We start from the raw sequence: 115,343 nt of genomic DNA, 5'->3' as shown, positions 1-115,343 counted from the left end.
TACAACCTCAATGACCCGTACACACTGCCCCAGGAAACCCAGCAAAAAATCAACGAGCTCCCCGAAAAGGAGCGCGAAAAGGCTGAGGGTGAGGCGCTGTCGGCAATGTGGCGTAACAAGGCGGTTGCCGATACATATATGCCCGGTTCGGTATTTAAGATGTGTACCGCTTCAATGGCTCTCGAAGAAGGCAAGGTCAATGACGAAACAAACTTTGCCTGCGGCGGATCGTATGTTGTAGACGACAAGACGATTAACTGCCACGCTCTCGGCGGTCACGGAAACCAGAACTTTACCCAGGCAATCTGTAACTCCTGTAACCCGGCGTTCATCCAAATCGGACAGCTCGTCGGAATGAACAAGTTCAGGGATTATTACCGCGGCTTCGGCTTTGCCGAAAAGAGCGGAATTGACCTCCCGGGCGAGGCTGACGACAGCTTCTGGCCCGAGGGCACGATGAGTATGGTCGACTTGGCGGTTGCCTCGTTCGGTCAGAACTTCTCAATCACACCTATCAGTATGATTACCGCCTGCGCGGCGGTTTCAAACGGCGGCTATGTTTTGCAGCCGTATGTTGTTTCAAAAATCACCGACGCCAAGGGCAACGTTATCAAAAACGTTGAAAAGAAGGTTAAGCGTCAGGTTATCTCAAAGGAAACCTCCGACAAGCTCAACGAAATTCTCGGCTACAACACCGAGACCGCAGGCGCTACGGCAGGTTATGTAGCAGGTTATAAGGTAGCCGGCAAGACCGGTACTTCCGAGAAAATCGGCGTTGAGGAGCCCGTCAGTGGCTTCGGTAAGGACTACATCGCTTCGTTCTGCGGCTACGCTCCGGCGGACGATCCGCAAATCGCGATGCTCGTGTTCTTCGATACTCCCGACGGCGGCGCCTACTACGGCTCACAGGTATCATCGCCTGTATTCATCAATATTATGACTGAGGTTCTGCCTTACCTTGAAATCAAGACCGATTACAAGGAGGAGGATTTGGCGTTTATCGACGTATCCGCAGGCGACTACACAGGACTTTCGCTTGAAGAGGCGAAGAAGGCGGTAGAAAACGACGGCTTCACCTGCACGGTCAAGGGCTCGGGCGACAAGGTTCTCTCGCAGCTTCCGGCAGTTGCTTCTAAGCTTTCACCGGGCGGCAGCATTGTGCTTTACACCGACGAGGAGAGCAGGACAGAGAAGGTAACGGTTCCGAACTTCCTAGAAAACACCGCTTCCTATGTAAATCAGGTTGCGGCAGGCTACGATTTGAACGTCAACTTCGACGGCGCGGTAAGCTCCGGCGGACTTGCGGTGGCTCAGGATATCCCCGAGGGTACCGAGGTAGCTCCGGGTACGGTAATCACGGTTACCTTTGAGGCGTCAACCGACACCGGCTTTAACGATTAGCGCGTTTCCGGCGTTATATATGAAAGGAACGAAAAAAGAATGATAGTTTACGGAATATGGACGTTTGCGGCGGCGGTACTTGCATTTATAATTTCCGCCGTAACGGGTAAGTATTTAATCCCGTATCTGCACAAAATAAACTTCGGACAGACAATTCTCGAGGAAGGTCCGCAGTGGCACAAGGGTAAGCAGGGCACTCCGATTATGGGCGGTATAATGTTTATACTCGCCAGCGTGGTTGTCGGAATCGTCAGCACGGTTTTGTATGTGATGTTCGGCGCACAGTTTGTAACAACATTCTTCGCGGATATCCACGGCGAGGCAATTTACATCTTCGCAGGTCTCGGACTTGCGCTTGCAAACGGCTTAATCGGCTTTATCGACGACTACACAAAGGTTGCAAAAAAGCGCAATCTCGGCCTTACAGCCGCACAGAAGCTTTTGCTCCAGTTTGCGGTAGCCGCCGTTTATCTCGCTGTTTTGGGATTTTCGGGCTGCGGAACAAGCACCTATATTCCGTTTGTCGGCAACGTTGACTTAGGATTTTTCTATTATATTATCTCGGCAATTGTAATTGTCGGAATTGTAAACGCCGTTAACCTCACCGACGGTATCGACGGTCTTGACGGCTCGGTAACATTCTTCGTAGCAGTGGCGGTTATGCTTATCGCAAGCAGGCTTTACTACCTCGGCGTTACCGCACTCAGCGCGGCTGTCGCAGGCGCGTGCCTCGGCTTCCTTGTGTGGAACTTCCACCCTGCAAAGGTATTTATGGGCGACACCGGCTCGCTCTTCCTCGGCGGAATGGTGTGCGGACTGGCGTTTGCGATAAGAATGCCGATTCTGCTCTTGCCGCTCGGAATCGTTTACCTCTGCGAGATGTTCTCGGTTATTCTTCAGGTAAGCTACTTTAAGCTCACCCACGGAAAAAGACTGTTCAAGATGAGCCCGATTCACCACCATTTTGAGATGTGCGGCTGGAGCGAGGTTAAAATCGTGGCGGTGTTCAGCGCCGTTACGGCAGTTTTCGGAGCATTGTCTTTTGTTTTGGTACTATTCGGATAATTTTAATTAATCATATAAAACATCGTTGTTTGGAGGATGAATAATGGCTCCAAAAAAAAGAATGATATTTCAGGCGGACGTCAACCGTATCTATGATGAGGAGTATCAAAGAGATCAGCAGGCGCAAAAGGAAAGGCTTTTTGTAAGACCGTCGCGTAAGCGTAAGATGAAAAACGCCAAGTGGTTCGGCATCGGAATGGGCATTGATTTGCCGTTCTGCATTATCCTGCTTGTTCTGCTCACTATCGGAACAATAATGATGTTCTCGGCAAGCTACGCCTTCTCGTACTACACCCAAGGCGACAGCTACTACTACCTTATCAGGCAGATAATCTTTATTGTAATCGGCTTAATCGCGATGGTTGCGATGTCGTTTTTGAATTACAATAAGCTGCACAAGATAGCGCCGATTGTTTTGGGCGTTGCGTATTTTTCGCTGCTGATAGTGCTTGTTCTTCCCGCAGGCGAGGGCGGCGTAAAGCGTTGGATTCCCCTCGGTATGTTTAACATTCAGCCGTCTGAGATTGCCAAGCTGGGCGTAATTTTGTTTTTCGCTCACTGGGCAAGTAAATATTACAACAAAATGGAACTCCCGAAATACAGCATTTTGCCGGGTATTATAGTTTTTGGCTCAATCGCGGTGCTGTTGCTTTTGGAGCCGCACTACTCGGGTATCGTAATCATCGGTATACTCACCGTGCTTATGCTTTACATAGGCGGAATGAAAACAAAGTACCTGGTCATAGCAGGCGGCATATTGCTCGGATTGATTTTGATTTTGGCTGTAACAGGCGGATTGTCCTACGCCATGAGCCGTATGGCAGGCTGGGGACAGGCGCTTGAATACACCGACGACGATATGTGGTGGGACACCTACCAAACGCGAAATTCGCTATACGCAATCGGCTCGGGCAGGCTTTGGGGACTCGGTCTCGGCCAGTCAAGGCAGAAGTACCTCTACATTCCCGAACCGCAGAACGACTTTATCTTCGCGGTTGTCGTCGAGGAGCTCGGTCTTATCGGCGCGGCGATTATTCTGCTCATTTTTGCTTTGCTTATCTGGCGCGGCATTACGCTCTCGCTCAGAGCAAAGGATAAATTCGGCAAGCTGCTCGGGATAGGACTTACCTCGCAGATTGGTATTCAGGTTGTCCTGAACATTCTGGTTATCACCGACTGGTTGCCGAACACCGGTATCAGCCTGCCGTTCTTCAGCTACGGCGGCAGCTCGCTGATTATGCTGCTGGCGCAGATGGGCATTGTGCTTTCAATCTCGCGCACGGCAAACATTGAAAGAACATAGTTTAAACCCACCTATGCCTTCGGCGGCGCGGTTTTGCGCGAAAACGCCGCGGGCAGAAGGGCTTTTAAAGGAGTAAATATGAAGGTACTGCTCGCAGGCGGCGGAACCGCCGGCCACATCAACCCGGCATTGGCAATTGCAGGGTATATAAAGCAAAAACAGCCTGAGGCTCAAATCCTTTTTATCGGCAACAAAACCGGTATGGAACAGCGCCTTGTAAAAAACGCAGGCTATGATATAAAGTCAATCACCATCAGCGGTTTTCAGCGCAGCCTGTCGCCAAAGAGTATGGTCGCTAACGCAAAAACCGTTAAGAGAACCTTTACTTCCTCGGCTGAGGCAAAGAAGATTATCGCGGAATTCGCTCCCGATATCTGTATCGGCACAGGCGGCTACGTTTCGGGACCTGTTGTCCGCACCGCGGCAAAGATGGGAATTCCCTGCATTATTCACGAGCAAAACGCCTATCCCGGCGTTACCAATAAAATGCTCTCACGCCGCGTAAAAAAGGTTATGGTGGCGGTTGAAGCCGCAAAAAAATACTTTGAAAAAGCCGATGTCGTAATCACGGGCAACCCCGTCCGCGGAGAGATTTTGACCGCAGATAAGCAAAAATCGCGTGAAAAGCTCGGGCTTGATAACCGTCCGCTTGTGCTGTCGTTCGGCGGAAGCTTAGGCGCTCAAAGGGTTAACGAAGCCGCGGCTGAGCTTATCGCGAGGAGCGCTGCTGACGGTAAATACCAGCATATACACGCCTACGGCGGCAACAACGAATCGTTTTTGGAATTGCTTAACGAAAAGGGTGTTAACCTGCCCTCGTGCCCGAATCTCGACATCAGACCGTACATTGACAATATGAACGAGTGTATGGCGGCGGCTGACCTTGTAATCTGCCGTGCCGGAGCGATCACGCTCAGCGAAATTCAGGCAATGGGCAAGCCGGCAATTCTTATTCCGTCCCCGAACGTTGCGGAAAACCACCAGTATCACAACGCCATGGCGCTTGTAAACAAGGGCGCTGCGGAGCTGATTGAGGAGAGCGATTTGAGCGGAGAAACGCTCATAAGCACCGTTGACACAATGCTCGGAAACCCCGAAAAGCTCCGTCAAACCGGAGAAAACTGCAAGAAAATGGCGATAACCGACGCCAACGAAAGGATTTATTCCGTCGTTAAAAAGGTTCTTAAATTAGTTTAACACTCGGCACGCTGACAGCATAAAATGAACTGAGATTCATTTAGAGGGTGTTAGTGTGTCAAAGCTGCTTGTTACGGGACGCAAAAAACTGTCGGGCGAGGTAAGTGTTCAGGGCGCTAAAAACAGCGTTCTGCCTATCCTTTCGGCGACACTGCTCGCGAGGGGAGAGACCGTTTTATACAACTGTCCCGACCTTTCCGACGTTGAGGATTCCGTAAATATACTTCGTTACCTCGGCTGTAAGGCCGAGCGCAGCGGTCAAACCCTCGTGATTAACACCGACGGCTTTAACCGCTGTGATGTTCCCGATTCGCTCATGCGAAAAACGCGCGGCTCAATCATATTTTTGGGCGCGGTGCTCGCCAAAACAGGCAGGGCAAAGCTCAGCCTGCCCGGCGGCTGTGAAATCGGCTTACGCCCGATTGATATGCACCTTTCTGCACTTAAAAAGCTCGGCGCGGAAATCCGCGAACGCCGCGGCTGTATCGACTGCCGTGCGCCATACGGACTTAGCGGAGCGAAAATTTCGCTCGACTTTCCGAGCGTCGGCGCGACGGAACAGGTCATTATCGCCGCGTGTTTAGCTCACGGCGCAACCACGCTGACAAACGCCGCCAGAGAGCCTGAGATTGCCGATTTGGCAGACTTCCTGAATTCCTGCGGAGCAAGGATTTACGGCGCAGGCGAGGGCGAAATTTTAATTGAGGGCACGGGCTCGCTTTCGGGCTGCGCCCACAGCATTATTCCCGACAGAATAGCCGCGGCAACCTTTATGTCGGCAGCGGCGGCGACGGGTTCGGAAATTGTACTTACAGACGTAATTCCTGCCCACCTCGGAGCGGTTATCTCCGCGTTTGAGGATATGGGCTGCAAAATAAAAACCGACGGCACAAAGCTGAAAATAACCGCTCCTGCGAGCTTAAAGCCGCTTAAGGCGGTCAGCACAATGCCGTACCCGGGCTTTCCGACAGACGCGCAGGCTCCGCTGATGGCAGCCGCCTGCGTTGCGGACGGAACCTCGGTGTTTACCGAAAATATATTTGAAAACCGTTTCCGTCACACGCGCGAGCTCGCCCGAATGGGCGCGGAGATAAAAACCTGCGGCAGAGTTTGCGTGGTGTACGGCAGAGACAAATTATACGGCGCAAAGGTCGATTCCACCGACCTTCGCGGAGCGGCGGCGCTTGTTGTAGCCGCGCTTTGCGCCGAGGGAAAAACGCGCATAGGCTCGCTTAGATACCTCGAAAGAGGCTACGAAAACCTCGAGCTGTCGCTTTCCTCGCTCGGCGCGGATATTAAAAAAATATAAGACTTATAAAAAAAGGAAAGGGGGATTGCCCAAAATGAGCGACATTTCTTCAAAAGAAAAGCGCGAGCTTGCAAAACAGCGCAGAGAAGCCGCAAAGCAGGCTCAAAAATATCATAAGGAACAGAAAAAAAGGGCAAAAAAATCCTCTGACGCCACTCAGCATGTAAAGCTGCCCAAGCGCAAAAAGCCGTCCGGAAGTAAAATTGAAGAGGCGGTTAACTCGGGCAGAACAACCAAATTTGAAAAAATCAGCCGTGAAGAAAAATTCAGGCGCGAGAGCGAGGAGCGAATCCGCAACCTCAAGCCGCAGGATTTTGAGGACGGCTATTACATAGACGAGTACAGCGAAAAAAAGCGCAGCGAACGCCGCGCAAAGGTTATCCGCAAGCAGGAGCAGGAGGTTATCAGGCGCAACAAAAAGCCGATTACCCAAAAGCAGGCGCGTAACCGCAGAATAATTATAGCAACGGCAATTCTCCTTACGGTTCTTGTTGTCGGAGCTGTGCTCAGCCTTACGGTTCTTTTCAAGACTGAAAAAATCGACATTGAGGGCGACGAGTATTACTATGAGGATCAGATTATCGCGTTCAGCAACGTAAGTCTCCAGCAGAATATCTTTTTGGCGGCTATCGGCGGAACTCCGCAGGAGATTGTAAAAAATCTTCCCTACGTTGAGGACGCGAAAATCGGCTTTGCCGTACCCGATACCGTCACCATTAAAATAACAAACGCTCTGCCGTCATACTATGTAAAGGACGGGGACAAGTATCTCATTATCAGCTCAAAGGGCAGGGTTCTCGACACCGAAACCGAAGAGCCCGAGAACGCCGCGGAGCTTATCTGCAACGATTACAAGAACAAGGAAATCGGCAGTTATATTGAGTTTGAGGACAAGTCCGTGCCCGATATCCTCGAGAGCGTGGCGAACAGCCTAAAGGCGAACGGACTTGACAATATCAAGGCTTTTGACGTCACCGACACCTCGGCAATCACAATTGACTACGCAGGTAAAATCAAGATTAATATCGGCGTTGCCGAGGATATCGACTATAAAATCAAGACCGCTGCGGCGATTATCACCCAAAAGCTCGACCCGAACAACACAGGTCAGGTTTACGGTACGCTCGACGTTTCGACATCGAGCAAGAACAAAATGTCGCATTTCAAGCCTGCCGAGACTACTCCGGCAACCGAGCCTTCCACAACTGCTCCGGCACAAGATACAAACGGCGGTACAACGGATTGGAACGCTAATGCCGACAATAGTTATGACGCGAACGCAGGCGCAAATAATTATGATGCAAATACCTATGATAACGGTGCGGTTTACGACAACGGCGCGTCATACAATAATAACGCCGGCGGAGTTTACGACAACGGCTACGCCAACAATACCGCCGGTAACGGAAACTATTACGCGGGCGACCTTGGCGGAGGCGGAGCCGACGGCGCAGCGCCTTACTAAAGACTTGTCTGCACCAAGCACTGAAAATGAAATAATTTCAACGAAAAATATCAAGAAAAAAAGCACAAAACCATTGATATTTTTTAACAAGTGTGTTACTATATAAAATGCAGAATAGTAAATTAGGATATTATGCGACTTTTTATAGAGACCTATAAGGATTTTTAAGGAGGATAACAAAATGGCTTTTGAGCTTGAACTGGAAAATGAGTATATGCCTAAAATTAAAGTAATCGGCGTCGGCGGAGGCGGCGGAAACGCTGTAAACCGCATGGTTGCCATGAACATTAAAAACGTTGAATTTATCGCTATCAACACCGACGGCCCGGTTTTGAGACTTTCCAAGGCTTCGCAGAAGGTTCAAATCGGTGAAAAGCTCACACGCGGTAAGGGCGCAGGCGCAATGCCTTCAATCGGCCAGAGCGCCGCTGAGGAGAGCAAGGAAGAAATTGCCGAGCTCCTCAAGGATACCGATATGGTATTCGTAACCGCAGGTATGGGCGGCGGCACCGGTACAGGCGCGGCTCCTGTAATCGCAAAAATTGCCAAGGATATGGGCATTCTCACAGTAGGCGTTGTTACAAAGCCTTTTGCTTTTGAGGGCAAAAAGAGAATGACTCAGGCTGAGCAGGGTATCGCGGAGCTCACTCCCTGCGTTGATTCGCTTATCATTGTTCCTAACGAGGGACTTAAAAAGGTTTCGGATGAGCCTATCACACTCCTTAACGCTTTCGAAATTTCCGACGACGTTCTCCGTCAGGGCGTTCAGAGTATCTCAGACCTCATCCTGCTTCCCGGTCTTGTAAACCTCGACTTTGCCGACGTTACCTCGGTAATGAAGGACGCAGGCTACGCTCATATGGGTATGGGCAAGGCTTCCGGTAAGGACAAGGCTAAGGTTGCCGCTGACAAGGCTATTTCAAGTCCGCTGCTCGAAACCTCAATCGACGGCGCGAAGGGCGTTATCATCAACATCACAGCTTCATCAGATGTAAGCCTCGAGGATATCGACACAGCTTCTACCATGATTAAGGACAAGGTTTCCGAGGACGCGAACATCATCTGGGGTGCTGTTATCGACGACAAGATGAACGACGAGATGAGCGTTACAGTTATTGCGACAGGCTTCGGCACAGACGGCGTTCCGTCAAATCCCCAGCCTACTATTGACAATGTTATAGTTGACACTTCCGAGGACGACAACACCTCAAAGGCAACTAAGGACAAAACCGATGACGACGATGACACCTTCTACGACATCATGTCAATCTTCAATAAATAATCAAAGCATAAAAATGCCGGCGTGATTAACTTCACGCCGGTTTTTAATTTATCAGTTTTCCATCTGCTTGCCCAAAAAAGCTGCCGCTGACTGCGCCAGTTTAATCTCGGGCGCTGAAGGCACCTTCATACTGTCTGAGCTGAGCATTACTACCGCGCCCATAACGTCGCCCGAGGCGATAATCGGGTAGATCACCGCGGCGTTTTGCTCGATTCCCTCAATCGGCTGAACATTGTTTAGCGTGCGCTCGGTCGCAGAGTAGCTCTTGCGGTTGTCCATATAGTTTTCGAGCACAGGGCTGATTCGCCGCTCCAAAAACTCCCTTTTAGAAACTCCCGCCGCCGCGATAACATGGTCGGTGTCGCAAATCAAAGTCGGCAGCGAGCTAATCCTCGCGATAACGTCGGCATATTGCCCCGCGAACTCCGACAGCTCCCCGACAGGCGAGTACTTCTTAAAAATAACCTCCCCGTCGGTAGCAGTGTAAATCTCCAGCGGGTCGCCTTCTCGAATACGCAGTGTCCTGCGGATTTCCTTTGGGATAACGACCCTGCCCAAATCATCAATTCTCCTGACTATTCCCGTAGCCTTCATATCTAAAATCTCCCTCATAATTTAATATTTAGCAAAATCCTTGCACGAATATTGTTTGAGTTACAAATATTTTTATGCGTAAAAGGTTGTGGGATAAACTGGAAGTTATTTTTGAGAAAATATTATTTTTATATTGACAACGTGTCAGAATAGATGTATGATAGAACTGCTGACAGAGTGTCAGAATGAATTTTGTCAATCATTAAATTGATATCAATACAAAGGAGAGTTAATAATGAGCAAAAAGTTAGTAGCATATTTTTCCGCAAGCGGAACGACCGCAGCGGTTGCCGAGAATTTGGCAAAGGCTGCAGGCGCAGATTTGTATGAGATTAAGCCTGCTGTTGCCTACACAAGAGCTGACCTTAACTGGCAGGATAAAAACTCGCGCAGTTCGGTTGAAATGCGCGACAAAAGCTCGCGCCCCGAGCTTGCCGATACAAACGCGAATATCGCGGAGTACAACACAATTTTTGTCGGATTTCCCGTTTGGTGGTATGTCGCCCCGACTATTATCAACAGCTTTTTAGAGGCTTATGATTTCAGCGGAAAGAAGGTTGTTCTGTTCGCGACCTCAGGCGGTTCGGGCTTCGGAAAAGCTGTTTCAGGCTTGCAGCCGAGCGCTCCTAAAGCTGAAATTGTCGAGGGAGAAATTCTCAACGGCAGACCGAACGGAGCTAAGCTTAAGGCTTTTGCCGATAAATATTAATCTCACAGTGAGCCGCCCGTGTTGGGCGGTTCATTTTGCGTTTGAGTGCATAATTGGTCTAATTGCCTTGAAAAACCGCCTGCCGCGTGATATATTATTATATAGTCTTTTATTTTCATAAATTCCGGAGGGGAATGTATGAGTGCGGTCAAAAAGGTATTAATGATATATAACGGTGCAAGCCTGATTTTGCGGATAATTATCGGCATTGTCATCGGCGTGGTACTCGCGCTGATTGTGCCGCAGGCGGAGTGGATTTCTATGCTCGGCAATTTGTTTGTCGGAGCGTTAAAGGCGATTGCTCCGGTGCTTGTCGCGGTTCTTGTCGCGGCTTCGCTGTGCCAGGACAACGCAAAGCTCGACCGGCGGTTCGGCTTGGTAATCTTCTTTTACATCCTCTCAACATATTTGGCGGCAGTTGCGGCGGTTACCGCGAGCTTTATTTTTCCGCAGACAATTACGCTTACCTCGGAAGTTGCAAAAACCGAGATTGCCGCTCCCGGCGGACTGGGAGATATCGTCCGCGGACTGCTCAACAGCATAATCGCCAACCCGATAGAGGCGCTCTCAAACGGCAACTACCTCGGAATTTTGTTCTGGGCGGTAATAATCGGAATGGCGCTAAAGCGCTTTGCAAGTGAAAATACTCAGGAGCTTATGCGCAATTTGTCCGACGCGGTAACGCAGGTTGTACGCTGGATAATCAACCTCGCGCCGTTCGGCATACTCGGCTTGGTTTTTACCGCGGTGTCGGAAAGCGGATTTGATATTTTCGTAACCTACGGCAAGCTGATGCTTTTGCTCGTCTGCACAATGCTGACGGTGGCTTTTGTGATAAATCCGCTGATAGTGGCGCTGTCGCTTAGAAGCAATCCTTATCCGCTTGTGTTACGCTGTATAAGGGAAAGCGGACTGACCGCGTTCTTTACGCGCAGCTCGGCGGCGAATATTCCGGTTAACCTTAACCTCTGCGAAAGGCTTGGACTCGACCGCGATATGTATTAAGTATCAATTCCGCTCGGCTCGACAATAAATATGGACGGCGCGGCGGTCACTATTACGATAATGGCGTTGGCGACGGCGCATACGCTGGGTATTGAGGTGTCGCTGCCTACGGCAATTCTTCTGTCGTTTTTGCCGTCACTCGCGGCATGCGGAAGCTCAGGCGTAACAGGCGGCTCACTGCTGTTAATTCCGATGGCGTGCTCGCTGTTCGGAATTCCCGACACGGTGTCAATGCAGGTGGTCGGCGTAGGCTTTATCATCGGCGTAATTCAGGACAGTATGGAGACCGCAATTAACTCCTCGGGAGACGTGCTGTTCACCGCGACGGCGGAATATGTGCACTGGAAAAAGCAGGGCAAAAGCCTGCCGACCTTCCTCGGCGGAACAACCGAGGTCGACTGCTGAGATAGTTTAGGAGGAAATTATGACGGAAGTTTTAATGTATAACATCGACGATAGCAAACGCTTAAAGATAAAGCTGCTCTGCAACAAGCTTAATATAAGAGCGAGAGAGGTTGAAAAATCCGAATTCGGCTTGAAAATTTCAACCCTGCTCGGACTTGACGACGACAAAACGGTTAAGCCCGATTCGGACTTTGACGGCGAAATGCTGTATCTGAGCGACTTTTACGGCTCAATGCTAAACATCTTTTTGAACCAGCTTAAACGGCAAAAAACGCCTGTAGCGCTTAAGGCGATTAAGACCGAGGCAAACATCGGCTTTACCTCTTACGAGCTTTACAAGGAGCTCTGCGAGGAGCACAAGGCGCTTAACTGAGAATTTAATGGGGATAGACGGAAATGAGTAAATCAAAAACAATAGTTTCGCTGATAATGAACGCGCTGATTGTGATTTGCACGGCGGCAATTGTCGTGTCGTACTTCACAGGAAAGCCGGGTGTGCTGATAAGGAACGGCTACGAGTCGTTCAAATTCTTTACGACCGACTCAAATATTTTAAGCGCGATTGCGGCGTTGATTGTGCTAATATTCGATATTAGAATTTTAATCGGTAAAGATAAAGAAATCCCTCACTGGGCGGTGATGGCAAAGTACATCGGCACAACCTCGGTAATGCTGACCTTTGCCACGGTAATGCTGTTCTTAGGCCCTATGTTCGGCTATTACTTTGTGCTCAAGGACACGGCGTTTTATATGCACTTTGTCGGACCGTTGCTTGCGCTGTTGTCGTTCTGGCTGTTTGAGACAAGCTATATCATTCCTAAGCGGTTTATTCACCTTGCGGCGATTCCTATGGCGATTTACGGCGTGGTATATGTTATAGAAGTTTTGGTAATCGGAGAGTTTGACGGCTGGGATGATTTTTACGGCTTCAATACAGGCGGAAGATGGTATTTGTCCATAGCGGCGATTTTGCTGGGTACATACCTGCTCGCGATAGTAATAAGGCTTTTGCACAATTACGCAGTAAAAAAAACACATTGAAAAGTCGATAAACTGATTTGCGGTTTCAGCTTAATAATTTTGAAAAAATTTCAAAAAAAGCCTTGACATTTCGGCCGATAAGTGATATGATAGTAACCGTCGCTGAGAGATAAGGCGAAACGCTGAAGCGACACAGGCATAAACGTGGGAGCATAGCTCAGCTGGGAGAGCATCTGCCTTACAAGCAGAGGGTCATAGGTTCGAGCCCTATTGTTCCCACCAAATGGCCCGGTAGTTCAGTTGGTTAGAACGCTAGCCTGTCACGCTAGAGGTCGACGGTTCGAACCCGTTCCGGGTCGCCATTTTTGCCTCTGTAGCTCAGTCGGTAGAGCAGGGGACTGAAAATCCCCGTGTCGATGGTTCGATTCCGTCCGGAGGCACCAAATATGCGGATGTAGCTCATCTGGTAGAGCGCCACCTTGCCAAGGTGGAGGTAGCGGGTTCGAGCCCCGTCATCCGCTCCAAAAAGAAAAGACACCCACAGGGTGTCTTTTCTTTTTGGTTTGCGGATAGGGGCTCGAAGGCGACCGTGCCGAGCGCAGCGAGGTAAAAACATCACAGTGTGATGTTTTTAGGGAGAGAGCTACACGAACATATCCATTTTGACACACCGCATAAAACGAGCAGGAAGGATACACATTACGCAGGCATACGTCATCTGCTCCACAGGGTGTCTTTTCTTTTTGGTTTGCGGATAGGGGCTCGAAGGCGAGCGTGCCGCCGCCAGGCGGCAAAAACAGTGCGGTGCACTGTTTTTAGCGAGAGAGCCACGCGAACATTACCAATTAAACACGCCGCATAAAACGAGCAGGAAGGATACACATTACGCAGGCATACGTCATCCGCTCCACAGGGTGTCTTTTCTTTTTTGGAACAAGCGTCAAGATGACGGGGCTCGAAGGCGACCGTGCCGAGCGCAGCGAGGTAAAAACATCACAGTGTGATGTTTTTAGGGAGAGCGTTAAGCCCACAGTATAGCTAATCACACACCGCATAAAACGAGCAGGAAGGCGACACATTATACGAATAAACGTCATCCGCTCCATATGCTCCAAAATACAAAGTTATTTGAGAACCTTCTCAACGTCAACCGCAGCTTTGCCGAAAGGCTTGTAAACGCCATTAAAAAGATAGCCGCTAACCTCCGCAATTTCTTCAAAGAAAATCCGCTTGAAGCTAAGACCGAATACGGACAGGCTCTGCTTGAAGCTATGAACAAGGTCGAAAACCGTGTGCAGGAGCTATGGGATGAAGCCGTCGCGCAGGGTATCAGGGCGGAAAAATCTGAGAGCAACAATAATATTTGGTATTCGGATAGAACGTCATTTGCTGAACAAGTTGATAAAGCGCAAACAAGTTCTTGGAATAACAGAAACGCCTTATTTGTATCAGATACGCCTGACATACTGTTAGACTTAGGATTGAAACAACTTCCTGTTCTATATACAAAAGCACATCTGATGGAAGCTCTAAAACCAAAATCAAATAATAATTCTCATTGGCACGGATTAACTTCTGAACAAGTTAAATTAATGCCGGAAATCTTAAAATCGCCAGCTATTATTATGGATTCATTAAGTACATCAGATGATATAGTAGTAATTTCTGATTATCTTGATAATGATGGAGCTCCTATTGTTGCGGTAATTCATACAAACGGGCAGGGAATATATGAATTGCAGACACAACCGAGTAACTTTGTTAAGAGTTATTATGGTAAAGATAAAGGTTTTGAAAGCTATATAAAGAGAGCTTTAACAAATGATAAGATACTTTATATAAGTAAAGAAAAAAGCCAGAGTCTATATCGGCAGATTGGGCTCCAATTGCCCAATGGCTTCAATAAACTTGGCTTTAATAAAATTATACGCCAAAGTAATAGTATTGTCAATACATTATCTCAACAAAATTCCGACCGTTTCGACGCCGACTACCTCTCAGCGGTAGAGCGCGGCAATATGGCAACCGCTCAGAAAATGGTTGACGAGGCAGCAGGGTACACCTCTCCTAAGCTATATCACGGAACAAAGAACTTTGGATTTACTGAGTTCGACCTTGTTTTAAAAACAAAACCATAGACTAAACTCCTTTTTTCTGCTATTATTAAGTTAATAAACGCGATATTAAATTTCAGAACGGGGAATGGGTTATGGGAAAATTCAAAGTTATTCGCGCACAGGAAGAATACCAGCGTGCAGGTGCGTATTCGGTCAGAATTCAGGGGATGAACCGCAAACATCATATTTCGCTCAGAGAGGAATTCGACGAGCACGACGGAGTGGAATGCAAATACATAGTACTGCTCGACGACGAATACCCCGTCGCAACCTGCCGATTTTATCCGCTCAGCGAAAGCTGCGTGTTGGTGGGACGGGTTGTTGTTTTGCCCGAATACAGAGGTAAAGAGCTCGGAAGAAAGGTGATTTGCGAGGCCGAAAAGTGGATATCGGAGCTCGGTTATTCAGAGGTCGTAATCGACAGCCGCCTTGTTGCTGAGGGGTTTTATAAAAAACTCGGTTATTCGCGAGAGAGCGACGAGGTCTTTAACAGCTGGAAATTTGAATGTGTGAGGATGTATAAAAGGTTAAAATGACGGAATTATATAAAGAAGGTGCGTTATGCCATTCGGAGATTTTATAATCAAAAGCAAGTCCGATTTGATTGACGCAATTAATGAATTCGGATTTTTGCCGTTTTTTGAAAATTCAATAGAGGGCTTTTCGATTGAGGAGCATATCGCGCCCGAATGTTGGTGGAATTCCTCTAACGGAGCGTGGAGCGCGTGGGAATGGAAGGGTCCTATAATAAAAGAGACAGGCTGCGCCTACGGCAAGTTCTTTGAGAAAAAGGCTTGCTATATCAGCCCTGAATGGTTTCCTGACTTTGCAAATTACCGCCGTGACGGTTACGACTTTGACGCGCGTTATGACGACGGCTTGGCGCCGTATAAGGACAAGCTGCTTTACGATTTGGTCGAGGGCAATTCTCCTGTAATTTCAAAACAGCTTAAACAGCTCGGCAATTACAAAAAGGGCGGCAACAAGGGCTTTGATACCATCATTACACGCCTACAGGCGCAGTGCTACGTCACAATCAGCGACTTTGTGTATATGAAGGATAAATTCGGCAAGCCTTACGGCTGGGGCGTTGCGGAGTATTCCACGCCCGAAAGCTTTATGGGTGAGAGCTTCACCGAGAAGGTGTATAGCTGTCCGCCCGAAAAATCATACGAGAAGCTTTTGAAACACTTTTGCTCTATGTTCCCGAACGCGGACGTTAAGGCTTTGCAAAAATTCATTAACTAAACGGAGAGAAAAATGAAAAAGAGTTTTACAATAAATGAAAAGGGCAACAGTATAAGATGCCTGATGTATTACGCTGACATCAAGGCGGTTCGCAGAGCGGTAATCTGCGCTCACGGCTTCGGCGGAAATAAAGACAACAAATCTGCCGAGAGGTTCTCCGACTACGTGCTGAAAAAGCACAAGGACATCGTGGTGATTACATATGACGCTCCTGCCCACGGCGAGGATGTTAAGCGAAAGCTGATGCTCGAGGATTGCTTTGAGTATATCAAAATCGTGACTGCTTACGTAAAATCGCGGTTTAAGACGGACGAAATTTATATTTATGCCAACAGCTTCGGCGCTTATCAGTACCTCAATTATATTTATGAAAACGGAAATTCCTACCGCAAGCTCGCGCTGCGCTGTCCTGCGGTAAATATGTACGATATCATCAGTGCCAAGATTACCTCTCCCGACGATATCAAGGCGCTGTCAAGGAACAAGCCGATACTCGTAGGCTTTGACCACAACGTAAAAATTGATAATAAGTTCATCGAAAAGCTCAAAGAAACGGATGTTTTTGCCCGTGACTTCAAAAAGTTTTCGGAGGATATAATTTTTATCCACGGAACAAAGGACAGCATAGTTGACTTTGATTTGTCAAAGAAGTTTGCCGATGAAAATAACATCAAGTTTGTCGCGGTCGAAGGGGCGGATCATATCTTCAAGGATCCTAAAAAGATGGATACGGCGATAAAAGAGATAGTCGAATTCTTTGGATTTTAAGTTTTTCAAAAAAATTTTAAGAAATTTATAAATCTCCTTAAATTTGTCAGGGTTTTGTCATAGTCTGTGTGTTATTATATAGCCACAGTCAAGGCAACAACAAAATAAAAAACAAAAGACTTGACCAAACGCTAAAAATAAGGAGAAATGAAAAATGAAAAAGACAAACGTAAAGACAAAGGTAATAGCAGGAATTATGGCAGCAATTTGTTCGGTATCGGCACTCGGAGCACTTTCGGCAGTAGGCGCGTCGGCGGCAGTAGTAAACAGCGCACCAATCTCGGCACAGGCTGCAAGCAAGAAGGTTTGCCTGTACACAGCATTCGGCAAGACAAGCTACGGCTACGACTGGGACTACAGAGCAAGCGGCACATCGGCAAAAATCAGCTGCACATATGATTTTAAGACAAATAAATATACATTCAAGGCAGTAGGTCAGTATGCAGGAGTAACAAACGCTGTTCTTAAGTACGCGACAATCGACGGCAAGTGGCACAATGTTCCCATCCGTTACACAACCGACAAGAACCTCAACGTTACGGGCGTTCAGACCGGCAAGGAGTATATCACAAACAACCGTTACTCCGGATAATTAAGCTAACTACTCACTTTTTCATAAATAACCTCACTATCAAAAGTAACAAACACAAAACGCGGAGAATAATTCTCCGTGTTTTGCTTTTAAAAACATTTTTGGTTTAATATATTGAAATGCAAAAATAAATGTGCTATAATATTATCCGTTAAAGAAAAATATATGGGCCATTAGCTCAGCTGGGAGCCCGAGTGGGTTGCTTACGCACCCCAAAACAATTTACAATTTCATACATTTGACATGGGCCATTAGCTCAGCTGGGAGCCCGACCGGGTAGCTTACGCACCCCAAAACAATTTACAATTTCATACATTTGACAAGGGCCATTAGCTCAGCTGGGAGCCCGAGTGGGTAGCTTACGCACCCCAAAACAATTTACAATTTCATACAATTGACAAGGGCCATTAGCTCAGCTGGGAGCCCGAGTGGGTAGCTTACGCACCCCAAAACAATTTACAATTTCATACAATTGACAAGGGCCATTAGCTCAGCTGGGAGAGCGCCAGGTTCGCAATCTGGAGGTCAGGGGTTCGATCCCCCTATGGTCCACCACCGTCGCCCGAGTTTGCTCGGGCGGTATTTCTATTATATTAACATCCCGATAAATCGAAATATATAGGTGATGATAAAATGATAAATAAACTATTTGAAAAACTATCCGAATTTGATCAGGTCGAGGCAATCGCGCTCGGCGGTTCCCGTTCGGGAGAAAACTATGATGAAAAATCCGATTATGATGTGTATGTTTACATCACAGCGCCAATCGGAGAAGAAAGCAGACGCGCATTATTGGCTGATTACTGCCAATCTATGGAGATTGGAAACCATTACTGGGAATACGAGGATAACTGTGTTCTGAACAATGGAATCGACATCGACATCCTTTACCGCGATCTGGACGAATTTTGTGACGGTGTTGCGAAAGTTGTGGAAAGGTTTGAGGCATACAACGGATATACTACCTGTATGTGGCATAACCTTTTGACCTGTAAAATTGTTTGCGATAAGTACGGAAGGCTTTGGAACGCCAAAAAACGCTTTTCCGTTCCTTATCCCGAAGAACTCCGAAATAACATCATCAAAAGAAACACAGCTCTTTTATACGGCGCTATGCCCGCATACTCCCTGCAACTGAAAAAGGCGAACGGCAGAAATGACAGGGTAAGCGTTGTTCACAGAACAGCCGCCTTTTTGGAATCGTATTTTGATGTGATTTTCGCATTGAACAAGCAAACGCATCCGGGAGAAAAGCGATTGATTGAGCTTTGCAGAAATCATTGCACTATTCTTCCTGAGCACTTTGAAGAAAACCTCAACCGACTTTTTGACGATATGCTGATACACAGCGATAATCTGACTGAAGATTTGAATGCTATTATTTTAGAGCTTAAATCAGTGATGATACGGGAGAGTTTATGATATTATCCACCAAATTCTGATTTGTTGTTTTAGAGTATAAAAAGTAAAAACCCGCCTGCTCACGCGATGTGAACAGGCGGGGAATTTTTATGCCGTAATCGGAATATTCTCTGTTTCCTCCATACCGAGGAAGAACTGGCGGATATTCATATTCAGCTCTACATTTAGTTCATAGTTTCGGTAAACGTCAACGCGTTTGATCATCGAATTTACTATCATCTTTTTTGCTTCAATGGTAGCACTGTCATAAAGGCTTGACCACGAAATGATTTCGTCATATTGGTCGTTCAAATCTTTAATGAGCGTTTTTGAGGATTCTACATCAAGTTCAGCCTTTTCGCACTGTGCTTTCAATAATTCAGATTTTTTCTCGGAATCCTCGACGAGCCCTGCCAGCATAGACTGTGAAAAAGCACTCTCGCCCTGAATCGACTTTACAACCTCCTCACGGAGCTTGTTCAGCTTTTCAAGCTCTTTGGCATACTCAGACTGAGTGCGTTTGAGGTTTGCCTTTCTGACTGCAAGCTCTTCCTTGTAGCGTGAGTTGATGATGGCACTCTTGGGAACGCCCTTAATACGGTCAAAGATTTCTTTTACGACTTTCTCTACCATGCTGTCGAGCTTGTGTTGTATATATGCGGACTGCCCTTCGCACGGCGTGATCTTACGTGTCTTTCCGTAACAGACATAGCGAACTCGAGGTTTTTTGACCTTTGTGCCGTCGGCTTTGGTGTAACACTTATTCGCCGTGGATAAGTGCAGCCTCGCTCCGCAGTGTCCGCAGAACACATTGCCGGACAACAAGGCGTTGCCCTTCATATTCATCGGCACACGCGGTTTGTTTTTCAGAACGTCGGCACGCTGCCGCAGAATCTCTTGTGCTCTGTCGAATTGTTCCTGAGAGATGATTTGTAGTTCGGGAATAAACGGCGATCGGCTGTCACCGCTTCGCAGATAACCGGTGTAGGTTGGATTGTGCAGCACGTTGCGGATTGTGTTGTACGACCAGCGGTTGCCCGTGGGATTGGAATAACTGCCGTTATTGAGAAAATTGGCGACTTTCTGAACGCCCAAGCCCTCTTTGGTGTACTTATCGAAAATCAAGCGGACAATAGCAGCGTCCTCCTCTTTGACCTTCAAATCGTACAGCTCGTGCTTTCGCTTATTCAGCCTGCCGCTTTTGACGAGCATATAGCCAAGTGCTGCGTTACCGCCCTTGTAGTGCCCTTCCTCTACCATCTGACCAAGACTTGTGCGTGTACGGATAGAGGTCTTTTCGCTCTCACCGTCAGCTTGCCAAAAGCGGATATAGTTGAGCAGCTTGTCGATATGATTATCAAAGCGCTGTTCACCCTCCTGCGTGCTCCATACCTGAATACCGTTTTTGACGAACCATTCTACAACAAACGGCGTTTCGTCTGCGATACGTCCGATTCGGTCGAACATGAACACAAGGAGGATATCGAACTTCCCCTTGCGGGCAAGCTCCTTGATAGCCTGTATTTTATCACGGTTCTCGGCACGGATCTTATGACCGGATACGCCGTCCTCCTGTTCCTCGTGAACGATCGTCCATCCCATCTTATCGGCAAATCGGTGACAGGCTTTGCGCTGCATCGGGATATCCGCTTCATTATTATTGTCATAATCTACCTGTTTGTCTGTCGAAACACGGTACAAACAGCAAACTCTGTTTTTCTCCATTACGATACCTCCTTATCTGATACCATCATTTTATCAACAGATTGATCGCTCCGACAAATGTACGAGGTATCTGCGCAGGTGAGCAAAATACCCCTGATATTTCCGAATAAGTCGGTATTAGGTTCTTTTGCAAACGAGATACAGACGCGGTGTCCGTCGATAAAACGGTACTGCTTGGTGTGGTCATTTATATCGGTTTTCATTTATCTCACCTCTCCCTGTCACGCTGGCGGCGCAGATATTTGTTGTAATGTTCAACCGCCTTGACGATATAATCTTCTGTCTGCTTGACGGTGTAGTTCTTCGGAACAAAAGCCCGAACGCGCTCGGCGGGAATTTTCAGCATTTCACGCTGATTTGGCTTCTCTGTTGCCATCAGCTTGTCAACATATTGCATTGTGAGTGTTCCGTTGTGCATTTCCTTGTGCATATGAAATGCCTGAGAATAGGACGGCGTGCAGTCATCACGCTCGATAACATCCAGCAGATAATACTGCATATTAACACTGAGGTAGGACAGCTCCACACCTACGGAAAAGGCGATTTTGCCCTCGTCCATCAGCTCGAGCAATTCGGGTATAAGGTTAGTTAAGCGGATATAGCGCTGAATTTGATTGCGGCTTTCTCCGGCTTCAATCGCAATGATTTTGTCCGTTCGTAACTTTGTCCCAACTTGGGACGAAGTTAAGTCGGTGCGCTTGCCCTGACGTTTCAGAGCGTCATATTTCAATTTGTAAGCAAACGCTTTCTCCGACGGCAGAAGGTGCTCCCTGTGAAGGTTGCTGTCCACCACCATAATCGCTGCTTCGTCACGGCTGACGGGACGAATAAAGGCAGGAACTTCTGTGAGCCCTGCCTTCTGCGCCGCACGGAAACGGCGGTGTCCGGATATGATTTCGTATTCGTCGGTTGTGTTTTCCAACGGTCGTACAATCAGCGGCGTCATAATGCCCTGCTGCTGAACGCTCTCGATTAAGCTGTTCATTTCTTCGTTGTCGAGCACCTGATAAGGGTGGTCTCTGAATTCGTGTAATTTGTTGATTGATATATTGGTCATCTTTCATATCTCCTTTGTTTCGTTTTATTTTGGTGATAATATTTGTACTTGTACCTGCCTTGCTCCAGTTGCTTTTCCTGTTCGATCAAAGCACGGAGTCGAGGCACTTTGTTTTCAATGCGCCCGCAGATAATAAGCTGCTTACGCAAGGGTGTTAGCTTCTTTGTGATTTCTCTGCATTGTTCTTTTAGAGAATAATCTTCTTCGGGTGTTTTCGCTCTGCGTATTCGGTTACGGATATGCTGCCGCTCAGTTTCATAAGCCTTGATTTGTTCAGCAATCTTTTTTCGGCAAGATACAAAATCCTCTGCGCACTCCACGTTGTGGTCACGGAGAAAATGATATTCCGCCAGCGTTCGGTCGAGATTCTGTATTTCCAATCTCAATTCGGGCGAAACAGGACGGTAATCTCTTTTTTGAACGTTGTTGCCTGTGATAAGCTTTGCGATAGTGATGATAAGCTCAAACAGCGCCGTGATAACATCGGGCTCTGTTCTTTTCTCAAAATCTCTGATTCTCACAATCAGCGGTTGGCGCTGATAATACGATTTCGGTGTATAGAAATCCACGAAGTATTTATCTTCACGCTGAGATTGCAGCCGTCTGAGAATCGCTTCTCTGGTGTAATCCTTGCCAAGACTGCTTAACCTAACAGGTTTCAGCCAGTCGGGAGCGATCACGGAAGGATGCTGATATTTAAAAGTCCGCACAAACTGATATCCGAGCGAACGGAGATACAATTCAAAATCAAATGCCTTGATGGTACAGGCTAAGGCTTCATCAACATCGTGTCGCAGCATATCCTTGTGTGGTATCCGTCCGCTTTTGCGTACCCAATACGCTTTGTCGCCGCCGTAGAACGGAGCGTTTTCAAGAATAGATTTACCATACTCACGACAGACCTCATCTGAAATCTCACGCAGCTTGTAATGGTCGGAAATATGATTTTCAAATTTTTTACCGGTGCGAAAGGAAACGCTGTTTAGGACAATGTGATTATGAATATTTGAGGTATTTAGATGTGTCGTTACGACAACCTCATAATCATCGCCCCACATACGCTTGGCGGTTTCAATTCCGATTCGGTGTGCTTCTTCGGGCGTGACCTCACCTGACCGAAAACTCTGATAACCGTGATACGCCACATTACCGCCGAGCTTACCGAAATGCCGCTTGGTGGTCATCATCTGTTCATAGGCTCGTTTCTTCGGGCAGTTGATTCCGCTGACATACATCGTTTGATCTGTCTTGTCGCTGTTCTCAACGTAATTGAGAGTGGCGGCTAAGTCATCATCAAGATATTTACGCTCAATAGTTTTGTCGGGATTCTCTGCGTAATTGATAACATCCTTTAGCCGTCCTTTGACGGGCCAGAAGCCTGTGGTTGCCACGTCGCTACCTCCTCACGGATCTGTGCCGTTGTGGATTTCTCAGGCAAAAGCAATTGCCGTTGGATTTCATCAACTGTTTCGAGCAACCGGTTCTCGGTATCAGGTGATACCTTATCGGCAACCTCGTCGCACAATCGGCAGAGCATTTGGTAGAAATCAAAAAAGACATCAGGCAGCACCGTTCTCGGTGCGTAACCCAATGTCCTTTGTCTGACATATTCGGATTGAGATAAGCCGCAGCTTTTGGCAAGCTTAGCTATCTTGTTCTTCTCGGACTGCGTAACACGCAGCTCGATTCTCGCTTTTTTATCTGTCATATTATTCCTTCTTTCATCGGGTGTTAGGGTGTCCCTAAAGATTTACAACAGCGTGGAGGCTGTTGTATTTGGAATTTGCCGTACAAATTCCCTGCTTGCTACAGTATAAGACAAACCCGCCCTGTGGTAATACGAGACGGATTCTGTTTGCCTTATGCTGTTGATTATAATACTGTCTTGATATGACGGCATTTTGCCGTCAATTTTAATATCGGTCTTGAAATTTGCCGTCATCGTGCCGTCAATCAAACAGCTTTAGGTCATCCAAAATATCCTGTTCGGCTTCTTCCTGCTGTTCTGCGCTTAAAGCAGGATTTACAGGTTGCAGAGCAAAGTTTGCTTTGGCAAAGCAAGCCCGCATTTCTTCACGGATAATGCTTCGGATATCTTCCTCGTGCTGTTCACGGGTGATTGATTGTAAATCTACATAATCTGCGATCGCATCTAACACAAACTGATTGCGGGATTGATACTTCTTTACGTCAAGCGTCTGCATATATTCTGCGAGAGCACGCTCTCGAGCGTCGGTCAAATCAAAACGCACTGTCATTTTATACACGTCCTTCATTCTTCGCCTCGGCTCTCAGATAAACGTCTGCAAGATATTCATAGCCTTTTGCGGCAGCACAGATGTCGTCTATGAACTTTACACGGTCGAGATTTCCGTGATAGAAATTCTTGATCAGGCAACCACCACCGCCGCAGACATAGAGCTTCATCGTGCTTTCATCATAGCCGTGTTCACGCAGGCGGCGGAAAATCTCGGCAACATATTCCTCCGTAATAGCGGTGATGATCTCTAAATCTGAAACGGGAATATCCGCCGTGCCTGTCTGCAACACCTCGTCGATAATATAGTCATTCAGCTCTCTGCGTGTTTTACGCATAAAGCCCTCACGAATAGCGAGAGTGCATTGATAAGTGCCGAACTTCTCAGTGAACATCTTTCCGCTTTGCGGCTTGCCGTTGACAAGGTAGAGCGTGTTCATCGTACCGTTGCCAATATCCGCTACCATACTCAACCCTTTGAGCGTTGACTTGATAGGCACGACCGCAGAATAACCCTGCGGATAGATTTTCACATCACAGATTCGGATATGATAACTTACATTCCGAAAAGCGAACTCTACCTCCTTGTTCTTTGACAGGTATGCGGCAAAATCTGCCTTCTGTCCGCTTGTCCAAGTCAAGGGTAAGCCTGCGGCGATAATCACTTCCGCTTCGGTAAGCCCTTCATCGGCGAGCTCTGTTGCGATAGCAGCGAGCGTAAGAATATAGTAGTCCTCATCGTTCTGCTTTTCGGGCAGAAACTCCTTATGACCTTCGCCGATCAGATAATACTTGCCGTTGTAGGTGAGCATATCCTTTGTAAACAGCGGCTCGCTGTCGTGGGTAGTGATACCCGTTTTAAAACAATGGTTAGCGGTTTTGATATTGCCGTAACCGTGGTCGATACCGATAATCTTAAAATTGTTTAGTGTTTTCATAAAATCATCCTTTCAGTTTTTCGTTGTAGGCGAGTATGTCGCCATAGAGTTTTGGGAAAGCAGGCAATACGCATTTCAAAAGATAGTTGCAGTAAATGCCGTACTTGCTGATCAGCTGCACGCAGCTGTGTTCTTCGCCGTCGTCGAGCAACAGGCAGTTGTCATCAATGCAGTTGCAGCACGAATGACGAACAATGCGGTTTACTCTGTCGGACAGCTCTTCGGTAATTTTCAGTACCATAGCTTGTATCTCCTTTCGTGTATTTTTGAGGGCTTTTCGTCCCTCTACTGTATTAAATACACGAAAATCCGAAAACTTAGGGTTTTAAGAAAACATAGTGAAAATCAAAAAGAAAACATAAAAAAACGGCTTGAATACTGAACAATCAGAATTCAAGCCGATATTTTTATAATTTGGAAAACATAAATTTCAAAAAAATTTTCAAAATCGGAGCAAAGGGCGTTTTATGGGACACTTGTTTTGGTAGACTTGATAGTGAGGATAGCCTAAATTGTCAAAGTGAACCCCAAATTTTTTCGATTTTTTTGCTCAGTTAGTTGAGGTTCACCTTGACAAAAGTGCAGGGTATATATTTGGATATTTCCAGATTTTCGGAGCCTTTTAACGCAGTCACCGCCCTAAGGCGGCTTGACCTTGACGGGTTGGTGAGAAAAATGCTACACTCGTCATTTTGAAGGCGAAAACGGTTGGATATTTCCGAGTTCCCGTCGCCTTCAAAAACTTTTCAGCATTTTTCTCAGCGTTCAGTCAAGGTTGACGGTTGGCGTGGTAGAATGATTTCGGTTACTGCCTGCGGAAAGCAGGTAATTATGAGCAGAATCAATTTATCACAAAGAATCATTATTGAAAGCGGAATTTATCAGCGATTGAATTTAACTGAAATTGCAAATAAGATCGGCATGTCAGTTACTGCGGTTTCCAACGAAATCAAGCTGAACCGAACTCCCGCCAAAGGATCTAAGCCGCACGGAAATGACTGCCGGTTTGCCAACGAATGCGAGGAAAAGAATCTTTGCTGCAACTTTGACTGCAAACGCAAATGTGTCTGGTGCTTTGACTTTAATTGCAGAGAACTTTGCAACAAGTACGACAACTCCCTTTGCTCTGTTCTCCAAAAGCCGCCGTATGTTTGCAATGTTTGTTCCCGCCGCAGGAATTGCAAATGCGACAGGTTTTACTACATGGCGAACCAAGCCGACGCGATGTCCAAAAAGCGTTATTCCAAGGCGCGAAAGAAAACTCACGCAAACAAGGACGAGTTGAAACGTATTGACTCGATTGTTTCCCCGCTGATTCGCAAAGGACAGCCGATTTCGCATATCTATGCGGAACACGGCGATGAAATCGGCGTTTCACCGCGCACCTTGTACCGTTACATTGACATGGGTTGTTTAAAGGTCAACAACTTTGATTTGCGCAGGAAGGTTTCTTACAAGCAGAGAAAAAAGAAGCGTGAAGAATCTGAGGCGTTTCAAAACCAGAAGTTCAGACAGACGCGAACCTACCTTGATTTTGTGAAATATATGGAGAAGCACCCTGATATTAACGTTGTTGAGATGGACACGGTTAAAGGATGCCGGGAGCAGGGAAAACGGATGCTGACGCTGCTGTTTCGCAAGACGAATTTGATGCTGATTATGCTGATGAGGGACGGCAAGGCGGCAACGGTTGTGGAACAGTTCGACTACCTGACAAGCCTTGTCGGGGTGGAAAACTTCCGCAAAATTTTCCCGGTTATCCTGACTGACAACGGCAGTGAGTTCAAGTACACACAGGAGCTTGAAAAGACGGATCAGGGCGAGCGAAGGACACGTTTATTTTACTGTGATCCGCAGGCATCTTGGCAAAAGGCTCAGCTTGAAAAGAACCACGAATATATCCGCTATGTTCTGCGTAAGGGCAAAAGCTTCAACCCTTACACACAGGACGATATGGTGCTTATGATGAACCATATTAACAGCACCAGACGGGAAAAGCTCGGGGGCAAATCTCCATTTGAAGCGGAAGATCGAAAGGAAGTAAAGCTTCTTCTGAAAATGCTGGGGTTACACGCGATCCCCTCTGATGAGGTCAATCTCAATCCCACATTATTAACAAAGTAATTTTACGATTTTGCGGGCAGTGACCGGCTATATTGTTTGAAATGGCAGGTCGGTTTCACTTTGACAAAATCGAGAGGCGGTCTGTCAGCTTTGCTATGCACTGATGATTGCCACATTAAGTAAAACCAGCTTCGTTTCCGCGTTTTGAACGTCGAAACTGGCTCAAATTTCAATCAGCTTGGACGAAATTGACTGCTAACGTGTTTTTACCTTAGCTTCACTTTTTCATTCAAGCATAGTGAGGATAGTGAGGATAGTGAGGATAGTGAGGAGGTGTTAGTTTTGGAAAAAATCAGCTTTTTCAGCGCCGATTTTCGTGACGGAAGAATACGAATCGGCAACAAAACTTACTCTGCCGGTACGTTCGCTACGCACCTTTTGAACCAATACTATAAGGATGATACGGCGGCTCGGTTGGCTGTATACAAACAATACAGCTGGCATTTATACGATACGATCTCTTCCGGTTATCTTGATAACAAAGACTTTTTGAAAGCGGGTTGGGAGATTCAGCAGATATTGCTGACCTTGCCCAAGCTGCAACCGTTCACTAAGCTGGATGTTGAAGCAGAGCGTATTAGAATATCTGAACTTTTTACAGAGGATAACGCAAACTTTATCCGAGAGTATTTCAATGCAAAGGCTCAGATTTTAGCTATGGGAATCAATGAATCCGCGTTGGATTTACTGCCGATCGAAATAGATGAAGTTCAGCAAAAAACAGCGGACAACCTACTTAATGATATGATGACAACGCTGACTTTCTATGATCGTATCAGCAACGATATGAGGGAAGCATTTGAGGGCTTAACCGAGTTTTGTAACAGACTAAATGAAGCGGAACGATTTGACGAGCCACACCTATTATCGATTGCGCTAGACATATTTGGCAACAAAAAGCTTGATGTAACATCCGAGTATGTCGCTATGCGAAAGACCGCTAAAAGCAAAACGATGGTTACAGCGAGAAGGATGTTTTTTGATAATTACTACAGCTTTGTTCTGACAGATTTCTTCGAGGGCTTGCACTACGGTCATTATCCGAGAAGGTGTCCAATCTGTAAGCGATATTTTTTGATGACTTCTGCAAGGCGACAGGTATATTGCAACGGAACCGCGCCTTACACGCTAAAAGGGAAGCCAATTACCTGCCGAAAATATGCGGCGAGGATGAAGGAAAAGGAACTTTCCGAAGGCAATCCAATCAATCCGATTTACAAGAGTCGCTGCTCTGCAATTCGTGTGGAACAAAAAAGAAGCACCATCACAGCAGAGTTTGCTGCAATGGCGCTGAAGGTTGCAAAAGAGTATTGGCAAAAAGCAAAGTTTGACGACAACTACGCTAACGGTCAATACAAAGCAGATATGAAGCGTGAGAATATATATATGGAAACGGACAGGAGATTAAAGCAAAAGTGAGCCATATTGAAAGTAAAGATTTGAATATGTACCGCATTACTCCGCCACCGCCTAAATGGGATTTGCAGGAGTATATTCGGATGTATGTTCAAACCGGGAACGACAAATATTTCTATTGGTTTCTGCACTACTATGAGCCGCAGATGAATTATTTGGCAAAGGAATATAGGGAAACATACAAAATGGAAGAGCATTTCGCTGATATAAAGCAGGCAATGGCGTATGGCTTGTGTAAAGCTTTGGTAAACTACGATATATCCAAATCGCCGTTTTTCCCATACGCCAATTGGTATATGGAGCGTGAGGCGCATAACTATATTCGTACAATGCGGACGGGCTATTCCGTGCAAAGTGAATTTGAATATGCTCGACTCCGTAAAGTGATGGATATTTTCAATCATTCAGGCGGCAAATTTACGGAGGAAACCATTTCTCAGGTTGCGGCGCAAATCGGCGAAAGCTATGAGAAAACAAAGTCTATCATCGAGGGCGGTATTCTTACTGAAAACTATGTAGATGTTCAGAGTAACGATGAGGATGATACAAGAACCACCGACTTCCTTCTGCCGGATTCCTCACTCAATCCCGAAAATATCTTTTTCAAGCAGGAGCTTTATAATAAGCTGTATGAAGCCTACGATAGCTTGGAATACACAGAAAAGATAATGCTCGCCCAGCACCTCGGCTTTTGCCCTGAATGTTTCAGCACGCATTATACTGACAAGAATGATTTAGACGAAAACGGCAAGCCGAAGGAAAAGCCAATCAAGCCGCTGCCCTATACCGATATCGCCACCGATCACGGGTTTAGTGATGCTGATACGGCTAAGAGGGTTTGTGAAACGGCTATTTCAAAAATAAAGCATTGTTTGTTTAGCTAACTTTCATTTGATATTAAAATAATGAATATTAACATATTGTATCAAAACAACCGATATAACTTTTTTTAAGTGATCCCATTGTTATACTATTGATAATTTCCCGAATGACTACTGCCATATTTCAAAACGGTATTTATAAGAATGGCTTGAAATCAAATAAGAGACAGCCGATTGGAAGCCAAGGCATTGTACAGATTAAAGAATCAGTGCGGCGTCTTTTACGTTTTCCGATTTTGATATAACTCATTATACAAAATAGTAATTCACTTTATTGTCAGGGTTTGTTATAATGTGTATGAAAAACAAGGATATGCTGATTTGCCTTGTTTTCCCTGATTATTGAAGTATATTAGAACGATACATTAATACGCTTCAATCAAGACAGCCCTTGGTTATATGGGCTGTCAACTTTAACAATTATCACCAATCATTATCAAAAGCGGCTGTTATTTGACGACAGTCGCTTTTGATTTATATTGCAATTCTTTACAAAGTATGTTATTATTTTATTAGTCTAAGGGGGTGTCGGGATGAATGTTATCCATATGAAGTATGCTGTTGAGGTCGCAAAAGCCGGTTCGATCAACAAGGCAAGCGAAACGTTGCTTGTGGCACAGCCGAATTTAAGCCGTTCCATAAAAGAGCTTGAAGCGGATTTGGGGATCACTATCTTTTTGCGCACATCAAAAGGTATGACACTTACTCCCAAAGGCGAAGAGTTTATGGCATACGCAAAAAACATTCTCCGGCAGCTCGATGAACTTGAAACGATGTATAAATCGGAATTACCCGCGAAACAAACCTTTTCTGTTTCTGTTCCACGCGCAAGCTACATCGCCGACGCCTTCTCAAAATTTACAAACTGTATCGACAAAGGCTCGGCTGAAATATATTATCAGGAAACCAACTCAAACAACGCCATAAAAAATATATTGGAGCACAATTATCATTTGGGGATTATCCGTTACGCCTCCCATTTTGATAATTATTTCAAAACATTGCTTGATGAAAAGGGCTTGAGGTATGAATTGGTCGCGGAATTCCAATATGTGTTGGTGATGAACGCAAAAAATCCTCTTGCCGAAAAAGAGGAGATACACTATAAGGATTTAGAGCCGTATATACAGATTTCACATGCCGACCCGTATGTTCCTTCTTTGCCTGCGGCGACCGTGCTTAAGGACGAACATACCGTCAACTGTTCCCGTAACATTTATGTTTTTGAGCGCGGCGGTCAGTTTCATCTGCTCGCGCAGAATCCGGATACGTTTATGTGGGTTTCTCCATTGCCCAACGATGTAATTACCGGCTTTGGTTTGGTGCAAAAGAGCTGTCCCGATAATCATAAGCTCTACCGGGATATGCTGATATGCCTCAAGGATTACCGTTTCAGCAAGCTTGACTGGGATTTTATGACAGAGCTATACAAATCAAAAAGTCAATATCTGTAGTAAAAGCAGCAGCCTTTCCCTTCGGGAGTGGCTGCTGTTTATATTTTGAGGCGGTCTATTTCGATTATCTTGCTATTCGAGATATGGTATATCGATAAGTATATCACTGATATACCATTTTGGTTATTCCAATATAATAAAATTACTGTTAAGATAAGAGTAAGCGAACAGGAGGTGAGTTTTTGCAATCCGCAATTTCAAAAGCAACGCTCGGCCGGCTTCCGGCATATCTGCATTATTTGGAAAACATAACGAGCGAAAATATTTCGGCACCGGCGATTGCAAGAGCGCTTGGCTTGGGCGAGGTTTTGGTGCGCAAGGATTTGAGCCTTGTGTGCGGAAAAGGAAAGCCCAAAACAGGCTATGAAACCGACGCGTTGACGGCTTCGCTTAAAGCTGCGCTGGGCGTCAACAAAGTTGCGCCGGCTATTTTAGTCGGAGCGGGCAAGCTCGGAACTGCTCTGATGGATTACAGCGGCTTCCGCGATTACGGAATGGAGATAATAGCAGCATTTGACAAAGACGAGGAAAAGATCCGTAACGTGTCCGGTAAGCCTGTTTATTCCATGGAACAGCTGCGGAGGTTTTGTCAGATGCACGACGTCAAAATCGGCATAATCACCGTTCCTGCTGACGCAGCGCAATCAGTTTGTGATCAGTTGATTGCAAGCGGAATTGAAGCGATATGGAATTTTTCGCCTGTTATGCTTAAGATCCCGCAGGGCGTAGCGCTGCAAAATGAAAACTTAGCATTATCTTTAGCACATCTGCACAGTATGCAAATTGATTAAATCAGGAGGAGAACAATGGAAACAAACAAGAAAATTTATGAGATCGTTGACGGCGTAGAAAAACTGGAAGCCGCGCTCGCCAGAGCAAGAGCGGCACAGAAAATCTTTGCCACCTACACGCAGGAACAGGTTGACGCTATCTTTTTAGCGGCTGCAACCGCAGCAAACCAGGCAAGGATCCCTCTCGCTCAAATGGCAGTAGAAGAAACCGGCATGGGTATTGTAGAGGATAAGGTCATCAAAAACCACTATGCCAGTGAATATATCTACAATCAGTACCGCGACGCAAAAACCTGCGGTGTGATAGAAGAGGACAAGGCTTTCGGAACTAAGAAGATCGCCGAGCCGATCGGCGTTGTCGGCGCTGTTATTCCTACGACTAACCCCACATCAACCGCTATTTTTAAAGCGCTGATCTGTCTGAAAACCAGAAACGCGATCATCATCAGTCCGCATCCCCGCGCTAAGAAAAGCACGATTGAAGCCGCAAAGGTTGTTCTTGAAGCTGCTGTAGCGGCAGGAGCTCCGAAAAACATTATAGCATGGATTGACGTTCCCTCGCTGGAAATGACCAATCTGCTCATGCAGGAATCGGATATTATCCTCGCGACAGGCGGACCGGGTATGGTAAAGGCGGCGTATTCCAGCGGCAAGCCTGCTCTCGGCGTAGGCGCAGGCAACACACCTGCCATCATTGACGACAGCGCCGACATTACATTGGCTGTAAACTCAATCATCCACTCAAAAACCTTTGACAACGGTATGATTTGCGCTTCCGAGCAGTCCACGATCGTACTCGACAAGGTCTATGACGCCGTAAAACAGGAATTTGCTGCACGCGGCTGCTATTTCCTTAAGGACGACGAGTTGGATAAGGTTCGTAAAACCATCATTATCAACGGCGCTCTCAACGCGAAAATCGTAGGACAAAAGGCGGCAAAAATCGCCGAGCTGTCAGGCGTAACGGTTCCCGCCGGCACTAAGATTCTTATCGGCGAGGTGGAATCAGTTGACCTAAGCGAGGAATTCGCACATGAAAAGCTCAGCCCTGTTCTCGCCATGTACCGCGCTAAGGACATTCAGGACGCGTTCGGCAAGGCGGAGCAGCTTGTTGCGGACGGCGGCTACGGTCATACTTCTTCCATTTACCTTGACGCTGTTAACGAAAAGGACAAGCTTGATGAATTTGCGGCGCGTATGAAAACCTGCCGTATTTTGGTAAACACTCCGTCTTCTCAGGGCGGTATCGGTGACCTCTACAACTTCAAGCTTTCGCCTTCGCTCACCCTTGGCTGCGGCTCATGGGGCGGAAACTCCGTCAGCGAAAATGTCGGTGTAAAGCATTTAGTCAACATCAAAACAGTTGCCGAAAGGAGAGAGAATATGCTTTGGTTCAGAGCGCCTGAGAAGGTATATATCAAGAAGGGTTGTATGCCTGTTGCCCTTGATGAACTGAAAAATGTTATGAATAAGAAGCGCGTGTTCCTTGTAACCGACAGCTTTCTTTACAAGAACGGATACACAAAGCCCATTACCGATAAACTCAACGAACTGGGAATTCAGTACACCGCTTTTGCGGATGTTGAGCCAGATCCTACACTTGCCTGTGCTATCAAAGGCGCAGAGCAGATGAAATCCTTTGAGCCCGACACGATTATCGCTCTCGGCGGCGGTTCCGCAATGGACGCGGCGAAAATTATGTGGGTTCTTTACGAGCATCCCGAAGCGAACTTTATGGATATGGCAATGCGCTTTTCCGATATTCGCAAGAGAATCTACACATTCCCGAAGATGGGCGAAAAGGCTTACTTTATCGCTATATCAACCTCTGCCGGTACAGGATCTGAGGTAACTCCTTTCGCTGTTATCACCGATGAAAAGACAGGTGTTAAATATCCGCTTGCCGATTACGAGCTGTTGCCTAATATGGCGATTGTCGACGCTGATTTCCATATGACAGCACCCAAGGGCTTGACCGCCGCTTCCGGTATTGACGCTGTTACCCATGCGCTTGAGGCTTACGCTTCAATGATGGCAACAGATTATACCGACGGCTTGGCACTGAGAGCCTTAAAGATGATTTTTGAGTATTTGCCCAGAGCCTATGACAATGGACTTAATGACCCCGAAGCCAGAGAGAAAATGGCAAATGCAGCTACAATGGCAGGCATGGCGTTTGCCAACGCCTTCCTCGGCGTATGCCACTCCATGGCGCATAAGCTCGGTGCTTTCCATCACCTTCCTCACGGTGTTGCAAACGCTTTGATGATTGACGAGGTTCTCCGTTTCAATGCGGCAGAGGTTCCGGCAAAGATGGGAACATTCCCGCAGTATGACCATCCCCATACACTTGCGCGTTATGCAGAGGTTGCCGATTACCTTGGAGTTAACGGTAAGAATGACAGCGAAAAGCTTGCGAATCTGATTGAGAAGATTGACGAACTCAAGGCAAGAGTCGGCATTAAGTCCACCATTAAAGAATACGTCCCCGATGAGAAGGACTTTCTTGACAGACTTGACGATATGACCGTACAGGCGTTTGACGACCAATGCACCGGAGCTAATCCCCGTTATCCGCTGATGAGCGAAATCAAGCAGATGTATCTTAACGCATATTACGGCAAGACCTTCGAGGAAACCGCAACACCCGACGAAAGACAACTCGGCGGAGAAGTTGATAAAAAAGATATTAAGCAGTCATTCCGCAGAGCTAATAACGGTATTCATAAAAATCTGTAAGGGAGGAACAGAACATGACACTGGATAGAGTAATCGCGGTAAGAACCGCTAAAACCGTCTACCGTGACGGCGACCTTTGCGTAAAGGTTTTTAACGAAGAATTTTCAAAAGCCGATGTGCTTAACGAAGCGCTGAACCAAGCGCGTATCGAGGAGATCGGTCTGAATATCCCCAAGATCCATGAGGTAACAAAAATTGACGGAAAATGGGCGATCGTGTCTGATTTTATCGAAGGAAAAACCCTGCAGCAGCTGATGGACGAAGATCCCGATAAAAAAGATGAGTACCTGAATATGTTTGTTGATTTGCAGCTTACGGTCCTCAGCAAAACCTGTCCTCTGCTCAACAAGCTCAAGGATAAAATGAACAGCAAAATCAGCATGGCTGAGCTGGACGCTACTACACGCTATGACCTCCATACCAGATTAAACGGAATGCCCAAGCACAACAAGGTATGCCACGGCGACTTCAACCCGTCCAACATCATCATCGCCGAGGACGGCACGCCCTACATCATCGACTGGTCTCACGCTACCCAGGGCAACGGCGCGGCTGACGCGGCAAGAACTTATTTATTGTTCTGGCTCAAGGGCGATATAGAAACAGCAAAGCAGTATCTTGACCTGTTCTGCAAAAAGAGCGACACCGCTAAGCAGTATGTCCAGAAGTGGATGCCGATCGTGGCGGCTTCACAGTCCGTAAAGGGCAACGAAAAGGAGCGCGAGTTCCTGCTCAGCTGGGTAAATGTTGTCGAGTACGAATAAGGAGTAGGTCAATATGAAAGTAACCGTATGTATAGGCTCTTCCTGCCACATAAAGGGCTCGCGTCAGGTGGTAGAGCAGCTGCAGTATCTTATTGCTGAAAATAACCTCAGTGACAAAGTGGAGCTGGGCGGTACCTTCTGTATGGGACAGTGTCAAAAGGGTGTTTGCGTTACCGTTGACGATACCTTTTATTCGGTATCTCCAGACAACGTCAGCGAGTTTTTTGAAACAAGTATAAAGTCAAAGGTATAAAAAATGAACATAAAGATATGCGTTGGCTCGTCGTGCCATCTCAAGGGCTCGGAACAGATAGTCGGTTTGTTTCAAAAGGCTATTGAGGAACGCAATCTGGAGGATAAGATCACTCTTGCGGGCAGCTTCTGTATCGGACGCTGCAACCGCGAGGGTGTCACCGTTCAGATTGACGACGAGATCATTACGGGCGTAACACCCGAAACCTTCGACAGGTTTTTTGAAAACGAAATTTTACAAAAACTCTATTGAAAGTGAGCGTAAAGATGTCGAACTGTTTGACATTAAAAAAATCAAATTGCAAAAATTGTTATAAATGTATTCGCCATTGTCCGGTAAAGTCAATTCGCTTTTCCGGAAATCAGGCGCATATTATAGGCAATGAGTGTATTCTTTGCGGTCACTGCTTTGTAGTGTGTCCGCAAAATGCCAAGCAAATCGTAGATGAAACCGAAAAGGTGCGCGTTCTGCTGCAAAGCGGAGATCCCGTTATCGTCAGCCTTGCGCCGTCATTTATCGCAAATTATACCGGCGTGGGCATTGAATCAATGCGTACGGCTCTGAAAAAACTCGGATTTTACGACGTTGAAGAAACCGCTTTGGGCGCGACGATCGTCAAGCGTGAATACGATCGCATTCTTCAGGATGAGGATAGAGATATCGTGATTTCCTCCTGCTGTCATTCCGTGAATTTGCTGATCCAAAAATATTTCCCGAGCTGTTTGCCGTATCTTGCCGATGTTTTGTCGCCGATGCAGGCACATTGCAAGGATATAAAGAAGCGTATTCCCAACGCTAAGACCGTATTCATCGGACCTTGCGTTGCCAAAAAAGACGAAGCGGAGTATTATAAGGGCATTGTTGACGCCACACTGACCTTCGAGGAGTTGTCCGCGTGGTTGAAAGAGGAAAACATCACCCTCGAACAAAAAACCGACAATACAGAAAATAGTCTTGCGCGGTTTTTCCCGACGACCGGCGGTATTCTGAAAACTATGTCGCAAAAGGCACAGGATTATACTTACTTTGCGGTTGACGGCGTAGAAAACTGTATTGCTGCCCTGAAGGATATTGCGGACGGCAATGTTCACAAGTGCTTTATTGAAATGAGCGCTTGCGCAGGAAGCTGCATAGGCGGTCCTGTTATGGAAAAGCACCGTCTGAACCCGGTCAGTGATTACGCTGCCGTTGCCAAATACGCCGGTAAGTATGATTTTGAGATCGATCAACCGGAAGCGGTCGAGACGAAGAAAATCTTCGAGTTCATTGCGCAGCGTTCGGCAAAGCCCTCTGATTATGAGATCAATCAGATTTTGCGTCAAATGGGTAAATTCAAGCCCTCTCAGGAGCTGAACTGCGGTTCCTGCGGCTACGATACCTGCCGCGAAAAGGCGGTTGCCATTTATCAGGGCAAGGCGGAAATCTCAATGTGTCTGCCGTTTTTGAAGGACAAAGCGGAAAGCTTTTCGGACACAATCGTTAAAAACACGCCCAACGGCTTGATCGTCGTGAACGATTTGCTGGAGGTACAGCAAATCAATTCCGCCGCACTGAAGATATTGAATCTGCGAGCCGCGTCGGATGTAATGGGTACGCAGGTGGTGAGGATCCTCGATCCTCTGCCGTTTATGAACGTGCAGTCCACTCGCCGCGGTATATACAACGAGCGCACATTTTTAGCCGAGTATGACCGCTATGTGGAAATGACAGTCGTTCCCGACAAAGAGAGCAATATGTTGATCTGCATTATGACGGACGTTACCGAGGAGGAAACCGCTCGCCGCCGCAAGGAGGATATCAGCCGTCAAACGGTGGAGGTCGCAGACAAGGTAGTCGATAAGCAAATGCGCATCGTACAGGAGATCGCTTCGCTGCTCGGAGAAACTGCTGCCGAAACAAAAATTGCGCTGTCAAAGCTGAAGGAGTCGATTACGGATGAATGATTTATGTGCGGAAATCGGCTACAAAAGCATTAACCACGACGGCGAACAGCTCTGCGGCGACCATATTGATATAGTAGAGCAGGGCGCTGATTCTACCGTTATTGTGTTGGCGGACGGTATGGGCAGCGGAGTAAAAGCGAGTATTCTGTCTACGCTGACCTCCAAGATCATCTCGACAATGATGGCGGAGGGACTGCCATTGGAGGAATGTGTGTCTACCATTGCCGCAACGCTCCCTGTCTGCTCGGTACGCGGCGTTGCTTACTCCACCTTTACCATTATGCACATTATCAACTCCCGTACCATCGAGCTGATCCAATATGATAACCCTCACATCATCTATATCCGCGACGGCGCTCTTTACGATTACGCCAAAACCGAGCTCAGTATCGGCGGAAAAACGATATACAAATCTGTTATCCGCCTACAGGAGGATGACATCATCATCGCCATGAGCGACGGCTGTCCTCACGCCGGGATCGGTATTGCCTATAACTTCGGATGGAAATGGGAAGATATTGCCGAATATATGCTGGGTATGTCAGAAGGCGGCTTCACTGCTAAGGTGCTTTCCACGCTGCTGATTGACGAGGTCAACCGCCTATACAACGGTAAGCCCGGCGATGACGCAACCGCTTGTGTTATTAAAATCCGCAAGCGTGTTCCGATGAACATTCTTTTCGGCCCTCCTTCCGACAGGGACGATTGCGACCGTATGATGAGCCTGTTTTTCTCAAAGGAGGGCAAGCATATCATCTGCGGCGGAACGACTTCTTCCATCGCCGCAAAGTGGCTGCGGAAACCGCTCAGACCAAAGCTCAGCTTTGAGCGCAGCGACGTGCCGCCGATTGCGGAGCTGGAGGGCGTCGATTTGGTAACCGAAGGCGTTATCACCATCAACAAGGTCGTGGAATATGCCAACGACTATATTAATAACAACGATTCCTATGAGGAATGGGGCTACAGCAATGACGGTGCTTCGCTTATAAGCCGTCTGTTGTTTGAGGAAGCGACGGATATAAATTTTTATGTCGGCAAGGCTGTTAACCCGGCACATCAAAATCCCGATTTGCCGATAAATTTCAACATTAAAATGAATTTGGTGCAGGAGCTTTCAAAGGCGCTCAAGCTGATGGGCAAACGCATCAAGGTCAGTTATTTTTAGGTGAACGCAAATGAATAAGTTAAGAAAATTTGATACCAAGGTGCAGTATTTGAAATACAAGGTGCTGCGCGAGGTCGCGCGGCAGGCGTGGAACGATACGCTGTTGGAGAACGTGCTGGATATTCCGAAAATCATCGTTCCCGGCAAAACGCCGACCATGCGCTGTTGCGTATATAAAGAGAGGGCGATCCTCGCCGAGCGTGTTAAAATCGCTATGGGCGGTAACTCTGACCGTCAAAATGTTATAGAGGTAATCGACATCGCCTGTGACGAATGTCCTGCCGCCGGCTATGAGGTCACAGATTCCTGCCGCGGCTGTTTGGCTCACCGTTGCGAAGATGTGTGCAAGCGAGGCGCGATTCACTTTGACCACAATCACGTGGCGCATATCGATAAAAGCAAATGCGTGGAATGCGGTCAGTGTGCCAAGGTCTGCCCTTATTCCGCAATCGCTAACCGCAAGCGCCCCTGTCAGAATGCCTGCAAAATCAATGCGATCAGCATTAATGAAGATAAGGCGGCGCAGATCAACGATGAAAAGTGCATTTCATGCGGAGCGTGTGTTTATCAGTGCCCGTTCGGCGCTATCAGCGACAAATCCTTTATTTTGAATGTCATTGATTTGCTGAAGAAATGCGAACGGGGAAAGAACTATAAGCTTTATGCTGTTGTTGCGCCGTCTATTTCCAGCCAGTTTACTTACGCAAAGCTCGGTCAGGTGATCACCGGTCTTAAAGAGCTTGGGTTCCATACGGTCGTAGAAGCCGCTCTCGGCGCGGACATGGTAGCGCAAGCGGAATCAAAGGAGCTTGCGGAAACAGGCTTTTTAACCAGCTCCTGCTGCCCTGCTTTTGTTGAATATATCAACAAATCATTTCCTGAGCTTAAGCCGAATGTCTCACACAATCTATCGCCGATGGCGACGATCGCCAAGTATATCAAGGATACAACGCCAAATGCAAAAATTGTATTCATCGGACCGTGTACGGCAAAAAAGATGGAGGTTCAGTTGGATACCGTCAAGCCCTATGTGGATTCCGCATTGACATTTGAGGAGTTACAGGCGCTGTTTGACAGCCGGGATATTGACCTCACCACACTGGAGGAGGGCGTGCTCGACAACGCTTCCTACTTTGGCAGAATATTCGCCCGCTGCGGCGGACTTGCCGACGCGGTTGCCGAGGGCTTGAAGGAGCAGGGGCTTGATGATTTTGAACTGAATGCGGTTTCCTGCGACGGCATTGAGGAATGTAAAAAAGCGCTGACGCTGAAAAGCAAAAATGTTCTTAAAGCGAACTTCATTGAAGGCATGGCGTGCGTTGGCGGCTGTATCGGCGGCGCAGGCTGTCTGACCCACGGCGCAAAGGACAAAATGCAGGTCGATAAGTACGGACAGGAAGCAATGGAGAAAACCATCCTTGACGCTATCTCGATCCTTAAATAGTTCAGTTCAACCGTTTTTATTCTTTCAATTTGATAAAATATGCAAAAAGCCTGATGACTTCAATCGAAATCATCAGGCTTTCCTTATGTGTAAATCAATTCTGTATTTACTATCTCCTGTGCTCTATTACGGATATTGTTCATCTTACTCACCCATAGCATTGGATTAGATGCTTTGAGTTGTTCGGTGCAGCCTTCTTCCTTAGCGAAAGCCTGTACAAGCTCGTCGTACATCTTCCGTGCCTGTTCATCAATATCGGCAAGATATTCGTTTAGCTTGCATTTGGAGAGCAGGTTGGTGTAGAGAATAGGGCGGCTTCGTTTGATATAGCGAAGGTGTTGTTGTCCCCACAAGCCGATTGGACGGCTATCCTGTTCGGGTAACTTTAGATTGGGAAGTAAATAATCTCCCTGCTGTGTGTATGTAATCTTTGTAGCCATAATTCAGACCTCCTTGACTTTTATTTTCTTGACTTTGGTTTTCGTGAGCTTGATCAGCAGCTCATCAATGATATCGGTGTACCTACCCTGTGCTATTAGGTTGTTCCTCAAATCAATCAAGCTGTTGATGACTGTGCGCCTTTCATCAGGCGATAGATACAAGTGGTATTTTGGATTTTTCATTGCATTACCTCTGTTTGTTTGATATAATCAGTATAAACGAGAATGCTTGAGAAATCGAATGTGCGGATTGAATTTTGTGAATAATTTTGGGGTGCGTAAGCGCGTGACTTGGTAGAGCGCCAGGTTCGCAATCTGGAGGTCAGGGGTTCGATCCCCCTATGGTCCACCACCGCCGCCCGAGTTTGCTCGGGCGGTATTTCTATTATATTAACATCCCGATAAATCGGTATTTGTAGAGTACCTATATTACAGAATAACTGATTATAAGACAGATGAACTACAGGGAAGGAGATTCGAGAAAAATATGAGCAAAGAGATAAAATGGGCTGTACTGGGAACAGGTGTAATTGCAAATGAAATGGCTGCAGGTCTTCAGAAAATGGGTAAATCTCTTTATGCAGTAGGAAATCGAACCTATGATAAAGCGGTTGCTTTTGCAGAAAAGTATGGTATCGAAAAAGTCTATCCGTCAATCGATGAAATGTTTGCCGATGAAGATGTGGATGTTATCTACATAACGACTCCTCATAATACCCATTATGGTTTTATGAAGAAAGCTTTGGAAAATGGTAAACACATCCTGGTTGAAAAATCTATCACTTTGAATTCTTCAGAACTATGCGAAATGATCAGCCTGGCAAATGAAAGAGGCCTTATACTTGCAGAAGCAATGACAATCTGGCACATGCCGATATACAAGGAACTGTGGAAGATCATAGAAAATGGAGAGCTTGGAAAAGTTCAGATGATAACGGTGAACTTTGGAAGCTTCAAAGATTATGATATGAAGAACAGGTTTTTTAATCGAAAATTGGCAGGTGGAGCAATGCTTGATATTGGAGTATATGCCCTAAGCATTGTCCGTAGCTTCATGGAAGAAAAACCCGAAAATCTGATGAGCCAGTGGAAGAGTGCACCGACCGGAGTTGATGAGCAGGCGACTATTCTATTACAAAATGATAAGAATCAGATGGCAACTGTAGCTCTTACCATGCACTCAAAGCAACCTAAACGAGCAATGATAAGTTGTGAAAAGGGCTATATAGAGATAATGGAGTTTCCACGTGCTGATAAAGCGATTATTACAGAAGCCTTAACCGGCGAAAAAAGGGAAATATCAGCAGGGAATACGGCAGATGCTTTGTACTATGAGCTTACAGATATGGAAACAGCAATTAATAGCGGAGATGCTTCTGTTATGAAACTACAGTATTCGATTGATGTAATGGATATTATGACAAGGCTTAGAAATGAATGGGGATTGAAATATCCTGAGGAAGAGTAAATCGGAAGTTAAATGAACAAATTCTGATTTGTTGTTTTAGAGTATAAAAAGTTAAAGCCCGCCTGCTCACGCGATGTGAACAGGCGGGTAAATTTTATGCCGTAATCGGAATACTCTCGCTTTCCTCCATACCGATGAAAAATTGGCGGATATTCATATTCAGCTCTACATTCAGTTCATAGTTGCGGTAAACGTCAACGCGTTTGATCATCAAATAGTCTTGACCTGATTTCAAATATTTGATATAATAAATCCAATACATAACGACACAAGCAGCGCACGGCGCGTAAGTCTGATTACGGTACTCTCGTCAAGGTTAGTGTGGTGTTCTCTCATCATCGCTTCACGGACGGCGAGAGTACATTGATACACGCCGTATTTCTCGGTAAACATATTGAGCATATCAGGCTTGCGGTCGGAAATCTTCAAAAGATTCATTGTTCCGTTGCCTATATCGCAGAGGAACATATTATGACATCATTAGGAAAAGGCGCATTGATATTCTTTGGAGGCGTGTTGTTCGGTACAGCGGGAATCAAAGCGTTATCAAGCAGAGACGCAAAAAAAGCATATACCCATTGCACCGCCGCAGCGCTGAGAGCCAAAAAAAGCGTTATGGAAACTGTAACTAAGGTTCAGGAAAACGCTGAGGATATTTATGCCGAGGCAAAGCAAATCAATCTTGAACGCGAGGAAAGCGAAAATCCCATAGAGTCTGAACCTGAAAAGTCCGTCGTGACTGAATCTAAAAAAGCCGTAGAGTCTGAACCCGAAAAGACGGTCGAGTCGACAGAAGAAAATGAAATTTAAAATACTGCACGAGATCCGAGGTCGGCTGAGGGTACATATTTTGAACCGATACAGCCGGTTGGAGCTTGACAAGCTGTTTTGTGCGCTGAACTCCGAACGTCAAATCAAACGCTGTAAGGTTTACCCTGCGACAAACGATTTGATGATCGAATATTTTGGCAGCAAAGAGGATGCGATCAAACTCCTGTGTCAGACAGAGCCCGATACATCAGTGATTCCCGAACACGCGCTCACATCCGTAACGGCGGCAAGGGAACTGCGGCAGGAATACACAGGCAAGCTGTTGCGGAAGATCGCAGGACGGTATTTAAGGCGGTTTCTCGTTCCGCGCTATATCCGTATCGCTATCCTCGCCGTCAAAGCCGCGCAGTATATTTGGAAAGCACTAAGGTGTCTGTCAAAGGGCAAGCTGGAGGTCTCTGTTTTGGACGCGACAGCCATCACGGTTTCGCTGATCAGACGCGATTTCAAAACTGCCGGTTCGGTGATGTTCCTGCTGGAGATCGGCGAGATATTGGAGGGCTGGACACACAAAAAATCCATCAGTGATTTGGCAGGCAGTATGTCTTTGAATGTCGGCAAAGTTTGGCTGAAAACTGGCAGACAGCCTGTTTTGGTCAAGTCGTCGGAAATCCAATCCGGCAACGAGATCATTGTCAACGCCGGAAGTATGATCCCCTTTGACGGTACTGTCAGCGGCGGCGAAGCGATGGTGAATCAATCGACGCTTACGGGAGAAGGCGTGCCTGTACGCAGAAACGCCGGCGCGACCGTTTACGCCGGAACGGTGATTGAGGAAGGCGAGCTGACAATCTGCGTCACGCAGAACGCCGGCTCTACCCGATATGACAAAATCGTTTCAATGATCGAAGAAACGGAAAAGCTGAAATCAAGTGTAGAAAGTAAAGCGGAACATCTCGCCGACAGGCTGGTGCCGTTTACCTTCCTCGGAACGGCGCTGGTATGGATGTTGACGCGCAACGTGATCAAAGCGCTGTCCGTGCTGATGGTCGATTTTTCCTGCGCTCTGAAGCTCGCAATGCCCATTACGGTTTTGTCCGCTATCAGAGAGGCGAACGCCTACGGCATTACGGTCAAGGGTGGCAAGTTTCTTGAAAAGGTCGCTGCGGCGAATACGATCGTTTTTGACAAAACGGGAACGCTCACCGAGGCGAATCCAACTGTCCACAGCGTCGTGTCCTTCTGTGACAAAACACCGGATGAGCTATTGCGTATCGCCGCGTGTTTAGAGGAACATTTTCCTCATTCCATTGCAAACGCGGTCGTCCGTGCGGCTGCCGATAAAGGTCTGACGCACGATGAAATGCACACAAAGGTCGAGTATGTGGTAGCGCACGGCGTGAAATCCACCATTGACGGTGCAGAGGTGTTGATCGGCAGTTATCACTTTATTTTTGAGGATATGGGATCGGCTGTTCCGCTTGGAACAGAGCAAAAACTGCTTGCGATATCAGGCGAGTTTTCAAGACTGTATCTGTCCATTGACGGCTGGCTTGCGGCGGTCATTTGCATTGAAGATCCGCTCCGTGAGGAAGCGCCGGAGGTTATCGCACAGCTCAAAGAGCTTGGCTTTGATAACATAGTGATGATGACGGGCGACAGCAAGCACACAGCGAAAGCTATCGCCGAGAGAGTCGGCGTTGACCGCTTCTATGCGGAGATCTTGCCCGAGGAAAAGGCGCAGTTTGTTTTGAATGAAAAAGCGAAGGGCAACACGGTGGTAATGATCGGTGACGGCGTGAACGATTCGCCCGCGCTTTCATCAGCAGATGTGGGTATCGCTATTTCCAACGGCGCGCCGATTGCAAGAGAGATAGCGGACATTACGATTTCCGAGAACGATTTGGGCAGCATTGTCACACTGAGAAAGCTCAGCACGGCAATGATGAAGCGTATCGACAGAAATTACCGCTCTATCCTCTCCGTTAACAGCGGACTGATAGCGCTGGGAGTCGGCGGTTTAGCGCAGCCAACCACGACCGCTATGCTGCATAACGCATCAACACTTGGGATAGGATTGTTAAGTACAAAGAAACTGATATAGAAAAAACGCCTGCCGGTCATAGATCGGCAGGCTGATTTTATTGATATATCATTTCATTATTGACGATTTCTTCGGCACGATTGCGGATATTGTTCATTTTTCGCACCCACAGCATTGGATTATCTGCTTTAAGCTGTTCAGTTACACCTTCGTGCTCCGCAAGTCGTTTTACTAACTGAAAGAACATATCCTCTGCCTGTTTGTCAATATCGGCAAGATAAGTGGTGAGTTTGCAGCTTGTCAGAAGGTTAGTGTAAATGATGGGATGATGTTTTTCAAGGTATCTCAAATGCCGCTTGCCCCATATACCAATCTTAACAGTTGGCTGTTCGGGTAATTTCAAATCGGGCAGAAGATAATCTCCCTGTTGTGTGTATGTGATTTTTGTAGCCATAACTCAAACCTCCTTAACTTTGATTCTCTTGACTTTGGCTTTGGTGAGTTTTGTGTTATACTTTTGGAAAGATAAATCGGAATTTACGGAGAATTATAAATGATTGGAGATATTGTTACAGTAACAGTTGATAGACCGCTTGGGAGTTATCATCCAAAACACAGGGATATTTATTATCCGATTAATTACGGATATGTTAAAGGCGTTCTTGCGCCTGATGGCGAAGAACAAGATGCTTATATTCTCGGTGTAAATCAAGCGATTGATGAATTCACAGGAAAAATTATTGCAATTATTCATCGAATAAATGATATTGAGAGTAAGTGGGTAGTTTGTCCGGTTGACTGTACGTTTACAAAAGAAGAAATCCGTGAACAAGTCTTCTTTCAAGAACAATACTTTCAAACTGAAATAATAATATAAATTCTGATTTGTTGTTTTAGAGTATAAAAAAGTTAAAACCCGCCTGCTCACGAGATGTGAACAGGCGGGTAAATTTTATGCTGTAATCGGAATACTCTCGCTTTCCTCCATACCGAGGAAGAACTGGCGGATATTCATATTCAGCTCTACATTCAGTTCATAGTTGCGGTAAACATCAACTCGTTTGATCATCGAATTGACGATCATTTTCTTCGCCTCAATAGAAGCGCTGTCGTACAGGCTCGACCAAGAAATGATCTCGTCGTATTGTTCGTTGAGGTCTTTGATAGTAAAAGGAATACTCTCTGTTTCCTCCATATGCGGCAATAGAAAAACCGTACGCAGAAATAAAAGAGTAACCTTTACCGACCTGATGATGGGGCTGTCATACGAATGTGAGCCAATGTTCCGCACGGTTGGTTTATCAAGAAGAAGGGTCTCTATGAAGGCTGAAAGCCCTTATCAAAATACAAATTTAAAATAAAGTAAGCCTGATGACTTCAATCGAAATCATCAGGCTGATCTTGTGTTTAAACCAAATTATCTATTATTTTTATTCTCTTCCCGTCAATAACCAGTAAGCCCTCATTCTGCATCCTTCCGAGTTCTCTGGATAGAGCGCTGCGATTTACACCGAGGTATTCGGCGAGGGCGGTTTGCGTGAACGGGATCTTTACATATTCATCCTTGTCCTTCGGAAGTGTGCGGAGATAAATAAATATCCGGTCACGCAGGCTTTTCTGGCTGAGTATCCTCACCTTTTGGTTTAGAATAAGGTTCTTATTCGCAAGGCTTTTTATCAGATTTCTCGCGAGAATGATTTGTATCGAGGTATTATCCGCAGCTGCGTAGATCATTTCCAAATCAATAAAAAGCACAACGCAATCTTCAACAGCTCTGACTTGAACAGGGCTGTTTTTTGCCCGATTGATAACCAAGCTTTCGCCAAACAGATAGCCGTTTGTGAAGGTGAGCATTGTGATTTGGTCAAAGTTCTCGTTCTGGAAGGAACTCTCGATTTTGCCCTTCAATAATAACCCTGCATATTGTCCGGTTCCGCCGAGTTGAATGATATAGTCATCTTTAACGACCTTTTTTATGCGTCCGTTCAACAGCTTGATCGCATCGGCAAGCTGTTCATCCTTTATTCCGTCAAACAGGTAACATTTGCGGATAGAGCAAATGTAATCTTGGTTTGTAAGCATCAAAATCACCTCATATTTAGAATATCATAAAAGTGTTGCTGTGGCAACAGCTTTTTGATGGTGAATAAATTATGATATATACAAGAGGTGAGAATAATGATTAGAAAGATAATCAAAATAGATGAAGAAAAATGCAACGGTTGCGGCGCTTGCGCCAACGCGTGCCACGAGGGCGCTATTGATATGGTGAACGGCAAGGCAAAGCTGATGCGTGAGAATTTCTGCGACGGCTTCGGTGATTGTCTGCCGAGTTGTCCGACAGGAGCAATTACCTTTGAGGAGCGCGAGGCTCCCGAATATGATGAAACAGCAGTTAAGAAAGCGCAGGAGGAGAAGAAAATGGAAATGCACCATCATCAGGGCGGCTGCCCCGGTTCAAGAATGATGACCTTTGATAAATCCGAAGTTGAGGAAACACCTGTCGTAACAGGCAAGCCTGTATCAAGGCTCAACCAGTGGCCTTGCCAGATCAAACTGCTGCCCACAGTCGCACCGTTTTATGACGGCGCAAAGCTGCTGATCGCCGCCGACTGTACCGCCTACGCCTACGCCAATATGCACGAGGACTTTATGAAGGGAAAAATCACCCTGATTGGATGTCCGAAACTCGATATGGTGGACTACACCGACAAGCTGAGCGAGATCATCAGCAATAACGATATCAAGAGCGTCACTATTGTCCGTATGGAAGTGCCGTGCTGCGGAGGTTTGCAGAGAGCCGCGGAGCAGGCGCTCAGAAACAGCGGAAAGTTCATTCCGTGGCAGGTCGTGACGATTACAAGAGACGGTCAGATTTTAGATTAATCTTGCCAATACGGTATATAATACAATCAGAAAAGAAAAGGAGTGACTGCTATGGTAGAAATAAACAGCAGAAAAGCCGCTATTATCGGCTGTGGATTTGTAGGCTCGGCTTCGGCGTTTGCGCTGATGGAAAGTCATTTGTTCTCGGAGATCGTCCTGATCGACGCTGACAGGAACAGAGCCGAGGGCGAAGCTCTCGACATCAGCCACGGACTTCCTTTCTCAAAGCCTATGCAGATCTACGCGGGCAGCTATGAGGATATCAGCGACGCCGCGGTAGTTATCGTGACAGCAGGCGCCGGACAGAAGCCCGGTGAAACAAGACTTGATTTAGTGAAGAAGAATGTAGCGATCTTCAAGTCGATCATTCCCGAAATTGTGAAATATAATAAAGACGGGATCCTTTTGGTGGTTGCCAATCCCGTAGATATTTTAACTTATGTCGCTAAACAGCTCAGCGGTTTTCCGTCAAACAGAGTTTTCGGTTCGGGCACGGTACTCGATACTGCAAGATTGAAGTATTTGCTCGGCGAACATCTCGGTGTTGACAGCAGAAGTATTCACGCTTTTATCATCGGCGAACACGGCGACAGCGAGATAGCCGCTTGGAGCAGCGCCAATGTGTCGGGAGTTCCGCTTCACAAGTTCTGTGAAATGCGCGGACATTATCAGCATCAACGGGCAATGAGAGAAATTGCAGACGGCGTGAAGAACAGCGCTTATGAGATCATCGAAAAGAAAAAGGCTACCTACTACGGTATCGCTATGTCGGTCAAGCGGATCTGCGAGGCGATCGTCAGGGATGAAAAATCCGTATTGCCTGTTTCAAGCATACAGACAGGCGAGGAAATAAACGGCGTTGCTCTCAGTATGCCTGCTATTGTGGGCAAGCACGGCGTAGAAGGTCAGGTGCCGATCGAACTGAACGACAAGGAAAAAGCGGCGTTGAAACAATCCGCCGATACGCTGAAATCGGTTATCGGCGACGTATTAAATGACTGATTGCAGTACGCTGACAGCGTAATACTCGCCGAGCACTGCGGCGAGGAAGGCGAACTCGGTACATCGGCAATCTTCCTGCCGTGATTTATTATTCCGTTTTTATTCTTCGTTTCATACTATAATTTTTAGCCGTATCAATCGGCGGTTATCCGCCGGTTGATACGGCTCTTTCAGTATTCTTTTTACAGCGTCAATTCAGGCTGAGCTTGCAGTGTCAGCGGAATGACCAAATGAGCCGACCGAAGATCAACGGTACATTCATATGGCAGGAAGGAATGCGCTTCATCGAAAACGATGACGAAAGCTCCGTCTGAGAATGGACACAGTCAGATACATTTCCTAACGATCACCGCTAATCATAAGCAAAAACGGCTGTTATTGACGATATTCGCTTTTGATTTATGTTGCAATTCGACCGGAAGTATGGTATCATTTAATTAGTTCCAAAGGGGGTGTCGGGATGAACGTTATCCATATGAAATATGCGGTCGAAGTCGCAAAAGCCGGTTCGATAAACAAGGCGAGTGAAACACTGCTTGTGGCACAGCCGAATTTAAGCCGTTCCATAAAGGAGCTTGAAGCGGATTTGGGGATCACCATCTTTTTGCGCACGTCGAAAGGTATGACACTCACGCCCAAAGGCGAAGAATTTATGGGATACGCCCAAAACATCCTCAGTCAGCTTGATGAACTTGAAACGATGTATAAGTCGGAATTGCCCGCAAAACAAACCTTTTCTGTTTCTGTTCCCCGCGCAAGCTACATAGCCGACGCCTTCTCAAAATTCACAAACTGTATCGACAAAGGCTCTGCGGAGATATATTATCAGGAAACCAACTCTCACAACGCTATTACAAATATATTGGAGCACAATTATCATTTGGGGATTATCCGTTACGCCTCTCATTTTGATAATTATTTCAAAACTTTGCTTGATGAAAAGGGCTTGAAGTATGAATTGGTCGCGGAATTCCGATATGTGCTGGTGATGAACGCAAGGCATCCTCTCGCTCGGAAAGAGGAGATACGCTATCAGGATTTAGAGCCGTATATACAGATCTCACATGCCGACCCGTATGTTCCCTCTTTACCTGCGGCAACCGTGCTCAAGGATGAACATACCGTCAACTGCACCCGCAACATCTTTGTTTTTGAGCGCGGCGGTCAGTTCCACCTGCTCTCTCAAAATCCGGATACGTTTATGTGGGTCTCTCCATTGCCCGACGATATTATTTCGGGCTTTGGTCTTGTGCAAAGGAGCTGTCCCGATAATCATAAGCTCTACCGGGATATGCTGATATGCCGCAAGGATTACCGACTCAGCAAGCTGGATCGGGATTTTATGACCGAGCTATACAAATCAAAACAAAATATTCTGTAAAAAAGCAGCAGCCTTTTCCTTTTGAAATCGGCTGCTGCTTGTGTTTTTTGGGTAAAAACTACCTGTTTTTTGTTATTCGAGATGTGGTATATCGATAAATATATTACCGATATACCATTTTAGTTATTCACATATTGAGAAAATATTGTATAATATTAACAAGCGAACAGGAGGTGAGTCTTTGCAGTCCGCAATTTCAAAAGCAACGCTCGGTCGGCTTCCGACTTATTTGCGTTATTTGGAAAACATATCAAGCGAACATATCTCGGCACCGGCAATCGCAAGAGCGCTTGGCTTGGGCGAGGTCCTGGTGCGCAAGGATTTGAGCCTTGTGTGCGGAAAAGGAAAGCCCAAAACAGGCTATGCTACCGACGCGCTGAAGGCTTCGCTGAGAACTGCGCTGGGCGTCAACAATGTTACCCCGGCAGTTTTGGTCGGAGCAGGCAAGCTCGGAACCGCTTTGATGGATTATAGAGGCTTCCGTGATTATGGAATGGAGATAATAGCGGCATTTGACAAGGATGCGGGAAAAAGCCGTATAGCGTCCGGCAAGCCCGTTTATTCCATGGAACAGCTGCGACGGTTTTGCCAGATGCAAGACGTCAAAATCGGTATTATTACCGTTCCTGCCAACGCGGCGCAATCGGTTTGCGATCAGCTGATCGCGAGCGGAATTGAAGCGGTTTGGAATTTTTCGCCTGTTACGCTTAAGATCCCGCAGGGCATAGCGTTGCAAAACGAAAACTTAGCATTATCCTTGGCACATCTGCACAGTACGCAAATTGATTAAATCAGGAGGAGAACAATGGAAACAAACAAGAAAAATTATGAGATCGTTGACGGCGTAGAAAAACTGGAAGCCGCGCTCGCCAGAGCCAGAGCGGCACAGAAGATCTTTGCCACCTACACGCAGGAACAGGTTGACGCTATCTTTTTAGCGGCGGCAACCGCAGCAAACCAGGCAAGAATTCCTCTCGCGCAAATGGCAGTGGAAGAAACCGGCATGGGTATCGTGGAGGACAAGGTCATCAAGAACCACTATGCCAGCGAATATATCTACAACCAGTACCGCGACGTCAAAACATGCGGCGTGATCGAAGAAGACACTGCCTTCGGCACCAAGAAGATCGCCGAGCCGATCGGCGTTGTAGGTGCGGTTATTCCCACTACAAACCCCACGTCCACCGCAATTTTTAAAGCGTTGATTTGTCTGAAAACCAGAAACGCTATCATCATCAGCCCGCATCCCCGCGCAAAGAAGAGCACCATCGAAGCAGCAAAGGTCGTTCTGGAGGCGGCGGTAGCAGCCGGCGCACCGGAAAACATTATTGCATGGATCGACGTTCCCTCGCTGGAAATGACCAATCTGGTTATGCAGGAGGCGGATATCATCCTCGCGACAGGCGGCCCCGGCATGGTAAAGGCGGCGTACTCCAGCGGCAAGCCCGCTCTCGGCGTAGGCGCAGGCAACACACCTGCCATCATTGACGACAGCGCCGACATTACATTGGCTGTAAACTCAATCATCCACTCAAAAACCTTTGACAACGGTATGATTTGCGCTTCCGAGCAGTCCACGATCGTACTCGACAAGGTCTATGACGCCGTAAAACAGGAATTTGCTGCACGCGGCTGCTATTTCCTTAAGGACGACGAGTTGGATAAGGTTCGTAAAACCATCATTATCAACGGCGCTCTCAACGCGAAAATCGTAGGACAAAAGGCGGCAAAAATCGCCGAGCTGTCAGGCGTAACGGTTCCCGCCGGCACTAAGATTCTTATCGGCGAGGTGGAATCAGTTGACCTAAGCGAGGAATTCGCACATGAAAAGCTCAGCCCTGTTCTCGCCATGTACCGCGCTAAGGACATTCAGGACGCGTTCGGCAAGGCGGAGCAGCTTGTTGCGGACGGCGGCTACGGTCATACTTCTTCCATTTACCTTGACGCTGTTAACGAAAAGGACAAGCTTGATGAATTTGCGGCGCGTATGAAAACCTGCCGTATTTTGGTAAACACTCCGTCTTCTCAGGGCGGTATCGGTGACCTCTACAACTTCAAGCTTTCGCCTTCGCTCACCCTTGGCTGCGGCTCATGGGGCGGAAACTCCGTCAGCGAAAATGTCGGTGTAAAGCATTTAGTCAACATCAAAACAGTTGCCGAAAGGAGAGAGAATATGCTTTGGTTCAGAGCGCCTGAGAAGGTATATATCAAGAAGGGTTGTATGCCTGTTGCCCTTGATGAACTGAAAAATGTTATGAATAAGAAGCGCGTGTTCCTTGTAACCGACAGCTTTCTTTACAAGAACGGATACACAAAGCCCATTACCGATAAACTCAACGAACTGGGAATTCAGTACACCGCTTTTGCGGATGTTGAGCCAGATCCTACACTTGCCTGTGCTATCAAAGGCGCAGAGCAGATGAAATCCTTTGAGCCCGACACGATTATCGCTCTCGGCGGCGGTTCCGCAATGGACGCGGCGAAAATTATGTGGGTTCTTTACGAGCATCCCGAAGCGAACTTTATGGATATGGCAATGCGCTTTTCCGATATTCGCAAGAGAATCTACACATTCCCGAAGATGGGCGAAAAGGCTTACTTTATCGCTATATCAACCTCTGCCGGTACAGGATCTGAGGTAACTCCTTTCGCTGTTATCACCGATGAAAAGACAGGTGTTAAATATCCGCTTGCCGATTACGAGCTGTTGCCTAATATGGCGATTGTCGACGCTGATTTCCATATGACAGCACCCAAGGGCTTGACCGCCGCTTCCGGTATTGACGCTGTTACCCATGCGCTTGAGGCTTACGCTTCAATGATGGCAACAGATTATACCGACGGCTTGGCACTGAGAGCCTTAAAGATGATTTTTGAGTATTTGCCCAGAGCCTATGACAATGGACTTAATGACCCCGAAGCCAGAGAGAAAATGGCAAATGCAGCTACAATGGCAGGCATGGCGTTTGCCAACGCCTTCCTCGGCGTATGCCACTCCATGGCGCATAAGCTCGGTGCTTTCCATCACCTTCCTCACGGTGTTGCAAACGCTTTGATGATTGACGAGGTTCTCCGTTTCAATGCGGCAGAGGTTCCGGCAAAGATGGGAACATTCCCGCAGTATGACCATCCCCATACACTTGCGCGTTATGCAGAGGTTGCCGATTACCTTGGAGTTAACGGTAAGAATGACAGCGAAAAGCTTGCGAATCTGATTGAGAAGATTGACGAACTCAAGGCAAGAGTCGGCATTAAGTCCACCATTAAAGAATACGTCCCCGATGAGAAGGACTTTCTTGACAGACTTGACGATATGACCGTACAGGCGTTTGACGACCAATGCACCGGAGCTAACCCCCGTTATCCGCTTATGAGCGAAATCAAGCAGATGTATCTTAACGCTTATTACGGCAAGACCTTCGAGGAAACCGCAACACCCGACGAAAAACAGCTCAGCGGAGAAATTGACAAAAGTGACTTTAAGCAGTCGTTCCGCAGAGCCAAGAACGGTATTCATAAAAATCTGTAAGGGAGGAACAGAACATGACACTGGATAGAGTAATCGCGGTAAGAACCGCCAAAACCGTCTATCGTGACGGCGACCTTTGTATAAAGGTATTTAACGAAGAGTTTTCCAAAGCCGACGTGCTTAACGAAGCGCTGAATCAGGCGCGTATCGAGGAGATCGGTCTGAATATCCCCAAGATCCATGAGGTAACAAAAATTGACGGAAAATGGGCGATCGTGTCTGATTTTATCGAAGGAAAAACGCTGCAGCAGCTGATGGACGAGGATCCCGATAAAAAGGATGAGTACCTTAATATGTTTGTTGATCTGCAGCTTACGGTCCTCAGCAAAACCTGTCCTCTGCTCAACAAACTCAAGGATAAAATGAACAGCAAAATCAGCATGGCGGAGCTGGACGCTACCACACGCTATGACCTGCATACCAGATTAAACGGAATGCCTAAGCACAACAAGGTATGTCACGGCGACTTTAATCCGTCCAACATCATCATTGCCGAGGACGGCACGCCCTACATCATCGACTGGTCTCACGCTACCCAGGGTAACGGCGCCGCTGACGCGGCAAGAACTTATTTGCTGTTTTGGCTCAAGGGAGATATAGAAACAGCAAAGCAGTATCTCGACCTGTTCTGCAAAAAGAGCGACACCGCTAAGCAGTATGTCCAGAAGTGGATGCCGATCGTAGCGGCTTCACAGTCCGTAAAGGGCAACGAAAAGGAACGTGAGTTCCTGCTCAGCTGGGTAAACGTTGTCGAGTACGAATAAGGAGGAAGTCAGAATGAAAGTAACCGTATGTATCGGCTCTTCCTGCCACATAAAGGGCTCGCGCCGGGTGGTAGAGCAGCTTCAGCTCCTTGTTGCCGAAAACGACCTCAGCGACAAGGTGGAGCTGGGAGGCACCTTCTGTATGGGACAGTGCCAAAAGGGCGTTTGCGTTACCGTTGACGATACCTTCTATTCGGTATCTCCCGAAAACGTAGGCGAATTCTTTGAAACAAACATAAAGGCAAAGGTATAAAATGAACATACAGATTTGCGTTGGCTCGTCGTGCCACCTCAAGGGCTCGGAACAGGTTGTCGATTTGTTTCAAAAGGCTATTGAGGAACGCAATCTGACGGATAAAATCACTCTTGCGGGTAGCTTCTGTATCGGACGCTGCAACCGCGAGGGTGTTACCGTTCGGGTTGACGACGAGATCATTATGGGTGTGACGCCTGCAACGTTTGAAAGCTTTTTTGAAACCGAAATCTTAGCAAAACTCTATTGAAAGTGAGCGGACAGATGTCGAACTGTTTGACATTAAAAAAATCTAATTGCAAAAACTGCTATAAATGTATTCGCCACTGCCCGGTAAAGTCCATACGCTTTTCCGGAAATCAGGCGCATATAATCGGCAACGAGTGCATTCTTTGCGGTCACTGCTTTGTTGTGTGTCCGCAAAACGCCAAGCAAATCGTTGATGACACCGAAAAAGTACGCGTTCTGCTGCAAAGCGGAGCCCCAGTGGTCGTCAGCCTCGCGCCGTCCTTTATCGCCAACTATGCCGGCGTGGGTATTGACTCGATGCGCGCCGCTCTGAAAAAGCTCGGTTTTTACGACGTTGAAGAAACCGCTGTCGGCGCGACGATCGTCAAGCGCGAATATGACCGCATTCTGCAGGATGAGAACAGGGATATCGTGATCTCCTCCTGCTGCCATTCCGTGAATTTGCTGATCCAAAAATATTTCCCGAGCTGTCTGCCGTATCTTGCCGATGTTTTGTCGCCGATGCAGGCACACTGCAAGGATATCAAGACGCGTATCCCCGACGCTAAGACCGTATTTATCGGTCCCTGCGTTGCCAAAAAAGACGAAGCGGAATATTATGAAGGCATTGTTGACGCCACGTTGACCTTTGAGGAGCTGTCCGCGTGGCTGAAAGAGGAAAACATTGCCCTCGAAAAGAAAACTGACCATACAGAGAAAAGCCTTGCCCGGTTTTTCCCGACAACCGGCGGTATTCTGAAAACAATGACACAAGAGGCGCAGGACTATACTTACTTTGCGATCGACGGCATAGAAAACTGTATAGCCGCTCTGAAAGACATTGAGGACGGCAATGTTCACAAGTCTTTCATTGAAATGAGCGCCTGCGCCGGAAGCTGCATCGGCGGTCCCGTTATGGAAAAGCACCGCCTTAACCCGGTCAGTGATTACACGGCAGTTGCCAAATACGCCGGTAAGTATGATTTTGAGGTCGAACAGCCGGAAGCGGTAGAAACGAAGAAAATGTTTGAGTTCATATCCCCGCGTTCGGCAAAGCCTTCAGATTATGAGATCAACCAGATTTTGCGGCAAATGGGTAAATTCAAGCCCTCGCAGGAGCTAAACTGCGGCTCCTGCGGTTATGATACCTGCCGCGAAAAGGCTGTCGCCATTTATCAGGGCAAGGCGGAGATCTCCATGTGCCTGCCGTTTTTGAAGGACAAGGCAGAGAGCTTCTCGGATACGATCGTTAAAAACACGCCCAACGGTCTGATCGTCGTGAACGATCTGCTGGAGGTGCAGCAGATCAATTCCGCCGCGCTGAAAATATTGAATCTGCGCGCCGCGTCCGATGTTATGGGCTCTCAGGTGGTGCGGATCCTCGACCCGCTGCCGTTTTTGAACGTGCAGACGACCCACCGCGGAATATACAACGAGCGTACATTTTTAGCCGAGTACGACCGATATGTCGAAATGACGGTCGTTCCCGACAAAGAGAGCAATATGTTGATCTGCATTATGACGGACGTCACCGAGGAGGAAACCGCACGCCGCCGCAAGGAGGATATCAGCCGTCAAACGGTTGAGGTCGCCGACAAGGTGGTCGATAAGCAAATGCGCATAGTGCAGGAGATCGCTTCGCTGCTCGGAGAAACTGCCGCCGAAACGAAAATTGCGCTGTCAAAGCTGAAGGAGTCGATTACGGATGAATGATTTATGTGCGGAAATCGGCTACAAAAGCATTAACCACGACGGCGAACAGCTCTGCGGCGACCATATCGACATCGTAGAACAGAGCGGTGATTCTACCGTTATCGTGCTGGCAGACGGTATGGGCAGCGGAGTAAAGGCGAGTATTCTGTCTACACTCACCTCCAAGATCATCTCAACCATGATGGCGGCAGATTTGCCTTTGGAGGAATGTGTTTCTACCATTGCCGCAACGCTCCCTGTCTGTTCGGTACGCGGCGTTGCGTACTCCACCTTTACAATTATGCACATTATCAACTCCCGCACCATCGAGTTGATACAGTACGACAATCCTCATATAATTTATATCCGCGACGGCGATCTTTACGATTACGCCAAAACCGAGGTCAATATCGGCGGAAAAAAGATATACAAGTCCGTTATCCGCTTAAAGGAGGATGACATTATCATCGCCATGAGCGACGGTTGCCCTCACGCGGGGATCGGTATCGCGTATAACTTCGGCTGGAAGTGGGAGGACATTGCGGAATATATGCTGAGTATGTCGGGCGGCTGTTTTACCGCGAAGTCGCTTTCCACGATGCTGATAGACGAGGTCAACAGTCTTTACGGCGGAAAACCCGGCGATGACGCGACCGCTTGCGTTATCAAGATCCGCAAGCGCGTGCCTATGAATATCCTTTTCGGCCCGCCCTCCGACAGGGACGACTGCGACCGTATGATGAGCCTGTTTTTCTCAAAGGAGGGCAAGCATATCATCTGCGGCGGAACGACCTCTTCCATTGCCGCAAAGTGGCTGCGGAAACCGCTCAGACCAAAGCTCAGCTTTGAACGCAGCGATGTGCCGCCGATCGCGGAGCTGGAGGGCGTCGATTTGGTGACCGAGGGCGTTATCACCATCAACAAGGTGGTGGAATATGCCAACGACTATGTCAAAAACAACGATTTCTATGAGGAATGGGGCTACGGCAATGACGGCGCTTCGCTTATCAGCCGTCTGTTGTTTGAGGAAGCGACGGATATAAATTTTTATGTCGGCAAGGCAGTTAACCCGGCACATCAAAATCCCGATTTGCCGATCAATTTCAACATTAAAATGAATTTGGTGCAAGAGCTTTCAAAGGCGCTCAAGCTGATGGGCAAACGCATCAAGGTCAGTTATTTTTAGGTGAACGTAAATGAATAAGTTAAGAAAATTTGATACCAAGGTGCAGTATCTGAAATACAAGGTGCTGCGCGAGGTGGCGCGTCAGGCATGGAACGATACGCTGCTTGAGAACGTGCTGGATATTCCGAAAATCATCGTTCCCGGCAAAACGCCGACCATGCGCTGCTGCGTATATAAAGAGAGGGCGATCCTCGCCGAACGCGTCAAAATCGCTATGGGCGGTAACTCTGACCGTCAAAACGTTATAGAGGTGATCGACATAGCCTGCGACGAATGCCCTGCCGCCGGTTATGAGGTCACGGATTCCTGCCGCGGCTGTCTGGCGCATCGCTGTGAGGACGTCTGCAAACGCGGCGCTATCTCCTTTGACTACAACCATGTGGCGCACATCGATAAAAGCAAATGCGTGGAATGCGGTCAGTGCGCCAAGGTATGCCCGTATTCCGCGATAGCCAACCGTAAGCGTCCCTGCCAAAATGCCTGCAAGATCAAGGCTATCAGCATCAACGACGACAACGCGGCACAGATCGACGACGAAAAGTGTATTTCATGCGGCGCCTGTGTTTATCAATGTCCGTTCGGCGCTATCAGCGACAAATCATTTATTTTGAACGTAATAGATTTGCTGAAGAAATGCGAGCAGGGAAGAAATTATAAGATCTATGCTGTTGTTGCCCCGTCGATTTCCAGCCAGTTTACTTACGCAAAACTCGGTCAGGTTATATCGGGACTGAAAGAGCTGGGATTTCATACGGTCGTAGAGGCAGCTCTCGGTGCGGATATGGTAGCGCAGGCGGAATCAAAGGAGCTTGCGGAAAAGGGCTTTTTGACCAGCTCCTGCTGCCCCGCCTTTGTGGACTATATCAACAAATCATTCCCGCAGCTTAAATCGAACGTCTCTCACAATCTTTCTCCGATGGCGACGATCGCCAAGTATATCAAAGAGACAACGCCGAATGCAAAGGTCGTGTTTATCGGACCGTGTACGGCTAAAAAGATGGAGGTCCAGCTCGATACCGTCAAGCCTTATGTGGATTCCGCGCTGACATTTGAAGAATTGCAGGCGCTGTTTGACAGCCGAGATATTGACCTCAACACGCTGGAGGAAGGCGTGCTCGACAACGCTTCCTACTTCGGAAGGATCTTCGCTCGCTGCGGCGGACTTGCCGACGCGGTCGCCGAGGGCTTGAAGGAGCAGGGGCTTGATGATTTTGAGCTGAACGCTGTTTCGTGCGACGGCATTGAGGAATGTAAAAAAACGCTGACAATGAAGAGCAAAAATCTTTTGAAAGCAAACTTTATCGAAGGTATGGCGTGCGTCGGCGGCTGTATCGGCGGAGCGGGTTGTCTGACTCACGGCGCAAAGGACAAAATGCAGGTAGATAAATACGGACAGGAAGCAATGGAGAAAACCATCCTTGACGCTATCTCGATCCTTAAATAGTTCAGTTCAACCGTTTTTATTCTTTCAATTTGATAAAATATGCAAAAAGCCTGATGACTTCTATCGAAATCATCAGGCTTTCCTTATGTGTAAATCAATTCTGTATTTACTATCTCCTGTGCTCTATTACGGATATTGTTCATCTTACTCACCCATAGCATTGGATTAGATGCTTTGAGTTGTTCGGTGCAGCCTTCTTCCTTAGCGAAAGCCTGTACAAGCTCGTCGTACATCTTCCGTGCCTGTTCATCAATATCGGCAAGATATTCGTTTAGCTTGCATTTGGTAAGCAGGTTGGTGTAGAGAACAGGGCGGCTTCGTTTGATATTGCGAAGGTGTTGTTGTCCCCACAAGCCGATTGGACGGCTATCCTGTTCGGGTAACTTTAGATTGGGAAGTAAATAATCTCCCTGCTGTGTGTATGTAATCTTTGTCGCCATAATTCAGACCTCCTTGATCTTAATTCTCTTGACTTTGGCTTTCGTGAGCTTGATTAGCAGCTCGTCAATGATGTCGGTGTATCTGCCCTGTGATATGAGGTCGTTCCTCAAATCAATCAGGCTGTTGATGACCGTGCGCCGTTCATCAGGCGTTAGGTATAAATGGTATTTTGGTTTTTTCATTTCATTACCTCCGTTTGTTTGATATAATCAGTATAAACGAGAATGCTTGAGAAATCGAATGTGCGGATTGAATTTTGTGAAAACTTTTGGGGTGCGTAAGCGCGTGACTCGGGAGAGCGCCAGGTTCGCAATCTGGAGGTCAGGGGTTCGATCCCCCTATGGTCCACCATATATTAAAAAGGCAGAACACCATAAAGGTGTTCTGCTTTTTTAACTGTCGGTAAAGTGGAGCATAGGGGGATCGAACAGGGCGTGCCGAGGTTCGAGCTGCGCGAAGAACCGAAGGTAAAGTCGTTTCAGTGAAACGATTTTAGCCCGCCGAGCAGCAGAAACTTAACCAATCCCGCACACCGCAACAAGCGAGAAGAAACTTTTGAATTATGCAAACTCACCTATGGTCCACCACGAATTTTGGGAGTATCATCACGATACTCCCTCTTTTCTTATTGTGAGTTTTGTGTTATACTTTTGGACAGACAAATTGAATTAACGGAGGAAGCAATGATTATCAGAGAATACACTATGGGTGATTTGAAACAAATGATAATGATTTGGAATGAAATTGTTGATGAAGGTATTGCGTTTCCGCAAGAGGACTTATTGGATGAGCAATCAGGTAAACAATTCTTTGCGTCACAAAGCTATTGCGGAGTTGCTGTTGATGAAAACAATAAGGTTCTGGGACTGTATATTCTTCACCCAAATAATGTCGGCAGATGCGGACATATATGCAATGCAAGTTATGCTGTATCATCTTTGTGCAGAGGACAACATATAGGTGAAAAGCTTGTTATGGACTGTATTCAAAAAGCTAAAGAAATAGGATTCTTGATTTTACAATTCAACGCTGTTGTTGAAACCAATATTCACGCAAGACATCTTTACGAACGATTGGGGTTTAAGCAATTAGGCACGATTCCCAAAGGTTTCAGGATGAAGGATGGTCATTTCGATAATATCTGTCCTTATTATGTAACACTCTAAATTACGCTCCTTCAATTAAAATGGGGTTTGCAGATATAGGCTTATCAATCAATAAAAGAATAGCAATCTTTTGGGGAAAAGATAAGGCAACAGCGGGTTGCTTGTGTTTTATTACGGTTTGTATTATACTAATTCCTGATAGAAAGTAGACTTATATTTTGCGAGGATATTTTTCGCAAGACAAGGCGGAGGACGCGGCAAGGCTGACGCCTTGCAAGGACGACAACGCAGTATTGTGGAAAATAGACCGCAAAGATTGTCTGCTTTTTATTAGGTATTAGTATTAGTATTGGTAACAGGGAGGTGTTTTTATGAACACAAAGGACGTTATCTATGAACTGAGGACAAGGAACGGACTGTCGCAGGACGAGCTTGCCGAAAAGGTATTTGTTACGCGGCAGGCGGTGTCGCGCTGGGAAAACGGCGACACCGTGCCGAATACCGAAGCACTGAAGTTGCTATCAAATCTTTTCAATGTTTCGATCAACACGCTGCTTGGTTCGCCACGTCAGCTGATCTGTCAGTGCTGCGGTATGCCGCTTGACGATACGATTATCGGCACGGATAAGGACGGCGCACTGAACGAGAACTACTGTAAATGGTGCTACGCGGACGGGCAGTACACCTACAGCGACATGGACGAGCTGATCGACGTCTGCGTAAAGAATATGGTGAGCGAACAGTTCACCGAGGAGCAGGCGCACGCCTATTTGAAGCAGACGCTGCCGCAGCTCGATTATTGGAAGCGCTATGAACAGCTGAGCGACAACGGCGAGTTTGAGCAGTTCAAGCAACAGCTGATCGACGAAATCAACGCTCTGCACATCGAGGGACTGCCGAAGGTAGAGCGCCTGAACGCGCTTGTCGGAAGCTTCGTCAATCTTGCTTATCCCCTGCCGAGCGGTGTCAGCGCTAAGTTCCTCAACGACAACAAGACCTATCTCGGCAACCAGCTTGAGTCGGAATTCGGCGGCGGACGCTGCTTTGGCGTTTTAGCAAATATGGATTTTATTCTGGTCAGCACCTATGAGGCAGAAGGTAAAAAACCGGAATTGGTGCTGTATAAAAAGAGATAAGCTCTTTTGCGGCAATAAAACAACCCATTGGCAGGCTGATACTTGCAATCATTTAGAAATAATGGTAGACTATACATAGTAAAGAGGTGATTGCGGTGATAGCAAACAATATCCGTTTTCTCAGAAAACAAGAGAATCTCAGTCAGGAGAAATTTGCCGAGCGTTTCGGCGTCTCGCTCCAATCCGTAGCGAAGTGGGAAAGCGGAGAGAGTGTTCCGGATGTATTGAAATGCCGTGAAATAGCGGAGTATTATACTCTTTCAATCGACGTACTTGTATCCGTGCCGCTCGATGGTTTGGATGCGAACGAAAATACTGCTGACGGAAAGTATATTTTCGGTATGACAGAGGTTACGCAGGACGGACAAGTCAAAATCCCGGAATATGCCCGCGAGGTGTTTGATATTCACGCGGGAGACAGACTAATGGTGATGGGAGATACTTCAAGGGGCGGCATCGCGCTGGCTAAAATCTCTTTAGGTGATATGAAAACAGAATAAATTTATGCGGTGCTGCCTTTATTATTTCAACCGCATATTCAGCGTCGTCCTCAGGGGCGGCGCTTTTTTGCTACGATTTTTAACACACTTGGTTAATCCCGGTTGGTAGAAAGCAGCGTACCGTAATGTTATACTATACATAACAAATCACGGCATTATCATACTTTGGGAGAATCGATATGGAAGCCATCAAAACAGAAAAGCTGGTAAAGAAATATAAGGACAAAACAGCGGTGAAGGGATTGGAGCTTGCCGTTTATCAGGGCGAGCTGTACGGTCTGCTCGGCGTCAACGGAGCGGGCAAATCCACTACAATCAAAATGTTGTCCTGCCTGACACAGCCTACTTCGGGAGAAGCATGGGTGATGGGGCGCAGCATAAAGAATGAAGCGGAACAAGTCAAGGCGATCATGAATGTTTCTCCGCAAGAAACCGCCGTTGCCGCTAAGCTGAGTGTGCGCGAAAATCTCGAATTCATCGCCCGCATCTATGGCTGCAACAAGAAAGAATCCAAGGAAAAAGCCCGGAAGATGATCGAGGATTTCTCAATGGAAGAAATAGCTAAATGCCGTGCTGCGACCTTATCCGGCGGCTGGCAGCGCAGGCTGAGTATCGCAATGGCTCTCATCACTCAACCGGATGTTCTTTTTTTGGATGAGCCGACCTTAGGTCTTGATGTTCTGGCTCGCCGTGAGCTTTGGAAATCTATCGAAGAATTAAAAGGTAAAATGACAATAATCCTGACGACCCATTATTTGGAGGAAGCAGAGAGCCTTTGCGACCGTATCGGTATCATGGCGCGCGGAGCGCTGTGTGCCGAGGGTACCGCAGAGGAGTTGAAGACAAAAGCCAACACAAATGATTTTGAAGAAGCGTTTATTACGATATCAGGAGAGAACACAAAATGAGAACCATAACCTTTGCTTCACGCAACACAAAAGAGATCACCCGCGATAATCTGACCTTGATTTTCGGTATTGTGTTTCCCCTCATACTCCTGTTATTGCTGTCGGCAATCAACAAAGCCATCCCCCGGGGATACGGTCCGACAAATTTTCAGATTCAATACTTAGCGCCCGGTATCACAGTATTCGGTCTCAGCTTTTTATCCTTGTTCTCTTCCATGCTGATTGCGAAAGACAGAACAACCGGCTTTGTCCTAAGACTGTTCACTTCGCCGCTGCGCCCCTCTGAATTTATTCTCGGTTATACTATGCCGATGATACCGATTGCGCTGACTCAATCAACCGTATGCTATCTGTGCGCGCTTTTTCTCGGTTTACCGTTTTCGGCGAATCTGTTAGCCGCTGTTGCGGTGAATATCCCGATCACAATCGTATTCATCGCGTTGGGTCTGATGTTCGGCTCCGTGCTGAGCGAGAAGGCGGTCGGCGGTATATGCGGCGCTCTGCTGACGAACCTTTCCGCATGGTTCTCCAACATCTGGTTTGATACCTCAATGGTGGGCGGCGCTTTTGAGACCGTATCGAATATCCTTCCCTTCTCGCATGCGGTAAAAGCGGCTCAGGCGGCAGCGGCAGGTGATTTTGGCGCGATCTTCCCTGAGCTGTGGTGGGTCGTTGCCTACGCGGTAGTGCTGACCGCTGCCGCAGTAGCGGTATTTGCCGTTAAACTTAAGAAAAACTAATGTAATGATTCCGCCGGATAAGCTTCTATTCGGCGGAATCAATTGTTTTATGGCAGAAATAAATAAATTTCCTCTTGACAGACTAATAACCATTAGTTGTAATGAGGCTAACGGTTATTAGTCCTTTTCTTTGGAGGATATTATGACGACAAGAGATAAAATACTGAACGAAACGCTGACGCTCTTTTCAGAGAACGGTTTTGACGGAACGAGCGTGGAGCAGATCGCCGAAAAGGGCGGCATTAAAGCGCCGTCGCTCTACAATCACTTTAAGGGCAAGGAGGATATTCTGAACGCGCTGATTGACACGGCAGAGGCGCGTTATGAAGAGAGCTTCGGCTCTGAGAAGCATTTCGGCAAGTTGCCGCACAGCCGGGATGAATTTATTGCAATCGCTATGAAAAAGGTGGAGTTTACCGTTTTTGACCCGATAATCGGGAAAATCCGAAAATTCCTTGTTCGTGAGCAGTTCAGAAGCGAGCGCTTTGCCGAAATCACCACACGCCACCAAATCGGCGGTGTTCAAAAGATGTACGCCAAAATCATCGAAGATATGATGAACGAGGGCTTGTTCAAGCAGGACGACCCGTCGCTTCTCGCCATGGAGCTGACCTCGCCTGTTGTGGTGATGATTGCAAAAGCCGACAGACAGACGCAGTACCGGCAGAAGGTTATGCAGGACATAGAAAAGCACCTGCGGCATTTTTGCGCTGTATATATGATGGGGTGAGTATAATTTTAGAAAAGATTGTCGTATACTTTGAAGCTTTACTTGCGTCGGTTCTAGTGCCTCTGCCTACAATTTTGCTTTTGCACTACTGCGGAGAAAGCGTTAAGAGCAGCAAGCTGTTTCACACTGTGATTTTGCTTTGGCTTATCTGCTTCTTTGCGCTTAGTATTGGGCAGTTTACAAATTGGTTCTATGTTGTAACTCCTAATAATGAATTTATCCGCACGTCGTTGTTACCATTGCCGATGCTTCCGCTGGTACTCGGTATGTTCGTTAATATTGTGGGCTTAATCCGCAGGCGAAAAAAACTGTCAACCCGGTATTTGGTCGCTTTCTTAATCTTTTTGCTGCCTTTTACAGGCTTCCTTACCGTGCACGCGTTCATCGACATTGTGCCGTTCCTTTTCTCAGGAGTAGGTATCTGCGCGCTTTCGATGTGCTATATCATTGTCTCAGACCAAATTATTCATAATTTTCATCAGCAGCGCGAGATTGCAAATCAGCGTGCCAGCGTTATGGTGCTTCAAATGCGCCCTCATTTCATTTACAACACGATGATGAGTATTTACTACCTTTGCAAGCAGGATGCTGACAAAGCGCAGCAGGTAACGCTGGACTTCACTACCTATCTGCGCAAAAACTTCACGGCTGTCCAAGCGAAGAAGCTGTACCGTTCAAGGACGAGCTCGAACATACCAAAGCGTACCTTGCCGTGGAACAGGCACAGCATGAGGATATGCTCTGCGTCGATTATGACACTCCGCATATAGATTTCAAAGTGCCGCCGCTCACCTTACAGCCGCTTGTGGAAAACGCTGTAAAGCACAGCTTAGATCCAAACGGTGAGGCGCTGCATATCTATGTCAAAACACGGCTGACGGATTCGGGAAACGAGATTATTGTCGAAAACAACGGACTTGATTATCAGCCGTCTACCGACAATGAACCTCATACTGCACTCGCTAATATTTAGCAGCGGCTTAATATGATGTGCAAGGGAACATTGAAAATCACACCGCGCGAAGGCGGCGGAACGGTTGTGAAGGTTACAATTCCCAATACAAAACAATAAACCCCTCTTCATTAAACAGCCGGCGAATCAATCCGTTTGATTCGCCGGCTGTTGCCTGTAAATTTATCACTTTTCCGCTGAATAGTCCGACCAATTTCCGGCGGAATATCTGCGCTTTGATTTCATCACACCGGGATCTGCCTTCGGTTCTACGGACATATCAATTTTGTAAAGCTTACCGATAAGGTCGTTGTTGTACGGAATATCGGTTGTCTGGAACGCTTCCTTACCCTCGGACACCTCTCTGTCGGTAACGCCCGAGTCAAAAATAATTCCCTGATTTCCCCACGGAGCTTTAATTCGGTAAATATCGGAATTATCAATCCGCTCCATTTGAAAGCCCGGCCATTCCGAAAAGTAGTAGGGTTCCTTTGTGAAGCTGTTGAACGCCATTCCGCCCCACCAGTAGGCGTAAACCTTATCCCACTTGGTTTCGCTGTTGTCGTAGTAGATATAACCCGGCTCGATTTTGCTTGGATCAAGCTCTAATTCTTTTAGCATTTTCTCAAGCGGATCGCTTGTATCCTTATACTGAACGGGAGAGGCAAACTCTAAGCCTGCGACATTCTGTGTAAAGACCGCCTCCAAGAACTCGGGATAAATACCTCTCCAATACTCGATCATATGCTCGCCGGTTTCGTTTTTGTTGAACACGAGCTTATCCTTTGAATATCCGTCATCAATCAGGCGATTGTACATAGTCTGAGAAACGTCGCCGTTATCACCGTTATATCTTCCGGCGTAAAAATACAAAAACGGCGCGTTATCCATATTAATTTTATCTTTCAGAAAATCCGTCCACTGCTTGTCGGCGTACATATCAAAGGTCGCCGACATCACGCCGCCTGTACCGAACTTGTCGGGGTGTGACAGAACCGTGTAAAAGGTCTCGAGACCGCCTAAGGACGAGCCTGCCAATGCGGTATGCTCCGCGTCGGTATAGACGTTATAGTTTTCGTTCACATACGGCATAACAGTATCGCAGACGAAGTTCGCAAAGTCAGAGCCGCGCTTTTTTGTTAATTCCTCGGGCTTTACGTTTTCGGGTTCTTTTTCGGTATTTATATCGCCCAAATCGGGAACAAGCTCATCCCATCTGTAGAAGTCATTGTTTTCGATGCCGACAATAATCGCCTTATTATCGGTGACAGACATCATACTTTCAAGGTGTTCGGCAACGTTCCAGCAAACCGTATCGTTGTCCATTCCCCTGTCCTTGCCGGTTGTAAGAATACTCTGACCGTCAAACATATAGATGACGGAGTATTTATCCTCCGCGCTTTTATCATAATTTTGCGGTGTGTAGATATAGACGAGCTTATCACGTCCGTCAAACTTTAATGCCTTTGTTTCAAACTTAGTGTCATAAACAGGCTCTTTGCCGGTAATATAAGGAAGAAGCTCATCTTTTTTTAGGTACCAGCCGCTGATAAAGCTGTTAAACGCAACGTCCATACTTGACTTTTCGCCGAATTTAACATGAACCATATTGTATAGGTTTACGTCCCCCTGACAAGTGAAAATATTGTTTGCGCCCTGCTCGCCGTTCTTTTTCATCTTGACTGCGGCGGTTTTGCCGGTTGATGTATTCAGAAATACCGCTGTGATATCTCCTGCGTCCTTAGCCGCGCAGACCGTCAGCGTATGAAGCTTTTGCTCATTTGTTTTCGCGGCAGCCGCGCTGTTCTGAGCCTTTGAACTGCCGGAAGTTCCCGAGTTGCCTGCGCAGGCTGTCAATATTGAAAGAAAGATAACCGCGCACAGTATTCCTGAGATGAGTTTTTTCATAGTCTTTGCTCCTCGATTTTCTTTATTGTTCAAACAAAACGCTTAACAGCGTCTGCGGAATTTCCTGTACATACGACATTCCTCTGCCTGTGTTTGACACCGCGAACAGATATACGTCACGCTCGGTATTGATATAATCAACCGCTCCGAAATGCGGCGGAATCTGTCCGTTATGACCCGAGCCGCCGTACGGCATATGCCAAAAGCCGTAGCAGTATTCCTCTGTGCTGTTCGGATTCACGGTTTGAGTCATTTGCTTAAACGCGTCGGCAGAGATAACCTTTCCTCCGCTCAGTCCGCGCATCCATTTGTCCATATCCTCAGCGTTTGATACAATATCGCCGGCACCCTTGGTTATTCCGGGATTGTAGAAACCTTCTTCTATTGATTTCGTTTTGGATAGAGCGAAAGTCCACTCGTGATTTTCCGTTACTTCATCGGTAAAGCCGGTGTGGGTCATCTCAAACGGTTCAAAAAAGTTTTTTCTGAGATAATCTTTATAGGTAACTCCGCTTACCTGCTCAACAATATCCGCAAGCAGGAAGTAGTTTGAGTTTGAATACTGATAATCGCTGCCCGGTTCAAAGATGAGCTCTTTGTCAAATATAGCCTTCTTGATTTTTTGGATATTTTCCTTCTCGTTTGTGCCTATGTCAACCGGATTAATCAGCTCAAGAAAGTTTGTCAGTCCGGAGCTCATATTAAGCAGGTTTTTGATTGTCATCTTTTTTCCGTTTTTATATTCGGGAAAATACTTGTCCAGCGTATCGTCAACACTGAGTTTTTTTTGGTCGCAAAGCAGCATAACGCAAGCCGCGCAAAATTGCTTTGAGACCGAGCCAATCGGCATTGAAGCGCCAATCGTCAGCGGCTTGCCGTTATCGTCGTTGCCTTTTGTATACTGATATACAACACTGCCGCTCTTTGAAATTTGAAGAACGCCTTTGTAGTTCAAGTCCGTCAATACCTTATCGAGCTTGCTTTTCATATCCGACGTAATAGTCTCAGGCTGTGTTGCCAGGGCTTCTGTAGTTTGTACTTCCGTTGACGAAGCCGCAGAGCTTTCCGCAGACTTAGAACCGCATCCGGCAAAAGAAGCAATCATAACAATGATTAATATAATCGCTGATATTTTTTTCATAATAACACTCCTCACGTAAATTTTAGGCAATACCGCATAATTCAGGTGTGCGGTGTTGCCTTTATATCTATATAATAAAACAGCTGCCGACGTATATCAAGCAACTGTTTACATAAACATTAAATCATAAGGAGCCAAATTAAACTATCGGTTTAAAAAATCGGTTTTTTTCTATCGCAAATACCGAAAACAGGGTATGGAGAGCCCTTGGCGATTCCGTCCGCGTAGCAAAGCAGCGGAAGCACGTTTGTCTCAAAGCGGATGATATAAGAATTAATCTCTCCGTCGACGGACGCGATTTTCATCGGATGTACAATCTGTTTGTCACAGAGCGTTTTCATACAGCGTTCAACGTCGTGCGGTTCAAGTCCGGTGCCCTGAGATATGAGCGGCGCGGTGACCGGAATATCGGATACCGTATAAAGATAGTAGAGGATTTTAAGAGTTTTTTTATCCGCGAACAAAGCAAAAACCTGCCTGATGGCGTCTTCGCTTTCAAAGTGCGACAAAATACCTTCTTCCTGCGGACGTATCATCAGAAAAAAGTGGCGAAAATCGTCTGTAATCCGCGCCAAGGCTAAGCCGTCGTCACACAATAGCTTAGAAAAGTAATTATTGCGTTTATCGCTTTTTTCGGGATGACCGGTAAAGGTATCGGCAAAATCTTCCGTCAAGCTCTCGTCGCCGGACAGACCCAAAATAAGCGACCAGCAGTAATTAAACGCAGAGCGGAATGCTTCATCCTGCGGCATAGCGCTTAGCTTTTTCATCAGCGTAAGCCTTATGTCCTGCTCCTCTCTGCCAAACAGCGCGTCAATGCTTACCCCTAACGCGTCGGCAAGCTTAGGCAAAACCTCCGCGTCGGGCGTACCGCCGCGTTCCCATTTTGAAACAGCCTGAGTTGTTACGCCTATAAGGCTTCCGAGCTTTTCCTGTGTGTATTTCTTTTGATTGCGGTATTTCTTGATTTGCTTTCCGATGACGCTCATTTTCAACCCTCCGTTGATTTTATGTTATTATTGTATCAAATCATACGCTGCTTGTCTATGCTGAAATTAAATTTTTCGCATTTTGAATTTGATATTTTTTGATTTAGTTCATACGTATAAAACCTATTGATTTATCGCCGTATCTTGGTTATAATTTAGTTATGGATTTTCATATAAAGAGTGGGGGACTGCGGTATGAAGAAACGCAAATTTTCAATTTTCAAAACAGAGCGGTTTGATACAAAGCCGTTTAATCCCGAAACGCAGTACGCGGTTATCCGCAGCTCAATCTGCACAGGTGAAAAGGTCGCAGGCTTTAGGGATAAAAACGGCGGACACTTTACCGAGGTAATGCTAATCCGCAACAAGCAGGATGAGCAGGAGTTTAAGGAGAGGTACGGCGTAGAAAATCTCCGCGTAGAATATTGAGAATATTGATTGAGAGGTATAAATATGGCTTCTTCAAGGGAATATCTTGACTTTGTGCTCGAGCAGCTCTCTAAGCTTGACGACGTGTCGCACAGAGCGATGATGGGCGAGTACATAATCTATTATCAGGGAAAGGTTATCGGCGGAATTTACGACGACAGGTTCCTCGTAAAGCAGACAAAATCAGCGAAAGAATTAATGCCCGACGCCGCGCTCGAACTGCCGTATGAAGGCGCAAAGGAAATGCTTTTGGTAGATAACCTTGACGACAAAGAGTTTTTGGCTGCGCTGTTTAATGCGATGGTAAACGAACTGCCTGCGCCTAAAAAAAGGAAAAGCAAGAGGTGAGAATATGCGCCTGTTTATCAACGGCGACGATTACGGTATGAACCGGAGCTGTTCATGCGCGATTGCCGAAGCGCTCGGCAGGGGATTGATTGACGGCACGACAATGATGGCGAACGGCGAGTACTTTGACGAGGCTGTAAAGCTTTCTTTCGAGTGCGGTTTCCAAGGTAAAATCGGCGTGCATTTTAACCTCACCGAGGGCAGACCTCTGACAAAGGAGATAACAAAAATCACCGCGTTTGTTAGAGACGGAGTTTTTCACAAGGAGTATATTCGTTCACCGCGACCGCTTACGGAATTCGAGAAAAACGCCATGTATTCTGAGCTTTCGGCGCAGGCTGAGCGAATTAAGCAGGCAGGAATAAACGTCGTCAGGGCGGATTCCCACCACTATATCCACACCATTGAGCACTTAGCGCCGATTATCGCTCGCGTTTGCAGGGAGCAGGGGATAAGGCAAATCCGTCTTAACCGCACCTATGATACGCCCGAACATCCTGTTATTACCGAAGGCAGAATATCAAATAATTTTTGGCGTGAAAACGGCTTTATCACAACCGAATATTTCGGGAGATCGGCGGACTTGCAGTCGGGGATTGTCCGCGGATATACCGAGATTATGGTTCATCCCGACTACGATAAAAACGGAATTTTAATTGACCGAACAGGATTGTCAGATGGTTATCCGACAGGCGGTCCGCTTTCGGTTATAAACGATATTAAGAAGAATTAGGAGGATATTATGAAGGTTTTAATCATCAACGGAAGTCCGCACAAGAGCGGCAACACCTCAATCGCGATTGACGAGGTTGTTAAAACTCTCGCGGAAGAAAATATAGAAGCCGAGGTTGTGCAAATCGGCAACAAGGCGGTTCGCGGCTGTATCGCCTGCAACCGCTGCGCGGAGCTCGGACATTGCGTTTTTGATGACGAGGTAAATAAAATTGCCGAAAAGTTCGAGAGCGCCGACGGTCTGATTGTCGCTTCTCCGGTGTATTACGCCTCTGCAAACGCCACGCTGATTGCCTGCCTTGACCGCCTGTTTTACAGCACTTCCTTTGACAAGACAATGAAGGTCGGCGCGAGCATTGTTGTCGCAAGGCGCGGCGGCTGTACGGCTACCTTCGACGAGCTAAACAAGTACTTTACAATCAGCCGTATGCCGGTTGTTTCAAGCCAGTACTGGAACTGCGTTCACGGCAGAGCACCGGGCGAAGCTGCTTGTGATGCCGAGGGTATGCAGACAATGAGAACCCTCGCGCGGAATATGGCGTTTTTGCTCAAATCAATCGCCCTCGGAAAAGAAAAGTTCGGTCTGCCCGAAATTGAACCGTGGCAGGGCACTCACTTTGTGAGAGAGGATTTAAACGGATAGGGGAGTGTTAACGTGACACAAGCGGAAAGACAAAGATTTTTGATAGAATATATGCTCGCTGAACGCGGAGAAGCGGCGGATATTCCACACGACGAATACAACCGCAAGCGGCTTTTGCGTTCGCTGTTCAACGTCAGAATGCCAAAGAATTGCAGTGATGAGTTTATTCGCGTTCAGGACGAGTATTTGCGACAGCAGACTAAGGAAAAAGGCGTGACGGATATCGACGATTTACAGCCTGTCGATGGCGATATTTACCTTTGGCAGGGCGACATCACAACGCTTAAATGCGACGCGATTGTTAACGCCGCGAATTCCCAAATGCTCGGCTGTTTTTCGCCGTGCCACGGCTGTATTGATAACGCTATTCACACCTTTGCAGGCGTTCAGCTCAGAGCTGCCTGCAACGAGATTATGACTGCTCAGGGGTATGAAGAACCTACAGGTCAGGCGAAAATCACCCCTGCCTATAACCTGCCGAGCAAGTACGTTATCCACACCGTAGGCCCTATTGTCGGCGGACGGCTGACAGAGAAGGATTGCGAATTGCTGAAAAGCTGCTACCTATCCTGCCTTAAGCTTGCCGAGGAAAACGGCGTTAAGAGCATAGCTTTCTGCTGTATCAGCACGGGCGTGTTCGGTTTTCCTAAGGAAGAAGCCGCGAAAATCGCCCTCAGTACGGTTCGTGAGTATAAAGCTGAAACCGGCAGTGATATCAAAGTAATCTTTAACGTTTTCGGTGACAGCGACTTAAGAATATATCAATCGTTGTTTAACTGAGTTATTAAGGGGTGATTAGATGAAATACAAGCTGAAAGGGTTGTACGAGTTTGCCTTGAATTCGTTTTTTCCTGTGCGTTGTCCGTACTGCGACATCGTGATTGACCCTCAAAGATATGCTTGCGACGAATGTAGTAAAAATTTTCCCGAAATTCCAATCACCACCTACATCGAGGGCGGCTACCGCTGTATTGCGCCGTTTTTGTATAAGGACAACTTTGCCGAGGCGGTTAAGAGGTTCAAGTTTCACAATCGCGCCCAGTATGCAAAGGCGTTGGCGTTTGCGATAATCACGGCTCTCGGAAGCGCCGGTACGGATTTGGATTTCGACTACATCACCTGCGTGCCCATGCACAAGGAGCAGAAGCTTAACAGGGGTTACAATCAGTCGGAGCTGCTCGCAAAGGAGTGCGCGGATTTAATGCGCACAAAATATATTCATTCGCTTGAAAAGTACAAGAAAAATCAGGTTCAGCATACCTTGTCAGGCGCTGAACGCAGAAAGAATGTTAAGGGCGTTTACCGCCCAATAAATAAGGAAATGCTCAAAGGCAAGCGCGTTTTGCTTATCGACGACATCATCACGACAGGCAGTACGCTTGCCGAGTGCACAAAGATTTTAAGCAAGTGCGGCTGCAGCGATATATGCTGTGCCGCGGTTTGCTCGGCGGATTAATACTATTCTCTGATAGAAAGTAGACAACTTTCTATCAGAGAGAAAACGCTTGGCGCGTTTTCCAATTGCGCAAAAGCGCAATTGCCGTCTTATACAATCTTGACGCGCCTACGGCGCTATTAAAAAGTAGAAAGTCTACTTTTTAATGAAGATTGGTATAATAAAGCTTTAGTAAAAATAGGGAGGTGAGGTTTTGCACGACATTTGGAACCCATGGCACGGCTGTAAAAAGTGCAGCGAAGGCTGTCAGAACTGCTATATGTATTTTTTGGACGGACAGCGCGGCAAAAACGGCGCTGATATTTACCGAACAAAGGCAGGCTTTCGCTATCCCTTGTCAAAGGACAGACAGGGTAATTACAAGGTTCAGAGCGGCGAACAGCTCAGGGTGTGTATGACCTCGGATTTCTTCCTTGAAGAAGCCGACGAATGGCGCGATGACGCATGGAGCATTATCCGCAGGCGCCCCGACGTTGTGTTCTTTTTACTTACAAAACGCCCCGAAAGAGTGCGCGGCCATTTGCCGTATGATTGGGGCGACGGCTGGGAAAATGTATTTTTTAACGTAAGCTGTGAAAATCAAAAGCGTGCCGACGAGCGAATACCCATACTTTTGGATTTGCCGTTTAAGCACAAGGGCATAATGTGCGCGCCGTTTATCGGTGAAGTAAGCATAAAAAAATATCTGCCTTTCGGGCAGATTGAGCAGGTGCTTTGCGACGGCGAAAACTACTCGGGAGCTCGTCCGTGCCATTATGAATGGGTTAAGCGCCTGCGCGACGAGTGTGAGGAATTCGGCGTAAAATTTGTATTTTGCGGAACGGGCAGGCGGTTCGTCAAGGACGGCAAAATGTACCGTATCGAGAGCAGTGAGCTCCAGTCGAACCAGGCTCACAAATCGGGACTGAGTTATGAGGGAAAGCCGATAAATTTCAAGCTGACAAATCCGCTCGGAATACCGATTGCCAAGGAAAGGCTATACACTCCGTATTTTTCGGAAAAGTGCCAAACCTGCGGAATGAAAATGATATGCAACGGCTGTACGCGCTGCGGAAAATGCAAATTATAAAAACGTCAATCCGTTTGGGTTGACGTTTTTGTGATTTTAAAGGATTTTTTCCATACCGATTTTCTGCGGTACAAGTCCCATCTTTTCATAAAATTTTAGCGCGGAGGGGTTGCAGCTCCAAACGTTTAGCGTAACGTTATAGCAGCCGTATTTCTTTGCGTAGTTGATTACATAATCGTAAAGCGCTTTGCCGACGTGTCTGCCGCGAGCATTTTCATCAACGCAGATGTCGTCGATATAAAGCGTCTTGATGTCGGTCATCACCGAGTCGTCGGTAAATTGCCTGTGTATGCAAAACGCATGACCGAGCACTTCGCCTTTGCCGTCCGCGCAGACAAAAACAGGCGTTTTATCATAGGCGATTATGGTTTCGAGCTCCTGCGCGTTGTACTTTGTGGCAGGGCCTTTGAAGATATCCGGCCTGCCGCTGTGGTGAACCATATCGACCTGAACAAGCAGCTCGAGCAGCTTGGGTATATCTCGATTTTCGGCTCGTCTGACTGTCAGTTCCATTTTATTTCTCCTCATCAAAAGCAGAAATTTCCTCGTAGTTGCCGAGAAAACTGAACTCGGGCACTTCCCCGCAAAGTCCGCATAAAAGCTGCGTTAATTCCTCGCTTTTTACGCTGCCGGTAAAGTCAAGGTAAAACAGATATCTGAATTCCTTGCCGGGAATCGGTCTCGATTCAATCTTAGTCAGGTTAAGTCCGAGGTCGTTAAAACGTCCAAGCATAGCGTAAAGCGAGCCCGATTCGTGTGGAAGCGAAAAGCAAAGGCTTACCTTGTTTGCGTTCTCATCAATAAACAGCTTTTTGGAAATTACAATGAACCGTGTTGAGTTGTACGGATTGTCCTGAATATGATTGTCAAGAATTTTTAAGCCGTACTCCTTCGCCGCGTTGGGGGAGCAGATTGCTGCCAAATTAATTCTTTTTTCCTTGGCGGTGTCGCGTGCGGCAACGGCGGTGTTTGACCACGAAAAAGTCTGAAAGCCGTGCTTTTCGGTGTATTCCGCGCACTGCGAAAGCGCCTGAGGGTGGGATATTACCTTTTCGATATCCGAAAACTCAGCCTGCCTGAGCCCTGCAAGGCAGTGGTCTATCGGCAGACCGAGAACCTTTACGATGTAAAATCTGTATTTCAGAATTAAATCGAATACGGTGGAAACCGAGCCTGCCGTTGAGTTTTCCACAGGCAGAATTCCGAACGCGCATTCGCCGCTTTCGACAGCTTCAAAAACGTCCGCAAAGCCCGGATAGTCTTTGAGCTCGCTGCCGGGGAAAAGCTTCAGCGCGGCGTCGTGGCTGTTTGCGCCCTTAATGCCCTGATATGCGATTTTTGCGTTTGATGAATCGGGGATAGGCGGAGCGCTTTTAATCTCCTCAAAGAGCGCCTTGCCTGCTGCGTTTAAGTTATCCATAAATTTACTCCGGTGTTATTAAAGTGCCTTTTTAAGTGAAAAAATCTTTTTTGCAACGCCGTCAAACTGCTTCGGGGTGAGCGACTGTGCGCCGTCCGAGAGCGCGTGAGACGGATCGTTGTGAACCTCAATAATAAGCCCGTCGGCGCCTGCCGCAACCGCCGCCATTGCAAGCGGCTCAACAAGCCAGCTTTTGCCCGATGCGTGGCTCGGATCCACAACTACAGGCAGGTGCGAGAGCTTTTTGATAATCGGAATTGCCGAAACGTCAAGGGTGTTTCTGGTGTAGGTCTCGTAGGTGCGGATTCCGCGCTCGCACATAATAACCTTGTCGTTGCCGCCTGCCATAATGTACTCGGCGCTCATCAGCCATTCCTCGATCGTCGCGCTCAGTCCGCGCTTAAGCAAAATCGGCTTGTCTGTCTTGCCGAGCTCCTTGAGCAGGTCAAAGTTCTGCATATTTCTCGCGCCGACCTGGATAATGTCTACGTTCTCGAACATATCAATGTGCTCTGTGCGCATAATCTCGGTGACGATGGGCAGTCCGGTTTCTTTCCTCGCGATTTTCAGCAGGTCAAGTCCCTCGGATTTCAAGCCCTGAAAGGCGTAGGGTGAGGTTCTCGGCTTGAACGCGCCGCCGCGCAGCAGTGTAGCGCCTGAGACGCTTACTTCCTTTGCAATCTGCACAATCTGCTCCTCGCTCTCAACCGAGCAGGGGCCTGCCATAATGTGCAGACTTCCGTCGCCTATGCTCACGTTGTCGTTGATTTTGATAACGGTGTTTTCGGGATGAAACTTGCGGTTAGCCTTCTTGTAAGGCTCCTGAACGCGCTTAACGCTCTCGACAATATCCTGAGCGTCGATGTACTCGATATCGACAGTGTGAGTGTCCCCGATAAGTCCGAGCACGGTCGAATGAACGCCGTCCCAGCGGTTAACCTTGACCTCGTAGTCGGTGCAAAGCTTGTCGGTGAACTGAGCGATTTGTTCGGGCGGTGTTGATGGTTTTAATACTATAATCATTTAAAATCCTCCTAATGTAACCTAATATACCCAATATAATAATTTACCACTTTAATTCGATAAAGTCAAGCCTTACGGCAAAAATAAAAGCCTGACCAAATTATCGGTCAGGCAAAATTTAGGCAATACCGCATAATTCAGGTATGCGGATTGCGCAGCAAGATTTTTCGTCAGGTTGTACAAATAAATCAAGGTAAGGCTGACGCCTTGCCGAGTTTTTTTGGGCAAGCTGACGGAATAATATTCAAGCAAGCCGTGCGCCTTGAATTGTGCGGTATTGCCTTTATAACATATCATATTTTCCGATGTCGCATAGCTTAATCTCGTGACAGCCGAGCCTTGTGCTCAGCGGCGCAAGCTCCATATAGTCGCCGTAAAGGAATTTGAGGTACTCGTCGTACTTCTCGGGTACGGGGAGCATTTCGCCCTCAAAGTCAAGGCGGATTTCGTTTTGGAGCAGCTCTATGGGGAAGCTGCCGTTGTACACGTTCCTGCCCATTCCGTCGTAGAGGTACTTGGCGTTTTTCTTGTTCTTGAAAAAGCTGATTGTGTGGTTCATCAGCCACAGGCTGAACCTCAGCGGAAATACCTTTATGCAGAAGTTTGTAACCGCGGTCTGAATACGGCTTCCGTTCTGAGTTTTGCGGTTATTCCACTTGTTGAGGACGAGCGCGCGTGTGAAAATCGTCATCGCGAGGTGGATTTTCTGACCGAGAGCCGAGTTTGCGGTTTTGTCGTGGCAGAAAATATCGAGCGCGATACCTATGTTGATTGAGTTGTGCGACTTTGCAAGCTCGGTCGCGAAAACCGTGTTGTCAACCCTGAGCTTCGCAAATTCGTAGAAGTTATTTTTGTCGGTCTTGTTTGAGTGGAAGGACAAAAACGGCGGAAGCTCAGACGGAGCAATCTTGCAGAATTTGTCGTAATCCTCTCTGAGCATCATAATGTCGGAGTCGTCGTCCCACGGAATAAATCCGCGGTGCCTTACCGCGCCAAGCAGTGTTCCGCCGCCCAAAAAGTAGCGGATATTATGCTTTTTGCAGATTCGGTCAACCTCCATCAGCCCTGCAAGCTGAATTTTCTGTATCGCGTCAAGCCGTCCGTCGTGCGTGTTCGGCAGGCTCGCACCCTTGGCGTTGTCCATATAGCTCATAACGCAGAGCTCAAGCGCGGTTTCGAGCTTTACCGAGGGCTCGCAGCCGTTGTTTTCAAGCTTGCTGCCGAGAACAGCGCAGGCGTTAAGCTCATCCTTACCGCCGAGTGTAACGCGCGCTGTTTCGGGGTAAATATCGTGCAGAACAGCGGCGAGCATTCCCGTGGAAACCGTGGAGTTAATTCCCGTAACGTTGTAAACCTCGTCGCTTTTAAGCTGAGTTAAAGAATATATAATTGCCTTGAAAACGTCGGAAATATAAACGAGCGAGTATTTTCTGTCTGAGTTAAAGAGAGTGTATTCCTCACCCTTGGCAACCGCCCTGAATAAACCGTCAAACGGAGTTTTAAGCCCAGAGCACGCGCCTAAAACAATGCCCGTCCTGAGCGTTGTAAGCTCAAAAGCGCCTGCCTTTTTCTCGCAGTTCATGTACGCTTCAAGTGCGCGGAAAAGCTGGCTGTCAAAGCAGCTTTCGTCGGTGTTGTCAACGGCGGCGTACTCGTTTTCGGCGTAAACCCTGCCGTGCTTGGCTTTGCCGTAAACCCTGCTGTCGCTGAGTGCTATAAGCCTTGCCTTGCTTTTTTTTGCAATTCTGCAAAGCTCCTTAACCGCGGCAAGCTCGGTTTTTAAGCTGCCGCCAAAGCTCTTAATCTCCTCGCCGCAAAGTCCTGTGTAGATTATATAATCCGCTTTTCTAATTTCTGATAAAGAATTATAATCAACAAAATCGAAGTCGTCTCTGAGCACAAGCTCAGAAAAAAGCTCCTTAATTCTGCTGTTGTCGCTATCAGAAAAAATAACCCTGATGTTCAGAGCCTTGGCTTCGTTTTGATACAAAAGGGCATAGCAAAGACAGCGGGCAATTGAATGTCCGCTGATCAGTATAGTTTTATTTTTGAGCTTATTGAGCTCGTCTTTTTCGATTACGGGCATAGCCGCCCAGTCTGCTTCAAATTCGTTAAGCTTGGTTTTAATCATTTTTTCTTCTTGTTTTTAACGCTTTCCTTGTAATCGTTATAAACCTTAAGTGTTTCCTCTGTGTCGCCGTCAAAAATAACAGCGCCCTTTCTCAGGTAAATTGAACGCGGACAAATCTCTTTAACGGAGCTTGCTGTGTGGCTAACGTAAAGCACGGTTGTGCCTGCCTCGATAATCTCCTTGATTTTGTCCTTACACTTGCGCTTAAAGCTCGCGTCACCGACAGCCAGCGCCTCGTCGATTACGAGCACATCGGGCTCAATATTAACGTTGATAGCAAAGCCCAGACGCATTTTCATACCGCTGGAGTAGGTTCTTACAGGCTGGTCAATATAGTCTCCGAGCTCTGCGAATTCGATGATTTTTTCTTCAATTTCCTTAATATAATCGTCCTCAAGACCGAGAATATAGCCTTTGAGGTAGATGTTTTCCCTGCCGGTCATCTCCATTGAGAAGCCTGCGGTAAGCTCGAGCAGAGCGGCAACCTTGCCGTCTACAAAAATCTCGCCCTCGTCGGGGAAGGCAACGCCTGTAATCATCTTGAGCAGGGTGGATTTACCCGCGCCGTTGTCACCGACAATACCAACGGACTCGCCGCGCTTAATCTCAAACGAAACGTCATTTAACGCGCGGTTTGTTTTGGGATTTCTCGGCTTAATGAACAGCGCCTTAAACCTCGCCTGGTCGTTTTTATATAGGATATATGTTTTTGAAACGTTTTTAAAACGAATAATAGTATCTGACATCAATTGCGCCTCCAATCAGAGCACGTCGGGAAGTTTTTTTCTGAGTCTGTTGTAGTTGTAAATTCCGAGCAGGAACACTACTACAAACTCAACCATAAAGATAACAAATTCCGTCTTGTACTCAAAGAACCACCTGTTGTAGATGAAGCAGTTGCGGTATCCGTTCGCAAAGAAGTTAATCGGGTTAACGAGCATAGCGTACTTTAAGAAGCCCTTGAAGCTGTAGGAGTCGTACATAATTCCCGACAGCCAGAAAATACCCGACATAACCGATACGATAAGGCTTTCAAAGTCCTTGCTGAACGCCGCCATTGGCGCGGTTGACCACGAAAGAGCCAAAAAGAACATAAACATCAGCGGACAGTACAGGAAGAACTGCAAATCATAAACGCTCACAGGCGGCAAACCGCCTGCAACACGGTGAAATACAACATAGCCGTACATAATTATCGCGAGGAAAAGGTGAACGTACAGTCTTGAAAGTCCCGTGTATGTAAGGATTGTCGATACAGGGAACTTAACCTTTGTGATAAACTGCCTGTTGGTTCTCAGCGTTTTTGACCCCTGAACAATGCTGTCCTGAATGAAGAACCACGGAATGATTCCTATAAACATAAATGTAAAGAAGTCGATTGAAAACGCCTCGGGACCGCCGAGGTTAACGCCGACGTCTCTGAGCTTTTTAATACCCACCGAGAAAGCGAACCAGTAAACAAATACGGTAAACGCAGGCTTTACAACCGCCCAAAGCGGTCCGATTACAGCGCCCTTGTAGGTTTTAATGAGCTCGTTTTTTGACAAAAGCATAATCTGCTTGCCAAAGCCCTTGTGTTCGTTAAGTATTGACGTAAACAAAATAACACCGTCCTGTCTTTTTCATAAACTATTTCATAGAATTTTTTGAAATTTACACACCATTCCATACTAATCCATTATACACTTATAGTATATAACAATTTTCTGATTTGTCAATGAGTTGTTATGCTGATTTATCAGCCACAAAGCTCATTAAAATTGTGAAAAAGAGTTGACAAAGGGCTTTTTTGTGTTATAATATATCTGTCGCTCTATGCGACAAATCCTTGCGGAGAAATCCGCCATAATGTCCAGAAGGAGGTGCAAAGTGATGGCAGTAACAGCAAATTACGAGACCGTAATGATTATCTCAATGAAGCAGGGCGAAGAGGGCATCCAGGCTCTTATCGAAAGATTTAAGAAGCTCATTGAGGAGCGTGCCACTTTGAAGAATGTTGACGAGTGGGGCAAGAGAAAGCTTGCTTACCTTATCAACAAGGAAAGTGAAGGCTACTACGTTCTCTTTGATTTTGAATCAACTGCTGAGTTCCCCGCGGAGCTTGACCGTCGTTTCAGAATTACCGAAGGCGTTATCCGTTCACTCATCATTAAAAAAGAAGAAGACTAAGCGAATACGAACATTGTAGGATGAATGTAAACGCATTTGTCCGAATTACGAATGACGAAAGGAAAAAAGTTATGTTAAACCGTGTAATTTTAATGGGACGTCTGGTATCGGATCCCGAACTCAAAACAACTCCTAACGGAGTAAGCGTTACAAATTTCAGAATTGCAGTTGACCGCAGCTATGTTAGAAGCGGCGAGGAGCGCAAGGCTGATTTTATCGACATCGTTTGCTGGAGACAGCAAGCTGAGTTTGTTTGCCGTTACTTCGGCAAGGGCGCTATGATTGCGATTGAGGGACAGCTTCAGACAAGAACATACCAGGCTAAGGACGGCACAAACCGCTATGTTGTAGAGGTTGTAGCCGACAACGTATCCTTTACAGGCGAGAAAAGGGACAACTCAGGTTACGGCAATCAGTCGTACGGAAACCAGTATTCTCAGCCTCAGCAGTACAGCCAGCCCCGTCAGTATCAGGAGCCTGCTCCTCAGGCAGCGCCTTCATACGAGAGCGGCTCGAACGCTGATTTTCAGGATATGCCGCTTGATGACGATTTGCCGTTCTGATTGCAAACCGTCAAAGCGTGATGCGTTAACGTAACAAAATTTTGAACTTAACCAATTCACATAATTCTCAACGAAAGGAGAACTAAAGATGGCTGAAAGACCTAACAGAGGCAGAAAAGGCCGCAAGAAAGTTTGCGCTTTCTGTGTTGACAAGGTAGAGCATATCGACTACAAGGATGTTAACCGCATTCGCCGTTACCTGTCCGAGAGAGGAAAAATTCTTCCCCGCCGTGTAACAGGCACCTGCGCAAGACATCAGCGTGACCTCACAACTTCAATCAAGCGTGCGCGTCACCTCGCACTGCTCCCTTACTCAGCAGACTAATTTATAAATCAAACCGCTTTGCTTTTGCAGGGCGGTTTTTTTAGCCTCCCCCAACGCGTAAGCTTTGGGGGAGGTGTCATTTTGCATAGCAAAATGACGGAGGGGGCGGAGTTTGTGTTAATGCGAGTTAAATTTAGAAATTAAATCGTAATAATAATTTGTATCTATGTTGACAAATACCCTGTGGGGGTATATAATAAAGCTGAAAATACCTATAGGGGGTATATTTGTGGAAGAAAAGAAAACCGAAGTCTGCGCTTGTCACAAGACCAAAAAGCGCGACGAAGCTGAGTATAAAAAGCTTGTTAACCGCCTTAACCGCATCGAGGGGCAAATCCGCGGAATTAAGCGTATGCTTGAAAACGACGCCTACTGTCCCGATATACTCGTTCAGGCTGCCGCGGTCAACGCTGCGATAAACTCTTTTAACAAAGAGCTGCTTTCAAGTCATATTCACACCTGCGTTGCGGATGATATAAGAGAGGGCAAGGACGAGGTTATCGACGAGCTTATGGACACTTTGCAAAAGCTTATGAGGTGATTTGATGAGACAATTTGACGTTGGCGGAATGAGCTGCGCCGCGTGCTCCGCGAGGGTTGAGAAGGCGGTGTCGTCGCTCGACGGCGTAAGCTCCTGCTCGGTCAGCCTGCTGACAAACTCAATGGGAGTCGAGGGCAGCGCGGATTCCGCCGAGATAATAAAGGCGGTTGAAAACGCCGGTTACACCGCCGCCGAAAAGGGAAAAGAAAATAAAACCTCTCAGCCGAACGCGGATTCTTTGAAGGACACCGAAAGTCCGAAAATCCTAAAGCGCCTTGTTGCTTCAATCGGATTTTTGCTCGTGTTGATGTACTTTTCAATGGGGCATATGATGTTCGGCTTTCCGCTGCCGAAGTTTTTTGACGGCAACTGCGTAGGGGTAGCGCTTGTTCAATTACTGCTCGCCGCGATAGTTATGGTGATTAATCAAAAGTTTTTCATCAGCGGCTTTAAGGGAGTAATCCACCGCGCTCCGAATATGGACACGCTCGTTGCTCTCGGCTCGGCAACATCGTTTGTTTACAGCACGGTCAATCTGTTTTTGATGACCTCCGCGCAGGCGGCAGGGGATTTTGCTGGGGCTATGGCGTATATGCACGACCTGTACTTTGAATCTGCCGCGATGATTTTAACGCTAATCACCGTCGGCAAGCTCCTTGAAGCAAAGTCGAAGGGCAGGACGACCGACGCGCTGAAAAGCCTGATGAACCTCTCACCGAAAACCGCGACCTTGCTGATTGACGGCAAGGAAAAGACCGTCCCGATAGAGCAGGTCAAAAGGGGAGATACCTTTGTTGTCCGCCCGGGAGAGAGCATACCCGTAGACGGTATCGTGCTCGAAGGTGCGACGGCGGTTGACGAATCTGCCCTGACAGGCGAAAGCGTGCCTGTCGATAAGGAGAAGGGCAGTCAGGTTTCCGCCGCGACAATCAACCGTTCGGGTTATATAAAGTGCGAGGCTATGCGCGTCGGAGAGGACACCACGCTGGCGCAGATTATTAAGACCGTCAGCGACGCCGCGGCTACAAAAGCACCAATCGCGAAAATTGCCGACAAGGTTTCGGGTGTGTTCGTGCCCGTGGTAATCGGAATCGCGATAATTACCTTTGCTATTTGGATGATAATCGGAGCGCCTGTCGGAGACGCTACCGCAAGGGCGGTTTCGGTTCTCGTAATCAGTTGTCCGTGTGCGCTCGGACTGGCAACTCCCGTCGCGATAATGGTCGGAAGCGGAGTCGGCGCAAAGCATGGAATTTTGTTCAAAACCGCCGAATCGCTCGAGGAAACGGGCAAGCTTAAAACAATCGTCCTCGACAAAACAGGCACGGTCACAAGCGGCGAGCCTGTTGTCACCGACATAAAACCGAACGGAATTTCCGAAAACGAGTTTTTATCCCTCGCGTATTCGCTTGAAAAAATGAGTGAGCATCCGCTCTCAAAGGCGGTTAATCTCTACGCTCAGGAAAATAATATTAACAGCGCCGCGGTCAGCGCGTTCAAAAACCTGCCCGGAAGCGGACTGTATGCAGAGCTTGACGGCGAACCGCTCCGCGGAGGAAATCTCGGCTATATAGGCGGGTTTTGTGATATCTCAGACGAATTCAAAGTCGTTGCGGATAACCTCGCAAACGAGGGAAAAACACCGCTATATTTCTCTAAAGGAAATAAACTTCTCGGCATAATCGCTGTAGCAGATGTTATTAAGCCCGACAGCAAACAGGCTGTAAGCCTTTTGAAATCTCAGGGAATGAAGGTTGTAATGCTCACGGGCGACAACCAAAGGACAGCCTCGGCAATCGCTAAGCAGGCAGGCATAGACGAGGTTATCGCAGGCGTTCTGCCGGACGAAAAGGAGAGCGTAATCAAAAAGCTCAGCGCTCAGGGCAAAACCGCGATGGTCGGTGACGGCATTAACGACGCGCCTGCCCTGACCTCTGCCGACATCGGAATTGCAATCGGCGCAGGTACGGACGTAGCTATCGACGCCGCGGACGTAGTGCTGATGAACAGCTCGCTTATAGGCGTGCCGAACGCTGTTAAACTCGGCAGAGCCGTGCTCAGGAATATCCGCCAAAACCTGTTTTGGGCGTTCATCTACAATATAATCGGAATACCCCTCGCCGCCGGAGCGTTTATCTCAATCCTCGGCTGGAGTATGAACCCGATGTTCGGCGCGGCGGCAATGAGCCTTTCGAGCTTCTGCGTAGTAACAAACGCGCTCAGACTGAACTTTGTAAAACTTACTGAAATAAAATCAGATAAACCAATAAAAACCGAAACAATCAAGGAGGAAAAGAAAATGGCAACAACATTAAAAATCGAGGGAATGATGTGCCCCCACTGCGAGGCAAGGGTAAAATCCGCGCTCGAATCACTTGCGGAGGTTGACTCTGCCGACGTAAGCCACGAAAAAGGCACTGCGGTTGTTAATCTTAACGCCGAAATTTCAGCGGATAAGCTGAAAGAAACCGTTGAAGCGCTGGGCTACAAAGTGTTGGAATAAAATTGAATAAATCAAAGCGCTTCCGCCAATAATAACAGCGGAGGTGCTTTTTTTATGAGCGAACATTACAGCGGCGAAAGAAGAAAAAGAAAAACCCGCCGCGAAAAAATCGGATTTTACACCGCGTTTTCAATCTGCCTAATCGCTGTTTGTATGGCGGTATATTCAACATACAACACCGTCAGCAATTCGGCAAAGCAAAATCTTGCGTCGTCGGACGCAAAGCAGGTTAATCAGCCGGTAACGGGAGTTCACGCAACTCCGCCCATGCCGACTCTCGGCAGTGAGTTTAAGCCCGAAAAGGAAACTTATCCCACCGAGGTTGCCGAGCAGGATGACGCAACCGTTCAGCCGACAACTCAAAAGCCGACCTACAGCCGCGATGCGTTGCAGACAATGCTCGCCGCGGACATCAGCCTTGCCTTTCCGGTAAAGGGCGGCAACGTCCTGCGCGAATACAGCAAGGAGAGCGTCTATTACAAAACTCTAAATGTGTGGAAACCGCATAACGGCGTTGACTTTGCCGCGGAGCTTGGCGACGACGTAATGTCGATGAGCGACGGCGAGGTTACCAAGGTCAGCGAGGACAAGCTTTTCGGCAAAACCGTTGAAATCTCGGTCAATAACGTTGTCTGCGTTTACAGCGGACTCGGTGATATCAAGGTCAAAAAGGGCGATACCGTCAAGCAGGGCGACAAAATCGCCACAGTCGGCACAGTTCCCTTTGAGGCGAGCGAGAAAAATCATATCCACGTCGAGGTCAAGGTAAACGGCACAAACGCCGATCCAATCAGCTTTATCAATAACGAAGAATAACGCCCTCGAACCGTTCAGGGGCAAACAAAGGCGCGCCGCCTAAAATGACAGCGCGCCTGCTTTTAATTAAAACAGCCGCCCGAAAACGGACGGCTGAACGCATGTGGATTTTATGTCAACGAAAAACACTAAGCGATTTTCAATTAAAATTCCTTTTAAAAGCTTGGTAAGCGTGGCTTACCTCTCGCTCTCGTGCCACTCCTCGTTGCCGAAGATAAAATCATCAATATCCATAATGACGAATTTCATATTTTTCACCTCCTAAATTAATGATACAACAATGATACAGTATATTCAGGAGGAGTATATTTTATGCCTCTAATTTTTGCCGAGTAAATTAAGGTAGTCGACAATCAAATCAGCGGCAACGTCAGGTGTAAGATTAGTGGTGTTAATACACAAATCGTAGTTGTCAACCTGACCCCATTTTTGTCCTGAATAAAAACTGTAATAGTTAGCTCTGCTTTTGTCTGCCTTTAATACAGCCTGTTTGGCTCTGGCAGGTTCAATGTCGTTTCTGTCAACGGCGCGTTTCATTCTGCTTTCAATGTCAGCGTAAATATACACTTTTACTACGTTGGGATTGTCTTTCAGCACATAGTCGGCGCATCTTCCGACAACAACAAAATTCTCATTCTCCGATTTTTCCTTGATTATCTTGTGCTGAATAATATAAAGCTGATCGTTAATCGGCAAATCGCCCATTGATGAAGAAAACCCGTTTCCGTAATTATACAGACCTACGGAAAGCGAATAAAGCAAGCTGTTGGCAGGCTTTTCGTCTGCCTTTTCAAATACCTCGGGAGATACTCCGCTCTCTTTAGCTGCCATAGAAATCAGTTCCTTGTCATAAAAGGTTATGCCAAGCTTATTTGCAAGCAGTTCACCGATCTCGTGTCCACCCGAACCGTACTGTCTTGTAATTGTAATGATTTTATTGCAGCTCATTCTTCTCACCTCGATATTTGAAAACACAAAAGAAAGTTTTATTTCTTTTATGTAATTATATGATACCACAAATTTATAAAATGTCTATACTTTTTTGCCATGAAAAAATTTTTTGTTAATATTATCTAAAGTGAAGCCCCATTACTTATTTAAAAACACAATAACAAAACGCAAATTAATGAGTAAAACACGGGAAATGTATTATAATATAATATGTATAGGAAAAAAGTATGGCTATATTTTCCTTAACCGCCAAGATAAAATCAATCAAAATAAATATATTATCAAGATATAAAAAAGTTGAAAAATAATTCTAAAAAATTCAAAAAAGATGTTGACAAACCAAGGTGATTGATGTATAATAACACTTGCACTATTGAGATGCGGGTGCGAAAAACGCCCGTTATTTTTTAGCCCAAAAGTGCTTAGAACCTTGAAAATTGAACAATAAGGAAAACAAGAAACCCGTAATGACTTTGAGTGATTATACTCAAGAAATTACAGTTAGTACAAACTAAAATGTACAGTAAATTCACGAACGTGTCAGTATGATAAGTTCTGGATAAAGAGATTAAAACTCTGAAAAATGATTTGAACACCGAAAGGTGTTGAGATACAAATTTTAGAGAGTTTGATCCTGGCTCAGGACGAACGCTGGCGGCGTGCCTAACACATGCAAGTCGAACGGAACTATTTTGACAGATTTCTTCGGAATGACGGATTTTTAGTTTAGTGGCGGACGGGTGAGTAACGCGTGAGTAACCTGCCTCTAAGAGGGGAATAACGTTCTGAAAAGATCGCTAATACCGCATAACATATTGAAGCCGCATGACTTTGATATCAAAGATTTATCGCTTAGAGATGGACTCGCGTCCGATTAGCTTGTTGGCGGGGTAACGGCCCACCAAGGCGACGATCGGTAGCCGGACTGAGAGGTTGAACGGCCACATTGGGACTGAGACACGGCCCAGACTCCTACGGGAGGCAGCAGTGGGGGATATTGCGCAATGGGGGCAACCCTGACGCAGCAACGCCGCGTGAAGGATGAAGGTTTTCGGATTGTAAACTTCTTTTGTTAGGGACGAAATTTGACGGTACCTAACGAATAAGCTCCGGCTAACTACGTGCCAGCAGCCGCGGTAATACGTAGGGAGCAAGCGTTGTCCGGATTTACTGGGTGTAAAGGGTGCGTAGGCGGCCGAGTAAGTCAGATGTGAAATCTATGGGCTCAACCCATAAACTGCATTTGAAACTACTTGGCTTGAGTGAAGTAGAGGCAGGCGGAATTCCCTGTGTAGCGGTGAAATGCGTAGAGATAGGGAGGAACACCAGTGGCGAAGGCGGCCTGCTGGGCTTTAACTGACGCTGAGGCACGAAAGCGTGGGTAGCAAACAGGATTAGATACCCTGGTAGTCCACGCTGTAAACGATGATTACTAGGTGTGGGGGGACTGACCCCTTCCGTGCCGGAGTTAACACAATAAGTAATCCACCTGGGGAGTACGGCCGCAAGGTTGAAACTCAAAGGAATTGACGGGGGCCCGCACAAGCAGTGGAGTATGTGGTTTAATTCGAAGCAACGCGAAGAACCTTACCAGGTCTTGACATCCAACTAACGAAGTAGAGATACATTAGGTGCCCTTCGGGGAAAGTTGAGACAGGTGGTGCATGGTTGTCGTCAGCTCGTGTCGTGAGATGTTGGGTTAAGTCCCGCAACGAGCGCAACCCTTGCTATTAGTTGCTACGCAAGAGCACTCTAATAGGACTGCCGTTGACAAAACGGAGGAAGGTGGGGACGACGTCAAATCATCATGCCCCTTATGACCTGGGCTACACACGTACTACAATGGCCGTCAACAGAGGGAAGCAAAACAGCGATGTGGAGCAAACCCCTAAAAACGGTCCCAGTTCAGATTGCAGGCTGCAACCCGCCTGCATGAAGTCGGAATTGCTAGTAATCGCGGATCAGCATGCCGCGGTGAATACGTTCCCGGGCCTTGTACACACCGCCCGTCACACCATGGGAGCCGGTAATACCCGAAGTCAGTAGCCTAACGCAAGAGGGCGCTGCCGAAGGTAGGATTGGCGACTGGGGTGAAGTCGTAACAAGGTAGCCGTATCGGAAGGTGCGGCTGGATCACCTCCTTTCTATGGAGAAAGAAGTGCCGAGACGCGGAGCCCGAAAATAACGACCGGCGAGGACTAAGCTGAGGAGTTGCCAAAGGCAACGGAACAGATTAGACGAGCAGAAGTTATTTACGGAACAGCGAAGCGTAACGAGGCATGACATTACAAATGTCAGGTCTCAGCTCACAAAAGACACTCTAATCCAAGGTCAGCATTATGGATTTTAGTAACCTTATTGTTCAATTTTGAAGGTTCTGCCTTCAAAAAGATATGGGGGTATAGCTCAGCTGGGAGAGCACCTGCTTTGCAAGCAGGGGGTCTGCGGTTCGATCCCGCATATCTCCACCAGAAGAAAAGAATAATGAATAAAGAATAATGAATAGTTAAAAATCTTTATTTTTTTAGGAGTTATCTTTTCAAATAACGGCTTAAGATTTGAGCCAAACCAATATGGGCTTATAGCTCAGCCGGTTAGAGCGTCCGCCTGATAAGCGGGAGGTCGGTGGTTCGAGTCCACTTAAGCCCACCAAACAAATTGATAATTGAAAATGGAAAGTGGATAATTAATTATCCGTTATCAACTATCAATTATCCATTTGTAAAGAGTACCTTGAAAACTGAATAAAGATAGCAGATAAAGCGAGAAAAGTATGTTTATCAAGTAAGGTTTAGTCAAACAAACTCAAATTACGAAGGTAAAATACTGCAATTTCTGTAAGGGTGAAAAGAAGATTGTTAATATAACAGCCTATTTTCAAACTAATAACGAAGAACCAAAGATATCTCATAAGAAATGGTCAAGCTACAAAGAGCACAAGGGGAATGCCTTGGCACCGAGAGCCGATGAAGGACGTGACTAACTGCGAAAAGCCACGGGGAGCTGTAAGTGAGCGATATATCCGTGGATGTCCGAATGGAGCAATCCGGCAAGAGGAAAGTCTTGTCATCATATGCTGAATACATAGGCATATGAGGGGAACCGCCTGAACTGAAACATCTAAGTAGGGCGAGGAAGAGAAATCAACAGAGATTCCGCCAGTAGTGGCGAGCGAACGCGGAAGAGGCCAAACCGAGGGTAGAAATACCTTCGGGGTTCGGACAGTATAATGCATTGAAGCGACTTAGCTGAATGGTATGGGAAGGCCAATCGAAGAAGGTGAAAATCCTGTAAGCGAAAAGTCAATTCAGCAGACTGTATCCAGAGTACCGCCGGACACGTGAAACCCGGTGGGAATACGGGGGGACCATCCTCCAAGCCTAAATACTACTCGGTGACCGATAGAGAAGAAGTACTGTGAAGGAAAGGTGAAAAGTACCCCTGACGGGGAGTGAAACAGAACCTGAAACCTTGTGTTTACAAGCACTGAAAGTCATTCAACGGACGATCAGGTACCTTTTGTAGAATGGTCCGGCGAGTGAATGTATTTGGCAAGGTTAAGCACTTAAGGTGCGGAGCCGCAGCGAAAGCGAGTCTTAATAGGGCGTAAGAAGTCAAATGTATTCGACCCGAAACCGTGTGACCTACCCATGGCCAGGTTGAAGTAAAGGTAAAACTTTATGGAGGACCGAACCGACTGTCGTTGAAATGCCAGCGGATGAGCTGTGGGTAGCGGAGAAATTCCAATCGAACTCGGAGATAGCTGGTTCTCTCCGAAATAGCTTTAGGGCTAGCCTTGATATAGATTACCGGAGGTAAAGCACTGAATTGGCTAGGGGCCGAGAGGTTACTGAACCATATCAAACTAAGAATGCCGGATAATTGTTTATCAGGAGTCAGACAGTGGGAGATAAGTTTCATTGTCAAGAGGGAAAGAGCCCAGACCCACAGCTAAGGTCCCCAATCATAGTTAAGTGGAAAACGATGTGGAATTGCTTAGACAACCAGGATGTTGGCTTAGAAGCAGCCACTCATTAAAAGAGTGCGTAATAGCTCACTGGTCGAGTGATTCTGCGCGGAAAATTTAACGGGGCTAAACTATGAACCGAAGCTTGGGATACCTATTAGGTATGGTAGGAGAGCGTCGTATACGGGGTGAAGTCAGAGCGAAAGCGCTGGTGGACTGTATACGAGTGAGAATGCCGGAATAAGTAGCGAGAATTAAGTGAGAATCTTAATGGCCGAAAGTCTAAGGTTTTTGGAGGAAGGTTCGTCCGCTCCAAGTAAGTCGGGAGCTAAGGTCAGGCCGAAAGGCGTAGCCGATGCACATACGGTTGAAATTCCGTAACCATCTGCAATTTAAGCAAAGGGACACTTAAGAAGGGTGTGACCCGGGCGTTGGTAGACCCGGGCGTAAGGGACCGAAATTAGAGTAGGGAAGCACACTTGGATTAAGGCGAGAAAAGCTTTGTGAATAGAAGCAGATGCCCGTACCGCAAACCGACACAGGTGGACAGGAAGAGAATTCTAAGGCCAGCGGGAGAAGGGTAGTTAAGGAACTCGGCAAATTGACTCCGTAACTTCGGAATAAGGAGTGCTCGAAAGAGCCGCAGAGAATAGGCCCAGGCGACTGTTTAGCAAAAACACAGGTCTCTGCCAAATCGAAAGATGAAGTATAGGGGCTGACACCTGCCCGGTGCCGGAAGGTTAAGAGGAGATGTGAGAGCATTGAATTGAAGCCCCGGTAAACGGCGGCCGTAACTATAACGGTCCTAAGGTAGCGAAATTCCTTGTCGGGTAAGTTCCGACCCGCACGAATGGTGTAACGATCTGGGCACTGTCTCAACTACCCACCCGGCGAAATTGTAGTACCGGTGAAGATGCCGGTTACCTGCGGCAAGACGGAAAGACCCCATGGAGCTTTACTGTAACCTGATATTGGGTTTCGGTAATCTATGTACAGGATAGGCGGGAGACTGGGAAGCTTGGGCGTCAGCTCAGGTGGAGTCAATGTTGGGATACCGCCCTTAGGTTTCTGGAATTCTAACCTGCGGCCGTGAATCCGGTCGGGGGACATTGTCAGGCGGGCAGTTTGACTGGGGCGGTCGCCTCCGAAAGAGTAACGGAGGCGCTCAAAGGTTGGCTCAGCACGGACGGAAACCGTGCCTCTGAGTGTAAACGCAAAAGCCAGCCTAACTGCGAGCGTGACGGCGCGAGCAGTAACGAAAGTTGGAGTTAGTGATCCGGCGGTATGTGAATGGAAATGCCGTCGCTCAACGGATAAAAGCTACCCTGGGGATAACAGGCTGATCTCCCCCAAGAGTCCACATCGACGGGGAGGTTTGGCACCTCGATGTCGGCTCATCACATCCTGGGGCTGAATTCGGTCCCAAGGGTTCGGCTGTTCGCCGATTAAAGTGGTACGCGAGCTGGGTTCAGAACGTCGCGAGACAGTTCGGTCCCTATCTGTCGTGGGCGCAGGATATTTGAGGAGCTCTGTCCTTAGTACGAGAGGACCGGGATGGACGTACCTCTGGTGCACCAGTTGTCACGCCAGTGGCACAGCTGGGCAGCTATGTACGGAACGGATAAACGCTGAAAGCATCTAAGCGTGAAGCCGACTCCAAGATTAGATATCCCATCGCGTAAGCGAGTAAGACCCCTTGAAGACTACGAGGTTGATAGGCTGCGTGTGTAAGCATGGTGACATGTTCAGCTTGGCAGTACTAATAGGTCGAGGGCTTGACCACAAGAAGTGCTGAGACGCTGAGCCCGGGAATAACGAACTGCGAGGACTAAGCTGTGGAATTGACAAAGTCAATGGAACAGATTAGACGAGTGGGAGTTATTTACGGAAAAGCGAAGCGTAACGAGGCATGACAATAATCAAGCAGCAAAAGAATACTTTGGTCTAATGTCAGTATTTACTTCTTTCTTTCTTATCTCTTCTTTGTTCAGTTTTCAGGGTATTTGCCCAACGTTCGCAGTCAGGCTTAATTGAAACTTTTTATGATACAGAGTTTGGTTTATTTGTTTACTATGATAGAGAGAGCCGACTTATGTATTAAGTAAAAGTTTTAAGTCGAGAATTGGACGTCAAGCTTAGAACCGACCTGCGAAACGACTTAAAAAATGCACCATTAGCTCAGTTGGTAGAGCACCTGACTCTTAATCAGGGTGTCCCGGGTTCGAGCCCCTGATGGTGCACCAAAAGAAGCAAAGGGGCTCAAACAGCGAGCCCCTAAGCTAAATATGGCTCGTTGGTCAAGCGGTTAAGACTCCGGCCTCTCACGCCGGCAACGGGGGTTCGATTCCCCCACGAGTCACCAGATGATAAAAAAACGTCTGAAAAAGACGATTTTGATATATAGATTCTGTTTTGAGGAATCGAACCCGCGAGGGTTTGAGCGTAAAGAAAACAGTCCGGTGGACTGTTTTTAGTTCAAAGCGGTGAGCATCTGTGATGCGAGCCATCAAGAGCGAAGCTCTTGGTCGATTCCCCCACGAGTCACCAGAATCGAGTTCTTCGAACGCTCAATGAATAATGAATAGTGAATAATGAATAACTAATAATATTTATTGAGAGTTCGTTAACATACGTTTCCTAAATGGAAACGACAATAAAAGTTGGTGTTGATGACGCTGAGGGTCCACCTGTTCCCATACCGAACACAGAAGTTAAGCTCAGTGGTGCCGAAAATACTTGGCTGGCGACGGCCCGGGAAAATAGGGAGATGCCAACACTCATATTCCTCCATAGCTCAGTCGGTAGTGCAGACGTACATTCAAACCTCACACTAACGGGTAGGCAAAAGAGGAAATCCTCAGAGAAATCTGAGAAAACTTATATGATCCTCCATAGCTCAGTCGGTAGTGGCTACGTACATTTAAGTACCTGACACTGGACTGGATTTAGAGGAAAAAATCAGAGTGAATTTTCAAAAAATTTCGCGCCTCCATTGCACTCCGTGCAATGTCGGCGTTTGGTTGATAAATATCAACCATCCCCGAAATTGCACAAAATTTACTCAAAAATTTGAGTAGCAAAAACCGATAAAACTACTCAATTATATGATCCTCCATAGCTCAGTCGGTAGAGCGCATGACTGTTAATCATGATGTCACTGGTTCGAGCCCAGTTGGGGGAGCCACAAACTCGCTACAAATTAATTGGTGTTAATGACGCTGAGGGTCCACCCGTTCCCATACCGAACACGGAAGTTAAGCTCAGTGGTGCCGAAAATAGTGCCTTGGCGACGAGGTGTGAAAATAGGGAGATGCCAATACTTGTAGCGAGTTTTCCTTTATCTAATGTAAACTGAACAATCCCAATCATCCGATAAACAGTGCAAAAATCATCGAAATATGGTATAATAAATGCAAGGAAAACGGCTGAAAAGCCGCAAAAAGCTTGCATTTGGAGATGATGGGATGTATAAATTCGACAACGGACAGATAAGTTTAGAAGATTTCGGACAGCCGATAGGCATGAATCTGAAAAACAGCAACCGTTGGGTTAAGCGTGCGCAGACGATTCCGTGGCTTGAGATCGAGAAAAAATACGCGAAGCTTTTCTCTAACAAGAAGGGCAATGTGGCAAAGTCACTGCGCCTTGGTCTCGGCGCGAGGATCATCCAAGCCGAGTACGGCTACTCCGACGCCGAGACCCCGCTTCAAATCCAAGAGAATCCGTATCTCCAATACTTTTGCGGCTATAAAGCCTTTGATGACAGCAAGCCCCCGTTTGATCCGTCGATGATGGTCTACTTCCGCAAACGCCTGACGCCTGAGATCATCGGAGAAATCAACGAAATGATAATCTCCGCAGAGCAGGCAAAGCTTGAAAAGGAGAAGGAGAAATCGAGCAAAGACGAATCCGATGACGATGATAAGAACAGCGGAACCATGATCGTTGACGCGACCTGTGCTCCGTCGCAGATCTCATATCCGCAGGATGTATCCTTACTCAACAAAGCCCGCGAGTGCAGCGAGAAAATCATTGATGAGCTGCATGTCAAAGGCGAGCAAAAGCCCCGTACATACCGTAAGAAAGCGCATAAAGACTACACTTCTTACGCCCGCATCCGTAAGCCAAAGGCAAAGCAACGTCGTAAGGCAATCAAAAAGCAGCTTGGCTATCTCAACAGGAACATCGGTCATATTGAGAAAATGCTTGTCGGCGGGAAAGCATTACCTGCTAAATTTGAGCAAAAGTTTTCCACAATCCAAACAATCTACGCGCAGCAGAAAGAAATGTACGTCAACCGCACCCAAAGCGTCAAGGACAGGATTGTCAGTCTGAGCCAGCCGTGGATCCGCCCTATTGTGCGCGGAAAAGTCAAGGCAAAGACGGAGTTCGGTGTGAAGCTCGACATCAGCGTTTGCAATGGCTGGACGCGTCTTGAAAGGCACAGCTTTGACGCTTACAATGAATCCACGGGCTTGAAAGATATGATTGAGCGGTACAAAGAACGAACGGGACATTATCCCGAGCGTGTGCTTGTCGATAAAATCTATCGCACGCGCGAGAACCTGAAATACTGCAAGCAACACAAAATCAGGCTTTCGGGACCGGCTCTCGGCAGACCGAAAAAGGACGCTGAAATCGACAAAAAACAGAATTACATCGATGAGTGTGAGCGCGTCGAGGTTGAGCGCAAATTCAGCCTCGCCAAGCGCAAATGCGGCATGGACATGATAGTGACAAGGCTGAAAGAGACAACTTGCCACAGCATTGCTATGTCCGTTCTGCTTCTCAATCTGAGGAGGATCGAGAAGTTGAGGGCGGAGATATTAGCGTTGCTTTTCCGCAGTTTGAAATTGGGGTTTGTTCAGTAGATATTAATTAAGATAATATTAAAAAACGCAGGCAGTTCAAAACCAAACTGTCTGCGTTTTTGTTATGCTTTGAAGAAATAATTATCCCTTAACAGCGCCCGAAACAACACCTTCAATGATGTATTTTTGACAGGCGAAGTAGAACGCAACGATCGGAATAATACTCAGCACAACCAACGCCATAATAGCGCCGTTGTCGGTCTGACCGTAGCTTCCGTTAAGGAACTGCATGTGAATGGGAATGGTTCGGTACTCTCCGTCCAAAATCAAATAGGGAAGAAGGTAGTCGTTCCAAATCCACATTGTTTCAAGAATAGCGACCGAAATAACCGTGGGCTTCATAATCGGAAGAACCACGCCGAAGTAGGTTTTCAGCGGTCCTGCTCCGTCAACATCGGCAGCCTCCTCGATTTCGATCGGGATCGATTTTACAAAGCCCGAGAACATAAACACCGACAAGCCCGCGCCGAAGCCGAGATAAATAAGCAGAATACCCCAGGGAGTAATGAGCTTAAGCTTGTTGGCAGTGTCCGAAAGTGTGAACATTACCATCTGGAAGGGAACAACCATCGAGAAAATGCAGAAATAATAAATTATCTTGCATATTATCGTGTTTGAACGCTGAATATACCACGCGCACATCGAAGTGCAAAGCAAAATCAGGAACACGCCGCCCAGGGTAATAAACAGGCTCCAAATAGCAGCTTCCCAAAACGGATAGTTACCAAAGGTCATGCCCTTAACATAGTTTGCGAAACCGTTAAAGCATTCGGCGGTAGGAAACGCAAAAAGATTACGGCTTATGTCCTCGTTTGTTTTAAACGAGTTATAAAGTACAATGACTATCGGCATTACATAAAAAACCGAAACTATAGTGAAAATCACCGTAAGAATTTTCATGCCGACAGTTTGTTTTTTTACTTTTTTAGGTTCTTTTGCTGTAACTTTTGCCATTAAGCCTGCACCTCTTTTCTTCTTGTGAGGAACAGCTGCAGCAGCGAAATAGCTACTACAATAACGAAGAAGATAACGCCCTCAGCCTGTCCTACGCCTTTGGCGCTTCTGCCTTCGCCGTAGAAGGTTTTGTAAATGTTCAGCGCCATCATTCCCGTTGTCCAGATTCCGTCCTTAAGCGGAGCACCTCCGGTAAGCGCAAGGTTCTGGTCAAACAGCTTAAAGGAGTTGGTAAGTGTAAGGAACGAGCAGATCGTGATGGAAGGCATCATCATCGGCAACGTTACCTTGGTAAGTAATTGTCCTTTGGTTGCGCCGTCAATCTTTGCCGCTTCATAAAGGTCAGACGGAACATTCTGGAAGCCGGCAATATAAATTATCATCATGTAACCTGCCTGTTGCCAGCACATCAGGATAACCAAGCCCCAAAAACCCATGTCGCTGTTTGTAACAAGCGAAGGCATGTCAAGGTTTCTGAGTATGCCGTCAAAAATCTGATGCCAGATATATCCCAGAATAATACCTCCGACGAGGTTAGGCATAAAGAATACGGTTCTGAAAACATTCGATCCTCGAATTCCTATTGTCAGTCCGTAAGCGACAAAAAACGCAATAAGGTTTATAAGAACCAGGCTTACAACAACAAAGCCTAATGTAAACCAGAAGGATCTTAAAAAGCTGTCGTCCTGAAAAGCCTTTAAGTAGTTGTTGATACCGACAAATTTGGTTTTTGAAACGATCTGAAACTGAAAGAACGACAGGTAAATTCCTCTTATAAACGGATAAATAAAACCTATAACGAACGCCGCAAACGTAGGAAGAACAAAGATTAATGCATACAGTTTTCTTTTTGGTTTTTTAAACATCTCTTTGCCTTTCTTTATACAGTAAGGAGCCGGATAAAAGCTGATAAGCCGCAAAGCAAAAAAATCAGGGCTCGGTCTTGACCGGACCGTGGCTGAACACCATAAGCATTTTTATAGTCCACTCGTCGGTCAAGACACGACCCCTACAGTTGTTTTATTTGAGTTTTTACCGTTTTAGCTGCTAAAGCTTAACCGTCTCCTAAAAATTTATATGCTGATTAATTCAACTTAAATTCAGAGTTGCCGATTATTCCGTAGCCTTTGCTTTCTCTGTCTTCCAGTTGTCAACAAATGCCTTCTTTACAGCATCCCAGTCGCCTGTGCCTGCGGCGTACTGAGTAAGAGCAGCGCCTACGCCGTTCTTCCACTCTTCGCTGGGCATTGTTGTAAAGTTCCAGCTAACGGGAGTTTTGCCTGCTTTTGTAAGCTCGGTGTCAATCTTAACAAGAGCGTTCTTTGACTCTTTGGCTGCATTGAAAGGAATTGTAAAGTTCATTTTTTCAGCCATAGCCTTTGTGCCTTCTTCGCTTGATACACACCAGTTGATGAACTCAAGTGTAGCTGCCTTGTCGTCATCGCTTGCATTGGTGTTTACGCACCAATAGTTTTCTGTACCTGTGCAAAGTCCCTGTGTAGCTTCATCGCCTGCGCCGATGTAAATAGGAAGCATGCCCATTTCGTCATCCTTAAGAGACTTTGAAATTGCGTCGTATTCCCATGTACCGTTCTGGAAGAATACAGCCTTGCCGTCCTTAAACTCTGTCTCGGCGTTTTCGCCTGTCTTTGAAGCCAGCTCTGTGGGCTTGCAGGTGGAGTTGTTAATGTACAGATCAAAGATGTTCTTGTAGTTGTCAAGGTAGGTGCCTTTTAACTCTTTCTTATCGGATACATTGTCATCCTTGTACTCGAAATAGATGGGAAGGTTAGCAAGGTGAGTTTTGAATCTCCAGTCTGATGAAGAATCCATACCTGCCGATGTGAACGCGCCTTCTACTCCAAGAGCCTCTTTGTTCTTCTGGATTTCTTCCGCAACAGTCTTAAGCTTGTCGAAGCTGTTGATGTCATCGATCTTCTTAACTGTGGCGTAATCGGAATCACAATACTTCTGAAGGAGAGTTTTGTTGTAAATGATACCATAGGTCTCGATTACATAAGCGATACCCTTGATTTTGCCGTCCTCTTTGAGTGCAAAGTCTTCTTTTGTTAAATTCTTTGCAATCTCGGAATTTGTAAGGTCGTCGCAGAATTCGCCCCATTTGGCAAGTCCTACGGGACCGTTTACCTGGAACAGTGTGGGAGCGTTGTCCTTGTTCATTTCCGAGGTAAGAGTCTGCTCATAGGTGCCTTCGGCAGCAGTCTTAACTGTTACCTCAACGCCCTTTGCCTTGGTGTATTCTTTTGCAAGATTCTGCCAAGCCTCGTCCTGCTCGGGCTTAAAGTTTAAGTAATAAACCTTGCCCTTTGAAGCGTCGCCCTTCTTTTCTTCGCCGGAAGCAGCTGAACCTGAACCTGAGCTTGAGATTCCGCCGCAGCCTGCAAGTGCTGTACCTGCCATCAAAGCGGCAAGAACAAGAGCAGACGCTCTTTTGAGATGTGTCTTTTTCACGTCAATCACCTTTTCTGAAAATATTTATCCGAAATCCGTCGGATATACGTCGAAAGCCTGATATTAAGCTTTCAATTTATATAAATAATAGCATTTTATCTGTTAAAAATCAAGAAAAACTTTTGACTTATTGTTGAAAATTTAGTGTACTTTTTGTTGCTTTGTGTGTTGGTTACAATTTAATAACCAATTTATAACGCTATAAATGAAGATTATAACTATATTTCTTTAAAAGAATCAACAAACACAATTTTGTAATATGTGTAAAAATAGAATAATATTGAAAAACTTTGTCAAACTGTGATATACTATCTCTTGAAAAACTACTCAGAGGTAAAAAGAATGAATAATAAAAAACAAAATTCGTTTACTGTTTTCTTCTCGCGTTTTCCGGCGCTGTTGCTCGCGGGAGTTATATTTTCGGCTTTTTTTGCCGCGTTTATGACATTATCGATTTCAGCCGCAAAGCTTTCGGGCTTTGACAATATTCTTGTGTGGGGGCTCGGAATAATTCCGTCGTCGGTTTTCCTGCCCGGACTTGTAATGGTCGTGCGAAAATATTCTGTCGAGAAAAATTTCGTTCCCGTAATTTCGACTTTTTTTAAGGCGGTCAGGGAAAATTTTAAGGATTTTATATTTCACGGATTTGTTATATACCTTATTTTCGCTTCTTCGTTTTTCGCAATCCTATACTACTTCACCCAGGCGCAAACCGACATTGTTTTTGCGTATATTCTCGTTATCTACATTCTTTTTACGGCAATAATGATACTCATGCTGTTTTACCTTCCGCTTATGGCTGTGACCTATGAGCTTCGTTACCGCGACCTTTATAAAAACTCACTGCTGATGATTTTCGGTAAAATCCTTACCAATATAATCACCTTTGTCATGGTCGGCGTACTTGCGGGAGGCTCGGTTTTTCTGCTTGTTTTCACCGACGGCGCGGCAAGAACAGCGGCGATAATTTTAATTACTGCATTATTGCCTCTGCTTATAACATATTTAATTGTTTCAATGATTTCAAAGGGAATGCAGGAAAATATGGGTTCGTTTGTAAATAACGCCGAACAACCCAAAAACGTGCTTTCCGAAGAAGAAAAACAAACCGTGCAAAATACTCGATCCGACGACGACTATATATTTATCAACGGCAAAATGGTGAAAAATCCGAACAAAAAATAAAAGTCGCCGGCAAATGCCGAAACACCTTACAAAGAAAAAGCAGGGAGCAGTCAACCGCTCCCTGTTTTTAAATTTCATTCAGCTTTTTATTCAGCAGGGCAACCGGCAGTCCGACCACGTTAAAGTAGTCGCCCTTGATCTGCCTGACAAGCAGCGAACCCTTGCCCTGAATTCCGTAAGCGCCTGCTTTGTCCGACGGATCGCCCGTGGCGATGTATTCCTCGATCTCCGCGTTGCTAAGTTCATAAAATTCAACCTCGGTGACCTGCGAAAACCTGATCACTCTGCTGCCCTTAAAAATTGCGCAGCCGGTTATAACGAGGTGAGTTTTGCCCGACAGCAGTTTAAGGATCTCAAAAGCCGCCTTGTCGGATTTCGGCTTGCCGATCATCTGGCTGTCAACAAAAACACCGGTATCGCAGCCGATAACCGTGTCGTCGGGGTGCAGCTTGTGAACATACTCCGCCTTTTTAAAGGCAAGGTGCTCCGGAATTTTATAAAGGTCAATTTGTTCGTGAATGCTTTCGTCAATGTGCGCCGGTTCAATTTTATAATTTTCCGTAATCAGCGATAAAAGCTCCTGCCTTCTCGGCGAAGCAGAGGCGAGAACAATCATAATAACCCTCTTTTCCAAGTAAGTAAATTTTAATTAATCACTGCCTTCAAAACAAGCAATCAGTAAAATTCTCGATAAACAGTGCATTTTTCATCGAAATGTGCTATAATAAGTGCAAGAAAATAATCAAGAGCAATAAAAAAGCTTGCACTTAAGTTAGAGGACAGTATGTATAAGTTCCATAGAAATCAACAAATGAGTTTTACAGATTTCAATCAGCCCGCAGGGATGCAGATGGATCCTGAGAACCGCTGGGTAAAGAAGGCTGCGAGTATACCGTGGTACGACATCGAGATAAAATATGCCGCGCTGTTTCCGAGCGAGACCGGTATGCCGGCAAAACCTTTACAAACAGCTCTCGGGTCGCTGATGATCCAGAAGAAATATGATTATTCCGACCGTGAGCTTGTCGAGCAAATCAAGGAGAATGCCTACTACCAATACTTTATCGGACTTCCGGGATATTCTTATGAAGCGCCTTTTGCACCGTCACTTTTGGTAGAGTTTCGCAAACGTCTGACAGATGACATCCTTGAAGATATCAACGAAATGATGATCCAATTCAATCTGCCTGAAAACAATGAAGACGATGATTCGGATAACAACAGTCACTCCGATGGCGGCGAGGATGCTGAAAGCAAAGAGAATGAGAACTCCGAAGCAGACAACAAAGGCACATTGATTCTTGACGCTATTCTAAAAAGTATCCGGTTGAGGAATCTGTCAAGATGGCTCTTGAAACAATAGAAGTTTTTAAAACAATCATCATTGGGAAATGATTAATTGGTTAGTTGACATTTGTTTAGGATACTATATAATATAGATAAAAGGAAATACCAATTATCTATAGTAGCGAAATGAATTAGTGCTCACAAACTTGTCCAACAATCACTTGGATAACACACTCGGGTGTTGAGTGTGACAGTAAGGAGAGCGCATGACTGTTAATCATGATGTCACTGGTTCGAGCCCAGTTGGGGGAGCCAAAAATAATAGGAACAGCAAATGCTGTTCCTATTATTTTTTGTTCCCTCATTATCCAACCGGGCTCGAAGGTCCGCGTAAAAAAACAGTCCTGTGGACTGTTTTTAGCGGACGGGGAGTAGGCTGAGTTCTCGTAACATCACGTCCTATGTGGCGAGCATAAAACTGTTTATTTTTATTTACAAATCTATTAATCTAATATATTATAGTATTGTTAAATTTTTATTTAGGATGAATTACGATGAAAATGCGTTACAACATATTTGAGAAGAAAAGATGATTATGGAATTTTAATTAATATTTCAAGTGTAAATGCGGAAAGAAATCAAAAATTATCAGAAAAATTTGAGCCGTGTGAGTGATTAAGACGGCTCAGGAATAAGTTTAATATCATAAAAAAATGGCTCTCCGTTAGTTTCGGAGAGCCTGTTTTTACTTTATATGATACTGCTGCATTTTAATCCCGCCGTTACAGATATTTTCCGTACGGTCACATTTTCCAAAGGCGGGCGAGAGTGCCCACCTGCACTTTTTAAATTTCAGCTATCATTTGCTGGATAAGGGTAACGTCGGAGATTGTGATATAACCGTCACCATTCATATCGGAAACCGATAATGCTTTATCTTCAAGTTTTACAATCAGAGCTATGTGCTTTTGGAGCAGGGTTGCGTCGTTGATATCGACAATGCCGTTGAGGTCAACATCGCCGGGCTTGGGAGCAGACTTTTTGGTAATCGCTTTAATCGAAAAAGTTCCGCCCATATTGTCGTCGCCAATCTCGGAGTACCAGTCCTTGGTATCGTAGATTTTGCCGTTGTCCATAACGTAGCTTAGGTCTTTTTCGGTTTGATACTTAAAAGTGAATTTTCCGCCCGAGGTAAGCCATTCGCAAACGCCGAGGCTTGCGCTTTCAGCGCCGGGAAGTGCAGAAATTCTAATAGCCACATTACCTGACGAATCGGGAATTTCAAAATCATCAAAGTCAGCGCAAATATATCCTGAGTATTCAACCGTTGAGCTGTAAAGCTCAGTCCAGTTGCTTTCGTCGCTGTCGGGTACGCCGTCTTTGTCGGGAACGTAGTAAATTTTGTAGTCAGCACCTTGGCTTGTAGTCTCAAAAACCACCTTGTCAAGCACATTATAATCGCTGTCAAAATCAAAGCTTTCGAACGCGGTCAGCTCGTCGCCTTTAATGTAATTAAACTCATATGTCGCGCCGTAAATTTCGTTTTGCAAAAGCTTGGTATCTTCGGTGATTTTATCAATCGACTTAATCTGATATGACGGGGTGTACTTTGTGGGATGGAACAAATCCCTGTCCTCGTAGGAAATCCAGAAAAATCCGTTGATGCCCCAATCATCGCCCCAACTGTTCTTGACAAGCCATGCGCCGTTTTCCGAGGGAGTTTCCTTGAAGTTCTCTGCTGAGTAATTATCGTCCCAGCCGACAATCTCAATCGCGTGTCCCATATAAGAGTCGGCATAGTCGGGGGACATATAGAACGAATAAGTGTCGTAATTAAAGCAGTTTACGGAATTTGAATAGTATGTGCTGATACCGCCACTCTCCATAATTGCCTGCTTGATTGAGTCTGCATCCTCGCGGTAAAGATATTTTATTGAAGTAACGCCGAAATCCGCCAAACCTGTCGGCAATTCGTCAGGAGTAAAATCGGTTAATTCCAGGCCGGGCAGCTTGCTATCCAAAACCGCTCCTTGCCATGAGGTTAAATATCCGAGCATTATTTTTGCTCTGCCTGCTTCTCCTGTACGTCTTACCCAGCCCTTTCCGCTGCTGCGTGTCGAGCCCCAGATATTGGCGTGATTGACCGACATATCGCCTATGTATAGGTCGTTTTTTAACAGCGTGGATTCAAGCGTTCCGAGTGCGCCGTAAACCCAGCAGTCGTTGTAAAGCTGCTCTTTAATGGAAGAAACATAGCCCAAATCGACCGAGCTGTACGTTGAGGGAAGGCTTGAGCTTTCTGTATTTCCCTCTGATACGCTGTCCAAAACCGCCTGCGGAGCGGAGATTAATTCTTCCTCATCAATTTCCGCGGCAGAAGCAGAGAAGCTTAACGCCGAGACCAAAACCGCGCATACGGCGGTTACGGAGATTATCGAGCTTAACAGTTTTTTATATCTCATCATAGTACCTCAATAGTATTAACTGTATAATTAGTCACTGCCTTCAAAACAAGCAATCAGTAAAATTCTCGATAAACAGTGCATTTTTCATCGAAATGTGCTATAATAAGTGCAAGAAAATAATCAAGAGCAATAAAAAAGCTTGCACTTAAGTTAGAGGACAGTATGTATAAGTTCCATAGAAATCAACAAATGAGTTTTACAGATTTCAATCAGCCCGCAGGGATGCAGATGGATCCTGAGAACCGCTGGGTAAAGAAGGCTGCGAGTATACCGTGGTACGACATCGAGATAAAATATGCCGCGCTGTTTCCGAGCGAGACCGGTATGCCGGCAAAACCTTTACAAACAGCTCTCGGGTCGCTGATGATCCAGAAGAAATATGATTATTCCGACCGTGAGCTTGTCGAGCAAATCAAGGAGAATGCCTACTACCAATACTTTATCGGACTTCCGGGATATTCTTATGAAGCGCCTTTTGCGCCGTCACTTTTGGTAGAGTTTCGCAAACGTCTGACAGATGACATCCTTGAAGACATCAACGAAATGATGATCCAATTCAATCTGCCTGAAAACAATGAAGACGATGATTCGGATAACAACAGTCACTCCGATGGCGGCGAGGATGCTGAAAGCAAAGAGAATGAGAAATCCGAAGCAGACAACAAAGGCACATTGATTCTTGACGCTACCTGTGCTCCTCAGAACATCTCTTACCCGCAGGACATCAATCTGCTGAACGAGGCAAGAGAAAATCTTGAATCCATCATAGACGATATCTGCTATACCTACAATTTTTACAAGCCAAGGATGTATCGCAAAAACGCGAGAAAAGATTATCTGAATTTGGCGAAATGCAAAAAGCGTACCAAGAAAAAGATCCGCAAGGCGATCAAGCAGCAGCTTCAGTATATTCGTCGAGACCTCGGCTATATCGATATGTTTGTATTAGCCAACGGAGTAGTTCTTACCGAAAAGCAAGCCAAGCGGTTAACGGTCATCAAAGAGCTGTATGAACAGCAAAAGTACATGTATGACAACAATGTTCACAGCGTCAAAGACCGCATCGTCAGTATTTCTCAGCCGTATATCCGACCCATCGTGCGCGGCAAAGCAAAAGCTCCGGTAGAATTCGGTGCAAAGCTGGATATGAGCATTGATGAAAACGGATTCGCACGGTTAGAGAGATTATCCTTTGACGCTTACAATGAAGCGGATGTGCTCATCTCGGCAATAGAGAGATACCGCAAGCGAACCGGACGCTATCCCGAAAGGGTGCTGGTCGATCAGATATACCGCAATCGGAACAACAGAGCTTTCTGCAAGAGCAAGGGTATCCGTATATCCGGTCCGGCTTTGGGGCGTCCAAAAAAAGAACCGACGCCGGAGGAACGCAAAACTGCATACAGTGATAACACGGATCGTATCGAAGTCGAGCGAGGCTTCAGCCTCGCAAAGAGATGCTGCGGCTTGGGACTCATCAGAACGAAGCTCGATACAACGACCCGTTGTTCCATTGCGCTTTCCCTACTGGTATTGAACCTCGAAAAATTAGCAAGAGGTTCTTTGCGCCGATTTTTGGGATTCCTGTACGACGTAATATCAATGCTGCTGAAGCTGAAAAATAACCTCATATCCGTTTCGTGCGGTTAATGAGCAGAGACTAATTATTGATATTATATCAAACAATTTAGCGAATGTAAAGAATAATAATTTGTAAGCAGTAAAGAATAGATTTAGAAAACTATTAAGGACTGAGAAAATGTACCTGAGAACCGACCTCGCGGTAGAAGCGCGTGAGCTTGCAGGCGGCAGCGTAAAGGGAATTGACTACAAAACCTACAGCGAAAGCGGACTTTCAATCTCTCGCCTGACGGTAAAGACGGAGAAGGCAAAGCAGACGCTCGGCAAGGATATAGGAACGTATATCACTGTCGCTCTGCCGTCGCTGACGGATAATTTCACATCGACCGACAAGCGCCTTGCGGCAATCGGCAGGGAAATCCGAAGGCTTATTCCTGTGAACGGACTTATACTCGTGGTAGGTCTTGGAAATGAGGAGATTACTCCGGACGCCTTAGGACCAAAAACCGCGCTTAAGGTGCTCGCGACAAGGCATATCCAGGGTGAGCTCGCGCGTTCGGCAGGGCTTGACGGATTGCGCCCCGTGGCGGTTATGAATACCGGCGTGACAGGTCAGACCGGTATTGAAACAGGGGAGTATATTCTCAGCGTGGTTAAGAGGATCCGCCCGAACGCCGTTGTGGTGATTGACGCGCTTGCTTCGCGCAGGCTTGAAAGGCTCGGTACAACTCTGCAAATAAGCGACGCCGGAATTTCCCCGGGCGCAGGAGTTGGAAACCACCGCACGAGGATAAACAAGGATACAATCGGCGTTCCGGTGATTTCGGTGGGCGTTCCGACTGTCGTTGACGTTCAGACTCTGGCAGGCGATCTGCTCGGCTTGGAACGTCAGGGAGAGCTTGAAAATCTCCCAAAGCTTAGCAGGAATATGGTCGTTATTCCGCGCGAGATTGATTTGCTTACAGAGCGAGCCTCGCGCCTGCTCGGATTTGCGCTGAACGCCGCTTTGCAGGACAGATTCAGCCTGAGCGAGCTTGTCGAGCTGATGTAATAAAATACCACCCTGTCCGCATATATATACTTGGGTGGTAATGTGAAAATCAAAGGAAAAATCTTAAAGCTGCTAAAGGCGACAGTCGCGTTTTCACTCGTGTTTTTGGCGGCTTTTTGTGTTATTCGCAGACTTCCGGAATGTTTTGACCCTCAGAGCGGAGCGCTTGCCGCCGCGGCGTTTACATTGACCGACGGCGTGTATCCCGTGCAGGCAGGTACAGAGCCTGAGTTAACCGAAGAAACTCAGCAAACCCTGCCTGTCAAGCAGGATAAGGAAAAGAGCGTTAAAACTTCGACCTCAACATCGGCAAAAGTCCGCGATAAGACAGGCTATTACGACAGTCTTGCCCCTCATAAGGGCGAGGAAAAGTATGAAGTCGCTCAAAAGCAAATCGGCTTTGACGGCACGGCGGTAGGGGAGTGCTGCGTTAAGAATAAAACCGGACTCGATTTTGATTTTGAGAGTCTCTTAAACGCTCCGCTCACGTTTAAAACCGAGAAGAATTCATCCTCTCCGCAGGTGCTTATCTACCATACCCACACAACCGAGGCGTACCTCGACGAAAGCGTCGATTATTTTTACGAAAGCTATTATTCCCGAACGCAGAATACGGATTTCAGCGTTGTGGCGGTGGGCGATAAAATAGCTCAGGAGCTCGAGAAAAACGGAATAAAAACCCTGCACGATACCACGGTTCACGACTCTACATACAACGGCGCTTACGACCGCAGCGCTCAGACCGTTCAGGCGGATATGGCGGAAAACAGCTCGATTAAGGTCGTGCTCGATATCCACCGCGACGCGCTCGGTACAGACGAGCGGAAGGTAAAGCCTGTTTTTGAGTACGACGGAAAGCAAGGCGCTCAGATTATGGTGCTGTCGGGCTGCGATTACTACGGAGAGAGGGATTTTGACCACTGGCAGAACAACCTGAATTTTGCGCTGAAAATCCAAAATACAGCGGAAAAGCTCTACCCCGGAATGACCAGACCGCTCAGCTTTGACTTTTTTGCCTATAACGAATATATTTGCGACGGTTCTCTGCTTATCGAGGTCGGCTCGGACGCGAATTCAATCGACGAGGTAGAGTACACGGGTACTTTGCTCGGAAAGGTTTTGTCCGAGGTGTTAAGTTAAAAATAATGATTTAACAGGTTTATCTATAAAATATATGTTTTCTTATAACCAATCTCTGTCAAAATTGCTATTGAAATACACCCTCTTGTTTGGTATAATAGCTATATATGCACACAATATATTGATTTACCGCAATTTACAGTGAGGTATTGATATGAAACACAGCAAGCTGGGTGCAAGAGTATTTGCAATTTTGTTCGGCGTAATGCTGTTGCTTTTCGGCACATTCGGAGTTCTGGCGGATAACGATGACAGCAGTTCATCGGGTTCATACGTTCCGGACGAGCCTGCTCAGACAGAATATGTTCCGCCTGAGACCGAGGCTCCCCAACCCGAAACCGAAGCTCCTCAGCCCGAGCCTGAAACCGCTGCGCCTCAGCCTGAGACCGAGGCGCCCAAGCCTGAGATTGAGACTGAAGCCCCTCAGCGTGAGACAGAAGCTCCTCAGCAGGAGACCGAAAGACAAATTAATAACATCGACAACAACTCAAACACCGGAACAACCGAGTTCTTTATTCCGCCTACGGTTCCCAAAACCGTCAGCCAAAAGACCTACTCCACAAACAAGGCGTTCGGCGCGGCCTCGTGGATTTGCGTGGCTGTCGGAATTGTTGTAATTCTCGCCGTTGCCATAAGTACAAAGGCAGGCGGAAGGAAAAACCGCGGCGTATGAGCGAGTATAAAATAGGCGGAGTACGCCTGAATTCACGCGCGCTTTTAGCGCCGATGGCAGGCATCAGCGACCGGGCCTACCGCGAGCTTTGCGTAAGCTGCGGCGCAGGCTACTGTGTCAGCGAAATGGTAAGCTCGAAGGCGCTCTCATTTAAGGACAAAAAGAGCGAGGAGCTTATGAAAACCTCGGACAAGGAACGTCCGTGCGGAATTCAGATTTTCGGTGACGAGCCGTCAACAATGGCTCAGGCGGCGCTGTCGGCTATGAAGAATAACCCCGATATCATCGACATAAATATGGGTTGTCCGGCTCCGAAAATCAGCGGAAGCGGAAGCGGCTGCGCCCTGATGAAAAATCCCAAGCTGTGCGGCGAGATTGTAAAGGCGGTTGTCGAAGTCAGCCCCGTGCCCGTAACGGTAAAAATCCGCAAGGGCTGGGACGAGGACAGCATTAACGCGATTGAAGTCGCAGGGATTTGCGAGCAGGCAGGCGCTTCGGCGGTGACGATCCACGGCAGAACTCGCCGTCAGTACTACAAGCCGCCGGTAGATTACGATATAATCCGTCAGCTAAAGCAGAGCGCAGGTATTCCGGTAATCGCAAACGGAGATATTGATTCTGCCGAAAAAGCAAAGCATGTGCTCGAAATAACCGGCGCGGACTTTGTTATGGTCGGCAGGGCGAGCCTCGGAAATCCGTGGATATTTTCACAGATAAATTCACTGCTTGAAAATCCCGAAAAACCGCTGTATTATCCCTCTCTCGACGAAAAGCTGGACGTTATGTGCGCCCACATTGAAAAGATGGTCGAGTACAAGGGCGAGTATATCGCGCTCAGACAAGCGCGCAAGCTTGTGATGGGCTATTTTAAGGGAATCCGAGGCGCGGCAAAGCTCAGAAATGAAGCAGGAAGAATTGAGACATTGGAAGATTTATACGCCTTAAAGCAGAAGGCGCTTAGTCTTTAAGGCAATACCGCATAATTCAGGTGTGCGGATTGCGCAGCAAGATTTTTCGTCAGGTTGTACAAATAAATCAAGGTAAGGCTGACGCCTTGCCGAGATTTTTTGGGCAAGCTGACGGAATAATATTCAAGCAAGCCGTGCGCCTTGAATTGTGCGGTGTTGCCTTAAGTATATAATGATTAATCAAACACAAAGGGGAAGTTAAAAATGAGTGAACTTACAAACATCGCGGCACTTGAATATCTTATGGAGTACGATCCCGCGGTAGGAAACGCAATGAACAGCGAGCTCAAAAGACAAAGACGTAACCTTGAGCTCATCGCAAGCGAAAATATAGTTACACCTGCTGTTATGGCAGCAATGGGCAGCCACCTGACCAACAAGTACGCCGAGGGTTATCCCGGAAAGCGTTACTACGGCGGCTGCGAGTGCGTAGACGTTGTCGAGGAAATCGCGCGTCAGCGCGCCTGCGAGCTTTTCGGTGCAGAGCACGCAAACGTTCAGCCTCACTCGGGCGCACAGGCAAACACAGCGGTTTACTTCGCTATGCTCGAGCCCGGTGACACCGTAATGGGTATGAACCTCAACGAGGGCGGACATCTCACACACGGCTCGCCAGTTAACATTTCGGGTAAATACTTCAACTTCGTACCCTACGGCGTTGACAGCGAAACCCACCGCATTGACTACGACAAGGTTTTAGAAATTGCAAAGGAATGTAAGCCCAAGCTGATTGTGGCAGGCGCTTCCGCATATCCCAGAATTATCGACTTCGCAAAGCTCAGAGAAATTGCCGACGCTGTAGGCGCTTATCTGATGGTAGATATGGCTCACATCGCAGGCCTTGTAGCCGCAGGAGTTCATCCCAACCCCGTGCCTTACTGTGAGTTTGTTACAACTACAACTCACAAAACTCTCCGCGGTCCGCGCGGCGGTCTTATCCTCTGCCGTGAGGAATTCGCAAAGCAGATTGACAAGGCAATCTTCCCCGGAACCCAGGGCGGTCCGCTTATGCACACAATCGCTGCAAAGGCAGTTTGCTTCGGAGAGGCGTTAAAGCCCGAATTCAAGGAGTACGGCGCAAAGGTAGTTTCAAACTGCAAGGCGCTTGCCGAGGGACTTCTCAAGCGCGGCTGTAAGCTCGTTTCGGGCGGTACAGACAACCACGTTATGCTGCTTGACCTCCGCGACACCGACGTTACCGGCAAGGAGCTCGAGGCAAGACTTGACGACTGCTACATCACGGTCAACAAGAACACTATCCCCGGCGAACCGCGTTCACCGTTCGTTACCAGCGGCGTAAGAATCGGCACTGCCGCGGTTACAACAAGAGGTCTCAACGAAGATGATATGGACCTCATCGCAGAGTACATCACCCTCGTTCTCAACGACTACGAGAACAGCAAGGAGAAGGTAAGGGTCGGCGTAGAGGCTATCTGCAAAAAGTATCCTCTTTATGAATAATTAAAAGATTTGATTGTATGGGCGAGCGCTGTCTCGCCCGCAATTTTTAGGTGATTTTATGAACAAACCCCTGGCAGACAGATTAAGACCGAGTTCAATAGACGATATCGTCGGTCAGCGCCATTTGCTCGCTCCCGGTAAGCCGCTCAGAAAAATTGTCGAGAGCGGCGAAATCCCGAACCTTATCTTTTGCGGTCCGTCGGGCGTGGGCAAGACGACTCTCGCCACATATATAGCCAACAAAACGCACAAAACCCTCAAAAAGCTCAACGGTACAACCGCCTCTACAGCGGACATCAAGTCGATTGTTTCGGGGCTTGACACCTTTGAGGGAATAAACGGAATTTTGCTCTACCTCGACGAGATTCAGTATTTTAATAAAAAGCAGCAGCAAACTCTGCTCGAGTACATTGAAAACGGCAGTATCACCCTGATTGCCTCAACTACCGAGAACCCGTATTTTTACGTATACAACGCCATTTTGAGCCGTTGTACGGTGTTCGAGTTCAAATCGGTCGAGCCTAAGGAGGTCGAAAAAGCGCTTTCTCGCGCTGCAAAGCTGCTCGGAGAGGAGCAGGGAACAGAGGTTGAGCTGTGCGGGGGCGCGGCGGAGAAAATCGCGGCAGGCTGCGGCGGCGACGTCCGCAAGGCGCTCAACGCTCTCGAGCTCTCCGCAATAGCCGCCGATACCGAGGACGGAGTTAAGAAAATCACGGTTGAAATCGCAGAACAGCTCGTACAGAAAAGCTCCATGCGCTACGACCGTGACGGCGACGAGCACTACGACATAGTTTCGGCTTATCAAAAAAGTATGCGCGGCTCGGATCCCGACGCGGCGCTTCATTACCTCGGCAGACTGCTCGAGGCAGGCGATCTTCCAAGCGCATGCAGAAGGCTTATGGTCTGCGCCTGCGAGGACGTGGGACTTGCATATCCGCAGATTATCCCGATTGTAAAAGCCTGCGTGGACATAGCTCAGGCGGTTGGACTACCCGAGGCGAGAATTCCCCTTGCCGACGCGGTTATTATGGTCTGCAACGCTCCCAAGTCAAATTCCGGCGAAGCCGCAATCGACGCGGCGTTGGGTGATATCCGCCGCGGTAATTCAGGCCCTGTTCCGCGCCGGCTCCAAAATATGCACTACGACGGCGAGGACAACCCCAACAAAGGCCAGCACTATATCTATCCCCACGATTATCCCAATCACTACACCTATCAGCAGTATCTGCCCGACGCGATAAAGGACAGAAGGTATTACCGCTTCGGAGACAACAAAAACGAGCAGGCGTTCAAGGCGTACTGGGACAGGATTAAAAACGAAAAATAAACCAAAAAAGCTCTCGAAATTTGCGCATACAAATTCGGGAGCTTTATTTTTTTAATTTTGCATAACGCAATCGGCAATTCATACAAAAAGAAGAGCTTATTTTTGGCAGTTAAAAAATAAATAATTCTAAAACAGAAAAATCAAAAAAACGCAATTATTGTAAACTATATTTGTATAATGCGGAAAAGTATTATTTTCGCAAAATTCTATGCTATGGAGGGACATATTATGGCAAAGAAACAACACAAATTTTTATGTCTTGTGCTGTGTTTAGCCCTGGTATTCTCAGCTGTTTTGGCCGGCACGGTTAGTGCGTTCGCTGCCGCCGGAGACACTGTTTATGTCAGGCTGAACAATGGCTGGAGCAACGTCTACTGCTATATGTGGAGCGACAGCCTCGGCAACAATGCCGCGTGGCCGGGCGTAAAAATGACGCTTGTTAAGGATAACGTTTATTCTTACAAGCTGACCAAGGCCTTCGACAAAGTTATTTTTGACAATGGCAGCGGAGGCAACGACAACCAGACAACCGACCTCACTTATCCCGGCAAGAGCGGTCAAATTTATGACCTCAAGGCGGGCACATGGTCGGCGTACGCAGACGCTCCGCAGGAGACAACCTCAGCCGGCGGTTCAACCGCTACAACCTCAGCGGTTCAGCCTACTACAAGCGGCGGATCTTCTTCCACAGGTACAACAGTTTATTATAAGAATAATGATAACTGGTCAACTCCGTACTGCTATATGTGGAACAGCAACTCCGACAACAACGGCTGGCCCGGCAAGGCTATGACAAAGGTTGACGACGATGTTTGGATGTACACCGCTACAAAAACATATGCTAACTGCATATTCAGCAACAACGGTCAGAGCCAGACAACCGACCTCACCGCGCATGACGGACAGATTTATGACGGCAGCACATGGAAGGTTTACGACACAAGCGATCTTCGCGTAAGCTCCTACACAGCCGATCCTTCAAGCGACATCTATCCCGGAATGGATGTAACCCTCAGCGCCGAGGCTAAAAATGTTAACGGCGCAACCGTTTACTACAAGTTTTCGGTTACAAACGCGGGCGGCGGCACATCGGTTATCTCTAACTTCAGCACCGCAAAGACCGTAACCTGGACTCCGTCAGTCGCAGGCAGCTACACAATCAAGTACGACTTTATGGATACCGCAGGTAACGAGAACAGCCGTACACTCGCACTTACAGTTGCCGACGATTCTTCGGTTACAAAGCCGATTATCAAGAGCGTAACTCCTGCTAACCTCAACCTTATCAAGGCAGGCGTTGCAAACACCGTTACAGTTACAGCCGGCGGCGGAAAGACCGGCACAAACCTGCTGTTCTACAAGTAAATCGTTACCGATCCCAACGGTGTAAAGAACACACCTTACTATACCCTTAACAACACCTATCAGTTTACCCCGACAATGGCAGGTAACTACGTTGTTAACGTATGTGTTCAGGCGTCAGATAACTCAACGGTTACAAAGACCTACAACTACACCGCTACAGCGGACGGTCCTATCCCGACCAGACAGACCCCATTGACAGCTCCGATCCGCGTGAGGACACACTCTACTTTGTAATGACAACCCGTTTTTATAACGGCGACACCGGCAACGACGTTCACTGTTGGGATGACAGCAACGCTAACAACCCCGATTCCGACCCGGCATGGCGCGGCGACTTCAAAGGTCTTGCCGACAAGCTCGACTACATCAAGGCGCTCGGCTTTAACGCAATCTGGGTAACTTCCGTTGTTACAAACGCCTCGGGTTATGACTACCACGGCTACCACGCTATGGACTTCGGCACGGTTGATTACCGTTACGAGAGCGACGATTTTGATTATCAGGATCTTATCCACGCCGTTCACCAGAAGGGCATGAAGATTTATCAGGATATGATGTTCAACGACCAAATTCACGACGCCGCAAAGGCAGCCGGCAAGCCCAACTTCCTTATGTTCGGTGAAATCTGCACACGCTATACCGAGGTTTGGTACCGCGGCCACGCAGAGGAATCCGCTCCCTACTACACCTGGAAAGAGAGCAATTCAAAGTGGGCTGACAGCTGCATTGGGGCACAACGGCTGAGGACATCAACGCAAATATGAACCTCACCTTTGATCACTACAAGACCGAGGATAACCCCAGCAGTCAGCCGACATCTACTAATGCTACGCTCAGCGGAGTAACCTATCATAAGCCCGACCGTTCAAAGGCTTCGGGTATGGAAGCAATCGACTTTACAATGCACAGAATGTTCGGTTCTGCAAGCAGCGCGTTCGGTGTTGCAAAGGCTTCCGATAAGTATTACAACGACGCTACATATAATGTAATGTACGTTGATTCTCATGACTACTCTCCCGAGCAGCCCGACGAGTTCACACGCTTCACCGGCGGAACTCAGACTTGGGCAGAAGACCTTGACCTTATGTTCACCTTCCGCGGAATTCCGTGCGTATACTACGGTTCCGAGGTAGAGTTCAAGAAGGGTGAGCTTATTGATAAGGGTACGTTAATTTCGCTCGAAAACTCAGGCAGAGCTTACTACGGCGACTACCTCGAGGGCGATGTTACCGCAACCGATTTTAGTAAGTACACAGCTTCCGGCACAGTTGCAACTACACTTAACAAGCCGCTCGCACAGCACCTGATGAAGCTCAACGCTATCCGCAGAGCAGTACCTGCTCTCCAAAAAGGACAGTACGCCGTTGCTTCGGGCAATATCGCGTACATCCGCCGTTACACCGACAGCTCAACCGACAGCCTCGCATGTGTAACAATCTCCGGCGGCGCTACATTTAACAATGTTCCCAACGGAAAGTACATCGACGCTGTTACAGGCGATGTTGTTAACGTTACAAACAACACACTCACAGTTCCCTCCATCGGAGCGGCTAATATGAGAGTATATGTATGCTGCGCAACAGGCTTCAAAGGAATCAGCGGAAAAATCGGCAACACAACAACATATCTCAAGTAATATTTTTACAGCAAACAATGAGCTGCTGACCACGGTTGGCGGCTCATTGTTAATTTGATAGGAAATAACAACAAATTTTTTAAATAAATTTAAAAGCAACTTATTACTACAAGCAATAAAAAATTTTTATCTAATATAAAATTATCCGGCTCGGAACTGTTGCGGTTCTGAGCCGGATTCATTTTAAATATTATATAGCTTGCAAAGCAAATTTAGCTTGGCAACGCCAAATTTAGCTGCGGCAAAGCCGCAATTTAGCTCTTAAACTTCAAGGTTTTTGATAGACTCAAATTCGCCTGTAATTTCCTTTGAAGGCTTCTTTGTGATGAGCGATACTACAACGTTTACAACCAGTGCAAGCGCAAAGCCTACAACCAGTGAGTAAAGTC

110 protein-coding genes, 10 tRNA genes, 4 rRNA genes and 2 pseudogenes (2 of these 126 running past the window's edge) are annotated in these 115,343 nt (G+C 46.9%); 93 read left to right on the top strand and 33 right to left on the bottom strand.

The window, feature by feature from the left end; all coding sequences use genetic code 11:
* The 7 genes from AB1I50_RS04740 to ftsZ all read left to right on the top strand — a co-directional run.
* On the top strand, positions 1-1,401 hold the 3' portion of the coding sequence (locus AB1I50_RS04740; protein WP_407725080.1) for a penicillin-binding transpeptidase domain-containing protein. The gene continues 876 nt to the left of window position 1, outside the view; only the last 1,401 of its 2,277 coding nucleotides appear in the window; its start codon lies beyond the left edge, outside the window; its stop codon occupies positions 1,399-1,401.
* Between the two features lie 39 nt (positions 1,402-1,440).
* The gene (mraY, locus tag AB1I50_RS04735) at positions 1,441-2,466 is read left to right on the top strand and encodes a phospho-N-acetylmuramoyl-pentapeptide-transferase (RefSeq protein WP_407725079.1); all 1,026 of its coding nucleotides are present in this window, start codon (positions 1,441-1,443) and stop codon (positions 2,464-2,466) included.
* 43 nt (positions 2,467-2,509) lie between these two features.
* Positions 2,510-3,769: an FtsW/RodA/SpoVE family cell cycle protein gene (locus AB1I50_RS04730; RefSeq protein ID WP_407725078.1), complete on the top strand. Its 1,260-nt coding sequence runs from the start codon at positions 2,510-2,512 to the stop codon at positions 3,767-3,769.
* Between the two features lie 78 nt (positions 3,770-3,847).
* Positions 3,848-4,966 (top strand): undecaprenyldiphospho-muramoylpentapeptide beta-N-acetylglucosaminyltransferase, encoded by a 1,119-nt coding sequence (murG, locus tag AB1I50_RS04725; RefSeq protein WP_407725077.1) that lies wholly within the window; start codon positions 3,848-3,850, stop codon positions 4,964-4,966.
* 55 nt (positions 4,967-5,021) lie between these two features.
* Positions 5,022-6,275 carry a UDP-N-acetylglucosamine 1-carboxyvinyltransferase gene (gene murA / locus AB1I50_RS04720; RefSeq protein WP_407725076.1) on the top strand — a complete coding sequence of 418 codons (1,254 nt, stop codon included), beginning with the start codon at positions 5,022-5,024 and terminating at the stop codon, positions 6,273-6,275.
* A gap of 34 nt (positions 6,276-6,309) precedes the next feature.
* Positions 6,310-7,740, top strand: a complete 1,431-nt coding sequence (locus tag AB1I50_RS04715) for a cell division protein FtsQ/DivIB (RefSeq protein WP_407725075.1) — start codon at positions 6,310-6,312, stop codon at positions 7,738-7,740.
* Positions 7,741-7,921: 181 nt separating this feature from the next.
* Complete coding sequence (ftsZ, locus tag AB1I50_RS04710) at positions 7,922-9,022, top strand: cell division protein FtsZ (protein ID WP_407725074.1); 1,101 nt, start codon at positions 7,922-7,924, stop codon at positions 9,020-9,022.
* 51 nt (positions 9,023-9,073) lie between these two features.
* On the opposite strand, the gene AB1I50_RS04705 is transcribed toward ftsZ, so the two are convergent.
* Entirely contained in the window at positions 9,074-9,616 is a 543-nt protein-coding gene (locus tag AB1I50_RS04705) for a stage V sporulation T C-terminal domain-containing protein (protein ID WP_407725319.1), read from the bottom strand.
* 235 nt (positions 9,617-9,851) lie between these two features.
* On the opposite strand from AB1I50_RS04705, the gene AB1I50_RS04700 reads away from it, so the two are divergent.
* The 15 genes and pseudogenes from AB1I50_RS04700 (at position 9,852) to AB1I50_RS04630 (ending at position 18,863) form a co-directional block, all read left to right on the top strand.
* Positions 9,852-10,325 (top strand): flavodoxin, encoded by a 474-nt coding sequence (locus tag AB1I50_RS04700; RefSeq protein WP_407725073.1) that lies wholly within the window; start codon positions 9,852-9,854, stop codon positions 10,323-10,325.
* A 138-nt stretch (positions 10,326-10,463) separates the two neighbouring features.
* Positions 10,464-11,735 (top strand): annotated as a pseudogene (gene sstT, locus AB1I50_RS04695) (serine/threonine transporter SstT).
* A gap of 19 nt (positions 11,736-11,754) precedes the next feature.
* A complete protein-coding gene (locus AB1I50_RS04690) occupies positions 11,755-12,108 on the top strand; it encodes a DUF3783 domain-containing protein (protein WP_407725072.1) in 354 nt (117 codons plus the stop codon).
* A gap of 23 nt (positions 12,109-12,131) precedes the next feature.
* Positions 12,132-12,776, top strand: coding sequence for a hypothetical protein (locus AB1I50_RS04685; RefSeq protein WP_407725071.1), 645 nt, complete (start codon positions 12,132-12,134; stop codon positions 12,774-12,776).
* Between the two features lie 146 nt (positions 12,777-12,922).
* Positions 12,923-12,998: transfer RNA gene (locus tag AB1I50_RS04680), tRNA-Val, on the top strand.
* 3 nt (positions 12,999-13,001) lie between these two features.
* Positions 13,002-13,078 (top strand) — tRNA-Asp (locus AB1I50_RS04675).
* Between the two features lie 5 nt (positions 13,079-13,083).
* Positions 13,084-13,159, top strand: a tRNA-Phe gene (locus AB1I50_RS04670).
* 5 nt (positions 13,160-13,164) lie between these two features.
* Positions 13,165-13,240 (top strand) — tRNA-Gly (locus AB1I50_RS04665).
* Between the two features lie 582 nt (positions 13,241-13,822).
* The gene (locus tag AB1I50_RS04660; protein ID WP_407725070.1) at positions 13,823-14,854 is read left to right on the top strand and encodes a MuF-C-terminal domain-containing protein; all 1,032 of its coding nucleotides are present in this window, start codon (positions 13,823-13,825) and stop codon (positions 14,852-14,854) included.
* Between the two features lie 71 nt (positions 14,855-14,925).
* A complete protein-coding gene (locus tag AB1I50_RS04655; RefSeq protein ID WP_407725069.1) occupies positions 14,926-15,369 on the top strand; it encodes a GNAT family N-acetyltransferase in 444 nt (147 codons plus the stop codon).
* Positions 15,370-15,394: 25 nt separating this feature from the next.
* Positions 15,395-16,081 (top strand): AlkZ-related protein, encoded by a 687-nt coding sequence (locus tag AB1I50_RS04650; RefSeq protein WP_407725068.1) that lies wholly within the window; start codon positions 15,395-15,397, stop codon positions 16,079-16,081.
* Between the two features lie 12 nt (positions 16,082-16,093).
* The gene (locus tag AB1I50_RS04645; RefSeq protein WP_407725067.1) at positions 16,094-16,849 is read left to right on the top strand and encodes a serine aminopeptidase domain-containing protein; all 756 of its coding nucleotides are present in this window, start codon (positions 16,094-16,096) and stop codon (positions 16,847-16,849) included.
* 154 nt (positions 16,850-17,003) lie between these two features.
* A complete protein-coding gene (locus AB1I50_RS04640) occupies positions 17,004-17,441 on the top strand; it encodes a hypothetical protein (protein WP_407723749.1) in 438 nt (145 codons plus the stop codon).
* A gap of 479 nt (positions 17,442-17,920) precedes the next feature.
* Positions 17,921-17,996, top strand: a tRNA-Ala gene (locus AB1I50_RS04635).
* A 78-nt stretch (positions 17,997-18,074) separates the two neighbouring features.
* On the top strand, positions 18,075-18,863 hold the full coding sequence (locus AB1I50_RS04630) for a nucleotidyltransferase domain-containing protein (protein WP_407725066.1): 789 nt from the start codon (positions 18,075-18,077) through the stop codon (positions 18,861-18,863).
* Between the two features lie 87 nt (positions 18,864-18,950).
* Here AB1I50_RS04630 and AB1I50_RS04625 read toward each other — a convergent pair whose 3' ends face one another.
* The 8 genes from AB1I50_RS04625 to AB1I50_RS04590 all read right to left on the bottom strand — a co-directional run bounded on the left by AB1I50_RS04625 (position 18,951) and on the right by AB1I50_RS04590 (position 25,060).
* Complete coding sequence (locus AB1I50_RS04625) at positions 18,951-20,567, bottom strand: recombinase family protein (protein ID WP_407725065.1); 1,617 nt, start codon at positions 20,565-20,567, stop codon at positions 18,951-18,953.
* On the bottom strand, positions 20,567-20,770 hold the full coding sequence (locus AB1I50_RS04620) for a hypothetical protein (RefSeq protein WP_407725064.1): 204 nt from the start codon (positions 20,768-20,770) through the stop codon (positions 20,567-20,569). Before AB1I50_RS04620 ends, AB1I50_RS04625 begins: the two co-directional genes overlap by 1 nt.
* Positions 20,771-20,775: 5 nt before the next feature.
* On the bottom strand, positions 20,776-21,624 hold the full coding sequence (locus AB1I50_RS04615; protein ID WP_407725063.1) for a ParB/RepB/Spo0J family partition protein: 849 nt from the start codon (positions 21,622-21,624) through the stop codon (positions 20,776-20,778).
* A complete protein-coding gene (locus tag AB1I50_RS04610; protein WP_407725062.1) occupies positions 21,621-23,015 on the bottom strand; it encodes a relaxase/mobilization nuclease domain-containing protein in 1,395 nt (464 codons plus the stop codon). The genes AB1I50_RS04615 and AB1I50_RS04610 overlap by 4 nt, the downstream gene beginning before the upstream one ends.
* A complete protein-coding gene (locus tag AB1I50_RS04605) occupies positions 22,976-23,332 on the bottom strand; it encodes a plasmid mobilization protein (RefSeq protein ID WP_407725061.1) in 357 nt (118 codons plus the stop codon). The genes AB1I50_RS04610 and AB1I50_RS04605 overlap by 40 nt, the downstream gene beginning before the upstream one ends.
* A 241-nt stretch (positions 23,333-23,573) precedes the next feature.
* Entirely contained in the window at positions 23,574-23,882 is a 309-nt protein-coding gene (locus AB1I50_RS04600; protein WP_407725060.1) for a hypothetical protein, read from the bottom strand.
* A 1-nt stretch (position 23,883) separates the two neighbouring features.
* On the bottom strand, positions 23,884-24,819 hold the full coding sequence (locus AB1I50_RS04595) for a ParM/StbA family protein (protein ID WP_407725059.1): 936 nt from the start codon (positions 24,817-24,819) through the stop codon (positions 23,884-23,886).
* A gap of 4 nt (positions 24,820-24,823) precedes the next feature.
* On the bottom strand, positions 24,824-25,060 hold the full coding sequence (locus AB1I50_RS04590; protein ID WP_138157315.1) for a cysteine-rich VLP protein: 237 nt from the start codon (positions 25,058-25,060) through the stop codon (positions 24,824-24,826).
* A gap of 467 nt (positions 25,061-25,527) precedes the next feature.
* Between AB1I50_RS04590 and AB1I50_RS04585 the strand changes: the two genes are divergently transcribed.
* From AB1I50_RS04585 to AB1I50_RS04530, 12 genes are all read left to right on the top strand, one after another.
* The gene (locus AB1I50_RS04585) at positions 25,528-26,943 is read left to right on the top strand and encodes an IS30 family transposase (protein WP_407724899.1); all 1,416 of its coding nucleotides are present in this window, start codon (positions 25,528-25,530) and stop codon (positions 26,941-26,943) included.
* Positions 26,944-27,225: 282 nt separating this feature from the next.
* Entirely contained in the window at positions 27,226-28,362 is a 1,137-nt protein-coding gene (locus AB1I50_RS04580; RefSeq protein ID WP_407725058.1) for a DUF6076 domain-containing protein, read from the top strand.
* Entirely contained in the window at positions 28,359-29,243 is an 885-nt protein-coding gene (locus AB1I50_RS04575; RefSeq protein ID WP_407725057.1) for a hypothetical protein, read from the top strand. The genes AB1I50_RS04580 and AB1I50_RS04575 overlap by 4 nt, the downstream gene beginning before the upstream one ends.
* A 530-nt stretch (positions 29,244-29,773) precedes the next feature.
* Positions 29,774-30,694, top strand: coding sequence for a LysR family transcriptional regulator (locus tag AB1I50_RS04570; RefSeq protein ID WP_407725056.1), 921 nt, complete (start codon positions 29,774-29,776; stop codon positions 30,692-30,694).
* A 182-nt stretch (positions 30,695-30,876) separates the two neighbouring features.
* Positions 30,877-31,485: a redox-sensing transcriptional repressor Rex gene (locus AB1I50_RS04565; protein WP_407725055.1), complete on the top strand. Its 609-nt coding sequence runs from the start codon at positions 30,877-30,879 to the stop codon at positions 31,483-31,485.
* Positions 31,486-31,500: 15 nt separating this feature from the next.
* A complete protein-coding gene (gene adhE, locus AB1I50_RS04560) occupies positions 31,501-34,224 on the top strand; it encodes a bifunctional acetaldehyde-CoA/alcohol dehydrogenase (RefSeq protein ID WP_407725054.1) in 2,724 nt (907 codons plus the stop codon).
* A 14-nt stretch (positions 34,225-34,238) separates the two neighbouring features.
* Positions 34,239-34,988 carry a phosphotransferase gene (locus AB1I50_RS04555; protein WP_407725053.1) on the top strand — a complete coding sequence of 250 codons (750 nt, stop codon included), beginning with the start codon at positions 34,239-34,241 and terminating at the stop codon, positions 34,986-34,988.
* Positions 34,989-35,001: 13 nt separating this feature from the next.
* The gene (locus AB1I50_RS04550; protein WP_407725052.1) at positions 35,002-35,241 is read left to right on the top strand and encodes a (2Fe-2S) ferredoxin domain-containing protein; all 240 of its coding nucleotides are present in this window, start codon (positions 35,002-35,004) and stop codon (positions 35,239-35,241) included.
* Positions 35,242-35,244: 3 nt separating this feature from the next.
* Positions 35,245-35,493 carry a (2Fe-2S) ferredoxin domain-containing protein gene (locus tag AB1I50_RS04545; protein ID WP_407725051.1) on the top strand — a complete coding sequence of 83 codons (249 nt, stop codon included), beginning with the start codon at positions 35,245-35,247 and terminating at the stop codon, positions 35,491-35,493.
* Positions 35,494-35,507: 14 nt separating this feature from the next.
* Entirely contained in the window at positions 35,508-37,184 is a 1,677-nt protein-coding gene (locus AB1I50_RS04540; protein WP_407725318.1) for a [Fe-Fe] hydrogenase large subunit C-terminal domain-containing protein, read from the top strand.
* Complete coding sequence (locus AB1I50_RS04535; protein WP_407725050.1) at positions 37,177-38,349, top strand: SpoIIE family protein phosphatase; 1,173 nt, start codon at positions 37,177-37,179, stop codon at positions 38,347-38,349. Before AB1I50_RS04540 ends, AB1I50_RS04535 begins: the two co-directional genes overlap by 8 nt.
* A 10-nt stretch (positions 38,350-38,359) precedes the next feature.
* Positions 38,360-39,793 carry a 4Fe-4S dicluster domain-containing protein gene (locus AB1I50_RS04530; RefSeq protein ID WP_407725049.1) on the top strand — a complete coding sequence of 478 codons (1,434 nt, stop codon included), beginning with the start codon at positions 38,360-38,362 and terminating at the stop codon, positions 39,791-39,793.
* Between the two features lie 83 nt (positions 39,794-39,876).
* Here the strand turns inward: AB1I50_RS04530 and AB1I50_RS04525 are convergent, their stop codons facing one another.
* Together AB1I50_RS04525 and AB1I50_RS04520 are read right to left on the bottom strand one after the other, a co-directional pair.
* Complete coding sequence (locus AB1I50_RS04525) at positions 39,877-40,233, bottom strand: TnpV protein (RefSeq protein WP_407725048.1); 357 nt, start codon at positions 40,231-40,233, stop codon at positions 39,877-39,879.
* A gap of 3 nt (positions 40,234-40,236) precedes the next feature.
* A complete protein-coding gene (locus tag AB1I50_RS04520) occupies positions 40,237-40,416 on the bottom strand; it encodes a hypothetical protein (RefSeq protein ID WP_407725047.1) in 180 nt (59 codons plus the stop codon).
* A 304-nt stretch (positions 40,417-40,720) separates the two neighbouring features.
* Here AB1I50_RS04520 and AB1I50_RS04515 point away from each other — a divergent pair, with 304 nt between their 5' ends.
* Complete coding sequence (locus tag AB1I50_RS04515; protein WP_407725046.1) at positions 40,721-41,701, top strand: Gfo/Idh/MocA family protein; 981 nt, start codon at positions 40,721-40,723, stop codon at positions 41,699-41,701.
* 231 nt (positions 41,702-41,932) lie between these two features.
* Here the strand turns inward: AB1I50_RS04515 and AB1I50_RS04510 are convergent, their stop codons facing one another.
* Positions 41,933-42,169 (bottom strand): hypothetical protein, encoded by a 237-nt coding sequence (locus AB1I50_RS04510; protein WP_407725045.1) that lies wholly within the window; start codon positions 42,167-42,169, stop codon positions 41,933-41,935.
* 3 nt (positions 42,170-42,172) lie between these two features.
* On the opposite strand from AB1I50_RS04510, the gene AB1I50_RS04505 reads away from it, so the two are divergent.
* Together AB1I50_RS04505 and AB1I50_RS04500 are read left to right on the top strand one after the other, a co-directional pair.
* Positions 42,173-42,511, top strand: coding sequence for a DUF6110 family protein (locus AB1I50_RS04505; RefSeq protein ID WP_407725044.1), 339 nt, complete (start codon positions 42,173-42,175; stop codon positions 42,509-42,511).
* A complete protein-coding gene (locus tag AB1I50_RS04500) occupies positions 42,501-44,576 on the top strand; it encodes a heavy metal translocating P-type ATPase (protein ID WP_407725043.1) in 2,076 nt (691 codons plus the stop codon). Before AB1I50_RS04505 ends, AB1I50_RS04500 begins: the two co-directional genes overlap by 11 nt.
* A gap of 37 nt (positions 44,577-44,613) precedes the next feature.
* Here the strand turns inward: AB1I50_RS04500 and AB1I50_RS04495 are convergent, their stop codons facing one another.
* Positions 44,614-44,970: a TnpV protein gene (locus AB1I50_RS04495; RefSeq protein ID WP_407725042.1), complete on the bottom strand. Its 357-nt coding sequence runs from the start codon at positions 44,968-44,970 to the stop codon at positions 44,614-44,616.
* 99 nt (positions 44,971-45,069) lie between these two features.
* On the opposite strand from AB1I50_RS04495, the gene AB1I50_RS04490 reads away from it, so the two are divergent.
* On the top strand, positions 45,070-45,393 hold the full coding sequence (locus AB1I50_RS04490; RefSeq protein WP_407725041.1) for an inorganic diphosphatase: 324 nt from the start codon (positions 45,070-45,072) through the stop codon (positions 45,391-45,393).
* 75 nt (positions 45,394-45,468) lie between these two features.
* Here the strand turns inward: AB1I50_RS04490 and AB1I50_RS04485 are convergent, their stop codons facing one another.
* On the bottom strand, positions 45,469-45,711 hold the full coding sequence (locus AB1I50_RS04485) for a hypothetical protein (RefSeq protein WP_407725040.1): 243 nt from the start codon (positions 45,709-45,711) through the stop codon (positions 45,469-45,471).
* A gap of 212 nt (positions 45,712-45,923) precedes the next feature.
* A complete protein-coding gene (locus AB1I50_RS04480; RefSeq protein WP_407720998.1) occupies positions 45,924-46,598 on the bottom strand; it encodes a Crp/Fnr family transcriptional regulator in 675 nt (224 codons plus the stop codon).
* A gap of 96 nt (positions 46,599-46,694) precedes the next feature.
* On the opposite strand from AB1I50_RS04480, the gene AB1I50_RS04475 reads away from it, so the two are divergent.
* From AB1I50_RS04475 to AB1I50_RS04425, 11 genes are all read left to right on the top strand, one after another.
* Positions 46,695-47,402, top strand: a complete 708-nt coding sequence (locus tag AB1I50_RS04475) for an ATP-binding protein (protein WP_407720997.1) — start codon at positions 46,695-46,697, stop codon at positions 47,400-47,402.
* 51 nt (positions 47,403-47,453) lie between these two features.
* Complete coding sequence (locus AB1I50_RS04470) at positions 47,454-48,404, top strand: L-lactate dehydrogenase (RefSeq protein WP_407725039.1); 951 nt, start codon at positions 47,454-47,456, stop codon at positions 48,402-48,404.
* A 460-nt stretch (positions 48,405-48,864) separates the two neighbouring features.
* Positions 48,865-49,785 carry a LysR family transcriptional regulator gene (locus tag AB1I50_RS04465; RefSeq protein ID WP_407725038.1) on the top strand — a complete coding sequence of 307 codons (921 nt, stop codon included), beginning with the start codon at positions 48,865-48,867 and terminating at the stop codon, positions 49,783-49,785.
* 181 nt (positions 49,786-49,966) lie between these two features.
* Complete coding sequence (locus AB1I50_RS04460; protein ID WP_407725037.1) at positions 49,967-50,575, top strand: redox-sensing transcriptional repressor Rex; 609 nt, start codon at positions 49,967-49,969, stop codon at positions 50,573-50,575.
* Positions 50,576-50,590: 15 nt separating this feature from the next.
* A complete protein-coding gene (adhE, locus tag AB1I50_RS04455) occupies positions 50,591-53,314 on the top strand; it encodes a bifunctional acetaldehyde-CoA/alcohol dehydrogenase (protein WP_407725036.1) in 2,724 nt (907 codons plus the stop codon).
* A gap of 14 nt (positions 53,315-53,328) precedes the next feature.
* A complete protein-coding gene (locus tag AB1I50_RS04450) occupies positions 53,329-54,078 on the top strand; it encodes an RIO1 family regulatory kinase/ATPase domain-containing protein (RefSeq protein WP_407725035.1) in 750 nt (249 codons plus the stop codon).
* A gap of 13 nt (positions 54,079-54,091) precedes the next feature.
* A complete protein-coding gene (locus AB1I50_RS04445) occupies positions 54,092-54,331 on the top strand; it encodes a (2Fe-2S) ferredoxin domain-containing protein (RefSeq protein WP_316626433.1) in 240 nt (79 codons plus the stop codon).
* Between the two features lies 1 nt (position 54,332).
* On the top strand, positions 54,333-54,581 hold the full coding sequence (locus tag AB1I50_RS04440) for a (2Fe-2S) ferredoxin domain-containing protein (RefSeq protein WP_407725034.1): 249 nt from the start codon (positions 54,333-54,335) through the stop codon (positions 54,579-54,581).
* 14 nt (positions 54,582-54,595) lie between these two features.
* A complete protein-coding gene (locus AB1I50_RS04435) occupies positions 54,596-56,272 on the top strand; it encodes a [Fe-Fe] hydrogenase large subunit C-terminal domain-containing protein (RefSeq protein ID WP_407725033.1) in 1,677 nt (558 codons plus the stop codon).
* Positions 56,265-57,437, top strand: a complete 1,173-nt coding sequence (locus AB1I50_RS04430) for a SpoIIE family protein phosphatase (protein ID WP_407725032.1) — start codon at positions 56,265-56,267, stop codon at positions 57,435-57,437. Before AB1I50_RS04435 ends, AB1I50_RS04430 begins: the two co-directional genes overlap by 8 nt.
* Positions 57,438-57,447: 10 nt before the next feature.
* Complete coding sequence (locus AB1I50_RS04425) at positions 57,448-58,881, top strand: 4Fe-4S dicluster domain-containing protein (protein WP_407725031.1); 1,434 nt, start codon at positions 57,448-57,450, stop codon at positions 58,879-58,881.
* 83 nt (positions 58,882-58,964) lie between these two features.
* On the opposite strand, the gene AB1I50_RS04420 is transcribed toward AB1I50_RS04425, so the two are convergent.
* Both AB1I50_RS04420 and AB1I50_RS04415 read right to left on the bottom strand, forming a co-directional pair.
* Positions 58,965-59,321: a TnpV protein gene (locus tag AB1I50_RS04420; protein ID WP_407725030.1), complete on the bottom strand. Its 357-nt coding sequence runs from the start codon at positions 59,319-59,321 to the stop codon at positions 58,965-58,967.
* A 3-nt stretch (positions 59,322-59,324) separates the two neighbouring features.
* The gene (locus AB1I50_RS04415; RefSeq protein ID WP_316612775.1) at positions 59,325-59,504 is read right to left on the bottom strand and encodes a hypothetical protein; all 180 of its coding nucleotides are present in this window, start codon (positions 59,502-59,504) and stop codon (positions 59,325-59,327) included.
* Between the two features lie 501 nt (positions 59,505-60,005).
* Here AB1I50_RS04415 and AB1I50_RS04410 point away from each other — a divergent pair.
* The 8 genes from AB1I50_RS04410 (at position 60,006) to AB1I50_RS04375 (ending at position 65,415) form a co-directional block, all read left to right on the top strand.
* Positions 60,006-60,488, top strand: coding sequence for a GNAT family N-acetyltransferase (locus tag AB1I50_RS04410; RefSeq protein WP_407725029.1), 483 nt, complete (start codon positions 60,006-60,008; stop codon positions 60,486-60,488).
* A gap of 311 nt (positions 60,489-60,799) precedes the next feature.
* Positions 60,800-61,564 carry a zinc ribbon domain-containing protein gene (locus tag AB1I50_RS04405; RefSeq protein ID WP_407725028.1) on the top strand — a complete coding sequence of 255 codons (765 nt, stop codon included), beginning with the start codon at positions 60,800-60,802 and terminating at the stop codon, positions 61,562-61,564.
* Between the two features lie 95 nt (positions 61,565-61,659).
* Positions 61,660-62,064 carry a helix-turn-helix domain-containing protein gene (locus tag AB1I50_RS04400; RefSeq protein WP_407725027.1) on the top strand — a complete coding sequence of 135 codons (405 nt, stop codon included), beginning with the start codon at positions 61,660-61,662 and terminating at the stop codon, positions 62,062-62,064.
* Between the two features lie 179 nt (positions 62,065-62,243).
* Positions 62,244-62,972 (top strand): ABC transporter ATP-binding protein, encoded by a 729-nt coding sequence (locus AB1I50_RS04395; RefSeq protein WP_407725026.1) that lies wholly within the window; start codon positions 62,244-62,246, stop codon positions 62,970-62,972.
* Complete coding sequence (locus AB1I50_RS04390; protein WP_407725025.1) at positions 62,969-63,712, top strand: ABC transporter permease; 744 nt, start codon at positions 62,969-62,971, stop codon at positions 63,710-63,712. The genes AB1I50_RS04395 and AB1I50_RS04390 overlap by 4 nt, the downstream gene beginning before the upstream one ends.
* A 142-nt stretch (positions 63,713-63,854) precedes the next feature.
* Positions 63,855-64,442 (top strand): TetR/AcrR family transcriptional regulator, encoded by a 588-nt coding sequence (locus AB1I50_RS04385; RefSeq protein WP_407725024.1) that lies wholly within the window; start codon positions 63,855-63,857, stop codon positions 64,440-64,442.
* Positions 64,439-65,212, top strand: a complete 774-nt coding sequence (locus AB1I50_RS04380; protein ID WP_407725023.1) for a histidine kinase — start codon at positions 64,439-64,441, stop codon at positions 65,210-65,212. The genes AB1I50_RS04385 and AB1I50_RS04380 overlap by 4 nt, the downstream gene beginning before the upstream one ends.
* A complete protein-coding gene (locus tag AB1I50_RS04375; protein WP_407725022.1) occupies positions 65,179-65,415 on the top strand; it encodes a LytS family sensor histidine kinase in 237 nt (78 codons plus the stop codon). The genes AB1I50_RS04380 and AB1I50_RS04375 overlap by 34 nt, the downstream gene beginning before the upstream one ends.
* Positions 65,416-65,580: 165 nt before the next feature.
* On the opposite strand, the gene AB1I50_RS04370 is transcribed toward AB1I50_RS04375, so the two are convergent.
* The 3 genes from AB1I50_RS04370 to AB1I50_RS04360 form a co-directional block, all read right to left on the bottom strand.
* Positions 65,581-67,302, bottom strand: a complete 1,722-nt coding sequence (locus AB1I50_RS04370; RefSeq protein ID WP_407725021.1) for an alpha/beta hydrolase — start codon at positions 67,300-67,302, stop codon at positions 65,581-65,583.
* A 22-nt stretch (positions 67,303-67,324) separates the two neighbouring features.
* A complete protein-coding gene (locus AB1I50_RS04365; protein ID WP_407725020.1) occupies positions 67,325-68,443 on the bottom strand; it encodes a serine hydrolase domain-containing protein in 1,119 nt (372 codons plus the stop codon).
* 152 nt (positions 68,444-68,595) lie between these two features.
* On the bottom strand, positions 68,596-69,432 hold the full coding sequence (locus tag AB1I50_RS04360) for a helix-turn-helix domain-containing protein (protein WP_407725019.1): 837 nt from the start codon (positions 69,430-69,432) through the stop codon (positions 68,596-68,598).
* A gap of 195 nt (positions 69,433-69,627) precedes the next feature.
* Between AB1I50_RS04360 and AB1I50_RS04355 the strand changes: the two genes are divergently transcribed.
* The 7 genes from AB1I50_RS04355 (at position 69,628) to AB1I50_RS04325 (ending at position 74,109) form a co-directional block, all read left to right on the top strand.
* Positions 69,628-69,861: an aspartate dehydrogenase gene (locus AB1I50_RS04355; RefSeq protein WP_407725018.1), complete on the top strand. Its 234-nt coding sequence runs from the start codon at positions 69,628-69,630 to the stop codon at positions 69,859-69,861.
* A gap of 24 nt (positions 69,862-69,885) precedes the next feature.
* Positions 69,886-70,209 carry a TfoX/Sxy family protein gene (locus AB1I50_RS04350; protein WP_407725017.1) on the top strand — a complete coding sequence of 108 codons (324 nt, stop codon included), beginning with the start codon at positions 69,886-69,888 and terminating at the stop codon, positions 70,207-70,209.
* A 4-nt stretch (positions 70,210-70,213) separates the two neighbouring features.
* Complete coding sequence (locus AB1I50_RS04345) at positions 70,214-70,942, top strand: ChbG/HpnK family deacetylase (RefSeq protein WP_407725016.1); 729 nt, start codon at positions 70,214-70,216, stop codon at positions 70,940-70,942.
* Between the two features lie 9 nt (positions 70,943-70,951).
* Positions 70,952-71,584 (top strand): flavodoxin family protein, encoded by a 633-nt coding sequence (locus AB1I50_RS04340; protein WP_407725015.1) that lies wholly within the window; start codon positions 70,952-70,954, stop codon positions 71,582-71,584.
* A 12-nt stretch (positions 71,585-71,596) separates the two neighbouring features.
* The gene (locus tag AB1I50_RS04335; RefSeq protein ID WP_407725014.1) at positions 71,597-72,364 is read left to right on the top strand and encodes a protein-ADP-ribose hydrolase; all 768 of its coding nucleotides are present in this window, start codon (positions 71,597-71,599) and stop codon (positions 72,362-72,364) included.
* 19 nt (positions 72,365-72,383) lie between these two features.
* The gene (locus AB1I50_RS04330; RefSeq protein ID WP_407725013.1) at positions 72,384-73,040 is read left to right on the top strand and encodes a ComF family protein; all 657 of its coding nucleotides are present in this window, start codon (positions 72,384-72,386) and stop codon (positions 73,038-73,040) included.
* Positions 73,041-73,233: 193 nt separating this feature from the next.
* Entirely contained in the window at positions 73,234-74,109 is an 876-nt protein-coding gene (locus AB1I50_RS04325) for a DUF5131 family protein (RefSeq protein WP_407725012.1), read from the top strand.
* A gap of 36 nt (positions 74,110-74,145) precedes the next feature.
* Here the strand turns inward: AB1I50_RS04325 and AB1I50_RS04320 are convergent, their stop codons facing one another.
* The 6 genes from AB1I50_RS04320 to AB1I50_RS04295 all read right to left on the bottom strand — a co-directional run bounded on the left by AB1I50_RS04320 (position 74,146) and on the right by AB1I50_RS04295 (position 80,284).
* Positions 74,146-74,622 carry a GNAT family N-acetyltransferase gene (locus tag AB1I50_RS04320; RefSeq protein WP_407725011.1) on the bottom strand — a complete coding sequence of 159 codons (477 nt, stop codon included), beginning with the start codon at positions 74,620-74,622 and terminating at the stop codon, positions 74,146-74,148.
* A 1-nt stretch (position 74,623) separates the two neighbouring features.
* Positions 74,624-75,529 carry a prephenate dehydratase gene (locus tag AB1I50_RS04315; protein ID WP_407725010.1) on the bottom strand — a complete coding sequence of 302 codons (906 nt, stop codon included), beginning with the start codon at positions 75,527-75,529 and terminating at the stop codon, positions 74,624-74,626.
* An 18-nt stretch (positions 75,530-75,547) separates the two neighbouring features.
* Positions 75,548-76,552 (bottom strand): 3-deoxy-7-phosphoheptulonate synthase, encoded by a 1,005-nt coding sequence (gene aroF, locus AB1I50_RS04310; protein ID WP_407725009.1) that lies wholly within the window; start codon positions 76,550-76,552, stop codon positions 75,548-75,550.
* A gap of 283 nt (positions 76,553-76,835) precedes the next feature.
* On the bottom strand, positions 76,836-78,683 hold the full coding sequence (locus tag AB1I50_RS04305) for a LicD family protein (RefSeq protein ID WP_407725008.1): 1,848 nt from the start codon (positions 78,681-78,683) through the stop codon (positions 76,836-76,838).
* On the bottom strand, positions 78,680-79,429 hold the full coding sequence (locus AB1I50_RS04300) for an ABC transporter ATP-binding protein (RefSeq protein WP_407725007.1): 750 nt from the start codon (positions 79,427-79,429) through the stop codon (positions 78,680-78,682). Before AB1I50_RS04300 ends, AB1I50_RS04305 begins: the two co-directional genes overlap by 4 nt.
* A 15-nt stretch (positions 79,430-79,444) precedes the next feature.
* Complete coding sequence (locus AB1I50_RS04295; protein ID WP_407725006.1) at positions 79,445-80,284, bottom strand: ABC transporter permease; 840 nt, start codon at positions 80,282-80,284, stop codon at positions 79,445-79,447.
* Between the two features lie 271 nt (positions 80,285-80,555).
* Here AB1I50_RS04295 and rpsF point away from each other — a divergent pair, with 271 nt between their 5' ends.
* The 6 genes from rpsF (at position 80,556) to AB1I50_RS04265 (ending at position 85,600) form a co-directional block, all read left to right on the top strand.
* The gene (rpsF, locus tag AB1I50_RS04290; RefSeq protein WP_407725005.1) at positions 80,556-80,852 is read left to right on the top strand and encodes a 30S ribosomal protein S6; all 297 of its coding nucleotides are present in this window, start codon (positions 80,556-80,558) and stop codon (positions 80,850-80,852) included.
* A 71-nt stretch (positions 80,853-80,923) separates the two neighbouring features.
* The gene (locus AB1I50_RS04285) at positions 80,924-81,415 is read left to right on the top strand and encodes a single-stranded DNA-binding protein (protein ID WP_407725004.1); all 492 of its coding nucleotides are present in this window, start codon (positions 80,924-80,926) and stop codon (positions 81,413-81,415) included.
* An 88-nt stretch (positions 81,416-81,503) separates the two neighbouring features.
* Positions 81,504-81,740 (top strand): 30S ribosomal protein S18, encoded by a 237-nt coding sequence (gene rpsR, locus AB1I50_RS04280; RefSeq protein WP_407725003.1) that lies wholly within the window; start codon positions 81,504-81,506, stop codon positions 81,738-81,740.
* A 229-nt stretch (positions 81,741-81,969) separates the two neighbouring features.
* The gene (locus AB1I50_RS04275; protein ID WP_407725002.1) at positions 81,970-82,281 is read left to right on the top strand and encodes a metal-sensing transcriptional repressor; all 312 of its coding nucleotides are present in this window, start codon (positions 81,970-81,972) and stop codon (positions 82,279-82,281) included.
* Positions 82,282-82,285: 4 nt separating this feature from the next.
* A complete protein-coding gene (locus tag AB1I50_RS04270; protein ID WP_407725001.1) occupies positions 82,286-84,784 on the top strand; it encodes a heavy metal translocating P-type ATPase in 2,499 nt (832 codons plus the stop codon).
* 54 nt (positions 84,785-84,838) lie between these two features.
* A complete protein-coding gene (locus tag AB1I50_RS04265) occupies positions 84,839-85,600 on the top strand; it encodes a peptidoglycan DD-metalloendopeptidase family protein (RefSeq protein ID WP_407725000.1) in 762 nt (253 codons plus the stop codon).
* Positions 85,601-85,918: 318 nt separating this feature from the next.
* Here the strand turns inward: AB1I50_RS04265 and AB1I50_RS04260 are convergent, their stop codons facing one another.
* Entirely contained in the window at positions 85,919-86,548 is a 630-nt protein-coding gene (locus AB1I50_RS04260) for a cytidylate kinase-like family protein (protein WP_407724999.1), read from the bottom strand.
* A 619-nt stretch (positions 86,549-87,167) separates the two neighbouring features.
* On the opposite strand from AB1I50_RS04260, the gene AB1I50_RS04255 reads away from it, so the two are divergent.
* The 10 genes from AB1I50_RS04255 (at position 87,168) to AB1I50_RS04210 (ending at position 95,389) form a co-directional block, all read left to right on the top strand.
* Positions 87,168-88,695, top strand: a 16S ribosomal RNA gene (locus AB1I50_RS04255).
* A 251-nt stretch (positions 88,696-88,946) separates the two neighbouring features.
* Positions 88,947-89,022 (top strand) — tRNA-Ala (locus tag AB1I50_RS04250).
* Positions 89,023-89,126: 104 nt separating this feature from the next.
* Positions 89,127-89,203: transfer RNA gene (locus tag AB1I50_RS04245), tRNA-Ile, on the top strand.
* A 266-nt stretch (positions 89,204-89,469) separates the two neighbouring features.
* A 23S ribosomal RNA gene (locus AB1I50_RS04240) occupies positions 89,470-92,301 on the top strand.
* Positions 92,302-92,685: 384 nt separating this feature from the next.
* A tRNA-Lys gene (locus tag AB1I50_RS04235) sits at positions 92,686-92,761 on the top strand.
* Positions 92,762-92,805: 44 nt separating this feature from the next.
* Positions 92,806-92,880, top strand: a tRNA-Glu gene (locus AB1I50_RS04230).
* Between the two features lie 297 nt (positions 92,881-93,177).
* A 5S ribosomal RNA gene (gene rrf / locus AB1I50_RS04225) occupies positions 93,178-93,294 on the top strand.
* Between the two features lie 332 nt (positions 93,295-93,626).
* Positions 93,627-93,702 (top strand) — tRNA-Asn (locus tag AB1I50_RS04220).
* A gap of 18 nt (positions 93,703-93,720) precedes the next feature.
* Positions 93,721-93,837 (top strand): 5S ribosomal RNA (gene rrf / locus AB1I50_RS04215).
* Together the 16S, 23S and 5S rRNA genes with 5 tRNA genes alongside form the textbook arrangement of a ribosomal RNA operon.
* A gap of 145 nt (positions 93,838-93,982) precedes the next feature.
* Entirely contained in the window at positions 93,983-95,389 is a 1,407-nt protein-coding gene (locus tag AB1I50_RS04210) for an IS5 family transposase (protein ID WP_407725308.1), read from the top strand.
* Between the two features lie 81 nt (positions 95,390-95,470).
* Here AB1I50_RS04210 and AB1I50_RS04205 read toward each other — a convergent pair whose 3' ends face one another.
* From AB1I50_RS04205 to AB1I50_RS04195, 3 genes are all read right to left on the bottom strand, one after another.
* Positions 95,471-96,343, bottom strand: coding sequence for a carbohydrate ABC transporter permease (locus AB1I50_RS04205; RefSeq protein ID WP_407724998.1), 873 nt, complete (start codon positions 96,341-96,343; stop codon positions 95,471-95,473).
* The gene (locus tag AB1I50_RS04200; protein ID WP_407724997.1) at positions 96,343-97,209 is read right to left on the bottom strand and encodes a carbohydrate ABC transporter permease; all 867 of its coding nucleotides are present in this window, start codon (positions 97,207-97,209) and stop codon (positions 96,343-96,345) included. The genes AB1I50_RS04205 and AB1I50_RS04200 overlap by 1 nt, the downstream gene beginning before the upstream one ends.
* Before the next feature lie 247 nt (positions 97,210-97,456).
* Complete coding sequence (locus AB1I50_RS04195) at positions 97,457-98,815, bottom strand: ABC transporter substrate-binding protein (protein ID WP_407724996.1); 1,359 nt, start codon at positions 98,813-98,815, stop codon at positions 97,457-97,459.
* Positions 98,816-99,157: 342 nt separating this feature from the next.
* Here AB1I50_RS04195 and AB1I50_RS04190 point away from each other — a divergent pair, with 342 nt between their 5' ends.
* Positions 99,158-100,000, top strand: coding sequence for a YesL family protein (locus AB1I50_RS04190; protein WP_407724995.1), 843 nt, complete (start codon positions 99,158-99,160; stop codon positions 99,998-100,000).
* 67 nt (positions 100,001-100,067) lie between these two features.
* On the opposite strand, the gene AB1I50_RS04185 is transcribed toward AB1I50_RS04190, so the two are convergent.
* A complete protein-coding gene (locus tag AB1I50_RS04185) occupies positions 100,068-100,616 on the bottom strand; it encodes a Maf family protein (protein WP_407724994.1) in 549 nt (182 codons plus the stop codon).
* A 168-nt stretch (positions 100,617-100,784) separates the two neighbouring features.
* On the opposite strand from AB1I50_RS04185, the pseudogene AB1I50_RS04180 reads away from it, so the two are divergent.
* Positions 100,785-101,309, top strand: a pseudogene (locus AB1I50_RS04180) (transposase); the annotation flags it as partial.
* An 823-nt stretch (positions 101,310-102,132) separates the two neighbouring features.
* Here AB1I50_RS04180 and AB1I50_RS04175 read toward each other — a convergent pair.
* Positions 102,133-103,749, bottom strand: coding sequence for a C1 family peptidase (locus AB1I50_RS04175; RefSeq protein WP_407724993.1), 1,617 nt, complete (start codon positions 103,747-103,749; stop codon positions 102,133-102,135).
* A gap of 165 nt (positions 103,750-103,914) precedes the next feature.
* On the opposite strand from AB1I50_RS04175, the gene AB1I50_RS04170 reads away from it, so the two are divergent.
* From AB1I50_RS04170 to AB1I50_RS04120, 11 genes are all read left to right on the top strand, one after another.
* Positions 103,915-105,402 carry an IS5 family transposase gene (locus AB1I50_RS04170; RefSeq protein WP_407723075.1) on the top strand — a complete coding sequence of 496 codons (1,488 nt, stop codon included), beginning with the start codon at positions 103,915-103,917 and terminating at the stop codon, positions 105,400-105,402.
* Between the two features lie 109 nt (positions 105,403-105,511).
* On the top strand, positions 105,512-106,384 hold the full coding sequence (gene gpr, locus AB1I50_RS04165; RefSeq protein ID WP_407724992.1) for a GPR endopeptidase: 873 nt from the start codon (positions 105,512-105,514) through the stop codon (positions 106,382-106,384).
* A 42-nt stretch (positions 106,385-106,426) separates the two neighbouring features.
* Positions 106,427-107,524 (top strand): stage II sporulation protein P, encoded by a 1,098-nt coding sequence (gene spoIIP, locus AB1I50_RS04160; RefSeq protein ID WP_407724991.1) that lies wholly within the window; start codon positions 106,427-106,429, stop codon positions 107,522-107,524.
* Positions 107,525-107,678: 154 nt separating this feature from the next.
* Positions 107,679-108,197 (top strand): hypothetical protein, encoded by a 519-nt coding sequence (locus AB1I50_RS04155; RefSeq protein ID WP_407724990.1) that lies wholly within the window; start codon positions 107,679-107,681, stop codon positions 108,195-108,197.
* Positions 108,194-109,165: a tRNA dihydrouridine synthase DusB gene (dusB, locus tag AB1I50_RS04150; RefSeq protein ID WP_407724989.1), complete on the top strand. Its 972-nt coding sequence runs from the start codon at positions 108,194-108,196 to the stop codon at positions 109,163-109,165. Before AB1I50_RS04155 ends, dusB begins: the two co-directional genes overlap by 4 nt.
* Before the next feature lie 204 nt (positions 109,166-109,369).
* On the top strand, positions 109,370-110,626 hold the full coding sequence (gene glyA, locus AB1I50_RS04145) for a serine hydroxymethyltransferase (RefSeq protein WP_407724988.1): 1,257 nt from the start codon (positions 109,370-109,372) through the stop codon (positions 110,624-110,626).
* Positions 110,627-110,684: 58 nt separating this feature from the next.
* Positions 110,685-111,953 carry a replication-associated recombination protein A gene (locus tag AB1I50_RS04140; RefSeq protein ID WP_407724987.1) on the top strand — a complete coding sequence of 423 codons (1,269 nt, stop codon included), beginning with the start codon at positions 110,685-110,687 and terminating at the stop codon, positions 111,951-111,953.
* Positions 111,954-112,181: 228 nt separating this feature from the next.
* A complete protein-coding gene (locus AB1I50_RS04135) occupies positions 112,182-113,318 on the top strand; it encodes a starch-binding protein (protein WP_407724986.1) in 1,137 nt (378 codons plus the stop codon).
* 75 nt (positions 113,319-113,393) lie between these two features.
* Positions 113,394-113,552, top strand: a complete 159-nt coding sequence (locus AB1I50_RS04130; protein WP_407724985.1) for a hypothetical protein — start codon at positions 113,394-113,396, stop codon at positions 113,550-113,552.
* On the top strand, positions 113,552-114,082 hold the full coding sequence (locus AB1I50_RS04125; protein ID WP_407724984.1) for an alpha-amylase family glycosyl hydrolase: 531 nt from the start codon (positions 113,552-113,554) through the stop codon (positions 114,080-114,082). Before AB1I50_RS04130 ends, AB1I50_RS04125 begins: the two co-directional genes overlap by 1 nt.
* Complete coding sequence (locus AB1I50_RS04120; protein ID WP_407724983.1) at positions 114,079-114,954, top strand: alpha-amylase family protein; 876 nt, start codon at positions 114,079-114,081, stop codon at positions 114,952-114,954. The genes AB1I50_RS04125 and AB1I50_RS04120 overlap by 4 nt, the downstream gene beginning before the upstream one ends.
* Before the next feature lie 261 nt (positions 114,955-115,215).
* On the opposite strand, the gene putP is transcribed toward AB1I50_RS04120, so the two are convergent.
* Positions 115,216-115,343, bottom strand: partial view of a sodium/proline symporter PutP gene (putP, locus tag AB1I50_RS04115; RefSeq protein WP_407724982.1) — the 3' portion only. 1,435 nt of this gene lie beyond the right edge of the window; the window shows 128 of its 1,563 coding nt (coding positions 1,436-1,563); the start codon falls outside the window, past its right edge — the gene reads right to left on this strand; it ends in the stop codon at positions 115,216-115,218.

Source organism: Ruminococcus sp. NATIVEDY161, from assembly GCF_045819895.1.
GTDB lineage: Bacteria > Bacillota > Clostridia > Oscillospirales > Acutalibacteraceae > Ruminococcoides.
The sequence above is the reverse complement of the archived record's forward strand: the minus strand, read 5'-3'. Positions and strand labels throughout refer to the sequence as shown.

Bases quoted from the DNA above. Each gene is read 5' to 3' on its own strand.
- rpsF (WP_407725005.1), top strand. From the start codon at position 80,556: ATGGCAGTAACAGCAAATTACGAGACCGTAATGATTATCTCAATGAAG.
- AB1I50_RS04440 (WP_407725034.1), top strand. From the start codon at position 54,333: ATGAACATACAGATTTGCGTTGGCTCGTCGTGCCACCTCAAGGGCTCG.
- AB1I50_RS04350 (WP_407725017.1), top strand. From the start codon at position 69,886: ATGGCTTCTTCAAGGGAATATCTTGACTTTGTGCTCGAGCAGCTCTCT.
- AB1I50_RS04590 (WP_138157315.1), bottom strand. From the start codon at position 25,060: ATGGTACTGAAAATTACCGAAGAGCTGTCCGACAGAGTAAACCGCATT.
- AB1I50_RS04200 (WP_407724997.1), bottom strand. From the start codon at position 97,209: ATGTTTAAAAAACCAAAAAGAAAACTGTATGCATTAATCTTTGTTCTT.
- AB1I50_RS04260 (WP_407724999.1), bottom strand. From the start codon at position 86,548: ATGAGCTGCAATAAAATCATTACAATTACAAGACAGTACGGTTCGGGT.
- AB1I50_RS04210 (WP_407725308.1), top strand. From the start codon at position 93,983: ATGTATAAATTCGACAACGGACAGATAAGTTTAGAAGATTTCGGACAG.
- gpr (WP_407724992.1), top strand. From the start codon at position 105,512: ATGTACCTGAGAACCGACCTCGCGGTAGAAGCGCGTGAGCTTGCAGGC.
- AB1I50_RS04690 (WP_407725072.1), top strand. From the start codon at position 11,755: ATGACGGAAGTTTTAATGTATAACATCGACGATAGCAAACGCTTAAAG.
- AB1I50_RS04435 (WP_407725033.1), top strand. From the start codon at position 54,596: ATGTCGAACTGTTTGACATTAAAAAAATCTAATTGCAAAAACTGCTAT.
- glyA (WP_407724988.1), top strand. From the start codon at position 109,370: ATGAGTGAACTTACAAACATCGCGGCACTTGAATATCTTATGGAGTAC.
- AB1I50_RS04205 (WP_407724998.1), bottom strand. From the start codon at position 96,343: ATGGCAAAAGTTACAGCAAAAGAACCTAAAAAAGTAAAAAAACAAACT.
- AB1I50_RS04300 (WP_407725007.1), bottom strand. From the start codon at position 79,429: ATGTCAGATACTATTATTCGTTTTAAAAACGTTTCAAAAACATATATC.
- adhE (WP_407725054.1), top strand. From the start codon at position 31,501: ATGGAAACAAACAAGAAAATTTATGAGATCGTTGACGGCGTAGAAAAA.
- AB1I50_RS04265 (WP_407725000.1), top strand. From the start codon at position 84,839: ATGAGCGAACATTACAGCGGCGAAAGAAGAAAAAGAAAAACCCGCCGC.
- AB1I50_RS04655 (WP_407725069.1), top strand. From the start codon at position 14,926: ATGGGAAAATTCAAAGTTATTCGCGCACAGGAAGAATACCAGCGTGCA.
- mraY (WP_407725079.1), top strand. From the start codon at position 1,441: ATGATAGTTTACGGAATATGGACGTTTGCGGCGGCGGTACTTGCATTT.
- AB1I50_RS04135 (WP_407724986.1), top strand. From the start codon at position 112,182: ATGGCAAAGAAACAACACAAATTTTTATGTCTTGTGCTGTGTTTAGCC.
- AB1I50_RS04425 (WP_407725031.1), top strand. From the start codon at position 57,448: ATGAATAAGTTAAGAAAATTTGATACCAAGGTGCAGTATCTGAAATAC.
- AB1I50_RS04315 (WP_407725010.1), bottom strand. From the start codon at position 75,529: ATGGATAACTTAAACGCAGCAGGCAAGGCGCTCTTTGAGGAGATTAAA.
- AB1I50_RS04525 (WP_407725048.1), bottom strand. From the start codon at position 40,233: ATGGCTACAAAGATTACATACACACAGCAGGGAGATTATTTACTTCCC.
- AB1I50_RS04550 (WP_407725052.1), top strand. From the start codon at position 35,002: ATGAAAGTAACCGTATGTATAGGCTCTTCCTGCCACATAAAGGGCTCG.
- AB1I50_RS04420 (WP_407725030.1), bottom strand. From the start codon at position 59,321: ATGGCGACAAAGATTACATACACACAGCAGGGAGATTATTTACTTCCC.
- AB1I50_RS04685 (WP_407725071.1), top strand. From the start codon at position 12,132: ATGAGTAAATCAAAAACAATAGTTTCGCTGATAATGAACGCGCTGATT.
- AB1I50_RS04285 (WP_407725004.1), top strand. From the start codon at position 80,924: ATGTTAAACCGTGTAATTTTAATGGGACGTCTGGTATCGGATCCCGAA.
- AB1I50_RS04130 (WP_407724985.1), top strand. From the start codon at position 113,394: ATGGCAGGTAACTACGTTGTTAACGTATGTGTTCAGGCGTCAGATAAC.
- AB1I50_RS04475 (WP_407720997.1), top strand. From the start codon at position 46,695: ATGATTAGAAAGATAATCAAAATAGATGAAGAAAAATGCAACGGTTGC.
- AB1I50_RS04450 (WP_407725035.1), top strand. From the start codon at position 53,329: ATGACACTGGATAGAGTAATCGCGGTAAGAACCGCCAAAACCGTCTAT.
- murG (WP_407725077.1), top strand. From the start codon at position 3,848: ATGAAGGTACTGCTCGCAGGCGGCGGAACCGCCGGCCACATCAACCCG.
- AB1I50_RS04370 (WP_407725021.1), bottom strand. From the start codon at position 67,302: ATGAAAAAACTCATCTCAGGAATACTGTGCGCGGTTATCTTTCTTTCA.
- AB1I50_RS04625 (WP_407725065.1), bottom strand. From the start codon at position 20,567: ATGGAGAAAAACAGAGTTTGCTGTTTGTACCGTGTTTCGACAGACAAA.
- AB1I50_RS04155 (WP_407724990.1), top strand. From the start codon at position 107,679: ATGAAACACAGCAAGCTGGGTGCAAGAGTATTTGCAATTTTGTTCGGC.
- AB1I50_RS04270 (WP_407725001.1), top strand. From the start codon at position 82,286: ATGAGACAATTTGACGTTGGCGGAATGAGCTGCGCCGCGTGCTCCGCG.
- AB1I50_RS04365 (WP_407725020.1), bottom strand. From the start codon at position 68,443: ATGAAAAAAATATCAGCGATTATATTAATCATTGTTATGATTGCTTCT.
- AB1I50_RS04410 (WP_407725029.1), top strand. From the start codon at position 60,006: ATGATTATCAGAGAATACACTATGGGTGATTTGAAACAAATGATAATG.
- AB1I50_RS04320 (WP_407725011.1), bottom strand. From the start codon at position 74,622: ATGGAACTGACAGTCAGACGAGCCGAAAATCGAGATATACCCAAGCTG.
- AB1I50_RS04515 (WP_407725046.1), top strand. From the start codon at position 40,721: ATGAGCAAAGAGATAAAATGGGCTGTACTGGGAACAGGTGTAATTGCA.
- AB1I50_RS04360 (WP_407725019.1), bottom strand. From the start codon at position 69,432: ATGAGCGTCATCGGAAAGCAAATCAAGAAATACCGCAATCAAAAGAAA.
- AB1I50_RS04485 (WP_407725040.1), bottom strand. From the start codon at position 45,711: ATGGAGGAAACAGAGAGTATTCCTTTTACTATCAAAGACCTCAACGAA.
- AB1I50_RS04595 (WP_407725059.1), bottom strand. From the start codon at position 24,819: ATGAAAACACTAAACAATTTTAAGATTATCGGTATCGACCACGGTTAC.
- AB1I50_RS04530 (WP_407725049.1), top strand. From the start codon at position 38,360: ATGAATAAGTTAAGAAAATTTGATACCAAGGTGCAGTATTTGAAATAC.
- AB1I50_RS04185 (WP_407724994.1), bottom strand. From the start codon at position 100,616: ATGATTGTTCTCGCCTCTGCTTCGCCGAGAAGGCAGGAGCTTTTATCG.
- AB1I50_RS04630 (WP_407725066.1), top strand. From the start codon at position 18,075: ATGATAAATAAACTATTTGAAAAACTATCCGAATTTGATCAGGTCGAG.
- AB1I50_RS04355 (WP_407725018.1), top strand. From the start codon at position 69,628: ATGAAGAAACGCAAATTTTCAATTTTCAAAACAGAGCGGTTTGATACA.
- AB1I50_RS04700 (WP_407725073.1), top strand. From the start codon at position 9,852: ATGAGCAAAAAGTTAGTAGCATATTTTTCCGCAAGCGGAACGACCGCA.
- AB1I50_RS04715 (WP_407725075.1), top strand. From the start codon at position 6,310: ATGAGCGACATTTCTTCAAAAGAAAAGCGCGAGCTTGCAAAACAGCGC.
- AB1I50_RS04345 (WP_407725016.1), top strand. From the start codon at position 70,214: ATGCGCCTGTTTATCAACGGCGACGATTACGGTATGAACCGGAGCTGT.
- aroF (WP_407725009.1), bottom strand. From the start codon at position 76,552: ATGATTATAGTATTAAAACCATCAACACCGCCCGAACAAATCGCTCAG.
- AB1I50_RS04520 (WP_407725047.1), bottom strand. From the start codon at position 40,416: ATGAAAAATCCAAAATACCACTTGTATCTATCGCCTGATGAAAGGCGC.
- AB1I50_RS04705 (WP_407725319.1), bottom strand. From the start codon at position 9,616: ATGAAGGCTACGGGAATAGTCAGGAGAATTGATGATTTGGGCAGGGTC.
- AB1I50_RS04730 (WP_407725078.1), top strand. From the start codon at position 2,510: ATGGCTCCAAAAAAAAGAATGATATTTCAGGCGGACGTCAACCGTATC.
- AB1I50_RS04125 (WP_407724984.1), top strand. From the start codon at position 113,552: ATGACAACCCGTTTTTATAACGGCGACACCGGCAACGACGTTCACTGT.
- AB1I50_RS04445 (WP_316626433.1), top strand. From the start codon at position 54,092: ATGAAAGTAACCGTATGTATCGGCTCTTCCTGCCACATAAAGGGCTCG.
- AB1I50_RS04480 (WP_407720998.1), bottom strand. From the start codon at position 46,598: ATGCTTACAAACCAAGATTACATTTGCTCTATCCGCAAATGTTACCTG.
- AB1I50_RS04570 (WP_407725056.1), top strand. From the start codon at position 29,774: ATGAATGTTATCCATATGAAGTATGCTGTTGAGGTCGCAAAAGCCGGT.
- dusB (WP_407724989.1), top strand. From the start codon at position 108,194: ATGAGCGAGTATAAAATAGGCGGAGTACGCCTGAATTCACGCGCGCTT.
- AB1I50_RS04645 (WP_407725067.1), top strand. From the start codon at position 16,094: ATGAAAAAGAGTTTTACAATAAATGAAAAGGGCAACAGTATAAGATGC.
- AB1I50_RS04375 (WP_407725022.1), top strand. From the start codon at position 65,179: ATGCTCTGCGTCGATTATGACACTCCGCATATAGATTTCAAAGTGCCG.
- rpsR (WP_407725003.1), top strand. From the start codon at position 81,504: ATGGCTGAAAGACCTAACAGAGGCAGAAAAGGCCGCAAGAAAGTTTGC.
- AB1I50_RS04140 (WP_407724987.1), top strand. From the start codon at position 110,685: ATGAACAAACCCCTGGCAGACAGATTAAGACCGAGTTCAATAGACGAT.
- AB1I50_RS04505 (WP_407725044.1), top strand. From the start codon at position 42,173: ATGACATCATTAGGAAAAGGCGCATTGATATTCTTTGGAGGCGTGTTG.
- AB1I50_RS04395 (WP_407725026.1), top strand. From the start codon at position 62,244: ATGGAAGCCATCAAAACAGAAAAGCTGGTAAAGAAATATAAGGACAAA.
- AB1I50_RS04620 (WP_407725064.1), bottom strand. From the start codon at position 20,770: ATGAAAACCGATATAAATGACCACACCAAGCAGTACCGTTTTATCGAC.
- AB1I50_RS04340 (WP_407725015.1), top strand. From the start codon at position 70,952: ATGAAGGTTTTAATCATCAACGGAAGTCCGCACAAGAGCGGCAACACC.
- AB1I50_RS04500 (WP_407725043.1), top strand. From the start codon at position 42,501: ATGAAATTTAAAATACTGCACGAGATCCGAGGTCGGCTGAGGGTACAT.
- AB1I50_RS04490 (WP_407725041.1), top strand. From the start codon at position 45,070: ATGATTGGAGATATTGTTACAGTAACAGTTGATAGACCGCTTGGGAGT.
- AB1I50_RS04540 (WP_407725318.1), top strand. From the start codon at position 35,508: ATGTCGAACTGTTTGACATTAAAAAAATCAAATTGCAAAAATTGTTAT.
- AB1I50_RS04175 (WP_407724993.1), bottom strand. From the start codon at position 103,749: ATGAGATATAAAAAACTGTTAAGCTCGATAATCTCCGTAACCGCCGTA.
- AB1I50_RS04545 (WP_407725051.1), top strand. From the start codon at position 35,245: ATGAACATAAAGATATGCGTTGGCTCGTCGTGCCATCTCAAGGGCTCG.
- AB1I50_RS04390 (WP_407725025.1), top strand. From the start codon at position 62,969: ATGAGAACCATAACCTTTGCTTCACGCAACACAAAAGAGATCACCCGC.
- AB1I50_RS04430 (WP_407725032.1), top strand. From the start codon at position 56,265: ATGAATGATTTATGTGCGGAAATCGGCTACAAAAGCATTAACCACGAC.
- AB1I50_RS04660 (WP_407725070.1), top strand. From the start codon at position 13,823: ATGCTCCAAAATACAAAGTTATTTGAGAACCTTCTCAACGTCAACCGC.
- AB1I50_RS04190 (WP_407724995.1), top strand. From the start codon at position 99,158: ATGAATAATAAAAAACAAAATTCGTTTACTGTTTTCTTCTCGCGTTTT.
- AB1I50_RS04555 (WP_407725053.1), top strand. From the start codon at position 34,239: ATGACACTGGATAGAGTAATCGCGGTAAGAACCGCTAAAACCGTCTAC.
- adhE (WP_407725036.1), top strand. From the start codon at position 50,591: ATGGAAACAAACAAGAAAAATTATGAGATCGTTGACGGCGTAGAAAAA.
- ftsZ (WP_407725074.1), top strand. From the start codon at position 7,922: ATGGCTTTTGAGCTTGAACTGGAAAATGAGTATATGCCTAAAATTAAA.
- AB1I50_RS04415 (WP_316612775.1), bottom strand. From the start codon at position 59,504: ATGAAAAAACCAAAATACCATTTATACCTAACGCCTGATGAACGGCGC.
- AB1I50_RS04600 (WP_407725060.1), bottom strand. From the start codon at position 23,882: ATGACAGTGCGTTTTGATTTGACCGACGCTCGAGAGCGTGCTCTCGCA.
- AB1I50_RS04465 (WP_407725038.1), top strand. From the start codon at position 48,865: ATGAACGTTATCCATATGAAATATGCGGTCGAAGTCGCAAAAGCCGGT.
- AB1I50_RS04640 (WP_407723749.1), top strand. From the start codon at position 17,004: ATGAAAAAGACAAACGTAAAGACAAAGGTAATAGCAGGAATTATGGCA.
- AB1I50_RS04120 (WP_407724983.1), top strand. From the start codon at position 114,079: ATGAACCTCACCTTTGATCACTACAAGACCGAGGATAACCCCAGCAGT.
- AB1I50_RS04305 (WP_407725008.1), bottom strand. From the start codon at position 78,683: ATGATTAAAACCAAGCTTAACGAATTTGAAGCAGACTGGGCGGCTATG.
- AB1I50_RS04170 (WP_407723075.1), top strand. From the start codon at position 103,915: ATGTATAAGTTCCATAGAAATCAACAAATGAGTTTTACAGATTTCAAT.
- AB1I50_RS04330 (WP_407725013.1), top strand. From the start codon at position 72,384: ATGAAATACAAGCTGAAAGGGTTGTACGAGTTTGCCTTGAATTCGTTT.
- AB1I50_RS04495 (WP_407725042.1), bottom strand. From the start codon at position 44,970: ATGGCTACAAAAATCACATACACACAACAGGGAGATTATCTTCTGCCC.
- AB1I50_RS04470 (WP_407725039.1), top strand. From the start codon at position 47,454: ATGGTAGAAATAAACAGCAGAAAAGCCGCTATTATCGGCTGTGGATTT.
- AB1I50_RS04605 (WP_407725061.1), bottom strand. From the start codon at position 23,332: ATGACAGATAAAAAAGCGAGAATCGAGCTGCGTGTTACGCAGTCCGAG.
- AB1I50_RS04615 (WP_407725063.1), bottom strand. From the start codon at position 21,624: ATGACCAATATATCAATCAACAAATTACACGAATTCAGAGACCACCCT.
- AB1I50_RS04405 (WP_407725028.1), top strand. From the start codon at position 60,800: ATGAACACAAAGGACGTTATCTATGAACTGAGGACAAGGAACGGACTG.
- AB1I50_RS04385 (WP_407725024.1), top strand. From the start codon at position 63,855: ATGACGACAAGAGATAAAATACTGAACGAAACGCTGACGCTCTTTTCA.
- AB1I50_RS04510 (WP_407725045.1), bottom strand. From the start codon at position 42,169: ATGTTCCTCTGCGATATAGGCAACGGAACAATGAATCTTTTGAAGATT.
- AB1I50_RS04535 (WP_407725050.1), top strand. From the start codon at position 37,177: ATGAATGATTTATGTGCGGAAATCGGCTACAAAAGCATTAACCACGAC.
- AB1I50_RS04650 (WP_407725068.1), top strand. From the start codon at position 15,395: ATGCCATTCGGAGATTTTATAATCAAAAGCAAGTCCGATTTGATTGAC.